We start from the raw sequence: 114399 nt of genomic DNA, 5'->3' as shown, positions 1-114399 counted from the left end.
ACTTGGCCATGGCCTCCGGCATCGCGAACGGGCCGACCAGGGACGGGCTGTCGTTGTGCACCTGCTGTCCGCCGCTCGTGTAGCCGTGCCCGGCGCAGTCGGTCATGTCCGGCCACGGCATGGAGTACGGGGACGGGTACTTGAGGTCCGGCCGGGCGCCGTCCTCCAGCGCCGCCGCCGCGACGACGGGCTTGAACGTGGAGCCGGTGGGGAAACCGAGCCCGCCGCCCATGGCCGTACCGACGTTGAGGTTCAGACCGGTCTCGTGCGCCCCCGTGCCGTAGTCGCGGCTCTGCGCCATCGCCACGATCCGGCCGGTGCCGGGCTGCACGAGGGTCGTCGCCGCGGCCGCCTGGTCGGTGGTGTAGACGTGGGAGGTCACGGACTGCTGAACTGCCTGCTGCGCACGGGGATCCAGGGTCGTACGGATCTGCAGGCCGCCGCGGTGCCACAGGGCCCGGCGGGCGGCGGCCGTGCTGCCGAACGCCGGATCGTCGAGGACGATCCGGCGGACGTAGTCGCAGAAGAACCCCTCGCCCTGCTGCGCGGTGATGCAGCCCTCGCGCGGCGGGTTCGGGTCGAGCTTCACCGGCGCGGCCATGGCCTGTTGGGCCTGTGCGGAGGTGATGGTGCCGTACTGGGCCATCTTGCGCAGGACGGTGTCACGGCGCTGCCGGGCCAGGTGCGGGTTGACGATCGGGTCGTAGGAGGACGGGGACCGGACCAGTCCGGCGAGCAGTGCCGCCTGCGGCAGGGAGAGGTCCGCGGCGTGGACGCCGAAGTACCGCTCCGCGGCGGCCTCGACGCCGTACGCCTGCTCGCCGAAGTAGGTGATGTTGAGGTAGTCGGTGAGGATCTCGTCCTTGGTGAGGGTCTTCTCCAGCTCGATCGCGTAGCGCAGTTCACGGATCTTGCGGTCGATGGTCTGACGCTGGGCCTGCCGCACCGCCTTCGGGTCGTTGCCGGCCTCCTCGACGAAGACGTTCTTCACGTACTGCTGGGTGAGGGTCGAAGCGCCTTGTACGACACTGCCGTTGGTGGTGTTGCGGTCGAGCGCACGCAGGACGCTCTTGAGGTCTATCGCACCGTGCCGGTAGAAGCGGCTGTCCTCGATGTCGACGAGGGCCTTGCGCATCAGCGGGGCTATCCGGTCGCCGGGCACGACGGTCCGGTTGCGGTCGTAGACGGTGGCGATGAGGCCGCCGCTCGCGTCGTAGATGCGGGAGGACTGGGTGAGGGGCGAGGAAGTGAGGAGGTCGGGAAGGCCGTTGAAGTCGTCGGTCGCGGTTTTGGCGCTCAGACCGAGTACGCCGAGGGCGGGCATGGCCATGCCCGCGAGGAGGAGGCCGGCCAGGGCGCCGGCGGCGAGCAGTCGGTAGACGTTGGCGAGCGTCGAACTGGTCCGGCGGGGGCGCAGCAGCGGCATGTCGGAACCATACGGGGCGAACCTGTGGTTTCGCCCCGAAGTCGGCGGTTCCGGTTCGGCGTTCGGGGCGGCGGTCTGTCGGCTGCGGGCCGGTTGTGGTTGCTCGCGCAGTTCCCCGCGCCCCTTCTAGGGCGAGAAGACCGTATCTCGCAGATGCAATGCCCGGCGATGGGGCTGTTGCAGTGTCCTCGCAGGCCGTGCAGCATCACGTGCTCCGCGGTGATCTCGGTCATGGTCCGTTCGTCGTCGAGCCGGGACAGCAGACCGGCAACGGCTCCGTCGTCCTGGCGGCATTCCAGGCCGAGTGCGCCGGCGCCGACGGGAGGCAGCATCTCGTCGAGGGTGAACACCTGGCGGCCTCGGCGTCCCGTCGGGCTTCTCGACGCGGGAGCCCACGGCGCCTCGGACCCGTACGACGCTGAGGTCGTCGCCCATGGTTCCGAATTCCCACTCACACGTCGTTTGCCATGGCTCCGGCCCGGCGCAGCCGGCGGTGTGCTGCCGCCAGCAGGGCCAGCACGCCCAGCATCAACGCCGCGTTGGCGGCGTACTTCGCGGCGTACGCCACCTGCCCGTTGGGCTCGACGACGAACGACAGGCCCGCGTTGACCACCAGAGCGGAGCCGCTGACGGCCAGGACGTGCGTCCGCCCCCACTGGGCCCGGCTCGACCACCGCAGCAGTAGTGCGGCACCCAGTGACAGGGACAGCACGTCCAGCGCGACCCCCGCCCAGGCCGGAGGGACCAGCTGATGGGTGGCCAGCAGCGCCACGGCGGTGCAGGCAGTCAGCCACGGAGGCGGCGGGACCCGCCCGGGCCTCGGCCCTCTGTGGCGCGGCAGTGTGAAGGCGAGTGCGACGAGGGCCAGCACGATTGCTGCGGTGACGCCGAGTTGGACGGGGCTCGCCATGAACTTCTTGGTGTGCTCCCTGAAGATGACCGCGGCACCGAGGCAGTACAGCAAGGCCATCACGGCCATGCCGCCCCGGCGCAGCCACGGGCGGTCGGCGAGTCGTGGGGTGAGGGATTCGACCACGGCGATCGGTGCGGCGAAGCTCCAGATCACGTGGCCTGCAAGGAAGTTCAGCGTGTGCTGGAGGCTGATGCCCAGAACGGGGACGAGGGTGGACGACCGCTCCCGGTCCCAGGACGGCTCGTCGACGAAGTGCGGATTGAACAGGCTCTGGTCGACCAGTCCGGCCTGGACAAGCCCGAATGCCGCGCTCAGCAGCAGGATCGTCGGCCAGCCCCGCCCGGTCCGGCGGGCGGCCTCCCGGATCATCACGGCCACGGCGCCGTAGAGCGGGGAGAGGATGAGCAGCCCCGCGAGCAGCTCCCGCGGACGGCCGATGATCTGGTCGTAGCCGATCAGGTACTCGGCGCAGACCGGGGAGAGCAGTAACAGCCCCAGTGCCGGTAACCATCGGTGGTGTCGTGCGGTGTCCACGGTGCGTCCCCTTCCCGAGCCGGTCCGGGCGGAGCGGCTGAAGCAACTCCATCATAAACCGAGTGCTCGGTCTATTAATGCCGGCCGGCCGCGGCCGGGGCGTAGTCTCTGATCGCAGACCCGGACAGAACAGAGAAGGACGGCATGAGGACGGTCGACCCGGCCAAGCACCAGGCGCGGAAGCGGCACATCGTGGACGCCGCGACGGTGCTCTTCGCCACCAAGGGCTTCGAGCGCACCACAACGGCCGAAATCTGCAAGGCGGCCGGCATGAGTGCCGGCAACCTCTTCCACTACTTCCCCAACAAGCGGGCCGTCTTCCTCGCCGTCTTCGAGGGCGACCGGGACGACAAGGCGGAACGCCTGGTGCAGGCCCGGTCCGCCGAGGACCCGTGGCGAGCCCTGCTGGAGGTCGTCGACCTCCTCGCCGCACCGGCAGCGGAGCCGCTGGCACCACCGCTGGTCATGGAGGCGATGGTTCAGGCGTACCGGGATCCCGAACTCGAAGCCGTACTCAGCCGCAGCAACGCCGAGGAACACGCCACGGTCGCCGCACTGATCAGGAAGGCCGCCGCCGCCGGGCAGGTGGACCCCGGGCTGGACCCGGACGGCGCCGCCTCGTGGGTCCTGGCCATGGTCGCCTCCCTCTACACCAGTGCCGCCGGCGACCCGGCCTTCGAGCCGGCCGAGCAACTGCCCACCCTCCGGCTCATCCTGCGCCGGTTCCTCTGTGCGGGGCCGAAGGAATCGAGCTGACCCCCTTGTCGAGGATGCCGCTGTCCAGGATGCCGCGGACCCACAGGAGTCGGCGGGACGGCTGACAGCCGCCCGGCCGGCACGTCTCATTCTGAAACGATCAGTCTCGTCGGCTGCGGGGCGTCACCGGCTGCTCGCGCAGTTCCCCGCGCCTCGGCAGCAACCCGGAGCCGTCCAACTCCGCCCAAAGTTCCGCCGGTACCGTCAAGCCGGCCAACCGCACGTCCTCCGCGACCTCCGTCGCACTCCGCATCCCCACCAACACCGAAGCAACCGCAGCATCCCGCGCCGCCCACGCCAGCGCCGCCGCCGCAAGCGGCACCCCGTACCCCCGGCACACCGTGGCGATCCGCCGCGCCCGTGCCACCACAGCGGGCGGCGCAGCCGCGTAGTCGTACGCCGCCCCCGGCCGAGGACCGGCCAGCACCCCGCTGTTGAACACCCCGGCGGCGACCGCCGCCACCCCCTCCCGCCGGCACAGCGGAAACAACTCCCGCTGCGCGCTGCCGTCCAGCAGACTGCAGCGCCCGGCGCACAGCACCACGTCCAGATCCGTCTCGGCCACGAACCGCGCCAGCATGGCGCTCTGGTTCATCGCGGCCCCGATCGCCCGCACCACGCCCTCCGCCCGCAACTGCGCCAGCGCAGGGAACGCTTCATCAGCGGCCTGCTCCCAGTGCTCGTCCGGGTCGTGGACGTACACCACGTCCACCCGGTCCAGACCGAGCCGTCCCAGGCTCGACTCCAGGCTGCGCAGCACCCCGTCGCGGCTGTAGTCGCGGATCCGTACCCGGTCCGGTGCGCCCGTGAACTCGGGCGCGCCCCCGTCCCCCTCCGCGCCGAGCAGGCGCCCCACTTTCGTGGACACCGTGAACGCGTCCCGCGGACGCCCCCGCAGTACAGCCCCCAGCCGCTGTTCGGACAGGCCCGCGCCGTAGTGCGGGGCCGTGTCGAAGTAGCGGATCCCGGCCTCCCAGGCCGCCGTCACCGCGCCCTCCGCCTCGGCCTCCGTCACCGGGCGGAACAGGCCGCCCAGCGGGGCGGCGCCGAAGCCGATCCGTGTGACGGGGACGCCGGACCGGCCGAGCACGGCAGTCTCCATCAGCCCCTCCGCCTCCAGTACGCCTCGATCTGTTCCAGCGAACGCCCCGCCGTCTCCGGCACGTTGCGCAGCACGTACCAGGCGGCCACCGCCGACAGCGCCGCGAACACCCCGAACACCCCGCTGCCCAGCGCCCGCAGCACGTCCGGGAACACCAGCGCGAAGGAGAAGTTGAGCAGGTACTGGGTGAACGTCACCACGCCCATGCCGAGCGCCCGTGCCCGCAGCGGCAGCACCTCCGGGCAGTACAGCCAGAACACCGGGCCGAGGCCGAAGCCGAAGGCGAAGGTGTAGACGAAGACGCACAGCACGGCGAGGACGGTGACCTGCGGGAAGAGCGCCAGCAGGACCATCGGCGGTGCTTGGGCGGCCAGGGAGATCGTCAACAGTCTTACCCGTCCCAGGCGTTCGATGAAGGGGAGGGAGAGTGCCGTCGAGAGGACGAGCGCCGCGCCCACGCCGTAGTTGGCCATCGTGCCCGCTCCCGCGCTGCCGCCCCCGGCCACGTGGGAGAAGATGACGGGGGCGTAGTAGACGACCGCGTTGATCCCCGTGAACACCTGGAAGAACGTCAGCGTCAGCGTGATGCGCAAGGCCGGCCGGTACTGCCCCAACAGCTCCTGCACGCCCGCGTGCTGCTCGGCCAGGCTCGCGCGGATCCCGGCCACTTCTTCGTCCGCGGTCCGGGCGTCGGCGCGCAGCCCGCGCAGCACCCGGGCCGCCTCGGCCTCGCGGCCCCGCAGCATCAGCCAGCGCGGGCCCGGCGGGCTCGCGACGATGCCGGCCAGGAAGAGCGCCGCCGGGAGCGCCCCGAGACCCAGCATCCACTGCCAGGCCCCCGCGTCCGACAGTGCGTCGTCGACGGCGTAGGCGAGCAGGATGCCGACGTTGACGGCGAGTTGGTACAGCGCCGTGATCCGGCCGCGCAGGTGCTTCGGCGCGAGCTCGCTGAGGTGGATCAGGCCGAACATGTTCGCCAGGCCCACCGCGAAGCCCAGGACGAAGCGGGAGGCCAGCAGCACCGCGGCGTTCGGCGCCAGGCCGCAGCCCAGCGAGCCGACGAGGAACACGGCACCCGCCAGGATCAGCAGGTGCCGCCGGTCCCAGCGCCGTGCGGCCAGCGAACCGGCGACGATCGCGGGCAGGGCGCCGAGCAGGATCAGGCTGGTGACCAGGCCCTGCCCGGTGGAGTCCAGCCCGAAGCGGTCCGACAGCGGCGCCAGCGCGCCGGAGATCGCCCCGGAGTCGTACCCGTACAGCACACCGGACATGCCGCCCAGCGCCGCCACGAGGTGCACGCGTCCCGGCACCCTCGCGGCGGACGGTCCGGCGGCGCCGGTTCTCGGCGGCGTCTGCGTCACGGAACCTCCTCGGCCGACAGGTGAACTCCCCAAGGGAATGCGGCTGTTCGCCGCCGGAGCAAGAGGGCCCTCACGGCCACGGCCTGCCGACAGACAATGGACGGCACCGGGACGGAAGGCAATCATGGGCTCATGCCGGCCGCGGTCGCGTCCGCCCGAGGGAGGGGGGAACGGGGATGAGCGAGGCCCCTGTGCACCCGGAACAGCCGAACCCGGAACAGCCGTACCTGGAACCGCTGTACCTGGAACCGCGGCTGGAGCCGCCGCTCGCCCCGCTGCTCGACTCCGGCGCGTTCCTGCACGCGCTCGCCGACGCCCTCGGCTCCCCGCTCGCCGTCCTGCTGCCCGACCGGATCGCGGAGAACGTGGAGCACTTCCGCGCGGTCTACCGGCGCCACCACCTCTCCGGCAGCGTCTTCTTCGCCCACAAGGCGAACCGGTCCAGTGCCCTGGTGCGACGGCTCGCCGTGACGGACGCCGCCCTCGACGCGGCCTCGCTCGGCGAGCTGCAGCACGCCCTCGGCGCGGGGTTCACCGCGGACCGCATCGTGGCCACCGGGCCCAAGGACCCGGAGTTCCTCTGGCTGGCCGCACTGACCGGGGCCACCGTCCATATCGACGGCCGGGGGGAGCTGGAGGAGCTGGCGGGCCTCGTCCGCAAGCACGGCCTGCCCCGGGTGCGGGTCCTGCTGCGGCTCTCGGACTTCCGCGCGCCCGGCGTCCGGATCCGGTCGCGGCCCAGCCGCTTCGGCACCTCCGCCGGGTCGCTGGACCAGCTGCTGGACGCCGTCGAACGCCACCGTGACACCGTAGAACCCACCGGCACTGCCTACCACTTGGACACCACCAGCCTCGACGAGAAGGCGGTGGCCCTGGAGGGCTGCCTGCACGCCATGGACGCCCTGCGCCGCCGCGGCTTCCGGCCGCGCGCCGTCGACGTCGGCGGCGGCTTCGGCGTGAACTACCTCGCGCACGGCGACCAGTGGGACCGCTACACCACCGCGCTGACCCACGCCGTCCTCGGCAGGCGGCCCCCGCTGACCTGGGCCGGGCACGGCTACGGCCTGCGCGCCGAGAACGGCACGTTACGCGGCACCCTGGGCCTGTACCCCTCCCACCGCCCGGTCGCGGGCGCCGCCTACCTCGACGCACTGCTCTCCCTGCCGGCCCCCTCCCTCGGCCGCCCGCTGGGCGCCCTGCTGCTGGAGAACCTCTACGACCTGCACACCGAGCCCGGCCGCGCCCTGCTGGACCAGTGCGGGTTCACCCTCGCCCGGGTGCTGGAGGTCCGGCGGACCGACTCCGGCGAGCAGCTGGTACGGCTCGCGGCCAAGGCCAGCGACATCGGCCTGGAGGAGCACGGCGTGCTCGTCGACCCCGTCCTCGTCGGACGCGACGGCGACGACGGCGAAGGCCCGGGCGGGCCGCCGACGGGCGTGCACCTCACCGGCAGCCTGTGCCTGGAGAGCGACCTCATCACCCGCAGGACGGTGTTCCTGCCCCGCCCGCCGCTCCCCGGCGACCTGCTGGCCTTCGCCAACACCGCGGGCTACTGCATGGACTTCGGCGCCACCCGTGCACAACGGCAGCCTCCCGCCCGCAAGGTCGCGGTCCACCGCGCGGCGGGCGGCTGGCGATGGTGCCTCGACGAGCAGTACTGGCCGATCACGCGGCAGGGGGACGGACAGGCATGAGGTACGACAGCATCACCGAGGTCATCGGGAACACCCCGCTGGTCCGCATCGACCCGGCCGTGCACGGCCTGCGCCGCGTCGACCTCTACGCGAAGCTGGAGATGCTCAACCCCTTCGGCTCCGTCAAGGACCGGGCCGCCTGGCACATGGCCCGGCCCGGCCTGCCCGGCGCCGTCCGGCGCGGCGAGACCGTCGTCGAGCTGTCCAGCGGCAACACCGCCAAGGCCCTGGCCCTGATCGCCGGCATGCACGGGCTGCCGTTCAAGAGCGTCACCAACCGGATGCGCATCCCGGAGATCAAGGACCTGTTGCTGCTGCTGGGCGCCGAGATCGAGGAACTGCCCGGCCAGACCGAGTGCCTGGACCCGACGCTCACCGAGGACCCGCTGACCCTCTTCCACCGCGAGCTCACCCGGCCCGGCAGCGCCCACCTGCACACCGACCAGTACTTCAACGACCGCAACACCGAGGCCCACGCGACGGGCACGGGCCCGGAGATCGTGGCCGACCTCGACGGCCGCGCCCCCGACTGGTTCATCGCCTGCATCGGCACCGCGGGCTCCTCGACGGGGGTGGCCCGCGTGCTGCGCGCCCACGACCCGGGCGTCCGGGTCGTCGGACTCGTCGGCAGGAAGGCCGACTTCATCCCCGGCATCCGTACCGTCGACGAGGTGCACGAGGTGGGCCTCTTCGTCCCGGACACCTACGACACGATCGAGGCCGTCGGCACCGACGAGGCCATCGACGGCATGCTCACCCTGGCCCGCCGCTGCGGCATCCTCGCCGGACCGACCGGGGGAGCGGCCTACTACGGGGCCGTCCGTCATCTTCGGGCCGCCGAGGAGGAGTTGACGGAGCGTGCCACCGCGGTCTTCATCGTCTGCGACCGCGGCGAGAGCTACCTCAGCTACGTGCGCAGGCACCGCCCCGAGCTGTTCAACCGACCGCCGGTGAAGAACTCCGTGGCCACCCTCACCCCCGCCGAGGTGCAGTCGGCGGCGGCCGTGGAGACCGCGGCCGCCCAGCGGTGGATCGCGGAACAGCAGCCCCTGGTCATCGACCTGCGCAGCCCCTTCGCCTACGCCGCCCTGCACATCGAGGGGTCGGTCAACATCGTCGACGAGATCTTCGACGAACTCCTGCGGGGCGGACTGCCGTTCAGCAAGCAGCAGCCCCTCCTCCTGGCCTGCCCGGTCGGCGAGCAGTCCGCCCGCTACGCCGCCCTGCTGACCCGCATGGGCCACCCCGACGCGCGCAGTCTGGCCGGCGGCATCATCGCCTGGCGCGACGCGGGCGCCCCGCTGGTGCGTGAGTGACATGACGGGACCGCTGGAGGACCTCGCCGCCTGGCAGCGCGCCCTGCGCGCCCAGTTCCCGATCGTCGTCGCGCACCCGGAGCTGGCCTACCTGGACAGCGCGGCCACCTCCCAGAAGCCGCAGGCCGTCCTGGACGCCGTGCAGCACTACCTCACCACGAGCAACGCCAACGCGGGCCGGGGCACGTATCCCTGGGCCAACGCCACGACGGCGCTGGTGGAACGGACCCGCGCCCGGGTCAAGGAGTTCCTCGGCGACCCGGCTCCCGACCGCTCCGCCGTGCACTTCACCGCCGGCACGACGGACGGCCTGCGCACCGTCGCCCGCGACTGGCTGCCCGCGCACCTCGCCGACGGGGACGAGATCGTCGTCCCGTTCGCCGACCACGAGGCCAATCTGACGCCCTGGCTGGAGGCCCGGGACCTGCTGGCGCGGCAGGGCGTACGGATCCGGGTGCGGGAACTGCCGTACCAGGAGGGCTCCGGCGACTACGACCCGGCGGCGCTGGCCGCCGCCGTGGGCCCGCGCACCCGCTTCGTCGCGGCCACGCACGTGCACCACGTCTACGGCGGCGACATGAACGTCCACCGCATCCGGCAGGCGGTGGGTCCGGACGTGCCCGTCTGTCTGGACGCGGCCCAGAGCGTCGGCCACCTGCCGGTCTCCGTGGCCGAGTTGGACGTGGACTTCGTGGTCTTCTCCGCGCACAAGGCGATGGCCCTGCCGGGCACGGGCGTGGTGTGGTCGCGCGGCCGCCGCGGCCCGCGCTTCTCGCCCGGCGGCTGGGACGGCACCCCGAACACGGTCGGCATCGCGGCGCTCTCGGCGGCCCTGGACTGGCTGGAGGAGGCGGGCCCGGACCGCATCGCGCAGTGGTGCGCGGCCCTGGCGGCCCGGCTGACCGACGGCCTGAGCCGGCTGCCCGCCTACCGGGTGCTGGGCTGCGGCCTCAGCCTGGCGGCGGACTCCCGCGTGCAGCGGCGCACCGCGATCGTCACCTTCCGGCACCGCGACATCGGCTCCGGCGACCTGGGCTTCATCCTCTTCAGCCACGGCTTCATGGTGCGCACGGACAACCACTGCCAGGCCGGGGCGGGGGAGCGGGAGCACTCCGTGCGGGTCAGCCTGCACGTCCACAACACCGTGGAGGAGATCGACGGCCTGCTCAGCGTCCTCGCCGGCCTGCCGTGAGGTGCCGGAGCTTCTCGATCGTCAGTCCGATGGTGTTGACGGAGTCCCGGATCCGGTCGTTCTGCTGGTGGCTGCAGACCTTCTCGCTGACGTGGTCGCGGGCCTCGGCGACCAGGTCCCCGATCATGACGAGGACCATGGCCGTCGTGGCCTGCCCGCTCGTCACCGAGTCGATGTCCCAGTGCGCGTGGACGCCCAGCTCCACGACGAGCACGGCGATCATCAGGGCGGACCAGATGCCGGTCTTCTTCAGGAACGCCACCAGGTTGACGTTCTCGTGCCGCAGGGCGATGGCCATGCTGGCCAGCAGGACCAGCCCGCCCATGACGGCGAGGGACTTCCAGGACTGGTGGAAGACGTCCATGCCGAGGGCCAGCAGGACGAGGACCCAGGCGGTGCCCTGGACGAGGGCGCGCTCGTCATAGGCGCGCGTTGCCGGTGTCTGCGTCATGCCTCTCAGGGTAGGGGTCGCTATCCGGACATTGTGCGCTATTCGGTGCGGTGGTTTTCCGGCCCCGGCAGGGAGGGCCCGGGTAAGGGGCCGGGATACCGGCCTCAAGTGCGGCGCGAGGAGCGGACGTTCAACTGCAGACAGGACGTCATCAAGATTCCCTCAACGCCGTTGATCGGCTCGAACGGCAGTGCCACGATGGCCAGGTCGCCGATCACGTGGGCTTGCCAGGGGGAAGCAGCACCATGAGTTCTCATCTTGTCGTGGGCGTCGTTCTCGCCGTCGTCTATCTCGTCGCTGCATCCGTCGTTCTCGCCGTCGCCCGCGCCGGCGGGAAGGGCACCCTCGGCCGGAACGCCTTCGTCGGCGTGCGGACCAAGGAGACCTTCGCCGGCGACGCCGCCTGGCAGGCCGGGCAGCACGCGGCCCGGAGGCGCTACCTGCGCCTGGTCCCGGTCCTGCTCGTCGCCGCGGCCGCCGCGCTCGTCAACGGCCTTGCCGACGGCCCCTCCTGGGCCTACATCGTGATCGTCGCGGCGAGCGGCGCCGTGGACGTCGCCATCGCGGCATCGTCCGCCTCCGCGGCCAACGCCGCCGCACGCCGCGAGCACGGGCCCGCCTGAACCGGCCCGCGCCGCACACCCTTTCCGGATTCCGGTGGCGGAGGCGACTCCCTCCGCCACCGGTCCTCAAGCGCCGGCCTCCTCCTCTGCATGCCCGCAAGCGGAGCGCCGGCCTGCCGCCGTCCGGGCGGTGAAACCCGTTTGCAACGACTCATCGAAGGTACCTCAATGAAGCTGAAGAAGAGTGCTGCGCTCGCCTGCGCAGCGGCCGTCCTCACCGTGGGTGTCGTCTCCGGCACGGCAGCCGTGGCCGCCCCTGCGAAGAACTCCGGGGTGACCGCGCCGCTGTCCGGCAAGGCCGCCAAGCACACCGTCAAGTACTCCGACGAGGACATCGTCGGCCTGCTCGTCTTCGCCAAGGGCAAGGCCGCGGACGAGCACCCGGACCTGGCCAAGCAGATCCGGTCGCACCGCACGCCCCAGTCCGACAAGGTGACGCTCGAGCAGATCGCGGAGTTCACCAAGGAGCTCAAGGCGATCGACGCCGACTTCCACGACAAGGTCACCGTCCCCGTCCAGATCAGCGACCCGTACGCGGCCAAGGCCGGCATGGAGCGGCTGAACGACGACGTCAAGACCTACATCGCGCAGCACAAGAAGTTCGGCAACAACCCCGACCGCGCCAACGGCTGGGTCTGGCACGACGCCAACGCCGTGATCGAGATCAACGTCCTCGGCGCCATCAACGCCATCGGCTACGCCAACGTGGCCGGTGCGACCGAGGCGGTCGTCGCCCTCGTCGTCGTCCCGTCCGCGGTGAGCTACGGCTTCGACATGAGCAAGCCGAACAGCCTGGACGCCAGCAACTTCGTCTCGGCAGTGGCCAAGGGCCTCTGACCCACCGACACCCTGCCGGGCCGCGTCGCGCACAACGCGGCCCGGCAGGGCCCCGTCCGCCCGCCCGAGACCCGACCAGAACCAGCGCCGCATAGGGGCCATGCCCGGATGACCAGTACGTCCACAGATCACCGCCCGAGACCGACGGGAACCGGGACGGGCTCGATACGCCAGCTCGGCCTGTTCGTCACCGCCTGCCTGCTCGTCTTCGGCTACCTCGCCCTGTCGCTCTTCTACACGCTGCCGACCAACGCGCTGAGCAGCCGCCACTCCAAGGGCGTGCGGCCGGTCCTGAACATCATCACCCCGGAGAACTGGGCGTTCTTCACCCGGAACCCGGAGGACGAACAGATCGGCGTCTACTCCTACGGAGCCGACGGCTCGGTGCACAACCTGCTGAACACGCCCCAGGGATCACCCGCGAACCTCTTCGGCCTGTCCCGCACCCAGCGGGCCCAGGGCCCCGAGATCGGCTTCTTCAACTCGGCCGCCACGCAGCACTGGTCCGACTGCGCCGGCTATCTCGACGACTGTCTCCGGGAGGCGGCGAGGAAGCCGGCGCTGAAGGTGAAGAACACCAGCCCCGTGCCGACGGTCTGCGGTGAGGCCTACCTCACCCGGGAGACGACGGTGCCGTGGAGCTTCCGCAACCAAGTCTCCTACGACCGGCGCGTCGAGCACGTCGCCCACCTGGACATCCGATGCCGATAATGCCCGCCGTACAGTCCCTCGCCGACCGCCTCGCCGAGCGCACCGCCCGGCACGACATGCGCTCCCGCTGGTTCGGCGCCGGGCGCACCGTCATCGCGGTGGCCCAGCTGAGCTTCATGCTGCTGACCCCGGTCAAGGCCCTGCTCGTGCCGGTCGTCGGCCTGGGCGACTACCCGCACTGCAACTCCGTCCGCGCCGCCTCCGCCATGTGCCTCGGCGACACCGGAGTGGGTCCCGAGGCCCAACGCTGGCTGCTGATCGTGATCCTGGCGGTGGCCGCGAGCGGATACCGCCCGCGCTGGACGGCGATTCCGCACGCCTGGGCCACCTACTCGATCGCCGTCAGCATCGCCGTTCCCGACGGCGGCGAGTCCGTCGCCATGATCATGTGCTTCTTCATGATCCCCATCGGGCTCGCCGACGACCGCACCTGGCACTGGCAGCAGCCCACCCGGGAACTCGCCCCCTCGTGGCGCACGCTCACCTTCGTGGCCTTCCTGGCCGTCCGGGTGCAGATCGCCTACCTCTATCTCGACAGCGCCATCAGCAAGTTCGGCGTGGCCGACTGGGCCAACGGAACGGCCGAGTACTACTTCCTGCGCGACAACATGTTCGGCGTGGGAAAGCCGTGGGACGGACTCTTCCTCACGCTGTCCAAGAGCGCGTTCGTCGTCGTCGCGCTCACCTGGGGCGCGCTGATCATCGAGATCGCCATCGGCGTCTGCGTCCTGGCCTCGGACCGCTGGCGCAAGGCGGGGCTGGCCATGGACATCGTGCTGCACGGCTCGATCATCCTCACCATGGGGCTGTGGAGCTTCGCCCTGGTGATGATCGGCTCGGCGGTGGTCTGCGCTACTCCGGAGGGCCGCGCCCCGTCAGGGGCGCGGGGAACTGCGCGACCAGCCACCGACGACCTGCAGGTGCAGGTCAGGCCTCCGTCACCGGTTCACTGATCCGGAACCGGCTCCCGTTCCGCCAGCCCAGCCGAGCCGCAAGGCCCACCCGCCGGGCGGCGCCGTCCACCGTGAACTCCCGGCTCGCCAGGGCGAGATGGGTCCCCTTCTGGCCCCGGTACCGGAAGAAGACCCTGATGCGGTGCTGCCCGGCGGCGACGGGTATCTCCTCGGTACCCCACTTCATGACGTGCTCCCGGCCGTCGATCTCGACGACCGGGTGCGTCAGCAGGTGATGGAACGCCGCGGCGATGGGGTGAGGCCTGACCTCGACGGTGACAACTGCCTTGTGAACGACCATGGTTGGATGCTATCGCCTGGTGATCACTCCCGTCACTCCCCTCCCTCCAGACCTTCCAGCCCCGCCGGGAGAGCCCCCGTGTGCACGACGCCAAGCCGCTGCGTCGCCCGGGTCAGCGCGACGTACAGATCGCTCGCACCGAACTCCGCCGGCTCCGCGACGATCACCGTGTCGAACTCCAGCCCCTTGGCCTGCCGCGGGTCCAGCAGCACCACCGGCCTGGTGAGATCCGGAGCGGCCCCGCACGAGGCCTCCGGGAGGGCGGCGGCCAGCAGCGGGAGGTGGTCGCGCGGGGCGATCACCGCGAGACGGCCCTCGGCGCGGCCCTCGCGCGCGACCGCGTCGCGCACCGCTCCCGCCAGGTCGCCGGCCCGCAGCGCCCAGGGCCGGACGCCCGTGGAGCGCACCGAGCGCGGCGGTGCGAAGGAGGTGTCGGCGGACCGGACGACGTCCGCCGCCACGTCCATGATCTCCGCGGGCGTGCGGTAGTTGACGCCGAGCCGGACGTGCTCCCAGCGGTCGCCGACGTGGGGCGGGAGGATGTTCTCCCACGCGCCGCAGCCACCCGGCTCGGCGGTCTGCGCCGGGTCGCCGACCAGCGTCATCGAACGGGTCGGACAGCGCCGCATCAGCAGCCGCCACGCCATCGCGGACAGCTCCTGCGCCTCGTCCACGATGACGTGGCCGAACGCCCAGGTGCGGTCGGCGGCGGCGCGCTCGGCCGCGCTGCGGTGGTCGGCCTCCTCGTGCCGCTCGGCCAGCCGCTCCGCGTCGACCAGGTCGTGGGCGGCCAGCACCTCCGAGTCCTCGTCCTCGCGGTCCTCGAACTCCTGGGTGCGGGAACCGTAGGAGAGGTCGAGCACGCCCTGCGCGTAGGCGATCCGCTCCTGCCGCGCGGCCTCGGCGGCGGCGCGGGCCGCGGAGTCGTCCTCGCCGAGGAGCTCGGCGGCCTCGTCCAGCAGCGGCACGTCCGCGGGCGTCCAGGCGCCGCCCGCGCGGCGGATCGCCGCGGCGTCCGCCCCCGGGAGGTGCACGGGCTCCTCGAGGAAGTCGGCGACCAGCTGCTGCGGGGTGAGGGCCGGCCACAGCTCGTCGACGGCGGCGTGCACCTCGGCGCTGGCCGCGACGGCCTTGCCGAGCTGGGCCACGTCGTCCGGACCGAGGAGGTTCGGCCCGCCGTACGGGTCCGCGCCGAGGCGGTCGGCGAGTTGGGCCGTGAGCGCGTCGATCACGGCGAAGGCGAAGGAGGGACGGGCGAGGTTGTGCGGCAGCCCGGTCTCGCGCGCCCGGCGCCGGGCCGCCTCCGCGATCTCCGCGTCCAGCCGCAGTTCGCCGTCCTCGTGGTCGATCACGATCGCGGGCTCGGGCAGCGTCTGCCGGTCGCGGACGAACCGCGCCAGCGCCCCGGCCATGGCCGCGCCGCCCTTGACCTCGGCCGCCCGCGGGGTGTCGGTGCCGGTGGCGGTCACGCCCGGGAAGAGCTCACCGGGTGTGGCCAGCAGCACGCCCGTCTCGCCGAGCGAGGGCAGCACCTCGCCGATGTAGCCGAGGAACGCCGGGTTGGGCCCGACGATCAGCACGGCCCGGCGGGCGAGCTGCTCCCGGTGGGCGTACAGCAGGTACGCCGCGCGGTGCAGGGCGACGACGGTCTTGCCGGTGCCCGGGCCGCCCTCGACGACGAGCACGCCGTGGTGCGGGGCGCGGATGATGCGGTCCTGCTCGGCCTGGATGGTCTGCACGATGTCGTGCATCCGCCCGGTGCGCGCCGAGTCCAGCGCGGCCAGCAGCACCGCGTCCGCGTCCGCGCCCTCGTGGCCGGTGCGCTCGGGGTCGGTCAGGTCAAGGATCTCGTCGTGCAGCGCGGTGACCCGCTGCTGCTCGGTGCTGATGTGCCGCCTGCGGCGCAGCCCCATCGGGGTGTGCCCGGTGGCCAGGTAGAAGGGCCGTGCGACGTCGGCCCGCCAGTCGACGACCAGCGGGGTGCGCTCCGCGTCGTCGCGGCGTATGCCGATGCGCCCGATGTGGTGGTCGCGGCCGTCGCGGAACTCCAGCCGTCCGAAGCACAGTCCGTGCTCCCCGGAGTCGAACGCGGCGAGCAGCCCGGACTGCTCGGCCACCGCGACGTCCCGCTCCAGGCGTGCCTGGAAGGTGCGCCCGTCCCGGCGCAGGGCCTCGCGCACCGACTCCTCGGCGCTTGCCCGCAGTTCGGCGAGCCGCGCGTACAGCAGGTCGAGGAATTCCTGCTCGTGCCGCATTTCCTCGTTTGACAATTCGGCTCCCGCCCCGATAGCATGTCCCCATAAGGCTTCTCCCTGGCCTGAATTGAACCGGACAGGGAAACACCCAATATACGCAGAGCAATACCCCGGGCGTCAATCCGCTCCGGGGTATTTTCCGTCCCGGGGATGAATACGGGTTTCCCTTTGCGGCCCCGCGGACAGGGATCCCGGGGTGCGCGTGCTCTGTACCGTCACCGGATCCTCCTCGCATGCCAGGGCCCTGCTGCCGCTGGTCTCGGCGCTGGCCGCGGCGGGTCATGCCGTGCTCGTCGCCGTGCCTCCGCCGTTCGTGCCCGGCTTCGCGGGCCGGCAGGTGCGGGTCGCGGGGGTCATGGCGGATCTCCACGCTTTCATGGCCCGGCGGTTCCGCGGGGGCGGGGCCGACGGGTCCGGGCCGCCGGGGGAGGGGGCCGTGGAGTTCTTCGCGGGCCCCCACCTCGCCGACAGCTGTGCCGCGCTGCTGCCCGCCGCCCGCGACTTCGGCCCCGACCTGCTGGTCCGTGACGGCGGCGAGCTCGCCGGGTGCCTGGTGGCCGAGGTGCTGGGCATCCCGCACGTGGCGGCGCCGTCCGGCGCGGCCAACCACCTCGACCCGGTGCGCCTGTTGCCCGTCCTGAACGGGCACCGCGTCCGGCTGGGACTGCCCGCCGAGGACGATCCGCACTGGATCCACCGGTACGGCCGCATGGACTGCATGCCGCCCGCCTTCTCGTTCATGACCCACCCGGCCGCCACGACCTTCGCCTACCGTCAGCCGGCGGACGTCGACCCCGTCGAGGTCCTGCCCCACTGGATGGCCGGACTGCCCACGGACAGACCGCTGGTGCTCGCCGCCGTCGGCACGGTACTGCCGATGCTGGCCGGGCTGCCCGGGGGAGCCTTCGGCGCCGTGCCGGTGCTGAACGCCGTCGTCGCGGGGCTGGCGCAGCTGGACTGCGTGGCCCTCGTCGCCACCGGTGGCCTCGCCGTGGAGCAGGCCCCCGCGCGCAGCGGCGTGCACCTGGTGGACCGTTTTCCGCAGCCCCTGCTGCTCCGGTGCGCCCAACTGCTCGTCACCCACGGCGGATACAACAGCATCAGGGAGGCCGTGGGCGCCGGTGTGCCCATGGCCGTGGCGCCCTGCTTCGGTGACCAGCCCGCCAACGCGGACCGGGTGCAGGAGCTCGCGCTGGGCGACCGCATCGCGGACCCGGCCGCGGTCCCGGACCCCGGCCGGGTCGCCGCCGTCTGCGGGCAGGTGCTGGCCAGCCCCCGGATCGCCGGTGAAGTGCGCTCCGCCCAGCGGCAGATACTGACGCTGCCGCCCGTCGAGTCGGCCGTCGCCGACCTGGAACGGCTCGCGCGCGGGGCGCTCTGACCGTGCCGTCGGCGTGCGGCGTATCGTGCGGGAAGCAACCTTCGAGCAGCAATCGTCGAGCAGGGGAGGGCACATGAGCGTCGCGGTGGAGCACCGCCACGTCGAGGTGAACGGCATCAGGCTGCACATCGCCGAACAGGGGGAGGGCCCGCTGGTCCTGCTGCTGCACGGCTTCCCCGAGTGCTGGTACTCCTGGCGCCACCAGTTCGCGCCCCTGGCCGCGGCCGGGTACCGGGTGGTGGCACCGGACCAGCGCGGGTACGCCCGCAGCGACCAGCCCGGTGACATCGCCGCCTACAGCCTGCTGCACCTCACCGGCGACGTGATCGGGCTGATCCACGCGCTGGGCGAGGAGCGTGCCGTCGTCGTCGGCCACGACTGGGGCGCCCCGGTCGCCTGGACGACGGCGCTGCTGCGCCCGGACGTGGTGCGCGCGGTCGCCGGGCTGAGCGTCCCGCACCTGCCGCGCGGTGCGGCGCCCCCGCTGCCCGCGCTGCGCGCGGTGCTCGGGGACGGGTTCTACCAGCAGTACTTCCAGGAACCGGGCGTCGCCGACGCCGAGTTGGCGCAGAACCCGACGGCCACCTTCCGGAGCATCCTGTCCGGCAGCTCCGGCGACAGCCCGGCCACCGACCCGCCGCGCCCCTGGGTCGTCCCCGACGGCGCGACGCTCCTCGACACCCTGCGGGAGCCGAAGGAGCTCCCCGCCTGGCTCACCGAGGAGGACGTCGAGGTCTTCGCCCGCGAGTACGCGCACCACGGCGACCGCGCCTTCACCGGCGGCCTGAACTGGTACCGCAACATCGACCGCAACTGGGAGCTGCTCGCCCCCTTCGCCGGCCGCGGCGTCGAGGTCCCGGCCCTCTACATGTCCGGCGACCGCGACCTCGTCCGCGGCTTCCCCGGCATGGACCAGGTCCTCTCCTCCCTGGACCGGATCCTGCCGCGGCTCCACCGCAGCATCACCCTTCCCGGCTGCGGGCATTGGACCCAGCAGGAACGCCCCGAGGAGGTCAACGCGGCCCTGCTGGAGTTTTTGGCCGCAGCCCCGTAAGGGGCGCGGGGAACTGCGCGACCAGCCACGACGCGCCCGCAGCCGACGCACCACCCGGGGTCCGGGGCGAAGCCCCGTTCCCCGCGCCCCTGACGGGGCGCCGTGGTCGCGCCCACGCGGCGGAGCCGCATATCAACCCAGCGACGCCAAGTCGTGGTTCAGCTTCACGACATTGACGTGCGGCTCGCCCAGGAACCCGACGCTGCGCCCGTCGACGTGCGCGTCGACAAGCCCGCGCACCCGCCCGGCAGGCAGCCGGCGGGCCCGGGCCACCCGGGCCGCCTGCTCGCGGGCGTAGGCGGGGGAGATGTCCGGGTCCAGCCCCGAACCACTGGCCGTGACGGCGTCCGCCGGGACGGTCCGCGGATCGACCCCGTCGAACGCGGCCACGGCGGCGCGGCGTTGGCCGACGGCCGTGACCAGGTCGGGGTTGGTGGGGCCGAGGTTGGAGGCGCTGGAATTCAGCGGGTCGTACGGGCCCGCCCCCTTGCCCGCGTCGGCAGCGGAGGGGCGGGGCTGGAACCACCGGGGATCGGGGCGCAGTTGCTCGTTCGGGTCCGCGGGGTTCCGCTTCGGCAGCGCGAAGTTCTGGCCGAGGAACGCGGAGGCGACGGGCCTGCCGTGGTCCTCGATCAGGGAGCCGCCGGCCTGGTGGGGGAAGACCGCTTGCGCGATGCCGGTGACGGCCAGGGGGTAGGCGATGCCGGTGACGACCGTGAACACCAGCAGGATGCGCAGGGCAGACAGGTACTGCCGGGCCGTGGACGGGAGGTGGAGGAGCATGAGGACTCGCCTTCTTCGCCTTCTGACTTCCGTCAGTGGAGGCCGGGGACGAACTGGACGGCCAGGTCGATGAGTTTGATGCCGACGAAGGGCAGTACGAGGCCGCCGAGCCCGTACAGCCAGATGTTGCGGCTGAGCAGGGCCGCCGCGGACGAGGGCCGGTAGCGCACGCCGCGCAGGGCGAGCGGGATCAGCGCCACGATGATCAGCGCGTTGAAGATGATCGCGGAGGAGATGGCCGACGTCGGGCTGTGCAGCTTCATGATGTTGAGCCTGTCGAGGCCGGGGTAGGCGACCGCGAACATCGCGGGGATGATCGCGAAGTACTTCGCGACGTCGTTGGCGATGGAGAAGGTGGTCAGCGCACCGCGGGTGATCAGCAGCTGTTTGCCGATCTCGACGATCTCGATGAGCTTGGTGGGGTTGGAGTCCAGGTCCACCATGTTCCCGGCCTCCTTGGCGGCCGAGGTGCCGGTGTTCATGGCCACGCCCACGTCGGCCTGGGCGAGCGCCGGGGCGTCGTTGGTGCCGTCGCCCGTCATCGCGACCAGCTTGCCGCCGGCCTGCTCGCGCTTGATGAGGGCCATCTTGTCCTCGGGCGTCGCCTCGGCCAGGAAGTCGTCGACCCCCGCCTCCTCCGCGATCGCCTGCGCGGTCAGGGGGTTGTCGCCGGTGATCATGACGGTGCGGATGCCCATGCGGCGCAGCTCGTCGAAGCGTTCCCGGATGCCCTCCTTGACGACGTCCTTGAGGTGGATGACCCCCAGCACGCGGGCGCCGTCGGCGTCGTCCACGGCCACCACCAGCGGGGTGCCGCCGCTCTGCGCGATGCGTTCGGTGATCTCGTGCACCTCCTCCCCCGGGCGGCCGCCGCGCTCGGTCACCCAGCCCGTCACCGCACCGGCCGCGCCCTTGCGGATGCGGCGACCGTCGACGTCCACCCCGCTCATCCGGGTCTGTGCGGTGAAGGGGACGAACTCGGCGCCCTCCAGCTCCCCTTCGCCGCGGGCCCGCAGCGCGTGCCGCCACTTGGCCAGGACGACGACGGAACGGCCCTCGGGCGTCTCGTCGGCGAGCGAGGACAGCTGGGCGGCGTCCGCCAGTTCCTCGGCTCCGACCCCCTGGACCGGGAGGAACTCGGCGGCCTGGCGGTTGCCGAGGGTGATGGTGCCGGTCTTGTCGAGCAGCAGGGTGTTGACGTCGCCGGCGGCCTCGACGGCGCGGCCGGACATGGCCAGGACGTTGCGCTGCACCAGGCGGTCCATGCCCGCGATGCCGATCGCGGAGAGCAGGGCGCCGATGGTCGTCGGGATCAGGGCGACCACGAGCGCCACCAGGATGACGATGCTCTGCTCGGCCTTCGCGTAGATCGCGAAGGGCTGGAGGGTGACCACGGCGATCATGAAGACGATGGTCAGCGAGGCCAGCAGGATGTTGAGGGCGATCTCGTTCGGCGTCTTCTGCCGGGCCGCGCCCTCGACGAGGGCGATCATCCGGTCGATGAAGGTCTCGCCCGGCTTGGAGGTGATCTTCACGACGATGCGGTCGGACAGCACCTTCGTCCCGCCGGTGACGGCCGAACGGTCGCCGCCGGACTCGCGGATGACCGGTGCGGACTCGCCGGTGATCGCCGACTCGTCCACGGAGGCGACGCCCTCGACGACGTCCCCGTCGCCCGGGATGATCTGTCCCGCCTCGACGACGACGTGGTCGCCCAACTGCAGCTCGGCGGCGGCCACCTCCTCCTCCGGCGGCGCCTCGGCACCGGGCCGCCAGTCCGCGAGGCGGCGGGCCGTGGTGTGCGTCCGGGCGCGGCGCAGCGTCTCGGCCTGGGCCTTGCCCCGGCCCTCCGCCACCGCTTCCGAGAGGTTGGCGAAGACGGTGGTGAGCCACAGCCATGCCGCGATCACCCAGGGGAAGACGCCGGGGTCCTTCAGTGCCGACAACGTGGTGAGCAGGGCGCCCACTTCGACGACGAACATCACCGGGTTGCGGACCATCAGCCGCGGATCGAGCTTGCGCACGGCGTCGGGGAACGAGGTGAGCAGCTGCCGGGGGTCGAGCAGGCCGCCCGAGACGCGGTGCGGCTGGTGCTGCGGGAGCGAGTCGGACATCAGTGCAGTCCTTCCGCGAGCGGCCCCAGCGCCAGCGCCGGGAAGTAGGTGAGGCCGACGACGATGAGGATCACGCCGGCCAGCAGCCCGACGAACTGCGGCCGGTGGGTGGGAAGGGTGCCGGCCGTGACGGGCACCGGGCGCTGCCGGGCCAGGGCGCCGGCCAGTGCCAGCACGAACACCATGGGCAGGAAGCGGCCGAAGACCATGACCAGGCCGAGCGCGGCGTTGTACCAGACGGTGTTGGCCTGCAGACCGGCGAAGGCCGAACCGTTGTTGTTGGCGGCGGAGGTGAACGCGTAGAGGACTTCGGAGAAGCCGTGCGGACCGGAATTGGTCATCGCCTTCTGTTCACCGGGCAGGGCCATGGCGATTCCCGCGCCGACGAGGACGATGGCGGGGGTGGTGAGAATGTAGAGGGAGGCGAACTTGATCTCCCGGCTGCCGAGTTTCTTGCCGAGGTATTCGGGCGTGCGGCCGACCATCAGCCCGGCGACGAAGACCGCGATGACGGCCACGACGAGAATGCCGTAGAGGCCGGATCCGGTGCCGCCGGGCGCGATCTCGCCCAGCATCATGTTGAAGATCAGCAGTCCGCCGCCGCCCGGCGTGAACGAGTCGTGGGCGGAGTTCACCGCGCCGCACGAGGTGAGCGTGGTGGAGACGGCGAACAGCGCGGAGGACCAGATGCCGAACCGCTGTTCCTTGCCCTCCATCATGCCGCCCGCCGCGTGCCCTGCCGGACTGCTCACGCTGTGCAGCTCGTTGACGGTGACGACCGCGACCGAGGCCGCCCAGATCAGCGCCATGACGGCGACGATCGCGTACCCCTGGCGGCGGTCGCGGACCATGGTGCCGAAGGTGCGCGGGAGGGCGAACGGGATGACCAGGAGCAGGAAGATCTCGACGAGGTCGGTGAAGCCGGTGGGGTTCTCGAAGGGGTGGGCGGAGTTGGCGTTGTAGAACCCGCCGCCGTTGGTGCCCAGTTCCTTGATGGCCTCCTGGGAGGCGACGGGACCGCCGGTGATGCTCTGGTGGTCCCCGGCGATGGTCGTGAGGACCTGGGCGCCGTGGAAGTTCTGGATCGTCCCCGCCGCCACGAGCACGAGGGCGAAGACGAACGCGACCGGCAGCAGGACGCGCAGCACGATGCGGGTCAGGTCGACCCAGAAGTTGCCGATGTGGTGGGTGCGCTTGCGGGTGAAACCGCGGATCAGGGCGGCGACCACCGCGATGCCGACGGCCGCCGAGACGAAGTTCTGCACTGCCAGGCCCGCCATCTGCACCAGGTGTCCCATGGCCGACTCGCCCGAGTACGCCTGCCAGTTGGTGTTGGTGACGAAGGATGCCGCCGTGTTGAACGCCAGATCGGGGGCGACGGGCTTCATGCCCAGCGACAGCAGGAGGTGGTTCTGCAGCCGCAGGAAGGCGTAGAGGAACAGCACGGACACGGCGGAGAACGCCAGCAGGCTGCGCATGTAGGCGGGCCAGGTCTGTTCGGCGTCGCCGTCGACGCCGCCGGTGCGGTACACGAGCCGTTCGGCGCGCAGGTGGCGGGTGGTGGTCAGGCAGTGCGCGACGTAGTCGCCCAACGGCCGGTGGCACAGGGCGAGTGCGGCCACGAGGGCGAGGATCTGCAGCCAGCCCGCGAGGGTGTCGTTCATTCAGAACCTCTCCGGGAAGATCAGGCAGTACAGCAGGTAGAGCAGCAGGCCCACCGCGACGACGAGTCCGACGACGTTCTCGACGCTCACAGCCGTTCCACCCCCTTGACCGCAAGGTGGAGCAGGACGAAGGCCACGATCGTGAGGCCGACGAAGGCGAGATCAGCCATGGGCGATACACCTCGTGAAGGGTGAGGAAGTGGGGAGGAAGCGGGAAAAGCGGAAAAAGGCGCCGTCGGGTCCTGTGGGAGAGCTGTGGGGGACGGACCGACGGCGTGTGCGCCGACTCGTTCGAGCCACCGGTAGCGAAGCGCCGGAAACCCGCCCTGGCGAGCCCTCTTAGCGTGCTCCTGACGCCGTGGGGCGCCATATTGACGGGGGCTTTATTGCGTTCGATGGCTTGTTCTGAACCCCGGACACGGGTGCGTCGCCGGAGGAACAAGATGGGTACACAGGCGCACACGGTAGTGCTAGGCCGGGTGTGCAGCCCGGGAACACGCTGACGCGCGGGGTCACGGGGCGGCGGGCCGCGGCGCCGCTGCCGAGGCCGGCAGGACGAGCGTCACCGAGAACGCCGCGGCGCGCGCACCCGTGGACCGCAGCGAGCCGCCCATGGCCTCGACGAGGTCCCGGGACAGCCGCAGGGCCAGGCTCCGGCCCCGCTCGGCCGCGGCCGGGGAGCCGTCCCCGTCCGTGATGCGCAGAGCCACACGGCCGCCGGCCAGCAACTCGGCGGTGACGGAGGGCGGTTGGCCGGACGGGCTGTGGCGCAGCGCGTCGGCGGCGAGGGCGGTGAGGGCGCGGGTGAGCAGGGCGGCGTCGGCGATGACGTCGGGCAGCTCCTCCGGCAGCGAGAGGACGAGCGTGTGGCCGCCGGGTCCGAGGTCGTCCAGGGCCGTGGTCAGCACCTCGCTGAGCTCCACCGGGCGGAGGTAGAGGTCGAGCGCCCCGGCGTGCAGTCGGCCCACGTCGTCCAGATCGGTGACGATCCGACGCGCACGGCGCACCGACGACCGCGCGGCGGCCGCCCGCGCCTGCTCCGGCTCGTCCGTCCGTGCGAGGGCCCCGGCAGCGGCGTCCAGACAGGCCCTCAACTCGCGTACCGCCGTGACCAGGAGCGAGGCGCGGGTGCGCTCGGCGGCGGCGAAGGTGTCCGTCTCGGCGGCGTGCCGGGCGAGCCGGCCGTGGGTGTACGCCACCGCGAGCTGTGCGGCGCACGCGGCGAGGAGCTGCCGGTCCTCCCGGCTCAGCCCCTGGCCGCGCGCGGCCAGGGTGAGACTGTCGTCGACGGGGCTCTCCAGGTCCCCGTCGTAAGGCCGTTCGGGCGGCTGCTCGCCCGCACTGGCGACGACGTACCAGCGCGGCCGGGCGCCCGCACCGGGGTCCCGTTCGAGCAGGCTCACCGCGGAGAGGCCGAAGTTCTCCCGGATCTGCTCCATGAGGGCGGGCAGGTCCTGCCCGTGCATCATCGCCGTGGCCAGCCGACTCAGGGCCTGCGCCTCGGACATGGCGCGCACCGCCTGGTACGTGCGCCGGGCGGCCGTCCCCGCGGCCGAGCCGACGAGCGCGGCGACGGTGACGAAGACGACGAGCGCGAGGACGTCGTGCCCGCGCTCGACGGCGAAGGAATGCGCGGGAGCGGTGAAGAAGTAGTCCGCCAGCAGCGCCGCGGCCACCGCGGCGACCAGGGCCGGCCACAGCCCGCCGACGAGGGCGATCACCACGACGGCCAGCAGGTAGAGGACCAGGTCGGCGGAGAGGTCGAGACGGCCGCGCAGCGCCGTCAGGGCCCAGGTCAGCGCGGGCAGCAGGAGCACCGTGCCCGCGGTCGCCAGCCGGTACCGCCGCCGGCCGGTGCCCCGGTACGGGAGCGGCAGCCGGGCCAGGGCGGCGGAGCCGGCCGCCGCCTCGTGCGTGACGATGTGCACGTCGACGGGCCCGGAGCCGTGGATCGTCCGCTGCCCCACCCCGGCGTGCAGCAGCAGCGAGAGCCGGCCCCGGCGGCTCGCGCCCAGCACGATCTGGGTGACGTTCTCCGCCCGGGCGAACTCCAGCAGCGTCTCGACGACGTCGTCCCCGGTGACCTGGTGGTAGCTGCCGCCCAGGGACTCCACGAGGGCACGCTGGCCGTCGAGCGCGGCCGGGCTGCCGCCCGCGAGCGCGTCGCCCGGGACGACATGGAGCGCCAGCAGCTCGCTCCCGGGGGTGCGGGCGGTGATCCGGGCGGCGCGCCGGATGAGCGTCTCGCCCTCCGCGCCGCCGGTCAGGCCGACCAGGATCCGCTCGCGGGTCTCCCAGGGGGTGGCGATGCCGTGGTCGGTGCGGTAGCGCTGGAGTCCCTCCTCCACCCGGTCGGCGAGCCACAACAGCGCCAGTTCGCGCAGCGCGGTGAGATTGCCGACCCGGAAGTAGTGCGTCAGCGCGGACTCGATGCGGTCCGCCGGGTAGATGTCGCCGTGCACCATGCGGCGGCGCAGCACCTCGGGCGGGAGGTCGACCAGTTCGATCTGGGCGGCCCGCCGGGCCACCTCGTCCGGCAGCGTCTCGTGCTGGACGACGCCCGTGATCTGCTCGACCACGTCGTTGAGGGACTCCAGGTGCTGGACGTTGAGCGTGGTGACGACGTCGATGCCCGCGTCCAGCAGCTCCTCCACGTCCTGCCAGCGCTTGGCGTTGCGGCAGCCGGGCACGTCGGTGTGGGCCAGCTCGTCCACCAGGGCGACCTGGGGGCGGCGGGTGAGCACGGCGTCCAGGTCCATCTCGGTGAACGGCACCCCGCGGTGCACCAGGGTGCGGCGCGGGACCGTCTCCAGCCCCTCGGCCAGCGCGGCCGTGAGCCGCCGCCCGTGCGGCTCGGCGAACCCGATGACGACGTCCGTGCCCTGGGCGCGCAGCCGCTGCCCCTCCTTGAGCATGGCGTAGGTCTTCCCCACCCCGGGGGCGGCCCCGAGGTAGATCCGCAACGCTCCGCGCGCCATCGGCGGGCTCCTGCCGGGTCGGGACCATGGCCGTCTGCCCTTCCATGGTGCTCCCGGCACCGTGCCCTGTCCTGGCCCGGCGTCCTGGCTCGATTCTTGCGCTCATCACGGAGCTTGGCCCGATCGTTGCCCGCCGTGACGGTGCGCGATGGGAACATCATTTTGTTGTGCCGGTGGGCCGTGAGTGAGAACCAGGAGCCGATGTGGCAGGGGACCAGGCGTCCTTGATCTCTGAATGGGTACTGCCCGCCGTTGTCTGCGCGCCCGTGACCTGGGTGTGCCTGATCTTCCGGTTCCGTGAGGACGGGCGGCTGCTGGGCACGGTGCGCTCGGCGGGGCTGACGGTCGCCGTGGTGCTGTGGACCTCCGGCATGGCGGCCGTGGCCAGCGGTCTGCTGCTGCCGCACGCGTCGAGCGTGCCGCCCGTGGCGGTGGGTGCCGCGGCCGGCTGGGGCGTCGCGCCGCGCGGCCGGGCGGAGCAGAGCGGGGACAAGAGCGCCGTGATGGCCGTACTCACCCTCGGCAATTCGCTGTTGCTGCATCAGCTGGCCCTGCGTCTGCGGACCGACCGGGCCGAGTGGTGCGAGCGTATGGCCGGGGGATTCCGCGACTGCTGGGATCTCGACGCCTTCGCAGACGGCGTCCGCCACCATCTGCTGCAGCGGGTGGACGCCCCGGGGCGTCCGGTGCGGCTGCGCACCCAGCTGAAGAAGGAGATCAACGAGCGCCACAACGAGGTGCAGATGGCCGCGCAGCGGTGGATCACCGTGGAGACGAAGGTCGAGAAGGCCTGTCAGCACCACGCCCGGCCGGCCACGCGCGAGGAGGTCCGCCGGGTGCGCCGGGCGTTCGGCGAGGCGGAGCAGTATCTGGTCTGCCTGCTGGAACTGGCGCACGCCCACGGCAAGCGCAGCGATGCGGACCGGCTCCTGGAGCTCAAGCGGCGGCACCTGTCCTGCGTGGCCATGGAGCAGATGGCGGGCGGCAGTTCAGTGAAAGCGTGAGTGGGCGTACGAGCCGGCCGGTGCCGTCACGTGCTGCGTGGCCGGTGCGGTGCCGGCGGGTTCGTGGGTGCCGGGGGAGTCGGAGAAGACGATCTCGACCCTGGCGTCGAGACATTCCGCGACGGCTGCGAGGGAGCGGAGGGTGAGGTTCTCGCCGCCGGAGAGGATCTGGCTCACCCGGCCCGGCGAGACGCCCATGCGGTCGGCCAAGTCCTTGCGGGTCATGCCGCGTTCGGCGAGGAGGCCTGCGAGCGAGGCGGTCGCCTGCCGGGCCAGCCTGCCTCCCGCGGCCTGGGGGTCGCCGTGGTCGGTGCCCGCCTTGTTCGTCCGTCCCCACGCCATGGTGCCCCCCAGTGCTCCCGCGACAGCCGTCGCGTCGTCAGATGTGCTGCTCCTCCACGAGGATGTCCTTCACGAGGATGCCATCTTTAGCTCTGCCTAAACACCAGTCTGCGCCCCGGGGCGCCGGGACGCAAGGGTTCCGGGGCGTCCCGCGCCGTCTTGACCAGGCGATACGAGGGTGGCGGCGGTTTTCGGCCAGATCTGCGGAATCCCCCTTCCGGAGGCCCTCCCTCCCCCTGCCGGTAAGTCTGGCCAACTCCCCTTGCCCTCCCTATCATTCCGAACGCTCCCCGTCCCACGGGCCGTGGGAAACCGTGCGCTGACGTGGGCCCGGCCACTGTCCGGCCGTGCCGCGACCGTCGGCCTCGGACGGTCCACACGGTCCGGCACTCCTCGAATCCCGACGCCTGCCCTACCGCTCAGGGGTACCCGTGAGGATTCCCAGGTCTTCCTTGTCTTCCCCTCGGGCCTTCGCGGCCCGAAGACACTCGATGATTGGAGCGCCATGCCCGGCGGTCTGTTCACAGCCGGAGCGATAGCGGCGTTGTTCGCCTCGTCGCTCGCCACGCACAATCCCACCGTCATCAAGGACCCGCCGCCCGACAAGATCGTGATCGAGATCGCCACGGTCAACGGATCGGGCTGTCCCGCGGGTACCGCCGCCGTCGCGGTATCCCCGGACAACACGGCCTTCACCGTCACCTACAGCGACTACCTCGCCCAGGTCGGCGTCGGCTCCAAGCCCACCGACTTCCGCAAGAACTGCCAGCTCAACCTGATCGTCCACGTGCCCCAGGGCTTCACCTACGCGATCGCCAGCGCCGACTACCGCGGCTTCGCCAGCCTGGCGGACGGCGCGAACGGCCTGGAGAAGGCGTCGTACTACTTCCAGGGCTCGCCCGTCACCACGCCCAGCAGCCATGGCTTCAGCGGCCCCGTCAGCGACAACTGGCAGGTCACCGACTCCGTCGACGTGGCCTCGCTGGTCTGGGCGCCCTGCGGTGAGCAGCGGAACTTCAACATCAACACCGAGCTGAGAGTCAACGCCGGTTCCTCGGACCCGAGAAGGACGACCAGCTTCATGACGATGGACTCGACGGACGGCGACATCAACACCGTCTACCACCTCGCCTGGAAGCAGTGCCCGAGCGCCTAGGCGCTCCGCCGGACAGCCGGCCGTGCGGTTCCCCGCGCCTCTCACCGGGCCGGGGGACCGCGCGCGACACAGTTCGTAAGGCATCTGTGACACCTGGGGTATAGACCTGTGACGGGAAGCGGGCGAATGTGGAGGGGCGCCGTTCGCGCTCACTCGATCGCACCAGAGCCAGAGCCAGATGCCTGCATTCAGCCGTGACACCCTCAGCCCCCCGTCCGTGGCCCGCGCCGCCCGTACCCCCGCGCCGGGGCACGCCGTCTCGTTCCCGGCCTCGCCCCGGTCCGTGGCGGCCGCCCGGCGCTTCGCCGGGCGGCTGCTCGCCGAGTGGGGGCTGCACGACCTCGCCGACGACACCGCCCTGCTGCTCTCCGAGCTGGTCACCAACGCCGTCGTGCACGGCTGCGGGGGCACCGGGGACATCGAGCTCTCCCTCGGCCGCACGCCCGCGCACCTGCTCGCCCGGGTCACCGACCCCGGGGGCCGGGCGCCACTGTGCCGGCAGGCCGCGGAGGACAGCGAGAACGGCCGCGGCATGTGGCTGGTCGAGCAGCTCGCCGACGGGTGGGGCCACCACCCGTCCGGCACGGGCACGACCGTCTGGTTCACCCTTCCGCTCCCGGGTCCGCGCTAAGCCGTGCCCCGAAGGGGCGCGGGGCCGTGACGTATGCGGCTCCGCCGCGTGGGCGCGACCAGCCCCCACCGGCCCGCAGCCGACGCACCACCCCAGGGGTCCGGGGCGGAGCCCCGAGCACTTCGACTGCGGGAGCGTCGTGGTTGCTCGCGCAGTTCCCCGCGCCCCTTACGGGGCGCGCAGGCTGCGGACCCGCCCCGTTCGGGGGGACCATGGAAAGCACTGCGGCGTCGAGGGCGGCGGGCGGAAGGAGGACCCCGGATGGGCACCAGCGACCCGCTCCCGGCAGGCCAGGAGTCCGAGGGGCCCGTCTCCTACGCGCCCGGAAGCCTCCTGGACAAGCTGGGCGTGGCCGCCGTGGTGCTCGACGAGGACGGGCGGATCGTGCTGTGGAGCAGGCAGGCCGAGGCCCTTTTCGGCTGGACGGACGCCGAGGCGCTCGGCCGGCACGCGGCCCCGCTGCTGGTCGCCGAGCAGCACCGCAAGGAGGTCCTGGGGCTCTTCGCCCACGTGATGGGGGAGGGCAGGAGCTGGGCCGGCGTCTTTCCCGCCCTGCACAAGGACGGCCGGACGCTGCTGCTGGAGTTCCGCAACATGCGTCTGGACGACCAGCACGGCCACCGCTACGCCCTGGGCATCGCCACCGACCAGCAGGTGCTGCGCGACGTCGAACGCCACCTGGCGCTCTCGCTGCAGCTCATCGACCGCTCCCCGATCGGCCTGGCCGTCCTCGGCACCGACCTGCGCTACATGATGGTCAACCCCGCCCTGGAGCGCATGCACGGCCTCCCGGCCGAGGAACACCTCGGCAAGACCGTGGCCGAGGCCCTCCCGCACGCCGACGTCTCGCAGATCGAGGCCGACCTGCGCCGCGTCCTCGCGACCGGCACCCCGCTGCTCGACCAGCTCGCCGTGGGCCTGGCGGGCGGCGGCGCCGTCGCCGGGCAGGCACAGCTGGTCTCGTACTACCGGCTGGAGGACCCCGGCGGCCGGGTGCTGGGCCTCGCCGTCTCCGTCGTGGACGTCACCGACCGGCACCGCGCCATCGAGGAGTTCCGCCGCCGCATGCAGCTGATCGCCGACGCCTCCGTGCACATCGGCACCACGCTCGACCTCGACCAGACCGCCCGGGAGCTCGCCGAGGTCGTCGTGCCCCGGCTCGCCGACGTGGCCGCCGTCGACCTCCTGGACGCCATCCTGCAGGGCAGCCCCCCGTCCCCCGGCAACGGGGACGCCGTCTTCCGCGCCCTGGCCGTCGCCGCCGCCCGCACCCCCGGCGCCACCGAGGCGGCGGCCGCCGCCGACCCGACGGGGCAGATCGCCCAGTACGACGCCGACCGCCTGGTCACCCAATGCGTGCGCACCGGCCACCCCGTCCACCTGCCCCACGTGGGCGCGGGGGACCTGGGCCGCATCGCCCGCAACGAGAAGGCCGCCGCCCTGCTGGGGCGGGCCGGGGTGCACTCCTACATCGCCGTCCCGCTGATCGCCCGGGGCGAGGTGCTCGGCGCCCTGGACCTCAAGCGCGTCAGCAACCCCGAGCCGTTCGGCGAGGACGACGTCGTCCTCGCCGCCGAACTCGCCGCCCGGGCTGCGGTCTGCATCGACAACGCCCGCTGGTTCCAGCGCGAGCGCGCCACCGTGCTCACCCTCCAGCGCAATCTGCTGCCCCAGCGGCCCCAGCAGCCGGAGGGCATGGAGGTCGCCTACCGTTACCAGCCCGCCGGGGCGGCCAGCCAGGTGGGCGGCGACTGGTTCGACGTCGTCCCGCAGTCCGGGGGCGCCAGCGCCCTGGTGGTCGGCGACGTCATGGGCAGCGGCATCAACGCGGCCGCGGCCATGGGCCAGCTGCGCACCGCCTCCCGCACCCTCTCCGGGCTGGGCCTCGACCCCGCGCAGGTGCTGGAGCACCTGGACCAGACCGCCAGTGGTCTGGACCAGACGATCGCCACCTGCGTCTACGCCGTCTGCGACCCCGCCGCCGGGCTGTGCCGGGTCGCCACCGCGGGACACCTGCCCCCGGTGCTGATGCGCCCGGGCGAGCGGCCCCAGCTGCTCGACCTGCCGACCGGCGCCCCGCTCGGCGTCGGCGGCGTCCCCTTCGAGAGCATCGGCATGACCCTGGCGCCCGGCGACCAGCTGGTGCTCTACACCGACGGCCTCGTGGAGACCCGGGACGAGGCCATCGACGTCCGCCTGGAGGCGCTGCTCGCCCTCCTCGACGGGCCCCGGCGCGACCTGGAGGAGACCTGCGACCTGCTGCTGACGGCCCTGCGCGAGGACAACGACCAGGACGACGTCGCCCTGCTCATCGCCCGCGTCGGCCCGTACCGCGGACCGGAAGCGCCCTGAGCGCCCGCGAACGGAACGACGTGCGCCACTGCAACTCCCCGGCGGGCACGGCGAGTCCGAGGTCCGGGAAGCGGCCCAGCAGCGTCTCCAGCGCGATCCGGATCTCCATGCGGGCCAGCGGCGCGCCCAGGCAGTAGTGGACGCCCTGGCCGAGGGCCAGATGCGCCTTGTCCGCACGGCGGATGTCGAAGCGGTCGGGCTCGGGGTAGCGGTCCGGGTCGCGGTGGGCCGAGGCCAGGCACAGCATGACGGTGTCGCCCGCCGGGACGGCGACGCCGCCGATCTCCACCGGTTCGACGGGGAAGCGGCGGATGGCCATCTGGTTGGGGAGCGCGTACCGCAGGAGTTCCTCCACGGCGCCGGGCAGCAGCTCCGGTTCGGCACGCAGTGCGGCCAGCTGCTCCGGGTGCTGCAGCAGCGTCAGCAGGCCGCCGCTGATGAGGTGCTGGACGTTCTCGCTGCCCGCCATCAGGATCAGGAACGCCAGCGAGACCAGCTCGTCCTCGCTGAGCCGGTCGCCCTCGTCGCGGGCCGCGATCAGGGCGGAGAGCAGGTCGTCCCCGGGCGCCGCGCGACGGGCGGCGACCAGTTCCTCCAGGAAGCGGTGGATGCGGCCGATGGCCTCCACCACCTGGCCCGGGTGCTCGGGCGTCAGCATCGTGCCGACCCATTCGGAGAACGGCCGCCGGTCCGCCTCCGGGACGCCCAGCAGATCGCCGATCACGACCAGCGGCAGCGGATTGCTGAACCCGGTGACCAGATCGGCGCTGCCGTGCGCGTCCACGTCGGCCGCGAGACCGTCGGCGAGGCGGTCGGCCGCCGCCTGCACGAGCCCGCCCAGGTCCTCGACCCGGCGCGGCGTGAAGCCCTGGGAGACCAGGCGGCGCAGCCGCAGATGGTCCTCGGGGTCGATGTTCAGCAGATTGGCGTCCAGGGCCGGCGGCAGGGAGAAGCCCTTGTAACCGACGCCCGAACGCGCCTTGTTGACCGACAGGCGCGGATCGGCGATCCAGGCCCGGACGTCGGCCTCCCGCAGCACCAGCCACACCGGGGAGCCGTCCGGCAGCGCGATCCGGTGGACGGGCGCCGCCTCGCGCAGCCGCACATAGCCACGCCACGGGTCGGCGAGGAAGGCGGCGTCGAACGGCTGCGGGAGGTTCTGGGTCCGGTCCTGGCGGGTCATGCGGTCCTCTCCGGGGTGGCGGTGAGCGGGGTCTGTTCGAGGGCGGCCGTGACGACCGGCGAGGCGGCGAAGGCGCGGGCGAGCCCGCGCTGGAAGGCCAGTTCGGCCGCCAGGTCCTCGGGCCCGGCCGCCAGCGGGGTGCTCGCGTGCTCGACGGGCCGCACGCCCGCCTCCTTGGCCCGCAGCGCCCCGGCGAGCTGGGCCGCCTCGACCGCGGCGGCCAGGCCGTCGCCCGACAGGCCGGACTCCGTGCCGTGCGAGCGCGCCGCCGCGGCGACCGCCGGGTCCATCCAGACCCGCAGCGCCCACTGGGCGTCGCGGATCTCGATCACGATGCGGTAGAGCCGGGTGCGCCGGTCGGCGCCCGGCTCCAGCTCCAGGACCGGCTCGGGCACGTGGGCCGTCAACGCCGTGTGCAGCGGGGTGAGTTCGCGGTGGGCGCGCAGCAGCTCCGCACGCTCGCGCAGGGCGCTGAGCGAGCGGCCCCAGTCCGGCATGGTCCAGCCGATCGCCTGGCCGGTGGTGTTGAGCGTGAGCGCGACGGGCACCAGCGGCTCCCAGGCGTGCCCGCTCGTGCCGAACTGCCCCGCCACGATGTCGGCCAGCCGGCAGCCCGCGTAGAGCATCGAGGTGGGCAGCGTGAGGCTGACCAGCCGCAGCCCGCGGCGCAGCCAGGGCATCGGGGCGATCCCCGAGTAGCGCCAGCACAGGAGGCACACGTCGACCTGGTTCCAGGCGTAGGCGATCAGGTAGACGGTGAGGTACGCGGGGTAGAACTGCGCCTTCGACAGGGCGAAGTCCGTCGGCTTCTCCTGCAGTTCGGTGGCGGCCGAGAAGAGCGTCACCATGACGACGAGGACCGCGCCGATGCCGACGAGCCGGGGCGCGGCCTTGCGCCAGGCCACGTCGCGCTCGTACGTGAGGTGCAGCAGGACGAGTTGCTGGCAGGCGGTCAGCAGCATCACGCAGCTCTGGGTGAACAGCCCCGAGAAGTTGCGGATGCCGACGGCCTCGCTGGTGGCCACCCAGACCGCCGGGGTCGAGACCGTGAAGATCAGGAGCGGGAAGAGGAAGTTCCCGACGAGCGCCCACTGGGCGGGCGACCGGTCCGTGCGGAGGATCCGCAGTTTGTAGAGGAACGCCAGCAGGTTCACTGCGGCGCAGGCCGGATACATGATGCTGTTGAGCTGGTTCATTGCGCCTTTTCTTCTCCGCTCCGGTGCGCCGGGCTCTCGAGGGCCGACAGCCGGGCCGCCAGCTCCGCCGCCTCCGGCGGCACCTGCCACGTCCGCTGCGGTGTCCAGGTGCCGATCCGCCGTCCCAGGAGCGAACCGACGAACTCGGCCTCGCGCTCGGCGGGGGAGTGGGCGTGCTCGCGCCCCAGCACCCGCTGCACCAGGCCGGGGTCGAGGGAGGGCATCAGCAGCCGGGTCGCCTCGGGGGACATCACCGGGGCGGCCTCGTGGTCGCAGACCAGGTGCCCGAGCTCGTGCAGGATCACCTGGCGCTGGTGGACCGGGGCCAGCCGCGCCTCAAAGGCGATGAAGTCGCTGCCCTCCGCCGAGATCCACATCCCGTCCGGACTGCCCGCGGGCAGCGGCAGCGGCACCAGGTGGACCGTGCGGCCGAGGCAGGCGCCGATGTGGGCGCAGAGCGCCTGCACGGTCAACTCGCCCTCGGGCAGCCCGAGGGCGCGGACGCGCTCCTCGCACTGCTGCCGGAAGGACGGGACCGGTGCCGTGTCGTTCGCGGATCTCCTCCGCCGCCAGCGCATCACCATCATCGACGTTCGTCGTCGTGGCCCGGCCGGCCCCGAAGGGGTGCCGGGAGGTCCCGTAAGGCGTTCTGCGCCTGGGCGGCGGAGGCGAGGATCTCGTCGATGAGCCCCGACAGCCGGTCCACCGGCGCGGCGGGCCCGCCCGGTGCGCCCGGTTCACCCTGTGCGCCCAGTTGCGCGTTCACCTGCTCGAAGACCTGCTCGTCGAGGAAGTAGGCGTCGCGCGAAATCCCCAGGCTGTGCGAGACCTTGAGCAGCGTCTCCAGCGTGAGGTTGCATCCGTCCGCGGACTCGGCGTGGGAGAGGGTCCGCTTGGAGACGCCGGCCCGCTCCGCGAGTCCGGCCAGGGTGAAGGGCCCTTCGGGGTGGTGCCGTCGCACGTACCGCAGGCGGCGGGCGACTTCGGCCTTCGCCCGGTGGATGCGCTCGTCTCCCCCCTGCTGCACCACTGTTCTTCTCCCCAGCGCGTCTCGCGTCCAGCCCCCTGACCGCAGGACTTTAACGTCCTGCTCAAGAGGCGATCCAGTCGCACGGGCGACAGTTCGGACTCCGGTAGCAAATGTCCGTATTGCTGCCGGGTGGCAGTGCAGTACGTTGCACTCGGGTGCAGCGAGTTGCCATATTCGGCACGAGATCGCTAACGTCCCAGTCGCCGCGAGCGGCGCTCACTCAAAGCGACGGGGGTGCAGTGAGTGACGCCGCCCGCCTCGGCCCGGACGGCGCATAACCGCGTGGCCGTGCCAACGGCCCTCGCCTAGCATGGCCGCATCGCCAAGCCTGCTGGCGTTTCCCGACGAGAGGGAGCCGGGCATGCGGTCGAAGGTGCCCCCGGCCTGGGCGCGTGCCGCCCTCGCGATGTTCGGCGTGGGATGGGGCGCCAACCAGTTCTCGCCCATGCTGCGGGTGTACCGCGAGCAGAACGGGCTCTCCGAGGCGGCCCTCACGGCGATGTTCGGGATGTACGCGCTGGGGCTCATCCCCGCCCTCCTCGTCGCCGGTCCGTACTCGGACCGCCGCGGCCGGCGCACCGTCATCCGGCCCGTCGTGCTGCTGTCCTCCACCGCCACGCTCGTGCTGATGGCGGGAGGAACGCGGCCCGAACTCCTCTACGGGGGACGTTTCCTGGCGGGAGTGGCGTCGGGAGCCGCATTCAGCGCGGGAAGTGCCTGGGTGAAGGAGCTGTCGGCGCAGGCCCCGGCCGGTGCGGGTGCGCGCCGGGCGGCCGTCTTCCTGTCCGCCGGCTTCGGCGGCGGGCCGCTCGTCTCCGGGATGGCCGGGCAGTGGCTCCCGCTGCCCAGGATCACGCCGTACCTCCCGCACCTGCTGATCATGGCCGTGGTGACGCCCCTGGCGTGGTGGCTGCCGGATCCGGCAGCGGAGCGGGACCCCGCGCCCTGGCGGGCTCCCCGAGCGGCGCGGCGGAAGCGGTTCCTGCTGGGCGTGGCGGTGTGGGCGCCGTGGGTGTTCGGCACGGCGACCGCCGCCTTCGCCACCCTGACGGCGCTGGCCGCCCCGCACACCCACGGGCTCGGCATCGCCTTCACCGGAGCCGTCACCGCCCTCACCCTCGGCACCGGGATCGCCGTCCAGCCGATGACGCGGCGGCTCGCCGCACGCGGCGGCACGGCACGGGCCGCCGTCGTGGGCCTGCTGCTGGCCACGCTCGGATTCGTCGTCGCCGCCGGGGCCGCGGCCACCGGCTGGGTCGCGGCCGTGCCCGCGGCCGCCGTTCTCCTCGGCGCAAGCTACGGCATGCTGCTCGTGACCGGGCTGAGAGAGGTGGAACTCCTGGCGGATGAAGGGGAGTTGGCCGCCTTCGTCGCGATCTTCTACATGCTCATCTACATCGGGTTCGGTGCGCCCTACCTGTTCACCGTGTCGGCCGGGTCGTCCGGCTACCCGCGGTGCCTGCTCGCGGCAGGGCTGGTGACGCTGCTGACCGTGTTCGTCATGCGTCCCGCGCTCCGCGACGCACCGGCCAGGGCGGCGGCCCCCGCCGAGGAGACTCCGCCCGTGCGCCGGTAGCGGGACGGCCGATTCCCTATTCGAGAACCGCCGTTGCGCGGCGCAGCTTCTCCTCGACGCCCTGCGTGAAACGGTCCAGGTCGACCACGGCGCGCTCGTGCGTCCCCGAGCCGATCTCGTCGAGACCGTCATGCGCCGTCACCTGCCAGGTGAGCCGCCGCCCGCGCGCCTCCAGAAGCTCCACGGTGGCCGTGACGGTGAGCCCGGGCGGTGTCGCGGCCGAGTGCGTCACGGAGATCGCCGTCCCTAGACTGCCCTCGCCCGGAGCCAGGAACGGCTGCATCGCGCGGACGCACGTCCACTCCATCAGGCCGACCATGAATCCGGTGGCGAACACCTCGGGGAAGGTGGCGAACTCGGGTGATTCGGCGTAGAGATGCCGCACCGTCTTGTCCGGCGGAACCACATAGCGATGGGTGTACTTCGTGCCGACGACCAGGCCTTCGCGCATGCCCTGCTCCTCACAGCCGACCGGTAGATGTGGGCTGCGTCATAATCTACTCGGAGCGGCGTGACCGTTCCGCGGTGCGACCCGCCTTGCGCCGTCCGGGGTGGTGGACCGGGGGCGCGGCCTGCGGACCTCGGGGCGGTAAACTGCGGGGAACGCCCTTGACCTGCAAGAACGCAGGCAGGGAGCCTACCTTCCGGGAGTTCCTCGATGTACCGCACCATGATGAAGTCCAAAATCCACCGGGCCACCGTGACGCAGGCGGACCTGCACTACGTCGGCTCGCTGACCGTGGACGCCGACCTCATGGACGCCGCCGACCTGCTGCCCGGCGAGAAGGTCGACATCGTCGACATCAACAACGGCGCCCGGCTGTCCACGTATGTGATCGAGGGCCCGCGGGGCTCGGGCGTGATCGGCATCAACGGTGCGGCCGCGCGGCTGATCAGCCCGGGCGACCTGGTCATCGTCATCGCCTACGGCTCCATGGACGACGCCGAGGCCAAGGCCTTCGAGCCGCGCGTGGTCTTCGTCGACGAGCACAACAAGGTGGCCGACCTCGGCAGCGACCCGGCCGCCGTGCCGGAGGGCTCGGGGCTCCTGCGCGGGGACCGGGTGACCGGCTGACGCCCTCCGTCCGGCACCACGCGCCCCGAAGGGGCGCGGGGCCGTGACATATGCGGCTCCGCCGCGTGGGCGCGACCAGCCCCCACCGGCCCGCAGCCGACGCACCACCCCAGGGGTCCGGGGCGCAGCCCCGGGTACGTCGACTGCGGGTCCGTCGTGGCTGATCGCGCAGTTCCCCGCGCCCCTTACGGGGCGCGGCCCCCGGAAACGTCGCTCAGATCCCGAGCGCGGTCTCCGCGATCACCCGCGCCGTCATCGCCCCGGCCTCCCGCACCGCCGGGTCCCGGCTCTCGCGGCAGCGGTGCGCGGCGGGGTCGTACTCCGTCATGATCGACCCGGCGTGGTCGGCGGGGATCTCCGTCAGCTCCGCCGCCCAGCCGTGCTCCACGAGCGCGGCGCGGAACTTCCGCGAGTACGCCACGTCCTCCAGCGTGTCCTGCGTGCCGTGCACCAGCCGCACCGGCACCGGCACGTCCGCCGTCCGGCCGGCGGCCAGGTCGTCGAACAGCACCGTGCCCGTCGTGCGCGCCGGGCGGTCGTACTGGGCCGCGATGCCCACGACCGCCGCGGGCCGCCGGCCCCCGGCCGTCTCCGGGCGCAGCGCGACCCCCAGCGCCGCCGGGGCCCCCGCGGACCAGCCGGCGACGACGAGCCGGCCGTCGGCGGCGTGATCGCGGGCGAAGGCCAGCGAGTCCAGCAGCTCGGCCTGCCCGCCGTCCGCCGCGTCCGCACGCCAGTCGGGCACGAGCACGACGACGCCCTGCGCGGCCACCGCCCGCGCCAGCGGCTCCATCACGTCCCGCTCGTCGGGCCCGGAGCCGTGCCACAGCAGCACCGTCGGCGCGGCGGGGGCGGTGACGCCCTCGGGGTGGTAGATGTCAACGGACTTGCCGAGCGAGGTGGTTGCGAGCTCGTGCTCCGGCACAGTGGTCCTCCCGGTCGGATGGTGATCGTCGGCAGGACGCTATCAACGTCCCGTCCCGTCCATGTCAGCGGAACGCCTCCGCCACCCGCACCAGCCAGGCGGTCTCCGCCGCGAGGTCGGGGTGCGCCGGGCAGTGGTCCAGGGCCCCGGGCCCGTCGGCGGGCACGGGACGGCCCTGCGCCCGGGCCGTCAGCGCCGCCCTGATCCGCGCCGCCTCGGCGTGGGCGCTGAGCGCGTCGCCCGACAGGCCCGCCCGGGCGCCGTCGCGCAGGGCCGCGGCCACGGTCTCCGGGGCGGCATGGGCGCGCAGGGCGAGCTGCCCGTCGCGGATCTCGATGACCCTGCGGTAGAGGCGGAACTCCAGCTGCCGCACCGCCAGCCGGTCGGCGAGCGCGCTGCGCGCGGGCGCCAGCGCGATGGTCGGGACGGCCCGGTGCAGCTCCGACCACAGGGGGTACAGCCGGCGGTGGCGCCGGTAGGCCGTCACCCAGCGCCCGGCCGCGGCCACCTGCGGCCCCCAGCCCGGCAGCGTCCAGCCGACCAGGGTCAGCGCGGAGCCGACGTCCCCGCACACCCAGGCCGTGGTCTCCCACGCGCGCAGGTCGAAGCCGAAGGCGATGCCGAGGACGTTCCCGGCCCGGACGGCCCCGTAGCCGAGGGTCAGGAACGCGCCGGCCGCCGTGACCAGCAGGCCCCACCGCAGCCAGGTCCGCCCGGCCACCTGGGCGTAGCGGGAGCAGGCGCGGACGACGTTGATCTCCCCGGCCAGGTAGATGCCGATGTAGACGGACAAGTAGGCGATGTAGTACGGGTCGTGGACGTAGTAGAGCGTGAAGTCCTTCGGCCGCTGGCGGGCCGGGGTGAGCAGGCAGAAGAGCACGACCAGCGCCGCAACGGCCGTGGCGCAGAAGCCCAGTTGCCAGCGGACCAGCCGCCGCGCCGTCTCCGGCGGGCGCGCCCAGTAGGTGAGCACGGTCTGCTGGCCGACGATCAGGGCGACGACGCAGCTCTGCGCCAGCAGCGCGGCGATGTTGGGCACTCCGGCCAGCCGGTCGACCAGCACCCACACGTACGGCAGCGAGACGAAGAAGCTCAGCCCCGACAGCGCGAAGACCGCGCACAGCGCGAGCAGGGCGCGGTCACCGGGATTCCGGCGCAGGGCACGGCACTTGTAGAACAGGCCCGCCCAGGCGGCTACGGCGCCGAGCAGGTGGAACGCAGGTATCACAGGTCGTCCTGGGGGGAGGGTGCGGTGTTGCGCAGCGAACGGTCCAGACGCTGCACGCTCTCGGCCGCCTCGCGCGGCACGGTCCAGTTGCGTTCCAGGGGAGGCCGGTTGGCCTCCTGGAGGATCAGCGACGCGACCATCTCGGCCTCCTGTTCCTCGGCCGAGGTGTAGTACGTGCGGGCCAGGACGCCCTGGACCATCCGCGGGTCGAGATTCGGCAGCAGCAGCCGGGACGTCTCCTCGCCCAGGACCGCGTTCTCCTTGTGCCCGCAGATCACGTGCCCCAACTCGTGGGCGATGATGTGTTCCTGGTGGAGCTGGCTGGTGTCCTGCTCGTAGAAGATGTAGTCGACGTCCGTCGCCGAGATCCAGAGTCCGCAGGGCCCGTCCACGGGCAACCGGACGGGCTCCAGGCGGATCGGGCGGCCGTGCCGCTCGGCCACGCGCCCGCACAGCTCCCAGATGTCGAACGGTGACGGTATGTCCAGGCTGCGGACCAGCTCCAGGCTTCGCCGGTGCAGCCTCTTGAAGTTCACGGCGTGGTCCCCCGCATCTGTCCCATGGCTGCCGTGTCCGTCCCGGCCTGCTCCGCCGGGGCGATCACGGTGTTCGAGAGCGAGCCCTGGCGGGCCCGGTGGAGGCCGCTAGGAGTGCCTCTCGGGCGGAGCGGTCGGCAGACCCTCCAGCTCCCGTACCCGCTCGATCACTTCGTTGATCGAGTGCAGGCTCTCGGGGGAGAGCCCGGCCGCCCGCAGGGCGACGCGCTGCACCTGGGTGTCCCGCAGAGCCACCAGCAGTCGGAGGTCGGCGTTGACGGCGGCCGTGACCCGGTCGTCGAAGAAGTACGCCGGAGGCACGCCGAAGAACTTCGCGAGCGCCTCCACGTGACGCAGTGTCGGGTTGTTCCGCTGGCCCTTGCGCAGCAGCCAGATGTAACTGCCGGAGATCGGCACGCCACCCGCCGTGATCGAGCGGGCCACCTCCTCGGTGGTGTACGGCTCCCGGCCGGCCGGCACCACTGTCCGGAAAAGGTGATTCAGCTTGTCGGCGAGCGTGTGCTCGTCCGTGGTGTCCGGTTCGTTCATGATTCCACCTCCCTCCCCGCGGTCAATCTAGCGTAAGGGTCGCCGACCAGGTCCATGTGCCCGCGCCCGTAATGCGGTTGACAGCGGTGGCGATCGCTCCATAGCGTCCTGGTGGCGACTGGATCGACTGGTGTTGGACGCCCTGCTCCGGCGATCAATCACCAGTTGGCGGGGGCGGTTACCAGGCTTTCCCCGTCGCGCGGTCCCGTCGCCCGGCAGGAGGGTTCTTCTGGATGGGGGATGTCGTGACGACGTGTGGACAGACGACGACAGCAGAGACGGCCGGCAGCATGGAGGACGGGACGGAGGACGGCTACCCGGGCGGCCTGGAGGCGCAGCGGACGGTCGTGCTCCCGATCGGCTCCCTGCGGCCATCCCACTCGCCCCGGGTGGCGGGTGAGGATCCCCGGCACGTCCAGACGCTCGCCGGGGTCGAAGGTCCGCTCCCGCCGATCGTCGTGCACCGCGCCAGCATGCGCGTCGTCGACGGCATGCACCGGCTGCGGGCGGCCCGGTTGCGCGGCGACGAGCGCATCACGGCCCGCTTCTTCGACGGCAGCGAGGACGACGCCTTCGTCCACGCGGTCCGCCTGAACACCCTTCAGGGGCTGCCGCTCACCCAGGCCGACCGCGCGGCCGCCGCCACCCGCATCATCCACACCCACCCGTACTGGTCGGACCGGCTCATCGCGTCGACCGCCGGGCTCTCCGCCAGCACCGTCGCCTCCCTCCGCAAGCGCGCCGCGGGCGAGGCCGCTCAGGTGAACGCCCGCACCGGCCGGGACGGCCGGGTCCGCCCGCTCAACGCCGCCGAGGGCCGCCGCCGCGCCCGCGCCCTGATCGAGGCCAAGCCGCAGGCCACCCTGCGCGAGATAGCCGACGTCGCGGGCATAGCCCTCGGCACCGCGCGGGACGTGCGCGAGCGGATGCGTATGGGCCAGGACCCGGTGCCCAAGAAGCTGCGCGACGCGGAGAGCCGGCTCGCCGCCGAGATAACGTTACACACTCCTCGCCGCCCCGCCCCGGTGGCGCCGAAGGCCACCGCCGACGGCGCGCAGGACGAGACCGGCGGCGCACCCCTGCCCAAGCTGCGCAAGGACCCCTCGCTCCGTTTCACCGAGGGCGGGCGGACCCTGCTGCACCTGCTGAGCGCCAACGCCATGGGCGGCGAGCGATGGCGCCGGCTGCTGGAGAGCGTGCCCGCACACCGCCGCACGATGGTGGCCCAGGCCGCCCGGCACACCGCCGAGACCTGGCTGCGGTTCGCCATCGAGCTGGAGCGCAGAGCCATGTGACGGCCTGTCGGCCAGGGGGTCGATGGGGCGTCGCCCCGTCAGGGGCGCGGGGAACTGCGCGACCGGCAACGACGCGCCCGCAGTCGAGGTTCTCGGGGTTTCGCCCCGGACCTCTGGGCTGCCGCGTCGGCTGCAGGCCGTCGGTGGCTGATCGCGCAGTTCCCCGCGCCCCTGACGGGGCGCGATGGGGCGCCGGACACTCCCCGGCACGGGGGAACCACCCCGCGAGTGCGCCGCCTCGCGGGGAACGACGGTGCGCGGCCGCCCGGCCGCGGACGACGGGGGCAGACATGAGCGAACTCGGCGACATCACGGCGGTACGGCGACCGGGCGGGCCGCAGGAGGTGTGCGTCACCCTCCTCGGACCGCTGTCCGTGCGCGTCGGCGGCACACCGGTCGGCATCGGCAGCCGCGCGCAGCGCACCGTCCTCGCCCTGCTCGTCCTGGCGCGCGGCCGGGAGGTCTCCGCCGCCGAACTCGCGGGCGCACTGTGGGGCGGCCGGCCGCCGGCCTCGGCGCGGATCCGCACCGCCCTGCACGTCCTGGCCCTGCGCGCGGCCTTTCGCGCCGCGGGCCACCGCGGCCCGCTCGTCCTGGGCGGCTCCGCCGGTTACCGGATCCCCGCCGAGGCGGTCCGCGCGGATGTCGGCACCTTCGACGCCCTGGTCGCCGCCGCGCGCGAAGCGGCGGGCCAGGGCGCGTTCGACGCGGCCGGCCGGCTCTACCGGCGCGCCCTCGACCTGTGGCACGGGCCCGTGGCGGCCGGGGCCGAGGGGGACCGGCTGCGTGCACGGCACCTGGAGGTCTGCACGGCCTGGAGCGGCGCCGAGCTCGAAGCCGGCCGGCACCGGCAGCTCGTCCCGGCCTTGACGGCCGCCGTCCGCGACCACCCGCTGGACGAACAGCTGCGGCACAACCTCATGCTGGCGCAGTACCGTTCCGGCAGGCCCGCCGAGGCGGCCGAGGAATTCCGGGCCTGGCGGCGCCGCTGCACCGCGGAACTCGGCCGGGAACCCGGACCGGCCGTACGGGCCCTCTACTACACCGTCTTGCGTGATGTGCCGTCGCCGGCGGCCAAGGCGGAGCCGGGGCTTGCCGTACGGGCCCGTGCGGCTGCGGCCCAACTTCCGCCCGACGTACTGGCGTTTACCGGCAGGGGAGTGGAACTGCGCAGCCTGGACGCGCTCGTGGCCGAGCGCACAGGTCCCCGCGCTCCTTACGGGGCACTGGTGACCGGCCCCGCAGGCGTGGGCAAGAGCGGGCTCGCCGTGCACTGGGCGCACCGCTCCGCCCCGGCCTTCCCCGACGGCGTGCTCTACGCGGACCTCGCCGCGCACGACGACGGCCCGGCCGCCGTCCACGCCCTGATGGGCCGCCTCCTGCGCGCCCTCGGTACTCCGGTCCCGGAGGACCCGGCAGGGCGTGCGACGTTCTACCGCGCGACGCTGGCGCGTCGCCGCGTCCTCGTCCTGCTCGACAACGCCCCTGACCCGTCCTGGGTGTTGCCGTTCCTGCCGGGCGGCGGACGCAGCCGAGTCCTGGTCACCAGCAGGCGGCAGGCGGACCACACGGCCGTCGCCCAGGGCGCCGTCCTGGTCGACCTCGGCCCGCTGCCCGGACCGGAGGCGGCCGCGCTCGTCGGCCGGATCGCGGGGGAGGAGCGCTGCGCCGCCGAGCAGGACGCGGTACGGCGGCTGTGCGCGCTGTGCGACGGTCTGCCGCTCGCGCTGCGCATCGCCGCGGGTCGCCTGGCCGCCCGGCCGGAATGGTCCGTCGGCCTGCTGACCGGCCGGCTCGCCGACGAGCGGCGCCGACTGGACGAACTCTCCCTCGGCGGCCTCGACCTGCGCACCAGCCTCGGGCGCAGCTACCACCGCCTGCCCGCGGACGCGGCCCGGGCCTACCGCAGGCTCGCCCTGCTGGACACACCGGACGTCACCGCATGGGCGGCGGGTGTCCTGCTGGGCATGCCGGTGGCCGCGGCGGAGGACCTGCTGGAACGGCTGGCCGCGGTGAATCTGCTCACCTATGCGGGTACCGGCACCGACGGCAGCGAGCGCTACCGCCTCCCCGGGCTGCTGCGGCTCTACGCGCGGGAACGTGCGGAGACGGAGGACCCGGCCCACGACCGGCAGGAGGCGCGCGACCGCGCCGGCGCCCTGCTGTTCGGGACGCGCGGGGGCGAGCGGCGCGAGGCGGTCCGGGCCCTGTGCCGGCTGGCCGGTGCCCACGCCCGGCAGGAGCGTTTCACCCAGGCGGCGGCCGCGTACCGCCAGGTGCTGCGGCTGGCACGGGAGCAGGGCGACCCGGCGGGGGAGGCGGCGGCCCTGCTGGGCCTGGGCGAACTCGCGGCGGCCGACGGCCACTTCGACGAGGCGGACCGCCGCCTGCGGGCGGCACTGACGGCAGCGGCCACGGCGGACGACCTCGCCCTGACGGCCCGGGCCCACCTGGCACTGGGCCGCCAGTGCCGCACCCTGCACCGCACCGGGCCGGCGGCCCGCCACCTGGACGCGGCCGTACGTGCGTACCGGCTCCTGGGCTCGTTTCCGGGCGAGTTGGCGGCATCGGAAGAACTGGCCCTGCTGGACGCGGAACCGTCCCTGGACCTGGTCCCGCGCCAGGCAACGCGCTAGGCAGTGTCTGATGGCTCTTGCCCGGGTGGTGGATCTGTTGCCGCTCCGGGCAGGAGCCAGGCATGGTGCGGCGGCATGAACTGACCAACGCTCAGTGGGAACGCATCGCTTCGCTGCTGCCCGAAGTGGGCGGGCCAGGTGGGCGGTGGGCCGGTCACCGCACCGTGGTCAACGGTGTCCTGTACCGGACCCGGACCGGAATTCCCTGGCGTGACCTGCCCGAACGCTACGGCCCCTGGCAAACTGTGTACGAACGCCACCGCCGCTGGTCGGCCGACGGCACCTGGGCGAGAATCCTGCACGCCCTCCAGGCCGGAGCCGATACCACCGCCCGGGACGCGGACGGTTCGTGGACGGTCAATGCCGATTCCACCTCCTGCCGGGCCCACCAGCACGCCGCCGGGGCACGGCACCGGCCGCCGTTGGACCACCCGCAAAAAGGGGCGGCTCCCGTGAGGAGGCAGATGGCCGTGAGGCCCTGGGACGCTCCCGAGGCGGACTGACCTGCAAAGTCCATCTGCCGGCCGACGACCGGTGCCGGCCCCTGGTCTGGCTGACCCCGCCCGGCCAGCACGGGGACAGCCCCCTGTTCATCCCGCTGATGCAGACACTGAAGGTGGCCCGGACCGGGACAGGACGCCCGCGCACCCGGCCGGACCGGGTCCGCGGGGACAAGGCCTGCTCCAGTCGGGCCAACCGCGCCTGCCTGCGGCAACGCCACATCAAGGCAACGATCGCCGAACCGGACGACCAGAAGACCAACCGCCTCCGGCGCGGCCGGGCCGAAGGACGTCCCCCGGCCTTCGACCGCGACCCGTACCGCAAACGCAACACAGTGGAACGCTGCGTCAGCAAACCGAAGCAGCACCGGGCAGTTGCGACCCGCTTCGACAAACGCGACCACATCTTCCACGGCACCCTGGCCACCGCCGCCATCATGATCTGGCTCCGCGACCTCACCAAAGAGCCACCAGACACTGCTTAGTTGCCGGTTGCGTTCGATGGCGGCCTCCGGTCGCAGCAGAGAGGCGCCAGGAGTCAGAACACTTCGACGATATCGGGCAAAAAGGTCTTGTTGTGCGCTAAACCGCATCTTCCTTGTTAAGGTCTCTTTGCCAACGCATGACCGAGTGTTGAGGGGTGCAGGGGCGTAGTGCAGGTGTCGGTCGGTAGGGCCGGCACCTTCGTGTGGGCGTCTCATGAGCCATGGGCGATGCCCTGGCCCTGGCGGCGGTTCTTCCGTCCTTCCTCGGTCTTGTATCGCAGTGAACATGCCTGTCGCGGCAGCCGGCGCCGCCTTCCTCCGATCTGGGTGGTGGGCGGCGTCGGCTGGTTTTTTGTGACGGGTCGAGAGAAGTGGATAGACCGGTTTTTAAGAGATCGACGCGAGTGCCGCTGGTCGGCGCACTCGTTACAGCCATCCTTGTGGGAGGCATCGCCCCGGCGGCGTCGGCCGCAACGCCTGCGGCACCTTCACCTGACTTCGTAGCATTCGGCAAGGCTCTTGCGGCAGCCGTCGCTGATGCCGACAAGCCGAAGGCTGGCTCAAGCCGTTCAGAGGTGACGGTGACGTTGCCGAACGGGAAGCAGGCCAAGGCATACCGCATCGCGATTCCGGACTCGCCGTCGGGAATAGCTGTCTTGTGGGACAGGTACACCGGTGCCGCCGGCGGGCACACGTTGCCTGTGGGCAGTGAGGGGGCGGAAGCGGAGAAGGCCGAGGCGTTCGTACGGCGAGTCGAAGCTGCCGTTGGGGAACTTGCCTCCAGCACGGAGGGGAGGCAGCTGTTGGAGGGGATCGGCCGTATGCGGCCGATCGATGTGGTGACGGGCTCGGCGAAGCCGGCTTTCGGTCACGACGCTGTCACCACGTTGTTCTACCGGGGCATGCCGGCCGACGAAACGCAGTGGCCCGACGCACTGAAAAAGAGGCTGAAGGAGGCGGAGGAGGCGGACAAGGCTCTCGCCGACGATCTGCGGCAGAACGCGGTCGTCTCCGAACCAGTGGCGAATGCCATCGACCGTGGCCGCGCCAACAACTCCAACGGGTCCGAAGGCATGGTCGCCATGCCCGACGAGGAGAAGGTGTTCTTCGGCTATCTGCCTGACCGGACGCCTATCGCTATCCATGAGACCCAGCTGATCGGACATGAGCTGGTCCATGTCTCCCATTACCTGCAGGGGACATTGCTCGACGGTCCTCGATGGAACGTCGAGGTGGAGGTGAGATTCAAAGCCGCCGACGGTTCGGAAAGGTCCGCCACAGTCGTTATCCCCGGGGAGGAGGTGAGGACGAACGGTGGGGACGACGCCCTGAAGTACGTCACCGTCGCCTCGAAATCCGGCGCCAGCACCCAGCTCAAGATGGCTCCCGTCGAGGCATCGGATCAAGCAATCGTCAAGGCGATAGCACAGGCCCCCAATGAGGCCGTGAAGAAGGCACTGCAGGACGTACAGACAGGCCGCTATCAGACTTACCCCAGTAGCGAGACCCGCCTGGCTGACGAGAACGGCTGGCGTGCGCGGCCGCACTATGCCCTGCCCGAGGAAGAAATGGCGAAGGCGTGGGGGAAGCCTCGAGCGGAGGTGGCCGGTGAATTCGTTGCGGTGCCCCCTGGCGAGACCATAGCCGCCCGTGACCTGAAGGACCCTCAAGCCCTTAGGAGGAGGCTGGAGAAGGCCGGGGAGAAAACCGGGAAGAAGGTCCTGTCCAGTGCGGTGCAGGCATGCTCGCGCTTCTTTGGCCGCCGTCAGCCGGTGGTGTGCAGCGCCGACGGCCGACCGGAGGAGGTGACGCAGGAGACACGAAGCCGCGTCGAGGAAGTCCGCCGTGTTCGGCAGGAACATCCGGAGACCCCGCTGCGCCTGCCTGTCGCGGACCGCGATCCCGCGGTGGGCGCCATCACCCGGAAGGTGGTGGAGAAGCTGGAAGGCTTCCACGGCGTCAAGGCCGGGGACGTGGACAGCGTCCTGGACGGGATCGAGCGTCATGGCAGCGCCGGGAACGACGACCCGAACTGGAAGGCGTTCTACCTCGGAGAATCCGAGAGCCACGCCGCCGGGTACAGCGTCAGCGAGGAGGGCATGCGGATGTCTGCCGGCGGGGTGGTGAAGGTGGACCTGCCGGGTCCCCTCACCGTGGCCACCGTGGACATGGCGAAGCAGCAGGGTGAAACCGACGAGCAGTTCGAGCGCAGACGGCTGCAGCGCATCAAGGACGAGTTCGACGTTGGTGCCGACGCCCCGCTGATGGATTCCCTCGCAGAGAAGAAAACCGTCCTGAAGATGAAGGACGGCACCACGGACAATCTCGGCGCCGAGCGGTACGAACTCATCGTTCCCTGGGAGATGGTGAAGGGGAACAAGCCGGAGCTGGTCAAGAAATTCAGCCCGGGTCGCAAGGGCTACGTCGAAGCAGAAGAGATGATGTACTCCTGTTCGCTTCCCAAGCTCCTGGCGAGTACCGCGCCTGCCAAGGGCCTGGGGGGCAAGTGCACGGAGCTGGCTTTCGTGAAGCAGTCCGCCGAGGCCCTCGACACGTTGGAACGTGAGAAGAATGTGGCCGCCTCCGCCAAGGCTGCAGCCGAGGCAGCAGGCGCTCTGGAGAACTCCGCGGATGTTTCCGCGGAGGTCCGCCAGAAGGCCAAGGCGGCCCGCGAAAAGCTGGAAGCCGCCGTTTCGGAAGGGAAGGTCGATGGCGGCAAGCTGGCGGAGGCCCGCACGGCACTGACCAGCCTGGCCGAGGCCCTCGGCGATTCCGGCAAGCCGGTGGCAGCCCTGGGCAAGACGCTGGACAGCACTGCGGGCCGGGAGCCGGCGCGTGCGGAGGCTATTGAGGCGGGGAAGAAGTGGCAGGGCCGGGCGCGGGAGCGTGCCAAGGAGCTGTGTGCCAAGTCCGGGACAGCGTCGTGTCTGGAGACCGTGGACTGGGACAAGCTGCGCACCGAAATCCGCAGCGATGCCGAGCAGCTGGTGAAAAAGAAACTGGCCGGCGCCGGCGGGGTTTCCGAGATCAAGCTCTCCAAAGATCTCGGGACGTCGCTGAAGGACCCTGCGGTCTTCTACGTGCCGTATGAGAAGACGCGCACGCAACTCGCCGGCAAAAACGGTGAACTCGCGTGGGAGCGCGTGAAGACCGCAGGCGGAGCTGTCCTCTACCTCCACGGCATCTACAGTGCGTTCGCCGAGGACTCCACGGACCTGGACAAGGCCGCCGCCATCGCGGCGATCATCCCGGGTGTAGGCGACATCCTGAACCTGGCGGTCGACGTCGAACACAAGGATTTCGCGGGACTCGGCGTCGATGCCGCTGCCACCCTTGCCGGGTTCCTGGAGATGGCCGGAGTCGAAGGGATCGGAGGACCGGCCTTCGCCGTGGCCATGGCGTACCACATCACCTCGCAGCTCATCACCGATGACTTCCACCGCTGGGAGGACGTGGCCAAGGCGCCGGAGGGGCGGGACGCCGACTGGCACAAAGCATTGATGGACTACCTCCAGGACCCGGACAAGGGCTGGCTGTCCAAGGAAGGGGGAACCCAGGTCGTTGCCATGGCCGTCAGCTTCCTCCAGGCCGTCGAATTCCAGCGAGCCTCGGTGAAGGCGACCGCGAACGCGGCTACGGTCTCCACCGACAGCGGCGCCTACCCTGTACCCAAGACCAGTGACGGGGCAGGCACCGAGGCATCCAAGGACGCCGACGCCGCGGTGGACGCCCTCACAGCAAAGACGCCGGACATCGTGCGCCACGCTGCGGCCAAGACGATCGCCGACAGCATGAACGCGGCCTGGAAGGAAGAGAAAGGCCAGCAGTTCAACAAGGCGTATATCGACCGCGTCAACGGAATCAATCTGGGAATCTGGTGCGGGCGCAGCATGCCAGATGGAAGCAACCCCTGCCACGACGACGCGGTTGCCATGAAGAAGGAGGCCCTTGAGAAGCTTTCGAAGGCTCCGCCCGGTGTCACCGTCCAGGAGGTCGAAGACGTTCTGGAGAACTTCGGTCTCACCGACCCGGGATTTCTGACGATTGGCAAACCGTTCCGTCTCTACAGCGAGTCGGACATCGGGAAGCAGTACCTGCACTTCGACGTGGAGGGCGGAACCGCTACACGCAAGCAGCGCATCAACGACTCCTCCCGGCAGGAATTCTTCTTCCGGAGTACCGGGCGCATCACCAACCTCGAAGGAGTGCTGTGTCTCGCCGGAGGCAAGAACAAGGGCGACCCCGTCTCTGTGACTCCGTGCACCCACAAGAACGCCCCTGAGCAGCGGTGGCTGCCCGACGACAAGGGCCGCATCAAGAACTTCGCCACAGGGCAGTACCTCGATGTAGGCGGACCGTCGGGTGACGTCACCACCTGGACAGCGGACGGAGACGCCCGACGCCAGACATGGAAGGCGGAAACCCCCGAGCGTCGGATGTACCCGCAGACCAGCAAGCGCGCCATCGAGGAGCTGCTTGGCGCGAACGGATCGTCCAAGCAGATCGACGGCGCCATACCCGACGCGGCCGAGGACGGCGCTTACTGGCTGTTCTCCGGCAGCAACATGCGCCGTGTCCTGGTCAGGCGCGTCGACTGGGAAACGGAGATCCTGGCTTCCGACTCGGACCCCGTGCGCAAGACCGTCGAACAGTGGAGCGGTCTGGGCTCGCTGTTCACTGCGTCACGGGACTCGCGGATCACCGCCGGCATGAGGGTCCCTGGACACCCCGGCGAACTGTATGTCTTCTCCGGCGAACACTGGGCCCGGACCAAGGTGGACAGAGACGACAAGGGCAACGAGAGCGTACGTCTTGTCAGCGGGCCCAAGAGCCTTGACGAGTGGCAGTCTCTGAAGGGTCTGTTCACCAAGTCAGGATCGAAGCGCATCGACGCCGTCCGTCCTATTCCTGGGGTCGCTGACTGCTTCCAGATGTTCTCCGGGAAATACAGCAACCAGATCTGCCTCAACAACGAACTCACGGACCGGGAAACGGCATCGGTGCAAAGAAACGCCGAACGCTGGCCGGAAATCGGCGCATACACCGGGAAGAATGAGGTTCAGGGATTCGTTCAGAACCCGGACAGGCCGATGGAGAACTTCGTCTTCACCGGCGGCCAGTACACCAAGGTGGACCGGTCGGTTCTTCACTCGCCACCGGACGCGAACCTTGAAATCCATGCCACGTGGGCGTACTTCACCTTCTCCTGGAAGAACGGCAAGGGACTCCCGGAAGGAACGAAGATCGAAATTTCACGCAGTGGGGTAACGACGGCCTCCGGGGCGTACGACGCCTCTCTAGGAGAGATCCTCCCTGACGATGGGACCAGGAAGAGCCTCCTCTTCAACTTCCCCAGGGACCTCGTCGGAGCTTGGGACTCGACCATGCGCGCCCGGTTCACCTATACCCATCCCGACGGTTCGCAAGAGGCCACCGGATACTGGGAAAAGAAATACTGGTGCAGCTTCTGGGAGTGTAACTTCCGCTAGCCTCACGCCTTCACTTGCATGAAGGCGGCCACCATGCCGTGAACGCGAAAGTGCCTTCCGAACAGGGACGACAAGACTCGTCGAGAGTCTCGTTGACTCTGCTGGAAGGCACTTTCTGCATGAAGGCTACCGGTTCGCATCCCAAGCTCGATGTCACGACCGATCATTCGTGGTAGTGAGGGACGCCGGAGCAAACTGCTCGCGCATCTCTCCGATACAACTGGGCCGACGCCCGCGCCTCCGGCGACGTACACCACGTGCCCCTCGTATCCCAGGAGCGGAGCCCCCCTGCCACAGCGCCGTCTCGCGGCGTTGCTCGGGCGACTTGAGCCGACCAGCTCGTCACATCTGTCTTCACCGTAGTTGCCGGACGGCTTCTGACACGCCGTGCGGCCCGCACGGCGGGACGGACGACGAAGTCACCGCGCCAGGCGCCGGGACGCGACCGGCCGCCCACCTCCGAAGCCACCCGGGAGCGGGGAGGGTGCCGGGGACCACTCCCTCAAGCACGGAGGCCCCCATGGTTTCCCCGACCCCGCCGCACCTTTCGCCGGAGCAGCGCGAGCGCCTGGAGCAGCTCGCCGGCACGGGCCTAGGCACAATGCCGTTGCCTTACGGGCTTGTTGGCTGGGGCGTACGCTGCTGGCGCGAGCTCGGGGGTGGTGCCGGTGGCCGAGAGTGTGCCGGAGTTATCGGGTCTTGGGTTGTTGACCTGGGTGTATCCGCCGGGTCTGGTGGACCGGGTGGTGGCCGCGTGCGGCCGGACCGAGCAACGCAGACGGCTGCTGCCCGCGCGGCTGGTGGTCTATTTCGTGCTCGGTCTGGCCCTGTTCTCGCCCGCGCCGTATCTGGAGGTGCTGCGGCACCTGGTCGAGGGCCTGCGCGGGGCCGGGATGCTGGGTTCGTGGCGGGTCCCTGCGAAGTCGTCGCTGTTCCGCGCCCGGGACCGGCTGGGGCCGGAGCCGTTGCGGGTGCTGTTCGCCACCACGGCCGCGCCGCTGGCCGACGAGCGGACACCAGGAGCTTTCTGGCGGGGCCTGCGACTGATGGCGGTGGACAGCACCTGCTGGGACACCGCGGACACACCGGCGAACCAGGAGGCATTCGGCAGGCCCGGCAACACCCGCAGACCGGACAGGGCAGCGTTCCCGCAGGTGAGGATGGCGGCCCTGGCCGAATGCGGCACCCATGCGGTGCTGGATGCGGAGCTGGGCGGCTGCCGGACCGGCGAGCTCACCCTGGCTGCTCGTCTGGTGCGTTCCGCCGGGCCGGGCATGCTCGTCCTGGCCGACCGTGAGTTCCTCGGCGTCCCGCTCTGGCGGGCCTTCACCGCGACCGGCGCCCGCCTGTTGTGGAGGGTGCCGGCGAACCGGGTTCTGCCCGTGCAGGCCCGCCTGCCGGACGGTTCCTGGCTCAGCCGCATCCACGCGGGCAGCGACAGCAAGAAACGCGACCCGGTACGAGTCCGGGTGATCGCCTACGGGGTGGAAGGCCACGACACCGAATACCGGCTGGTCACCGACCTGCTGGATGCGCAACGGTTCCCGGCTCTGGAACTGGCCGCGCTCTACTGCCAGCGGTGGGAGATCGAGTCCGTCTTCGCCGAGATCAAAACCCAGCAGCGCGGGAGGCACGTGGTGCTGTCGAGCAAAACGCCGGACGGCGTGCTCCAGCAGATCTGGGCCCACCTGCTCGTCCACCACGCCCTGAGGGTCCTGGCCTGCAGAACAGCGGCCGCTGGTGGGACCGATCCCGACCGGCTCTCCTTCACCGACACCCTGCGCTCAGCACGCCGCAGTGTCACCACCACGCCAGGCATTTTTTCCCCCTGAACAGCTGGTCACCGCGCTCGTCCAGCTCCGCGACGACCTGCTGTCCCACCTCCTGCCACCCCGCCGGCTCCGGGCCCAGCCCCGCGTGGTCAAACGCAAGATGTCCAACTACCACCTCAAACGGGCCCACCACCGATACTGGCCTCAGCCAGCAACAGCACCCGCCGATGCCGTCACCATTCACGACCCAGCACCACGCGGACCCTAAAGCAACGGCATTGGGCCTAGGCAGTGTCTGGTGGCTCTTTGGTGAGGTCGCGGAGCCAGATCATGATGGCGGCGGTGGCCAGGGTGCCGTGGAAGATGTAGTCGCGTTTGTCGAAGCGGGTCGCAACTGCCCGGTGCTGCTTCGGTTTGCTGAGGCAGCGTTCCACTGTGTTGCGTTTGCGGTACGGGTCGCGGTCGAAGGCCGGGGGACGTCCTTCGGCCCGGCCGCGCCGGAGGCGGTTGGTCTTCTGGTCGTCCGGTTCGGCGATCGTTGCCTTGATGTGGCGTTGCCGCAGGCAGGCGCGGTTGGCGCGACTGGAGCAGGCCTTGTCCCCGCGGACCCGGTCCGGCCGGGTGCGCGGGCGTCCTGTCCCGGTCCGGGCCACCTTCAGTGTCTGCATCAGCGGGATGAACAGGGGGCTGTCCCCGTGCTGGCCGGGCGGGGTCAGCCAGACCAGGGGCCGGCACCGGTCGTCGGCCGGCAGATGGACCTTGCAGGTCAGTCCGCCTCGGGAGCGTCCCAGGGCCTCACGGCCATCTGCCTCCTCACGGGAGCCGCCCCTTTTTGCGGGTGGTCCAACGGCGGCCGGTGCCGTGCCCCGGCGGCGTGCTGGTGGGCCCGGCAGGAGGTGGAATCGGCATTGACCGTCCACGAACCGTCCGCGTCCCGGGCGGTGGTATCGGCTCCGGCCTGGAGGGCGTGCAGGATTCTCGCCCAGGTGCCGTCGGCCGACCAGCGGCGGTGGCGTTCGTACACAGTTTGCCAGGGGCCGTAGCGTTCGGGCAGGTCACGCCAGGGAATTCCGGTCCGGGTCCGGTACAGGACACCGTTGACCACGGTGCGGTGACCGGCCCACCGCCCACCTGGCCCGCCCACTTCGGGCAGCAGCGAAGCGATGCGTTCCCACTGAGCGTTGGTCAGTTCATGCCGCCGCACCATGCCTGGCTCCTGCCCGGAGCGGCAACAGATCCACCACCCGGGCAAGAGCCATCAGACACTGCCTAGCGGCGGGCCGGTGGGGGCTGGTCGCGCAGTTCCCACCGGCCCGCAGGCAAAGGACGGCCAAGGGGGCCCCGGGGGCAGCGCCCCCCGGGAAGCGCTCAGGACCGTGAAACCTCCTCCGCCCCCGGATACGACGGCTGGGCCCCCGCCCGCGTCACCGACACCGCCCCCACCCGCACCGCAAACCGCGCCGCCTCCTCCAACGAGGCCCCCCGGGCCAGCCGCGCCGCCAGCGCCCCGGTGAAGGCGTCACCGGCCCCGGTGGTGTCCACCACCCGCACCCGCACCCCCGGAATGCGCACTACGCCCCCGTCCTCGTCGAGGACGAGAGCCCCCTCGCCGCCCAGCGTCACCACCACCGACCGCGCCCCGCGCCCCCGCAGCACCCGCGCCCACTCGGCGGGCTCCCCGCCGGACACCCCCGAAAGCAGCCGCGCCTCATGCTCGTTGACCACCAGCGGATCCGCCGCCGCCAAAAGCTCCGCACGCAGTGCGCCCGGCACGGGCGACGGGTTGAGCACCACCCGCGCCCCGGTCTCCCCGGCCACGGCAACCGCCGCCGCCACCGTCTCCTCCGGCACCTCCCACTGCAGCGACACCACCCGCGCCGCGGCGACGACGTCGCGCGCGGCCCGCACGTCCGCCGCCGACAGCCGGGCGTTGGCCCCCGGCGAGACGACGATCTGGTTGTCCCCGTCCGGACCGACGACGATCATCGCCGTGCCCGTCCGCGCGCCCGGCTCCACCAGCACGTGCCGCAGCTCCGTGCCCGCGGCCCGCTGCGCGTCCAGCAGCAGTTCCCCGAACGCGTCGTCACCGACCTTGGCCAGCAGGGCGGTCCGCGCCCCGAGCCGGGCCGCGGCCGCGGCCTGGTTGGCGCCCTTGCCGCCCGCGGACTCGACCAGGTCGGTGCCCGGCACGGTCTCGCCCGGCCCCGGCCGGCGGTCCACCCGGACCGTCAGGTCCGCGTTGGCGGAGCCGATCACCAGCACGTCGTAGTCGCGGTCCTGCATATCTGTTCCGTTCCCTCTGCTCACTTGTCGAACTGCGCGGCGTTCTTCGCCGTCACCAGCACGACCGGCACCTTCACCCGCTGCGGCAGCGTCTCACCCCGGGAGGCCCGGACGGCCCAGGCCACCGCCTGCCGGCCGAGCAGCTCCGGCTGCTGGGCGACGGTCGCGGTCAGCGTGCCCGCGCGGACCGCCTTGATGCCGTCCGGGGTGCCGTCGAATGCCACGATCTTCACCGACGTCCCCGCGGCCCGGCCGAGCGCCTTGGCCGCGCCCAGTGCCATCTCGTCGTTGGCGGCGAAGACGCCCGTGACGTCCCGGTGCGCCTGGAGCATGTTGGCCATCACGTCCATGCCCTTGGTGCGGTCGAAGTCCGCGGGCTGACGGGCGACGACCTGGATGCCGGGCCAGTCCTTCATGCCCTCCTCGAACCCCTTGCCGCGCTCACGGGCGGCCGAGGTACCGGGCTGCCCCTCCAGGAAGGCCACCTTCCCCTTGCCGCCGAGCGATTCGGCCAGCGTCTTCGCCGCCAGCCGCCCGCCCGCGACGTTGTCGGAGGCGATCGTCGAACCCACGCCGGGACCGTTGACGCCCCGGTCGAGGGAGATCACCGGCACCTTCGCCCGGCGGGCCACGCCCACCGCGGGGACGGCCGCGTCGGAGTCGACCGGGTTGATGACGGCCGCCTTCACGTTCTGGCTGGTGAACGTCTCCATCTGGTTGATCTGCTGCGTGGGGTCGTTCTGCGCGTCCGTGATGTTGATCTTCAGGCCGCGGGCCTTCGCCTCGGCCTGGGCGCCCTTCTTGATGCCCACGAAGAACGGGTTGTTCATCGTGGACAGCGCCAGCCCCAGGTCCGTGTGCCCACCCCGGTCGCAGCCCGCGAGGGCGACGGTGCCCAGCAGCACCGCGGCTAGGGCGTGTCCGATGGACCGGCACGGGCCCTGCGGCGCTCCCCCAGCTACCGCTGGGGGTACCCCCAGGTACGGCGCCTCGCCGCGCTGTCGCATCACCCTCCCCCATAGCCCTGAACGGGCATGGGGGTGCCCCCATCGCCCAGTACGCGGGCGATGCTCCGCCTTGCGATCCTCCCCCAGCTGCCTCCCCCAGCTACCGCTGGGGGTGCCCCCAGAGGTACCCCCAGCACCAGACCCCGCAGGGCCCGCACCGACCCATCGGACACGCCCTGGCACACCCGCCCGGCCCCTCACCGCGCGCTCCGGCGGCGCAGCGTGTCCAGGAGCACCGCGACCGCGATGACCAGGCCCGTGGCGACCTGCTGCCAGAAGGCCGACACGCTCAACAGGTTGAGTCCGTTGCGCAGCACCGCCAGGATCAGGGCGCCGATGAGCGTGCCCGACGCCTTGCCGGAACCGCCCGACAGGCTGGCCCCGCCGATCACCACGGCGGCGATGGCGTCCAGTTCGTACCCGACCGCGGCCTGCGGCTGCGCCGAGGTCAGCCGGGCGGCCAGGACGATGCCGGCCACGGCGGCGAACAGTCCGGAGAGTGCGTAGATCACGAGCTTGCGGCGCCGCACGTCGATGCCCGACAGCCGGGCCGCCTCCTCGTTGCCGCCGATCGCGAACATCGCGCGGCCCGTGTACGTACGCGCCAGGACGAGCGCCGCGATCAGTCCCATGGCGGCCATCACCAGCACCGGGACCGGCAGCCAGCCGCCGAGCGTGTCACCGAGCCGGCCCACCGACGAGGGGAGGGCGATGGGGGAGCCGCCCGAGATCACCAGGGCCAGGCCGCGGCCCACCGAGAGCATCGCCAGCGTGGCGATGAACGCCGGGAGCCTGCCGTACGCGACCAGGGCGCCCGATATCAGGCCCGCCCCCGCGCCCACCGCGAGTCCCAGCAGCACGGCGAGCCACGCGGGCAGCCCGCCGTCCGCGGCGGCCCACGCGACGACGGTCGCCGAGAGCGCCGCCACCGAGCCGACCGACAGGTCGATGCCCGCCGACACGATGACGAAGGTGACGCCGAAGGCCAGGATCGCCGTCACCGACGCCTGGACACCGACGTTGAGGAGGTTCTGCCCGTTCAGGAAGTCCCGGGAGAGGACGGCCATCACCACGACCAGTGCGGCCAGGCCGCCCAGCGGGCCGTTGCGCAGCACCGCTCCCGAGAACCACTGCCCGGGGGTGTTCCCGGGCTCCCGCACCACCGCGGCCTGTGCCTCAGCCGACATCCGAGCCCTCCATCGCGCTCTGCATCCGATCGTCTGCGTCCGTACCGTCCGGCGGTCGCACCGCCAGCTCCATCACCGCGTCCTGCGTGGCCCGTTCGCCCGACAGCTCGCCGGCGAGCCGCCCCTGGGACATCACCAGCACCCGGTCGCTCATACCGAGGACCTCCGGCAGGTCGCTGGAGATCATCAGCACCGCACAGCCCGCCGCCGTGAGGTCGTTGACGAGCCGGTAGATCTCGACCTTCGCCCCGACGTCGATGCCGCGCGTGGGCTCGTCGAGGATCAGCAGCCGGGTCCCGGCCAGCAGCCATTTGCCGATGACGATCTTCTGCTGGTTGCCGCCGGACAGGGTGCGCGCGCTCTGCCCGAGCCCGCTCATCCGCACCTTCAGCCGCTCGGCGACCTCGGCGGCCGCGCGGCGCTGCGCCCGCCGGTCGACCAGGCCGGCCCGGGTGTCGCGGCGCAGCCGGGCGAGGGTCAGGTTGTCCTGCAACGAGGCGTCCAGCACCAGCCCCTGGGCCTTGCGGTCCTCCGGCACGAGCCCGAGCCCGGCCCGCATGGCCGCCCGCACGTCGCCCGGCGGCAGCACCGTGCCGTCCACCTCGACCGTCCCCGCGTCGTACCGGTCCACCCCGAAGAGCGCCCGGGCCACCTCGGTGCGGCCCGCCCCCACCAGCCCGGCCAGGCCGACCACTTCACCGGCCCGCACCTCGAAGCCGACGTCCCGGAAGAGCGGCCCCTTCCCGTTCCCGCCGCCGCGGGTCAGCCCGCGCACGCGCAGCAGCGGCGCGCCCGGCGCCGCGGGGCGTTCGCGCGGGTACTGCTCCGCGATGTCGCGGCCGACCATGAGCCGGATCAGCTCGTTCTCACCGGTGGAAGCGGGCACTTCGGCCACCGAGCGGCCGTCCCGCAGGACGGTCACCCGGTCCCCGAGGGCCGCGATCTCCTCCAGGTGGTGGGTGATGAAGATGACGCCCGTGCCGCCCGCGCGCAGCTCGCGGACGATGCCGAAGAGCGTGCCGACCTCCTCGGAGGTGAGCACCGCGGTCGGCTCGTCCATGATCAGTACGCGGGCGTCCAGGCTCAGCGCCTTGGCGATCTCCACCATCTGCAGCTGGGCGATGCCCAGTTCGCGCACCGGCGCGGTGACCGGCACGTCCAGCCGGACGCGGCGCAGCAGTTCGGCGGCGCGGGTGTGCAGGGTGCGCTTGTCGATCAGGCCGAGGCGGGTGCGCGGCTGGCGGCCGAGGAAGAGGTTCTCGGCGACGTTGAGGCCGGGGACGAGGTTGAACTCCTGGTGGATCGTGGCGATGCCGAGCCGCTCCGCGTCCTGCGCCGAGTGGATCGCCGTCTCCTTCCCGTCCACCAGGATGCGGCCCTCGTCGGGGCGGTGGGCGCCGGAGAGCATCTTGATGAGCGTGCTCTTGCCGGCGCCGTTCTCCCCGAGCAGGACGTGCACCTCGCCCGCGCGCAGGCTCAGGTCCACGCCGTCCAGGGCGCGTACGCCCGGAAAGGACTTGGTCACCCCCGCCACGCGCAGGAGTTCACGGCCGCCGTCCGGTACGTCGTCGTTGACGCCCGTCATGCGCTGCCCCTCTCTTGTGGTGTCGACTGTGGTGTCGACTGTCAGTGGGCGGGAGGCTCCCCGCAGGAGCGGCGCACCACGAGCCGGGCGGGCAGCAGGACGGACGGGGCCTCGCGGCCCTCGATCCGCTCCAGCAGGGTGTGCACGGCGGCCCGGCCCAGCTCGCGCGTGGGCTGCGCGACGGCGGTCAGCGGGGGATCGAGGTGGGCGAACCACGCCACGTCGTCGAAGGCGACCAGGGCCAGGTCGGCGGGGATCCGCAGCCCGCGGGCCCGCACCTCGTCCAGGGCGCCCAGGGCCATCAGGTTGTCGGTGGCCAGCACGGCGTCCGGCGGCTCGGGGAGGTCCAGCAGCCGGCGCATCATCGCCCGGCCGCCGGCCGGGCTCAGGTCGGGCGAGGCCGCGATCCGCTCCGCGGGCAGGGCGATCCCGTGCCCGGCCAGCGCGGTGCGGAACTGCTCCAGGCGCTCGTCCCCGGTCGGGGTGCCGGCGGGCGCGACGATGACCGCGGGCCGGCGCCGGCCCAAAGCGGCGAGGTGCGCGGCCAGTTCGCCCAGGGCCGTACCGCCCTCGGCACGGACGCAGGGCGCGGCGATGCCGGGCAGCGCCCGGTCGAGCAGGACGAGCGGGGTGCCGGAGACGACGACCTCGTGCAGCATCGTCGAGCCCGTACCGGCGGAGCTGACCATCAGCCCGTCGATGCGGCGGTCGAGGAGGGTGCGGATGTAGTCGTCCTGCTGCCCGGGGCTCTCGCCGGCGTTGCCGATGATCAGGCTGTAGCCGAGCCGCCGAGCCTCCTGCTCCACGGCGTCGGCCAGCTCGGTGAAGAAGGGGTTGCGCAGGTCGCTGATGACGAGCCCGATCGTCCGGGTCCGCGCGGTGCGCAGGGCGCGGGCGACCACGTTGGGCCGGTAGCCCAGCTCCGCGACGGCGGCCAGCACCCGGTCCCGGGTCTCGGCCACGGGCGCACGGCCGTTGAGCACGCGGGAGACGGTGGCGACGGATACGCCGGCGCGCTCGGCCACGTCCTTGATGTTCGCCATGGGGCCTTAGGTAATCGATTACATGGGCCATGCGTCAAGACGGCACGGTTGTAACGCACGTCACGACATTGCTCTGCGTGATCGGGCAGGCTCTCTGAGTCGCGCCCCGGTCCGCCCGGGGGCATGCTGAAACGACTGCGGCCGTTTGCGAGCGGGGCGCAAGGGCAGCCGCAACTTCAGCGAGAGCGCGCCCCCGAAGGGGCGCGGGGAACTGCGCGACCAGCCCCCACCGGCCCGCAGTGGACAGCACCGCCCGCCGCGGAGCGCCCCGCACGAGCGAGGGGACAGTGACGATGACCGAATCGACACCCGAAGCCGCCCCGGAAGCTTTCCTGCAGCTCAAGTCCCTGCCCCCCGGAGCGGAGCGGGACCGGCTGCGCCAGGAGGTGATCGCCGCCTGGCTGCCCATGGCCGAACGCATCAGCCTGCGCTACCGCAAATGCGGGGAGAGCATGGCGGACCTGCGGCAGGTCGCCGCACTGGCCCTGGTGCACGCGGTCGACCGCTTCGATCCGCAGCTCGGCTTCGCCTTCGAGTCCTTCGCCGTCCCCACCATCAACGGGGAGCTCAAACGCCACATCCGCGATCACGTCTGGTCCCTGCACATCCCGCGCCGGGACCAGGAGTTGCGGGCCACGGTCCGCGCCGCCCGCGCCCGGCTCGAGCAGCGGGGCCGCCGGGCCCTGGTCACCCTGCGCGAACTCGCGGCGGAGACCGGGCTGTCCGAGGCGGAGGTGCGGCGCGGGCTCGACGCGGACGGGGTGCACCACACGCTCTCCCTCGACCAGTCGGTCGCTCCCGGCGAGGAACTCCCGCTCGCCGACACCCTGGGCCAGGGCGACACGGCCCTGGACCTGGTCGTCGACCGGCAGTCCCTCAAACCGCTCCTGGACGCCCTGCCCGAGCGGGAGAAGTACGTCCTGTACTGGCGCTTCTTCGGTGATCTCACGCAGCAGCAGATCGGCCTGCGCCTGGGGGTCTCCCAGATGCAGATCTCCCGGATCCTCAGCCGCACCTGCGCCGACCTGCGCCGCCAGCTGCTCGCCCCGGCCTGACCGCCGGGCGCTCCCGCCCGTGCCACCGGGCGGACGAGAACCGTCCCCACTCCAGACAGGCCAGGCGCACGTCATGGACGAACACCACTCGCGGCTGACCCGCGACCTGCCGCCGATCGTCGACATACCCGACCTGCCCGGCGCCAAGCGGCCGGAGCGGTCCCGCGCCGCCGCCGGGGACCGCGAGCCGTCGGCCGGGTCCGGACATGCCGGTGGCGCCCATCAGGAGGTCGATGGGCGCCACGAACGCGCGGGAGAGGGCTCCGGCGGCTGACTGTGACCCTCTCCCGCGCGGTGCGCGCGATCCGGCTGAGACGCGCGCGCGGCGGGTGGCTCAGCTGTTGACGCAGGTGTTGCCGAAGGTCGGGTTGAGCAGACCGACGATGTCGATGGCGTTGCCGCAGACGTTCAGCGGGATCTGGATCGGCACCTGGATCACGTTGCCGGAGACGACGCCGGGGGAGCCTACGGCCGCGCCCTCCGCGCCGGAGTCGGCGGTGGCGATGCCCGTGGCGCCGGTGACGGCGACGCCTGCGGCGGCGGTCAGCAGGGCTGCCTTGGCGATACGCGACATGGTTAAACCTTTCTAAGGGGTGTTGAGAGGCAATTGTGACCGGCGATTCCGGACGTGATGGGTCAATTTGTGCTCTACGGCGCCTAATTAACCCGGAGAGCCCAATAAGTCGGATGTGATGCACGGGGTTTGAGAACCGGGTGGTGGGGGGTGGGGCGGAGGGGCGTGCGGGGCCGGGGTGGTCGCAGAGAATGTCATGCGCCTGTCACCGACATCGACGGGTTTGGCGCTCCCGCGCCTGCCTACGTACCCTGCACAGAAGCTTTGATTCGAACAAACGGACTGGGATACGACAGCGGCGATGACGGTGACTGAAGAGAGCCGCGGCGGGGCGCACGGGGCGGCCGAGCAGGCGGGCATCGACCCGGAGCGGATGGCGATCTGCCTGAGCGTGCTCGAGGAGCTCGACGAACTGCCCGTCGACCACCCCGACGCGATCACGGTCCGCCGGGCCACCTCCGGCATCTACCGGACGGTGAAGCAGCGCCGCCGCCAGGAGCGCCGGGCCGCCAAGACCGCCCACGACAAGGCGGTCACCGAGGCCACGGCCACCGGCGCCGCCGACCGCATCGACGACGAGACCCGCGGCATCCCGCTCGCGGCCACCGCCGCCACGCAGATCGTCGGCATCCTGGAGCGTCCCCGCTCCTGCTACACCTGCAAGGACCGGTACACCGAGGTCGACGCCTTCTACCACCAGCTGTGCCAGCCCTGCGCCGCGGAGAACCGCGCCCGCCGGGACGCCCGCACGGACCTGACCGGCAAGCGCGCCCTGCTCACCGGCGGCCGCGCGAAGATCGGCATGTACATCGCGCTGCGGCTGCTGCGGGACGGCGCGCACACCACGGTCACCACGCGCTTCCCGAACGACGCCATCCGCCGCTTCAAGGCGATGGAGGACAGCGCGGACTGGCTGCACCGGCTGAAGATCGTCGGCATCGACCTGCGCGACCCCGCACAGGTCGTGGCGCTGGCCGACTCCGTCAGTGCCGAGGGCCCGCTCGACATCCTGATCAACAACGCGGCGCAGACCGTGCGCCGCACCAACGCCGCGTACAGCGAGCTCATAGCCGCCGAGTCCGCCCCGCTCCCGGCCGGCGAGCTGCCCGCCCGCGAGATCTTCGGCGCCTTCGGCAGCGGCGCGCAGCCCGAGCTGCCCGGTCCCGCGGGCGGCAACCACGACGGCCTCACCCCGCAGTCCCTCACCGAGCTCGCCCTGACCAGCGGCTCCGCCTCGCTGGCCCGGGTCGAGGCCGGCACCGCGATCGACGCGGGCGGGCTCGTCCCCGACCTGGACGCGACGAACACCTGGATCCAGGCGGTCGGCGACATCGACCCGGTCGAGCTGCTCGAAGTGCAGCTGTGCAACGTCACGGCACCGTTCGTCCTGGTCAACCGGCTGCGGTCGGCCATGGCGGCCTCCCCGGCACGCCGCAAGTACGTGGTCAACGTCTCCGCGATGGAGGGCGTCTTCAGCCGCGGCTACAAGGGCGCGGGCCACCCGCACACCAACATGGCCAAGGCCGCGCTCAACATGCTCACGCGCACCAGCGCGCAGGAGATGTTCCAGACCGACGGCATCCTGATGACCAGCGTCGACACGGGCTGGATCACGGACGAGCGGCCGCACCCGGACAAGGTCCGGATGGCCGAGGCGGGCTTCCACGCCCCGCTCGACCTGGTCGACGGCGCGGCGCGGGTCTACGACCCGATCGTCCGCGGCGAGCAGGGCGAGGACCTCTACGGGTGCTTCCTGAAGGACTACCGGCCCGCCAACTGGTAGGGGCCGGACGCCACCGGGTGCAGCGCCGCGTACTCCAGCGGCGCCGACGGGTCCACCGTCACGTCCAGCGGCGCCGGCTCCGCGCCGGCGCGCACCAGCAGGTCGCCCACCGCGGCGATCATCGCCCCGTTGTCGGTGCACAACCGCAGCGGCGGGACGCGCAGTTCGACCCCCGCGGCGGCGCACCGCTCCCGGGCCAGGGCCCGCACGCGGGAGTTGGCGGCCACGCCGCCGACTATCACCAGGGTGCCCACCCCGTGCTCCGCGCAGGCGGCCACCGCCTTGCGCGTGAGCACGTCGGCCACCGCCTCCTGCAGGGAGGCCGCCCCGTCCGCGACGGGCAACGGCCGCCCGGCGGCCCGGTGTTCCTCGGCCCAGCGGGCGGCGGCCGTCTTGAGGCCCGAGAAGGAGAACGTGTGGCGGTGCTCGGGCCGCGTGGTGAGCGGCCGCGGGAACGCCACCGCCCGCGGGTCGCCCTCGCGCGCGGCGCGGTCGACGGCCGGGCCGCCCGGATAGGGCAGGCCGAAGACGCGGGCCACCTTGTCGAAGCACTCGCCGGCCGCGTCGTCGAGGGTGTCGCCGAGGTGCACGATCGGGTCGCGCGCCAGGTCCCGTACGAGCAGCAGCGACGTGTGGCCCCCGGAGACGATCAGCACCATGCAGGGGTCGGGCAGCGGGCCGTGCTCCAGGGTGTCGGCGGCCACGTGCCCGGCGAGGTGGTGCACCCCGTACAGCGGCACGCCCAGCGCGTAGGCCAGGCCCTTCGCGGCCGCGACGCCGACCTGGAGGGCGCCGGACAGCCCCGGGCCCGTCGTCACCGCGACCGCGTCGATGTCGGCCATGGCCAGGCCCGCGTCGGCCAGGGCGGCGCGGACCACGGGCGCGGCGGCGTGCACATGGGCCCGGGCCGCGATCTCCGGGACGACCCCGCCGAAGCGCGCGTGCTCGTCCATGCTGGACGCGACCGCATGGCCCAGCAGCCTGCCCTCCCGGACCAGACCGGCGCCGGTCTCGTCGCACGACGACTCGATCCCCAGCACCACCGGTGCACGCTTCACGCCAGACCTCCTGCTCATTGCATGTAATTGCACATCCTATGCAACAAGGTGCCCGGCTGTGGTGCCGTCGCCGCAGGTCAGTAGAGTTCCCGTGCCCGTCCTGCCCCCAGCCGTACCCGAGGTGAGCCCCCGTGAGCCAAGCCCCCGTGACCGTCGTGGGCATCGGCGCCGACGGCTGGCCGGGCCTGGCCGACGCCTCCCGGGAAGCGCTGCGCCGGGCCGACGTCCTCATCGGCGGCCCCCGGCAGCTCGGTCTGCTGCCGCCCGAGTGCGCGGGCGAGCGGGTGGCGTGGCCCTCGCCGCTCCGCCCTGCCGTGCCGGGCCTGCTGGCCGCGCACGCCGGGCGGGAGGTGTGCGTGCTCGCCAGCGGCGACCCCATGTTCTTCGGCATCGGCCGCACCCTCGCCGACGTCATCGGCGCCGAGCGGCTGCGGGTGCTGCCCCACCCCTCCTCCGTCTCCCTCGCCTGCGCCCGGCTCGGCCGGCCGCTGGAGGAGACCGAGGTGCTCAGCCTCGTCGGCCGCCCGATCGCCGCCCTCTCCGCCGCCCTGCACGAGGGCCGCCTGCTGCTGGTGCTCAGCGCCGGGGCCGGCACCCCCGCCGAGGTCGCCGCGCTGCTGCGCGAACGCGGCTTCGGGCCGAGCCGGTTGAGCGTGCTGGAGCAGCTCGGCGCCGCATCCGAACGCCGCCTCGACGGAACGGCCGACGACTGGCCGCACCCGCCCGGCGACGCGCTCAACGTCATCGCGGTCGAGTGCCGCCGCGCCCCGGGCGCGCAGCGACTGCCGCTCACCCCCGGCCTTCCCGACGAATCCTTCGAGCACGATGGACAGTTGACGAAGCGTCACGTCCGGGCCGTGACGCTCGCCGCACTGGCCCCCGCCCCCGGCGAGCTGCTGTGGGACATCGGCGGCGGCTCGGGATCCATCGGCATCGAGTGGATGCGGGCCCACCGCACCTGCCGGGCCGTCACCGTGGAACGCGACCCCGTGCGTGCCGCCCGCATCGCCCGCAACGCCGAGACGCTCGGCGTCCCGGCACTGCGCGTCGTCACCGGGGCCGCCCCGGAAGCCCTCGCCGGACTGCCCGTGCCCGACGCGGTGTTCATCGGCGGCGGGCTCACCGCACCCGGGCTGCTGGAGGCCTGCTGGGACGCGCTCCCGCCCGGCGGGCGGCTCATAGCCAACACCGTCACCCTGGAGTCCGAGGCGCTGCTCACCGCGTGGTACCGGCGCCACGGCGGCGAGTTGACGCGCATCGCCGTGTCCCGCGCCGTCCCCGTCGGCGGGTTCACCGGCTGGCGGCAGGCCATGCCGGTCACCCAGTGGTCCGTGGTCAGGACCGGACAGTCCGAACAAGGAGAAACCGACGCATGACCGTGTACTTCATCGGCGCCGGCCCCGGCGCCGCCGACCTGATCACGGTGCGCGGCGCGCGGACGCTGGCCCGGTGCGGGGTCTGCCTGTACGCCGGCAGCCTCGTCCCGCGCGAACTGCTCGCCGAATGCCCCCCGGACGCCCGGCTCGTCGACACCGCCCGGCTCGACCTCGACCGGATCACCGAGGAGTTCGTCCGCGCCCACGAGGCCGGCCACGACGTGGCGCGGCTGCACTCCGGCGACCCGTCGGTCTTCAGCGCCGTGGCCGAGCAGATGCGGCGGCTCGACGCGGCGGGCATCCCGTACGAGATCGTCCCCGGCGTCCCGGCGTTCGCCGCCGCGGCGGCGGCCCTCGGCCGCGAACTGACCGTGCCCACCGTCGGGCAGACCGTCATCCTCACCCGCATCGCCCGCCAGGCCACCCCGATGCCCCCGGGCGAGGACCTCGCCACCCTCGGCCGTAGCGGCGCCCTGCTCGTCCTCCACCTCGCCGCCCGCTACACCGACGAGGTCGTCGCCGAGTTGCTCCCGCACTATGGGGCCGACTGCCCGGCGGCCGTCGTCGCGATGGCCAGCCGGCCGGACGAACTGGTGTTGCGGGGGACGCTGTCGGGGATCGCGGAGCAGGTGAAGGCCGCCGGCGTCCTGCGGACCGCAGTCATCATCGTCGGGCGCACGCTGGGTGCGGAGCAATTTCCGGACAGTTATCTGTACTCGACCGAGCGGGAGCGCTGCGCGCGGCCGTAGCGGTTCGGGTGCGGGTCGGCTGTGGTTGCTCGCGCCCACGCGGCGGAGCCGCATGATGCAACACAGCCCCGCGCCCCTGACGGGGCGCGCCCCTGACGGGGCGCGGGGCTCAGGGGCGCGGGCTCGCGCGGCCCACGATCGTGCCTGCTCGGTCTATACAGATGACGTCCACAGAGACGGGTGCTCCTCTCAGCACCGCCAAGGCCTCGTCGCGGGCCGTGGCGGCGACGAGGTCGCCCAGCGGGACGCCCCGGGCCGCGCACTGCTGCAGGGCGTCCAGGCCCGTGTTGGCCGCGGCGACGGATGCCGCCAGGGCCTCGTCCGCACCGCCCCGGCGGGCCAGTTCGGCGAGGAAGCCCTTGTCGACCTGGGAGCGGGACGAGTGCAGGTCCAGGTGCCCGGCCGCCAGTTTGGACAGCTTGGCGAAGCCGCCCGCGATCGTGAGCCGGTCCACCGGGTGGCGGCGGATGTACTTGAGCACCGCGCCCGCGAAGTCGCCCATGTCCAGCAGCGCGTCCTCCGGCAGGCCGTGCACGGCCACCGCGGCCTTCTCCGAGGTCGAGCCCGTACAGCCCGCCACGTGCCGGCGGCCCGCCGCGCGGGCGACGTCCACGCCGCGCCGGATGCTGTCGATCCAGGCCGAGCAGGAGTACGGCACGACGATGCCGGTCGTGCCGAGGACCGACAGCCCGCCCAGGATGCCCAGGCGCGGGTTCCAGGTGGAACGGGCGAGCTCCTCGCCGTTGTCGACCGAGATCTCGATCTCGACGTCGCCCGTGCCGCGGTGCCGCTCCGCCACGGCGGCCACGTGCTCGCGCATCATCTGCCGGGGCACCGGGTTGATCGCGGGCTCGCCCACGGCCAGCGGCAGCCCGGGCCGGGTGACCGTGCCCACGCCCGGACCGGCCCGGAACACCACGCCCGAACCAGGCGGCAGGGCCCGGACCGTGGCGCGGACCAGGGCGCCGTGCGTGACGTCCGGGTCGTCGCCGGCGTCCTTGACGACGGCCGCCATCGCCCGGCCCGCACTCTTCTCCTCCGCGGCGAGCGCGAACGCCGGCGTCTGCCCCTTGGGCAGGGTGATCGTCACGGGGTCGGGGAACTCCCCGGTGAGCAGCGCCGTGTATGCGGCCGTGGTGGCCGCGGTCGCACAGGCCCCGGTCGTCCACCCGTGCCGGAGCCCGGTGCGCTGCAGTTGAGCGGTGCGGCCGCCGGTTGCCTCGGCGTCAGCCACGGGGAACTCCTGGCCTAGGGTGGGGAAGCGTGAACGTGAACGTAAGGGGGAGCGGCGTGCGGCACGTCCTGATCCTCGGCGGTACGACAGAGGCGCGGCAACTCGCCGCCGAGCTGGCCGCGAACCCCGCACTGCGGGTCACCAGTTCGCTCGCCGGTCGCGTCGCCCAGCCCCGGCTGCCGGCGGGCGAGGTGCGGATCGGGGGGTTCGGGGGACCCGAGGGCCTGGCCCGCTGGCTGCGCGAGCAGCAGGTGGACGCGCTCATCGACGCCACCCATCCTTTCGCCGGCACGATCAGTTTCAACGCGGCGCAGGCCGCCGCGGAGGTCCATGTTCCCCTGCTGGCCCTCCGCCGCCCCGGGTGGGTCGCGGGGCCGGGTGACCACTGGCACGACGTCGCCTCCCTGGAGGAGGCGGCCGGTGCGCTGCCCGCGCTGGGGGAACGGGCGTTCCTGACCACGGGACGGATGGGACTGGCGGCTTTTGCGCACCTCGAGGATATGTGGTTCCTCATGCGCTCCGTGGACGCACCGGAGGGTACGGTGCCGCCGCGGATGGAGGTGCTCCTGGACCGGGGCCCGTTCACGGTGGAGGGGGAACGGGAGCTGCTGCGACGGCACCGGATCGATGTGCTGGTGACGAAGGACAGCGGGGCCGTTGCGACGGCCGCGAAGCTGGTCGCTGCGCGGGCGGCGGGGGTTCCCGTGGTGGTGGTGCGGAGGCCGGCGGTGCCGGCGGGTGTTCCGGTGGTTACCGATGTGGCCGGGGCGGTGGGGTGGCTGCGCCCCGCCCCGTAAGGGGCGCGGGGCTGTTCACATGTGCGGCTCCGCCGCGTGGGCGCGACCAGGTGCCCCGTCAGGGGCGCGGGGAACTGCGCGAGCAACCACGACGCGCCCGCAGTCGACGTCCCCGGGGCTGTGCCCCGGACCCCCAGGGTGGTGCGTCGGCTGCAGGCCGGTGGGGGCTGGTCGCGCAGTTCCCCGCGCCCCTGACGGGGCGCACCCACGGGGCGCACCCACGGGGCGGAGCCCCGATTATCGTTCCGGGTACCGCCTCGGGGTCCACACGATTTCCTCGCCGGAGGCGCCGGCGCCCCGCCGTACGGCCCGCGTCTGCGTCGACCCCACGATCAGAATCGTCCGCATGTCGACCTCCTCCGGCACCAGTTCGCCGAGGCGGACGATCCGTACGCTCTCCTCCGGGCCGCCCACGTCGCGCCCGAGGACCACCGGGGTCTCGGGCGCCCGGTGCTCCAGGAGGACGTCCCGCGCCTTGCCCACCTGCCACGTGCGGCTGCGCGAACCGGGGTTGTACAGCGCCAGCACCAGGTCCGCGGCGGCCGCCGCGCGCAGCCGTTCCGCGACGACCTCCCACGGCTTGAGGCGGTCGGACAGCGAGACGACCGCGTAGTCGTGGCCCAGCGGGGCGCCCGCGCGGGACGCCGCCGCGTGGGCGGCCGTCATGCCGGGGACCACCCGCACCGGCACCTCGCGGTACGGGCCCTCCGAGGCGACCTCCAGCACCGCGGTGGCCATGGCGAAGACGCCGGGGTCGCCGGACGAGACGACGGCGACCCGGCGGCCCTGCCGGGCCAGGTCCAGGGCGAACTCGGCGCGTTCGGACTCCACCTTGTTGTCCGAGGCGTGCCGCTGCTGCCCCGGGCGCACCGGCACCCGGTCCAGGTAGGTCGTGTAGCCGACCAGGTCCTCCGCCGCCGCCAGCGCGCCCCGCGCCTCCGGCGTCAGCCACAGCGGACCCGCCGGGCCGAGCCCGACGACCGTGACCTCGCCCGCACCCGCGCCCTCAACAGGCTCAGCGCCGACGCGACTCGGCAGCACCGCCACCGAGAAGTACGGCACCGACTCCGGGTCCACGTCCGCGACGCGGCCCGTGCGTTCCCCGCTCATCGTCGCGCGCTCCACGTAACGCGCCTCCGCCAGGCGGCCCGAGCGCTCCAGTGCGCCCTTCACCGCCGGGAAGGTGCGGCCGAGCTTCATCACCACCGCCGAGTCGGTGGCGGCCAGGCGGGCCGTCAGCTCCTCCTCGGGCAGGGTGCCCGGAAGGATGGTCAGCACCTCCTCGCCCTCCACCAGCGGTTCGCCGAGCCGGGCCGCGGCCGCGCTCACCGAGGTGACGCCGGGGACGACCTCGGTCGGGTAGCGGTGGGCCAGCCGCTTGTGCATGTGCATGTACGAGCTGTAGAAGAGCGGGTCGCCCTCGGCGAGCACGGCCACGGTGCGCCCGGCGTCCAGGTGCGCGGCCAGCCGCGCGGCGGCCTCCTCGTAGAACTCCTCCATCGCACCCCGGTAGCCGCCCGGGTGGTCGGTCGTCTCCGTGGTGACGGGGTAGACGAGCCGCTCCTCGATGTGGTCGGGGCGCAGGTGGCGTTCGGCGATGGAGCGCGCGATGGAGCGGCCGTGCCGGGCGCTGTGGTACGCGACGACGTCGGCGGCGGCGATGACCTCCACCGCCCGTACGGTCATCAGGGACGGGTCGCCGGGGCCGAGGCCCACTCCGTAGAGCCGTCCGGGCTTGTGCTCGCTCACTCTTCCTCGCTCGCTATCGCATTGATCGCGGCCGCGGCCATGGCACTTCCGCCGCGCCGCCCCCGCACCACCAGGTACTCCAGGCCCAGTTGGTTGTCCGCCAGTGCCTCCTTGGACTCGGCGGCACCGATGAAACCGACCGGTATGCCGAGCACGGCCGCCGGGCGCGGTGCGCCCTCCGCGACCATCTCCAGCAGGCGGAACAGCGCGGTCGGCGCGTTGCCGACCGCCACCACCGCGCCGTCCAGCTTCTCGCGCCACAGCTCCAGGGCCGCGGCGCTGCGCGTGGTGCCCATGCGCCGGGCCAGTTCGGGCACGGACGGGTCGGCGAGGGTGCACAGCACCTCGTTGTCCGCGGGCAGCCGCTTGCGGGTGACCCCGCTGGCGACCATGTTGGCGTCGCACAGGATCGGCGCACCCGCGCGCAGCGCCTCGCGGGCGCGGGCCACGGCCTGCGGGGACCAGGCCAGGTCGCGGACGAGATCGGTCATCCCGCACGCGTGGATCATGCGGACCGCCACCTTGCTGACGTCCGGCGGCAGTCCGCCGAGGTCGGCCTCGGCGCGGATGGTGGCGAAGGACTGGCGGTAGATGGACGCGCCGTCCTTGTCGTAGTCGAACACTGTGCCCTCGTCGCCCTTGTCGTTCATCGTGTGGTGGTACGAGCCGTCGCCACCGCGCCGGCCAGGTCTGCTGCCGGCACCGTCACCCGTGCCGTCTCCGTCGTGTTGTCCCGTATCGCGATCCGGTAGCCGTCGCCCGTGGCCAGGACGTCCACCCACCGGCCGCCGCCGGGGCGGCCGCAGCGCCGCTCGCACCCGGACCAGTACACGGGCAGGGGCTGCCCGGGCGCGGAGCGCGCGAGGCAGGCCGCCGCGTCCGCCCGTACGTCCGCAAGGGACTTGGCGCATCCGGGGCGGCCGGCGCACGCGCCCGCGCGGTGCCAGGCGGAGTCGGCCGAGGTGACCAGGCCCGCCTCCGCGAGGGCCGCCAGGCGGGCGGGGGCCGCGTCGGCCGGGAGGCCGGGGACGACGACGCCGCGCCAGGGGGTCACCCGGAGTTCGCCCGTGCCGGCGATGGCCGTCTCGTACAACTGCCGCCATTGACCGGTGCTCAGGCGGCCGAGCGGGGCCGTGACCGACAGCGCGGTCCGGCCGCCGGGGCCGGGGACGAGCCCGGGGGCCGTGGGGACGCCCGGCTGCGGAGCACTCTGGGCCGGTTCGGCGGCGATGCCTTCGGCGGTGAGCCGCTGCCCCAACACGTCGAGCCGCGGCCGCTGTCCGGCGGGGAGCTCGGCGATCCGCCAGGCGGTGCTGCCGGTGCGGCGCCGCTCGTCCAGGAACCACTCGGCCGCGAGCACGGCCGCGCGCGGGGCGTGCGCGGCGGGGATGCGCAGGCAGGAGCCGGTTGCCGCGTAGGAGAGCAGGGCGTGCCCGTCGTCCGTTGCGATCAATGTCACATCGGGGGCGAGGGCGGCGATATCGCCGCGGCCGTCGTCCAGACCGAAGAGGAAACGTCCGGAAAGTTTAGTGATGTCCGGGTTCGCACAGAGGAGTTGGTCCAGTGCGCGGGACCAGGCCTGGACGTCGGCGGGAGCCGGGCCGTCGAGGCCGCAGAGCGGGGACGCCGCCACGTTCCGTACGCGGTCGTGCCGTTCGGAGGGCAGCAGGCCCGCTTCGTGAAGGCGGCTGCCGAGTTCGCCGCCGCAGGCTTCGGGGAGGCCGCGGAGCTGGACGTTGCCGCGGGAGGTGAGGTCGAGGTGCCCGTCGCCCAGTTCGTCGGACAGCCGTGCCAGCGCTTCGGCCTGACGGTTCGTCAGAAGTCCGCCCGGCAGCCGGACGCGGGCCAGGGCGCCGTCGTCCGCGGGGTGCAACCGGACCGCACCGGGGCAGCGGTCGCCGCCGGTGCGGGCAGGGGGGTCGGAGGGGGCGGGCATGGCGGCGAGCATACCCACGGTGGGGGTGGCGGTGCCGGGCTTGTCCGTCGGCTGCGGGCCGGTGGGAGCTGGTCGCGCAGTTCCTCGCGCCCCTTGACGGGGCGCCCCCTTCGGGGCGCGCCCCCGCTAGTATGACCACGCCAGCGACGGCGACAGGGGAGGAAGCCGGTGTGATTCCGGTACGGTCCCGCCACTGTGAGCACGGCGGTGAGACGCCGGGCGAGTCAGGAACTCCCGCCGTCCTCACGACCACCCGGGGCGCGGACCCCGAGGAAGGCCAGCCGCAGCATGCGCATCCTTCTCCTGTCGACGTCCGACACCGACCTGCTCAGCGCCCGCGCGGCCGGCGGACCGGTGCCGTACCGGCTCGCCAACCCCGCCCGGCTGGACCGCGAAGAGCTGCCCGCTCTGCTGGAGGGCACCGACCTCGTCGTCGTACGGCTCCTCGGCGGCGTCCGCGCCTGGCAGGAAGGGCTCGACCTGCTGCTCGCCGGGGACAGGCCCGTCGTCGTCCTGACCGGTGAACAGGCGCCCGACGCCCAGCTGATGGAGCACTCGACCGTGCCCATCGGCATCGCCGCCGAGGCCCACGCCTACCTTGCCCACGGCGGGCCCGCCAACCTCGACCAGCTGGCGCGGTTCCTCTCCGACACCGTGCTGCTGACCGGCCACGGCTTCGAACCGCCCGCCTCCGCCCCCTCGTGGGGCGAGCTCGAGCGCACCCCGAAGGCGGCGAACCCGGACGGCCCGCTCGTCGCCGTGCTCTACTACCGTGCCCACCACATGAGCGGCAACACCGCTTTCGTCGACGCCCTCTGCGGTGCCGTCGAGGACGCGGGCGGCCGGGCGCTGCCGCTGTACGTCGCCTCGCTGCGCGCCCCCGAGCCCGAACTCGTCGACGCCCTGCGCGCGGCCGACGTCGTCGTCACCACCGTGCTCGCCGCGGGCGGCACCAAGCCCGCCGATGCCTCGGCCGGCGGCGACGACGAGTCCTGGGACGCCGGCGCCCTCGCCTCCCTGGACGTGCCCGTCCTGCAGGCCCTGTGCCTGACCGGGCCGCGCAGCGCGTGGGAGGAGAACGACGAGGGCCTCTCCCCACTCGACGCCGCGACCCAGGTCGCCGTCCCGGAGTTCGACGGGCGCATCATCACCGTCCCGTTCTCCTTCAAGGAGGTCGACGAGGACGGCCTGCCCGCCTACGTCGCCGACCCCGAGCGCGCCGCCCGCGTCGCCGGCATCGCCGTGCGCCACGCCCGCCTGCGCCACATCCCGGCCGCCGAGAAGCGGATCGCCCTCGTCCTCTCCGCCTACCCCACCAAGCACTCACGCATCGGCAACGCCGTCGGTCTCGACACCCCCGCCAGCGCCGTCGCGCTGCTGCGCCGGCTGCGCGCGGAGGGCTACGACTTCGGGAACGAGGCCGAAGAGCCCGTTCCCGGGCTGGAGTCGGGCGACGGCGACGAGCTCATCTACGCCCTCATCGAGGCCGGCGGCCACGACCAGGACTGGCTCACCGAGGAGCAGCTCGCCCGCAACCCCGTCCGCATCCCGGCCGCCGACTACAAGCGCTGGTACGACCGACTCCCGGCCGAACTGCGCGAGGCCGTCGAGGAACACTGGGGGCCCGCGCCCGGCGAGATGTTCCTCGACCGCAGCCGCAACCCCGAGGGCGACATCGTGCTGGCCGCCCTGCGCCGCGGCAACCTGCTGGTCCTCATCCAGCCGCCGCGCGGCTTCGGCGAGAACCCCATCGCCATCTACCACGACCCCGACCTGCCGCCCTCGCACCACTACCTGGCCGCCTACCGCTGGATCGCGGCCACCCGCGAGGACGGCGGCTTCGGCGCCGACGCGATGGTCCACCTCGGCAAGCACGGCAACCTGGAGTGGCTGCCCGGCAAGAACGCCGGCCTGTCCGCGGCCTGCGGCCCCGACGCCGCCCTCGGCGACCTCCCGCTCGTCTACCCGTTCCTCGTCAACGACCCGGGCGAGGGCACCCAGGCCAAGCGCCGCGCCCACGCCACGCTCGTCGACCACCTCGTGCCGCCGATGGCCCGTGCCGAGTCCTACGGCGACATCGCGCGCCTGGAGCAACTCCTCGACGAATACGCCCAGATCTCGTCCATGGACCCGGCCAAGCTCCCGGCCATCCGCGCCCAGATCTGGACCCTGATCCAGGCCGCCCGCCTCGACCACGACCTCGGCATGGAGGAGCGTCCCGAGGACGACGGCTTCGACGACTTCCTGCTGCACGTCGACGGCTGGCTGTGCGAGGTCAAGGACGCCCAGATCCGCGACGGCCTGCACGTCCTGGGCAACGCGCCCACCGGCCCCGAGCGCGTCAACCTGGTCCTGTCCATCCTGCGCGCCCGGCAGATCTGGGGCGGCACCGCCGCCCTGCCCGGCCTGCGCGAGGCCCTCGGCCTCGACGAGTCCGCCGCGACGCGGACCACGGCCGACGAGGCGGAGGAGAAGGCGCGCGCCCTGGTCCAGGCCATGGAGGACGCGGGCTGGGACCCGGCGGCCGTGCCCACCGAGCACGGCGAACAGGTCGCCGCGATCCTGGAGTTCGCCGCCCGCGAGGTCGTGCCGCGGCTGGCCGCGACCACCGACGAGATCGACCACGCCGTGCACGCCCTCGCCGGCGGCTTCGTTCCCGCCGGCCCGTCGGGCTCCCCCCTGCGCGGCCTCGTCAACGTCCTGCCGACCGGCCGCAACTTCTACTCCGTCGACCCCAAGGCCGTCCCCAGCCGCCTCGCCTGGGAGACCGGACAGGCCCTCGCCGACTCCCTGGTGGAGCGCTACCGCACCGACAACGGCGACTGGCCGACCTCGGTGGGCCTGTCCCTGTGGGGAACGAGCGCCATGCGCACGGCCGGTGACGACGTCGCCGAGGCCCTCGCCCTGCTGGGCATCCGCCCGGTGTGGGACGCCGCGTCGCGGCGCGTGACGGGTCTGGAGCCGATCGGGCTGGAGGAACTGGGCCGTCCCCGCATCGACGTCACCCTCCGCATCAGCGGCTTCTTCCGAGACGCCTTCCCGCACGTGATCGGCCTGCTGGACGACGCGGTGCGGCTCGCCGCCTCGCTGGACGAGCCCGCAGGGCAGAACCACGTCCGCGCCCACGCCCAGGCCGACCTCGCCGAGCACGGCGACGAACGCCGCGCCACCACAAGGATCTTCGGCTCCCGGCCGGGCACCTACGGCGCCGGGCTGCTCCAGCTCATCGACAGCCGCGACTGGCGCACCGACGCCGACCTCGCCGAGGTCTACACGACCTGGGGCGGCTACGCCTACGGCCGCGGCCTCGAAGGCCGCCCGGCCCGGGCGGAGATGGAGACGGCGTACAAGCGCATCGCGGTCGCCGCCAAGAACACCGACACGCGCGAGCACGACATCGCCGACTCCGACGACTACTTCCAGTACCACGGCGGCATGGTGGCCACCGTCAAGGCGCTCAGGGGCACCGCCCCCGAGGCCTACATCGGCGACTCCACCCGCCCGGAGACGGTCCGCACCCGCACCCTCGTCGAGGAGACCTCCCGCGTCTTCCGCGCCCGCGTGGTCAACCCCCGCTGGATCGAGGCCATGCGCCGCCACGGCTACAAGGGCGCCTTCGAACTCGCCGCCACCGTGGACTACCTGTTCGGCTACGACGCCACCACGGGCGTCGTGCCCGACTGGATGTACGACAAGCTCGCCCAGACGTACGTCCTCGACCCGGAGAACCGCGCCTTCCTCCAGGAGGCCAACCCCTGGGCCCTGCACGGCATCGCGGAGCGGCTGCTGGAGGCCGAGAGCCGGGGGATGTGGGCCAAGCCGGACCCGCAGACCCTGGAGGGTCTGCGGGAGGCGTTCCTGGAGACCGAGGGGGACCTCGAAGAGGGTGCGTGACGGGCTGCGGGCCGGGTGTGGCCGGTCGCGCAGTTCCCCGCGCCCCTGACGGGGCGCGACCGGCCATGACGAGCCCGCAGTCGACGCACTCTAGAGTGCTGCCCCATGGAGGTACTGGGGGTTGCACTCGCGCAGTTGACGGGGGAGGAGGTGTGGCGCGCCCTCGTCGGCGAGGGCGCGTTGCGCCGGCACCGGGCCGGGGACGTGCTGCTGCGGCAGGGCGACCCCGGTACCCACGTCCTGGCCGTCGTCGAGGGCGTGGTGAAGGTCGAACGCCGGGAGCGCGACGGGCGCAGGCGGGTGCTCGCCTTCCGCGGCGCGCTGGACGTGGTCGGCGAGGCGGCGGTACTGGAGGAGGGCGAGGCCCGATTGGCCTCCGTACTGGCCATCTCCGGCTGCACGGTGTCCGTCATCACCAAGAACCGCTTCACGCGCTTCGTGGACGAGCACGGGCTGTCCCCGACCCTGGCCCGGCACGCCCTGACCCGCCTGCGCGAGGCGGACCGGGCCCGTGCCTGCTACGGCGGCTCGCGCGAGCGCATGGCCGAGGCGCTGCTCTCGCTGGCCGCCGCCGCGGGCGACCGGGTGCCCGAACTGGCCGTCACCAGGGAGGACCTGGCCCTGTACCTGGGGGTCTCCCGCAACACGGTCAGTGCCCGGCTACGGGAGATCGGCTCCGGCATCGTCGGCGCGGAGCGCAAGAGCATCGTCATCCACGACCTGGCCGGACTGCGGGCGGTGGCGGGCGGCCACGATCACTGACCGCGTGACGACCGTCACGTGCCCCGTGCACGCGCAGTGCACTCCGCAGACCTTCGCTGCAGCAGCCTTGAGGGCGCCTGGACAAGGCCCTTGAGCAGCAGAGGAGTTGCCCGTGTCCGAGAATGTCACGCCGAATCCCGCCCCCGCGCCGTGGAGCGTCAGCCGGGACCTGCCGCCCTACCGCGGCATCCTCGCCGTGGACGCCAAGGACTTCACCGGACGGCCTGCCGTCGATCACGTCGCTCTCACCACGATCATCCCCGAACTCCTCGGGCAGGCCTTCGAGCGGGCCGGGCTCGGACAGGTCTGGCAGGACCGGAAGTTCGCGAACAACACCGGCGACGGCTACGTCCTCGGCTTCGATCCCGCGGTCCTGCCGCGGGTCGTCCATCCCTTCCTGGCCGAACTCCAGGAACTGCTCACCGACTACAACATCCATGCGACCGGCACCCGGCGCCTGCGGCTCCGCGCCAGTCTGCACGTGGGGCCGCTCCCGGACTCCGGCGCTCCCGGCGACGGCAACGGCACCCCGCGCAACGACACCCACCGGCTGCTGGACTCCCGCCCGGTCCGGGCCATGCTCGCCGCGTCCAGCGAGAGCATCACCCAGGTCGCGGCGATCCTCTCCCACCGGGTCTTCGAGGACGCCGTGCTGTCGGGCTACACCCGCCGCCATCCCGACCACTTCATCGAGGTGCCGGCCACGGTGGAGGGCAAGAACTTCCACCAGCTGGCGTGGCTCTACGTGCCCACGCCCTCCGGCAGCCTCTACGACCGGCGGATCCTGGGGGAGGCCGGGCCCGATGCGCCCGCGCCGGCTTCGGGCGAGCGGGTGGCCGAGCCCGAACCGGAGCGGGAGCCCCGTCGGCAGGGCACCACGATCAACAGTCACAACAACCGTGGCTTCTTCAACACTGGTGATGTACGGGGCGGCCAGCACGCCCACTTCGGGCCCGACACGGGTGCCGACAGGGCCGAGCGATGACAACGGCAGCAGAGACAGAAGCCGACCTCGTCAAGCGGTACGACGAGGTCAACATCTGGAACGTCGGCGGGTTCGTCAGCTTCGCGGACCTGGTGCAGGGCGGACAACACCTCGGCTCGGGAGTGTTCGCGCAGACGGAGTCGGTCGAACTGCGGGAAGGCCCCATCTCCGCGGAGCAGACGGCACTGGCCATGAAGGGCTTCGCCGAACCGCCCTGGTTCGCCGCGGCGATGGAGCGGCTGGACGGCCGCGTGGTCTTCCTGGCGGGCGAGGCCGGAACCGGACGGCGGACCGGAGCGCTCAACCTCCTGCAGAGGTACACCCGAAGCTTCGACCTGCGTGCGGTCGAAGCCGATGCGGACCTGACCGTCTGGGCCGCGGGGAGCACGCAGGCCCGTGGATACCTCGTCGACGGCCTTCTGGACGCGAGGGTCACCGGCCTGGACGCCATAGCCCTGGACAGGCTGAAGGCCGAACTCCGGCGTGCCGACGCCTGCATGGTCGTCGTCGTCCGGGCGACGCCGGGCATCCTCGCCCACCTCGGCGACACCCTGCACACCGAGCCCGTACGCGCCGTGCCGCCGCCTTCGCGCGCGGTCTTCGAAGCGTGGCTCGCCACCGCTCTCCCCGGCCCCGGCCAAAGGCAAGCGGCTCTTGCCGCCCTGCCCGACGGGCTGCTGGACGAGATCCTGAAGCCCCACCTGGCCCCCGCCCGGGTCGTCGAGATCGTCACCGAAGTCGTCCGGACCGCAAAGGGCGAGACGCACGCCGGCAGCTTGCGGGAACACCTGAGTTTCACCGCGGCCGACCGCGCACCGCAGTTGCTCGGTGCGGTCCGGGGAAGTGCGGAGGACCTCGCCCTGCTGCTGTCGACATGCGTCTTCGAGCACTTCGACCACGCGATCGTGGAGGAAGAGGCGGAACGTCTGCTGGCCCTCGCTGCCGGCCGGCTGCACGTCGGCGGCTGGGAGCACGAGCCCGACGCACCGTCCGCCGCAGGCGGATTCGCGTTCGCGAGGACACGGCGGGAACGCCTGACGGCCATCGAGGCCTACCGGGCAGACGAACAGGTGCGCAGTACGTCCACGTACAGCTATGTCACCGAGCCCGTGGCCTTCGTCCGCCACCTGCAGGGCCGGGCCCTCCTGGAGTACGTCTGGCGCGAATACCGGGAGGCGTACGGCCTGTTGGTCGAATGGCTCCGGCAGACACCGGCAGCGGACGGCCGTGCCGACCGTGCTGGATTCATCCTGGGGCAGCTCGCACAGTGGAGCTCCGGCCACCGGGCGCTCGGACCCGCCGAGGAGCTCGCACGATCCGACAGGCCGGGCGACTGGCGGATGGCAGCCCGCGCGCTGGGCGCCGCGTCGACCCACCCCGTGCTCGCCACCGCCATCAAGGCCCGGCTGCGCGGCTGGAGCCGCAGCCCCGTCGTGGCCCGGCGCTGCACCGTCGCCCTGGCCTGCGCCACCGAATTCGGCCTGGCACGGCCCGAGACCGCGCTGCAACTCCTGCACGCGGTCCTCACCGGTCCGGGCGAGGAGTCCGCCACCGTCGAAACCGCCGTCCGCAGTGCGGTGCTGGCCCTCTTCGCCGAAGAGGCGAACCGCACCCGGGTGACCGCCTCCCTCCTCCAGTGGTCGCGCTCGCAGAGCACCCCCGAACGCCGCGCGGCCTGCGCCACCGTGGCCCAACTGCTGCGCGCTGCGGGCCCGTCCGGGGAGGCGGGGGAGTGGTGGACCCGCCACCTGCTCTCCGACAGCGGACTGCCTCCCGGACTGGAGCTCATCCGTACCGCGCTCATGGAGCCCGCCGCCTTCGAGACCGCCCGCACAGCGCTCCTGGACTGGCAGCGGCGTGCCGTCACCGACCCGCTGCGTGCCCGGGTCATGGAGCACCTCGCCGACCGGCTCGCGCCGCACCTGCGCGGTGGGGTCCTCCGTCTCTTCACCGACCTCGAACGAGCACAGCCGGCACCCGGCAGCCGCAAGGCGGCCCAGGCGCTGGCCGACTGGCGCGCCTCCCTGTAGCGACCGGCAGAGAAAGGCCGATCATGGCAACCATCACCTACCTCCCCGCAACCGCAGATGCCGCGGGCCGGTTGTGGACCCGGACACCGCACGGTCCCCTCGGCGCGCTCCTGCGCTTCCGGCTCTCGCGCCGGCAGCACACCGCCCTGGTCCTGACCGACGGCGAGCACCGGGCCGTGTCCGAACCCGGCGGCCGCATTCCGCTGCTGAGGACCGCGTTCGGCGGCTACACCGAGGCGTACCTGGTCGACACCGCGCCCCGGACCGGCAGCTGGCGGATGCCCGTCGGCACCGAACCCGTCGCCCTGGAGATCACCTGGTGGGTGGCCGACCCCGCGCGGGCCGTCGTCACCGGCAACCGCCCGGCGGACCCCTGGGCGGCCGTCAGCCACCACCTGGACCGGCTGATCGAGGACACGGCCACGCGCGGTGACGCCACCGGGCAGGACCTCACTCCCCAGTACGTGCTCGAACTGCTCTCCCAGCCGCGGGTGCTGGAGAACTCGGGCCTGGCCTGCTGCGCCTCGGGCACCCGGAGCGCCGACGTCCTCGCCGGAGCCGGCGAGGACCGGGGTGCCCCGCCGCTGCTGTGGTCGCCGCAGCGTCGCGAGGAGTACGAGTTCTACCTCCAGGCCGTCCGTACCGGCCCCGACGCGCTCGTCGCCCTGTGGCTCCTGCGCCATCCCGACGAGGTGCGCCAGGTCCTGGAGTGGGTGACCGCGCACCCTCGCACCGCTCCGCACGACGGCGGGTACGACCCGACCCTCTCGGCCCTCCTCGAACGGCTCTCCGAGGAGGAGCACACGCAGCTGGCCAAGGCCACCGCCGAACGCATCCGGGTGATGACGGCACCGGAAGGGGACCTGTGATGAGCAAGGGCAAGGACAGGGTCTACTACCGCCGCGGCCACTGGGTCCGCGTCCGCACGGATCCGCCGCAGCGCCGGACGGGCGGCGCCTGGATCGCGTTGGCCGTCGCGGCCGTCGTCGGCTGGGGACTGCTCAACGGCGGTACGGGGGACGGATCCTCGTCCGTACCGGCCCCGCAGCCTTCCGCCCCTGCGACGGCGTCGCCGTGACCCGTCGGCGGTTGCGGATACGCCCGGGGCTGCCCCGTACCGGTACCGAGACCACTGCGGCGCTCGTCGCTCTCGTCTTCCTCGCGTTCATCGTGCGTCGGACGGCGAGGATCGTCGCGGACTCGGGCTGGTACGCCTGGCTGTCGGTATTCCTCTGCGTCGGCTGCTACGTCCTGGTCATGGCCGTCCGCAGGGCGCGCCGCCGCGCGACCGACCGGGAGCGGGCAGCCCGGCTCGGCCGGCTGCGGCTCCCGCTGCCCGTCATCGACGCCCTGACGCCGACGGAGTTCGAGCTGGCCGTCCGGGACCTGATGATCCGTGACGGGATCGCCGCCCGGCACGTCGGCCGCCAGGGCGACCAGGCCGCCGACGTGATCGGCAACGATCCCGCGGGACGGGTGATCGTCGCGCAGTGCAAGCACACCGCGCACGGCGGGCGGGTCGGTTCGCACGTGCTGTACGAAGTGAAGGGCACCGCAACACCCGTGCACGGCGCGGACGTCGCCGTCGTGGTGACCAACGGGGGCCTCACGCGCGACGCCAGGGAGTGGGGCGACCGGTACGGCGTGCACTGGATCGATCGCGAACGGCTGCGGACCTGGGCCGAACAGGGCAGTTCCCTGCAGGAGGTGCTGAAGGCCGCGCACCCGTTTTGAGGCCGACCGCCGCCCGCCCCTAGGATCCTCGGATGATCATCACAAGACGGCTCGCGGCGGGTGCGTGTGCCCTGCTCGCCGCCCTGGCCGGGGGCGTGGTGCCGGCGCACGCCGCCGACGGGCCCCCGAAGGACTCCCCGAAGGTCGAGCTGGTCCTCGACGTCAGCGGCTCGATGAGCACGCGCGACATCGACGGCGGTTCCCGCATGTCCGCCGCGCAGCAGGCGTTCGACGACGTCATCGACGCGCTGCCGGACGGCGTACGGCTCGGCATCCGTACGCTCGGCGCCACCTACCCCGGTGACGACAAGGAGATCGGCTGCAAGGACAGCCGACAGCTGTACCCCGTCGGCAAGGTGGACAAGACCGAGGCCAAGACGGCCGTCGCCACCCTGCGGCCGACCGGCTGGACACCGATCAGCCTCGCGCTGCGCGGTGCCGACCAGGACCTCGGCACCGACGGAGGTACCCGCCGCATCGTCCTCATCACCGACGGCGAGGACACCTGCGGCCAGCCCGACCCCTGCGAGGTGGCCCGCGAACTGGCCGCCAAGGGAACCCACTTGACCGTGGACACCCTCGGCCTGGCCCATGACGACAAGACCCGCGAGCAGCTGAGCTGCATCGCCGAGGCCACCGGCGGCACGTACACCACCGTGCGCCACCGCAAGGAGCTCACCGGCCGCGTCAAGCAGCTCGTCAAACGGTCCGAAACCCCTGTCGAGACCGTCAAGCCCGTCCAGGGCGCCAACGCCTGCGCCACCGCTCCCGAGCTCGGCGCCGGTGTCTTCACCGACCGCGAGCAGTTCTCCGAGCACCGCTGGTACCGCGTCAAGGTGAAGCCCGGTCAGGAGCTGCGGGCCTCGGCCAGCGTGGCCGCGGACCGGCAGGTCGACCGGGACTACGGCGTGCTGCTGAGAGCCGTGGGCGAGGACGGGCAGGAGCTCGTCCGGGGCAGCGACGCCGGCAGCGGACGCACCGACGTCATGGCCACGGGCCTGCGCTATGCGACGGGCAAGGTGAAGAAGAACGGTGACCAGGACGGCAAGGACGGCAAGGCGGTCTGCCTGGAGGTCTCCCACTCCTTCTCCGCGCCGGCCTCCGTCAAGCGCGACCCGGGCCTGCCCGTCGAACTCGCCGTGGATCTGGTGAAGTCCCCCGACAACCCCTCCGACCTGGCCGCCTTCGGCCTGGGCCGGGGCTGGATCCTGCTGGCCGTGCTCGGCGTCACCGGCCTGCTCGCCGGACTGCTGTGGGGCTGGCTGGCCCGCTGGCGCGTCGCGGTGTGGAGGGAGAACTGATGAACCGGCAGATTTTCAACCGGCAGGTCTTCAATCGAACGCGGCGGGCCATGGCCGCCGCGCTGCTCGCCGGAGCGGCGCTGTGCGCGGCGGCCCCGGCCGCCGTCGCCGACGACAGTGCGCCGTCCGAGGCCGGTACGTCCTTCCGCACGGCCACGCCCGTCAAACTGGGTGAGCAGGCCACGGCCCAGGGCTCCACGGGCGACTACCTCTACTGGCAGTTCCCCGCAGGCGCCGGCCAGCAGGTCACGGCCACCGCGACGGTGACCCTGCCGGAGGCGTCCGTGCGCAGCGGATCGGCCACCTGGCAGATCGACCTCTTCGACGGGCTGCGCCGCCGCCAGGCCTGCGCCTCCGGCGAGCCGGCGAAGCGCGTCTCGCGGACGGATGCCACGGTGACCCTCACCTGCACCCTGCGGACGGTACGGCCGTGGGCCGAGCGCTGGTCCAACGACCCGCTGCCCGGCGCCTACTACCTGCGGCTCACCACCACGGACGCACCCGCCACGGACTTCGGTACGCCCGTGCGCGCCGACGTCAAGGCGACCGCGAAGGACGCCGGGGGAGCCCAGGCCGGGGGCGGCGAGCTGGGTGCACCGCTGCACGCCGCGGCCGTGGCCGAGCCCGACGGCGGCTGGAACGGCAGCTGGTGGTCGGACCGCTGGGCGTGGACCGTGGGCGGCGCGGTCCTCGCCGCGCTCGCGGCCGTGGGCGGTTACACGCTGACGCGCCACCCACACCGGCGCTGACCGGGTACGTTCCCCGCGCCCGAAGGGGCGCGGGGACGTTACTCCCCCAGCTACCGCTGGGAGGTACCCCCAGCGGCTCCGCCGCGTGGGCGCGACCAGCCGCGGGCGGCCTGCACCCGAAGAACAGCCGCACCCAGCGGAGCGGTCAGGCGTGGGCCGGCGGCTCGCCGTCGACCGCGGACATGTAGAGGTCGAGCAGGTCGTCGTTGAAGTACGAGCTGTAGGAGATGTCCGGTGTGTCACCGCCGGTGTGGTACCCGCCGATGACCCCGATCAGCTCGTAGCCCCAGGGGCCGCGCACCAGGAACGGGCCGCCCGACGTGCCGCCGATGTAGCCCGCGCACGCGATCTCCAGGAAGTCGCCCGGCGCGGCCGGGTCCGTACTGGTGTAACGGTGCGTCGAGGACCGGCAGTCGAGGGGCTTGGGGTACTTCGCGTCGCTGTTGCCCGGATACCCGATCAGCCGGACGTCCTCGTGCCGGTAGCCGGGGTGGAAGGACAGGTCGAACCCGCCGACGGCCTCCTGCACGTCCTCGCCGTCCTCGCGCTGTCCGAGCCGTACGACGGCGAAGTCCCAGCGCGCGCCGCCGTTCGTGCCGAGGTCGTAGTAGCGCTGGTCGAGGTAGATGAGCTCGACCGGGAAGATGCCGTGCGGCTTGAGGCCGTCGTGGTACTGCGGCACGAACGAGAAGTGCTTCTTGGGATCGGGCGAGCGCAGGCAGTGCGCGGCGCTCACGACCAGGTCGCGGTGCGGGCTGCGCACCACGGTGCCGCCGCAGAAGCGGCCGGTGTTGTGCCCGTCCGTCCAGAAGAACGTGCCCACTTGCGGGAGCCCGTTGAAGGGGTGGCTGGGCGGTACGGGCTCCGCCGCGCCGGTGCGCTCCGCGCGGCGCCCGTCGAGGGCGGGGAGGGCGGACTCCATGCGCTCGGACGTCCAGTAGTCGCCGGCCGCACGTGCGGCCGCGCGCGTGTGCGGCGCCCCGTCGGCGGCGTGGGCGGCCGGGGCGAACGGGGCGAACGGGGTCGCGAGCAGCAGGGCCAGGAGCAGGGCGGTGAAGCCGCGTATGGCCTTGGGTCTTCCGGTACGTCTCATGAACGGTTTCCTCCCTGGTGCGAGGACGGTCGGATGAGGCGAGCGTGCCATCGTCCTACGCGGGGGAGGCGGGTGACGAGAGCCCGGCACGACAGGATTCACCGGGACGCCGCACAAGGCGTGTCCGGGGCCCGCGGTAGCCTGGGCCCGACATGAGCTGTTCGAGCTGCTCGGGTGGGGGAGTTGACTGATGGTCGATCCGGTGTCCTTGGGTGCGGTGACCACTGCCGTGACGGCTGCTGCGGGTTCCGTGGGGACGGAAGCCGGCCGCCAGGCGTGGGAGTCCCTGACGGGCCTCGTCCGCCGCGCGTTCGGCCGCGGCCGCGAGGAGGAGGGCGACAGCGGCACGCTGGTGCTGCCGCTCGACCCGCAGGACCGCGAACAGGTGCAGGAGCTGTCGGCCCTGATCTTCGGTCAGGCCCGGCAGGATGCGCGGTTCGCCGCGGAGTACCGGGAATGGGAGGAGCGGGCGGCGCGGCTGCAGGTGTCGGTGGACAACAGCCGGGTGACGAACACGGTGTCGCGGTCGCGGGTCGACGGGCCGCTGATCCAGGGGAGGGACCTGAACATCACCTGGAACAGCAAGTGACGGACGTCCGGTCCTGCAACCACGTCGAGGGCAGTTCCGCAGAACTCATCGTCCAGGCCGGCGGGGACGTGGTCCTCTGCTACCAGTGCGGCACCGTCGAGCCGCCGACTCCGCACGAAGTGCCGGGCTGCACCGGGCTGTTCGTCAATCGAGACGGTGAACTCCTCGACCTCGGCGAATGGCTGGTTCCCGGCACCGGACCGACCCGGATCATCGTCATCAGCGGTCTGAAGGGCATCGGCACCAGCAGCGTCGTACGGCGGTGGGTGGAACTGGAGTCCGGCCGCTACCCAGGCGGGGAGATCTACGTCGATTTCGCCGCACTGCGCGGGCCGTCCGGCGCCTGTGACGTCTCCGAAGGACTGGCCCGCTGCCTGCGCACCTCCTTCGGCGTGACGAAGGACTTCCTTCCTGCGACGCTGGCCGAGCGCACGAACCTCTACCGCACCCATGCCGCCCGGAGCGGGCCCCTCCTGGTCGTCCTGGACGACGTCACCCAGCCTGCGCAGATCAGGCCCTTCATCCCGGCTGCGCCCGGCAGCGCCGTACTCGTCACCAGCAGCCGACGCCTCGACGAGCTGATCGGGGACGGCGCCCGGCTGATGCCGTTGAAGCCCCTCGACGCGGCGAGCGGCGTGCTCCTGCTGGCAAAGGTGTGCGGCGAGAACCGGGTGGCGGCGGAGCGCGAGGCCGCCGAGCGGCTCGTGGAGCTCTGCGGCGGGCTGCCCATCGCCCTCACGATCGTGGCCACGAGGCTGGCGCGGCGCTCCCGGCTCGGTTTCGCCGCGCTCGCGGACGAACTCGCCCACGAGGACCGCCGGTTGGCAGCTCTCGCGGGCGGTGAACGCAGCGTCTCCGCAGCTGTCTCCCTGACCTGCAGCGACCTGACGGCCGATGCACTCCGGCTGTACCGCCGACTCGCGCTGCTCCCGGGCCGGGCCTTCGACGCGGAGACCGCGGCCGCCCTGACCGGGTGCTCCGTCGCCACCGCGCAGCCCTTGCTGGAAGAGCTCGACGACGCCAGCCTCTTGGAGGATGCCGTGGGCGAATTCCGCTACACCCTCCACGACCTCGTACGCCTGCACGCGCGCGGCCTCGCGGAGCAGGACGAGCCCGAAGCGGAACGGGAAGCCGCGGTGCGCCGGGTCATCGACCTCCACGTCGTCCGGGCGGCGTTCGCCGACCGTGCGATCATGGGCAAGCGGCTGCGGATCACCGATCATGACGTCGTCCTCGCCGGACACGAAGACCCCTTCACCGGGCCGGGCGCGCGCGATGCCGCGCTCGCCTGGCTGGAAGCCGAGCGTACGGACCTGCTCGCCGCGGTACGGGTCGCACACGCCCGCGGCCTCGACCAACAGGCCTGGCAGCTCGCCGAATCGCTCACCGCGCTCTACTTCCACCACCGGCACCTCGCCGACTGGATCGAGTCCGGCACCCTGGGCGCCGACTCCGCCACGCGCCTCGGCGCCCGGGACGCCGAGGCGAGGCTCCGCAGCCTGGTGTCCCGGCCGTTGATGGACGTCGGCGATGCCGGCCGGGCCGGGGAGCAGATCGAGAAGGCCGTCGAACTCGCCGAGGAGTCCGCACATCCGGTGCTGCGCGCATCCGTCCCCGAGTTCGCCGGCCGGTACTGGGACCACGTCGACAAGGCCCGGGCGCTCACGTGGTACGAGCTCTCCCTCCAGCGCAACATCGAGGCCGACGAACCCCGGGGCGCCGCTCTCGCCCGGCTGTTCATGGGCAGCACGCTGCTCGCCTCCGGCGAGCACGAACGAGCCCTGGCCACCCTGCAAGAGGCCTACGAGCAGCTCGCCGAGCGGAAGGACGTGCGCATGGCCGGCCGGGCCCTGGCGGCCCTGGGTCACGCACACGACAGCCTGGGGCGCGAGGACGAGGCCGTCCACACCCTGGAGCGCGCGGCAGGGATGCTGAACGCGACACAGGCCGTCTTCTACGAGGCCCAAGTCTGCGAGGAACTGGCCGACATCGCCCGGCGCCGCACCGACCGCGCGGCCGAGCGCCGTCACCTGGAGCGGGCGCTGGAGATCCACGAGGCGGGCGGCAGCCCCCGCGCGGAGGAACTGCGCAAGCGGTTGGGCGGTCTGGAGGGGTGACCCCGGGCCCTCAGCCCTCGGTCGCCCGGTGCTCCCGCAGCGTCAGATCCTCCTCGTGCCGCCCGACGCGCAGCGTCACCGTTCCCGTCAGGGGACGCCGTGCCCGGAAGCGGGCATAGACCACGGCCCCGGCCAAGGACGGGTCCGTCGCTGTCGACTCCACCGCGCGGCCGTTACGGAACAGGACCACCGAACCGCCCGCTACCGGTACGGCCGCCAGCAGGCTGCCCGGCAGTTCGTCCAGCAGCCGGCGGGCCCGCCCCACGGCGGCGTCCGCCGAACCGGCCCGTACCCGCGAGGTGATCACGGACGCGCTCGTGAGCTGCCGCAGGTCCTGTTCCTCCTCGTCACAGGAGAGGTGGCCGAACTCCGCGTCCCCGTCGCCCTCGTCCTGGTCGCCACCGGCCGCTGCAGGCCACCGTCGTACCGTGACGTCCCGATCCGCACCGGACGTGCGGACCCACATCGCCGTGACCTCACCCGGCCCGGCCTCCGGCACCGGCCACCGGTGCAGCGGCGGCGCACCTGCCGCAACCGGTTCCGGCAGCTTCATCAGCTCGTACAGCGCGGACCGCAACTGCTCCAGCGACCGGCCCGGTTCGGCGAAGGCCTCGCCCGCCACCTTCGTGATGCGCTCCGCATCGTGCTCCGCCACCGCCCGCTCCAGTTGTGCCGCGAACGGGGCGTGCGGGTCCAGGCGCGGGGTGATGCGGCCCAGTTCGGCCATGGGGGTGCCGGGCACGGATTCCTCGCCGAAGGCGGCGAGCAGCAACGGGGTGCCGACCGCCGCACCGTAGAAGGTCACCGAGCCGTGGTCGCCGATCACCGCGTCCGCCGCGAGGAGCGCGGCCTGCCAGCCGCGGTGGGGCGGTATCAGCAGCAGCCCGGAGTCCAGTGCGGCCGCCTCCACCGCGCGGACCTGCCACGTGCCGTGCGCGGACCAGATGTTGGGGTGCAGGACGGCGGCGACCCGGTACTCGTCCAGCGGCAGCTCGCCCAGCAGCCGTTGCGGGAGCAGCGGGTCCGTGCCCAGCAGGGACTGCTCTCCCCAAGTGGAGCTGACGAGCACCAGCTTCCGCCCCTCCCGCAGCCCGAGTGCCTCGCGGTACCGCGTGCGCAGCATCCGTGACGCCAGCAGACGGTCGTGGCAGGGGTCGCCGATGAGGAAGGTGCGTTCCGCGAGGGCCGGGTGATGCTCGGCGAGTTGGCGGATCTGGTCGGGGTGGGAGACGGCGTGCCAGGCGCGCGGGTCGTCCATTACGCCGGAGAGCCGTCGTCCGGTTCCGCGGGCGTCGGGGACGAGCTTGTGGAAGCCGACGCCGTGCGGGAGCACGAGGACGGGGCAGTCGACCCCGGTCAGGTCGATGTTCTCGCTCGCGGAGACGACGAGGTCGCACGCGGTGCGCGAGAGCTGGCCCCAGGGCATGACCCGGGCGCCTGCCGCGTGGAGGAGGTCGAGGACACCGTCACCGAATGCGGAGCCGGGGTCGAAGGCGAAGACGACGTCGACGCGCGGGTCGGAGCGGAAGAGCGCGGGGAGCGTTTCGAGGAGCCGGACGGCCGAGGTGACCGTGCGCGCTGCCGTCACCAGGGTCCGTTTGCCCGGAAAAGTCCGCCAACGGCGGGTCTCGGCGCCCACCGGCACCACCAGATCTCCCGGCTCCCGGCTCCCGGCTCCCGGCTCCCGGCTCCCGGCTCCCGGCTCCCGGCTCCCGGCTCCCGGCTCCCGGCTCCCGGCTCCCGGCTCCCGGCTCCCTCGGTATGGTTCCAGTACCGTCTCGCAAGTTGCTTTGCAACCCCTTTCCCCACCCTTTCCCGCTGCCGGTGCGCACTGCGCTGCAGCCCACCGTAGATCACACACAGCCGAGCGCCCGGGTAGGCCCAGGCGCTCGGCAACGGTCAGGATCGTCGAGGTTCGGTCAGCGGTGAGAACGAAGGTCGTCGATGGGCATGCCCACCACCGGGCTCAGCGTCTTCTGGGACCGGGCCCGGGCTTCACCGTCCATGCCGTAGAGGGTCACGGTGACCTTCCCGGGCTGGGCATTTGCGGTCATCCACTCTACGTACGTGGTGTGCTTGACGCCGTCGCACTTCAGATCCTGCCCGCTCTTCACTCCGTCGAGCGTACGGGTGGTCGCGGGGTGCTGAGGCGACGGAAGGGTGGCCGACACGCTCACGTGGTCCGTGCCTGCTGCGCACGCGTAGTCGAAGGAGACGGCGACGGAGGCTGCGACTCCCGTGCCGGTGTAGAGCGTTCGGGCGTTCACGTACGGAGCGGTGATGGATGCCTCTTCAGCGGCAGTTTCAGCGTCCTCGGCCGCCTTGCGGGCGTCCTCCTCGGCCCGGGCTGCGCGGGCCGCTGCCTCGGCGGCCTCGGCCGCCTTACGGGCCTCTGCCGAGGCCCGAGCCGCCCGGGGGTCGGACGCGGCCTGGGCGGCGGCCTCGGCTGCCTTGCGGGCGTTCTCCGCGGCCTGGGCAGCGGCCTCGGCTGCCTTGCGCGGGTCCTTCGCGGCCTGAGCCGCCCGGGCATCGGCCTCGGCCTTCGCCGCGGCGTCGGCAGCCTTCTGGGCTTCCTCCGCCGCCTTCGTGGCCGGGCCGGTGTCGCTCTTCGGCGCGGCCGTGACGGGGACGGCGGTCGCCGCGGGCGCGGCGATGCCGAGTGCGGCGGCGATCAGGACGGAAGCCCCGGCAGCGCGGAACGTGGCGCGGTTCATCGAGGTACTCCTTGCGAGATGCAGAGAAATGGGGGGAGGGATCAGCCGACGAGCTGGATCTCGGAGTGCGTGCCGTTGGCGTCCACGCCCGGGTAGTAGCTCAGGTTGCCGTTGTTCCAGCGGATGAGGATGTCGTTGGGACGGCCGCCCGCGTCGGTGAAGTTGCCGACCGTGATCTGCGCGGCGTTGCCCCAGGCCGAGTGCTCGGGGCGGAGCTGGACGCGGCCGTGGTAGCCGGCGGTGTCCACGCCGGGGAGGATCTGGGTCTGGGCGTCGTTCCAGCGGATCATCAGGTCGGCGGTCTTCTTCCCGGTGAACTCACCCGCGTTCATCTGAACGGCGCTGAACCAGCCGTCCTGCGGCAGCGTTGTCTCCTTCGCGACGCCGTTCTTGCCGGTGTCGGAGTACATCGATGTTGAGCCGTTGTCCCACAGGACGACCAGGTCGTCCCGCAGGTTGTTCGTGGTGAAGCGGCCGGCGGTGATCAGGCGGGCGCGCTGCCAATCTTCGGAGTAGGCGAGGGTCTTCTCGTCGTGGAAGCCCTTCTCGTCGACGTGCGTGTACGTCGAGAGCTTGCCGCTGGCCCACCGGACGGTGAGGCCGTCGGAGCCGTTGTCGGTGTACTTGCCACCGGTGACGGCCACCGCGTTCTTCCAGTAGCTGCCCGCGCCTTCCATCGGGTACTCGGCGGCGAAGGGGAGCTTGGGGTCGTTGTGGTCGGAGCCCTGGAAGAGGCTGGCCGAGCCGTCCTTCCACACCACGAACAGGTCCATGCGGCGCTTGCTGTCGGCCGTGGCGCCACCGCCGGTGAAGTGGCCCGAGGCGAGGTGGACGGCGTTCTTCCAGTCGTGCCGCGTGAGTAGGGTGCGCGCGTAGGTCTGCTGGATCCAGTCGGTGATGTCGTCGACGCGGGATCCGGCGGCTCCCCGGCGGGTCTCGTTCGCGTCCGTGCCCCAGCAACCGCCCTGCCAGGCAGCGGTGTTGACCGCCACGAGCTCGACGGCACCGTTCTTCTCACGGAAGAGCGGTGCGCCGCTGTCGCCCGAGCAGATGCTCGCGTCGGCGGGGGCCTTGCCGGTGACGCCGAGAGCGGTGTCGGAGACCGTGTCGACGCCGAAGACGCCGGTGTGCATGCGGTCGGGTGCCCACTCGTCCTTGGTGCGGCCGTAACCGGTGGCCCGGAGGTCCTCGCCCTGACGCGGTGCGGTGGTGCTGAGAGCAACAGGGGTGATGCCCTCAACGGCCTTGGCCAGCTTCACCATGACCATGTCGCGGTCGCCGCGGGGAACCAGTTCGACGGCGGCGACCGTGGTGCCGCTCTCCGTCGAGAGGTCGGTACGGCCGACCGTGACCGTGGTCTTCTGCTTGGGGGCGCCGGCCGGGACGCGGTAGTCCTGGGCGGGGTCGTCTGCGAAACAGCTGGCGGACGTGAGTACCCACTGGCTCTCCACCAGTGCGCCGGCACAGCTGCGCTCCCCGTTCCCGAGGGTGAGCTTCGCGGTGAAGGCGTACTGGCCGTCCTTGGCCTCGTCGCCGACGAGGGCGTGTGCCTGAATGCCCGTCAGTACGGCGGAGGCAAGGGATCCGGCGAGAAGTCCTGCCGTCCATGCGGCGCGTGAGGTCTTGCGAGACATGACTTTTCCTTGAATATGCAAAGAGTGAAGGTGCAACAACCGGGAAGCGCCGACTACTTCTTGGCGTTGATCTCGAGCAGGGAGAAGTCACGGCCCTGCGGGTCGGTGGTCTTGCCGACCGACGTCCACGTGTTCTTGTCCAGCGCGAACGACTTGTCCTCGGAGTCCGTCTGCATGTGGACGTTCACGTCGTAGTTGTTGCCCTTCGCCCCGTAGACGCGGGGGAGTTGGAGGCTCAGGTATCCGGACTTGCCGGTGACCCGGAAGCAGTACCTGCCGTTGCCGACCGGGTCGAGCTGGGACATGCCGGAGGCCGAGACCTCGATGAGGTCGGGGCGACTGTCGCAGGTGACGAGGGTGATGTGCCCGTCGCCGCTCTTCAGCAGGATGCCGCGTTCCTTGAAGATCTTGTCGGCTTGTGGGTACTGGAAGGTCTCGACGGTGTGGGGCGGGGTGTCCGCAGCGATGGCGTCGGCGGAACCGGCCACAGCCGCGACCGTCATGACGGAGCCGACGGTCAGCAGGCGAGAGAACGACCTCATTGATCCTTGCCTTGTCAACAGAGCAATGGGAAAGAGATGAGAAAATGCATGGCGAAAAGCTGGCATGCGTGCCTGTCCGGCAAGGAAACGGGACGAGTTGGTCGGACCCCCGGTATCAATGCCCGGCCTGACGGCGTACTTGCTGCCCCCGCGCCACCCGGACCGGCGGACTATTGATATCACCTGAGGCCGATGTCTGGAAACGTTACTGAGGGTCCGTCACACCCGACTGAGTCCGTTGGTGTCACGCCTAGTTGGTGATACTGGCGGTTCACTGCCCTTGGTGCCGTACATCACATGCACCCCTCTTGCCGGTTTCCCCTACGATCTTGCGCGCGCGGCCCAACTGCCGCGTATGGCAGGAAGCTTCGGTCCTGGCAGAATTTTTGAGGGGATATGACCGACAACACTTCCATATCGAGTCGGCCGCGCAACGGCCTGCGTGTCAGACTCACCGCCTTAACAGCCCTGACCATGGCTGTGGCGGTCTTCGGCGCCTCGGCGGCACAGGCCGCACCCGCCGACCCCGGCGCGCCGCCGCTCCCGGCCGACGCCCGGGCCCAGGTGGTCGAGGCGTGGAACCTCGGGGGGAACTCCACCAAGGACGCGGCCGCACAGGCGTTGACCGGCAGCGACGCGGACATCGACGCCTTCCTGAGACAGGGCCTCGACCGAGCCCGGGCAGAGGACGAGCGGTTCGCCGTCCTGAAGATGCTCAGTACCGCCGGAGACAGCGTTCGCGATGCCGCCTCCAAGGCGCTGAGCGGGTCGGACGCGGACATCCGCGCATTCGTGCAGGACGGATACAAGGGCCCGCTGAAGGACGACCAGCGGGTCGCCGTCCTCAGGGAGATGAGCAACGGCGGGGACGCCGTCCGCCGCGCCGGTGACGCCGCGCTCAAGGACGGTTCGCCCGAGGCTCTGACCGGGTTCCTCACCAAGGGGCTGTCCGCGGCCCAGGAGGAGGACGACCGGGTCGAGGTCCTGAAGGTCATGAACTCCGGCGGTCCCGAGGTGAAGAAGCTCGGGGACCGCGCGCTCAAGGGGTCGGCCCAGGACCTCCGGGACTTCCTGGACAAGGGCCAGTACCTGGCCCGTTCGCGCGACCAGGAATCGCTGACGGTGGCTCAGCTCGCGCAGGTGGCCGAGGACGCGGGCAAGCGGGCCAAGATCGAGACCGACGCGGCCAAGGAAGCCGGCGCCCGCGCCGCTGACGCCGCGGCAAAGGCCAAGGCCGCCGCGCAGAAGGCGGCGCAGGAGACCCAGGCCGCCAAGGGTGACCTGAAGCGGGCGGGCGTGTACGCCAACCGGGCCGCTGCTGCGGCCGAGGGCGCCGCCGATGCGGCCCGCACGGCGATCGATGCCTCCAACACCGCTGTCCAGGCCGCCCGTACGGCCGCCTCCGCTGCCTCCGCCGCGGCTGCCGCCGCCGCGGCTGCCGGAGAGGCCGCCGCACGTGCCTTCTCCGCCGCCTCTGCAGCCGAGGGCGACGCAAGCCAGGCCGCGGCTGCGCGCCATGCTGCCGACAACGCACGCGACGCTGCAGTCGGAGCGCGCAACGCGGCCGAATCCGTCGTACACGCCGTCGAGGCCACCGTCGACGCCGTCGCCGCCGGTGCCGCGGCGGCTCGTGCTGCGCAGGACGCCGCCGCCACCGCAGCCGCCTCGGCGGAAGCCAGCGCCGATGCGGGCGAGGCGACCGAGCAGTCACGCCGGGCTCAGCAGGCCGCGGCCGAGGCCAAGGACGCCGCGGACCGGGCGACTGAGGCGGCCGAGCGGGCCCAGGCGCTCGCCAACCAGGCCGGCGATGCCGCTCGTGCGGCCCGCCAGGCGGCCATCAGCGCCGCCGGTCACGCCGAGAAGGCCGCCAAGGCGGCCGATGAGGCCGCAGCCCAGGCGGGCAAGGCGCACGACTGGGCGAACAAGGCCACTGAGCACGCCAATGCCGCCATCGAGGCGGCGAAGACCGCCACCGACGCCGTCACGCAGGCGCAGAACGTCGAGAAGACCGCCCGCGAGGCGGAGAAGGCAACGCTCGATGCCGACACCAAGGTCGGCATCGAGGAAGCCGAGGCGCAGAAGAAGGACGACCGGAACGCACGTGCCTGGATGGCCGGCCTGCAGAAGCGGGACGGCGTCGTCGACGACGCCACCAAGCAGCTGCTGGACCAGGCCGCCGCGCCCGGAACCGACGGCAGGACCGTGGCCGGCCTCGGTCGCAAGGCCGCCGTCAACCTGATGGGCAGCACGGGCACCTGGACACGAACGGCTGCCGAGATCGCCCTCTCCGGCACGGACAGCGACGTCGTCTCGTGGGTCACGACGAACCGGGCACAGGCCCAGCAGCAGGACAACAGGGAGAAGATCCTCTACCTCGCCAGGATCGGCAGCACCACGCTGGCCCAGGCCGCGCAGAAGACGCTGGCGGCCGGTGACCCTGCGCAGGTGGAGAAGTTCCTGACCCAGGGCGCATACGACGTCCAGGCCGAGGACTACCGCATCCAGGTCCTCAAGGTCATGGACGGAGCTGGCAAGGCGGTCAAGGACGCCGGCAGCGTGGCCCTGCAGGACGGCAGCGTCAAGGCGATGAACGCCTTCCTCGTCAGCGGTTACCAGGACGCCCTGGCCGAGGACGACCGGGTCGAGACGCTCCGCATCATGAACGACGGCGGCGACAACGTGAAGGCCGCCGCCAAGGTGGCGATGGCCGGCCCCGTCGCGATGCAGCACGACTTCGTGGCCCGCGTCCAGTACAAGGCCGCACAGCTCGACCAGGACACCGCGACCCATGTGGCCTCCGTCCAGGCGATGATCTCCAACGCGGCGCGCAGCGCAGCCCTGGCGAACCAGAACGCCTTCGAGGCCTACAAGGTCGCCGCCTGGGCCCGTCACAAGGACGCCGAGGCCAGTGAATGGGCCGGCAAGGCCCGGGCGTCGGCCAACGAGGCCAAGGGCTATGCCGAACAGGCACAGCAGAAGGCCCGTGAGGCTGATGCCTCGGCCGCCGCAGCCGCGGCGTCCGCCCAGAAGGCCCAGGAGGCCGCCGCGACGGCCCGTCAGGCCAGCCGCCAGGCCAACTACTCGGCCAGCCAGGCCGAGGCGTCGGCCGAGCAGGCCGTCGCCTCGGCGGCCAGCGCGCAGGAGTCGGTGCTTATGGCGCGCCAGTCCGAACTCGACGCGGGCAGGAACGCGGATGCCGCATCCGCGGCGGCCACCGTTGCCTGGGGCAGTGCCATGGCCAAGGTGGCGCAGCAGGTCTTCGGCGACCTCACGCAGACGGTGCAGAACAAGGACACGACCGTCAAGCCGACCGACGACCCCGGCAACGACGAGATCAAACTGACCGCCAGCGACTCTCCCAAGAATCACGAGACTGCCAAGGAGTGGGCAAAGTACCTCAAATATGCGGGGATGGCCTCGGGGTTCGTCGCCACCTGGCTCGGAAAGGTCCCGCCGGTGGGGCCCTGGGGGGAAGCGGCGCAGGGCGCTTCGAAGGTGTTCAAGTACGGGGGGTGGGGCATGACCGGGTTCTCGTACGGGCTGCAGCTCTACTCCAAGGGATATTTCGACGACTGGCACGTCCAGAAGGTCATCCAGGAAGGGGCCGACTGGACCCTTGACTACGCCGGCGTTCCCTTCCGCAGCGGACAACACCGGTCCGTGCGGGTCGTCAGGCGCATCGTCTCCGGGATCTCGAGTCTTTTCGACTGACCAACTTCGCATGAGACAACTCTTCCGGGGCCCGTCCGAGCGGGCCCCGGAAGGGGTCCGAGGAGCATGACATGTACCACCCCTCCCTTCCCACAGCTGCCTGGTGGGCCATCAGCATCGCCACGACCGTGGCGTTCCTGGCGTACTTCGTCCCGCTCATGGAGACCCGGCGACAGAAGATCAAGACGGCACTTGCCCCGCTGGAGATGATGGCGATCGGTGCAGCGCTCACCCTCGTCGGGTACCTCGGGGTCAATGAGGTCTACCCGATCTACTGCGCTGCGTTGCTGGCGATCCTTCTCATGTGCGTCGGGCGCAGGAAGGCCGTGAAAACGGCCTTCCATGGCCGGGGACAAGGCGGAGCACAGCAATACGGCAGGCCCACTGCCGGCATGTATGTGCAAATGCTGCTCTCCACGGGCGTTATGGTCGCGCTGGCGATCTGGGTTTCCTGATGACCGTGAGAACGTGAAGCCCTCCGGCCCGATGAGCCGGAGGGCTTCACACATGCGGGAACCGGGCACCGCGCAAAGCGCGAACGAGCAATCGGCGGACTGCATCGTGTCATACCTGCGCCATGGAGCCTGACGCAGCAGACCAGCTGCCGTAACACTGCCCTGATGCTGCGTCGGGACCCAGAACAGCTGCCCCGCCCGCCGGTTCCCGACGCCTGTGAGCCCCCGCCGCTGCCCGGCGCCCTGCGGCTCACCGTGGACGAGCCCTGTCCGCCCCCCACCCCACACCCCCGCCCTCAACCCCCGGTTAAGTCCTTCACCTGCTCGTAACCAGGGGCGGACTAGTGCTCGCCGCGCATCCCGTGGCACGATGCCCAACGCGGCCGGTACGGGCTTAACTGGCCGTGAAAGACGGCAGGACAGCAGGACCGCAGGGCTCGCGCGAACGGGGACGGGGCAGATGGCAGTCGGGGGGGAAAGGCCGGACAGGACGGCACGTGAGACGGGCAGTCCGCTTGCGCAGCGGCTCAACTACCTGTTCGCGAACATGCACCCGCCGGGTGCGCCGTACACCAACGGGCACGTGGCCGAGGAGATCAGCCGCGGGGCCGAGGAGTACGGCGGCGTCTCGCTGACCGAGCAGTACCTGTCGATGCTGCGCAACGGCAGGCGGGCCAACCCGAGCCCGGACGTGCTGCGGGCGCTGGCGAAGTTCTTCGCCGTGCCCGTCGGCTATCTGATGGGCGACCTGTCGGCCTCCCAGGCCGCACGGGTCGAGGAGGAGGTCCGCTTCCTCGTCGCCATGAGGGATCAGCGCGTACGGGCGATCGCCCTGCGGTCGGTGGGGCTCCCGCCGGAGGTGCAGGACAGCCTGACCACCATCATCTGCCAGTTCCGGCAGCAGATGAACCTCCCCGCCGACCCACCGGGCACGGGGGGAGGGGAACACCCGTGACCGTCACGGCAGAAGCGCACGAGGAGCGGCTCTTCACGCATTGGCGGCGTACCGAGGACGAGGACGGTGCAGGCATGCGAGTGGGGCGGATACGACGGCGGTGCAAGCAGCTCATCCACGAGCTCGCGCTGCCCGCGTCGACCGATCTCCAGGGCATGTGCGACGCCGTCGCCCGCCACGTGGGCCGGCCCCTCCACCTGGTGCCGATGAGCCTGGACGGCGTGGTCTCCGGCATGACGGCCACCACGGACGACGCGTTCTGGATCGTCTACGAGCAGAAGACCTCCCCCTGGCACCAGGTGCACATCGTGCTGCACGAGATCGGCCACCTGCTGCTGGGCCACGACCAGGACCCGGCCGTCACCGAGGACGCGCTCAAGGTGTGGACCCCGTCCGTCGACGTGGCCACCGCCATGCGACGCCTGGGCCTGACCATGGGCCTGGCCCGCCACCACTGCTACGACAACCTCACCGAGCGCGAGACCGAGATCCTCGGCACGCTGCTGATGGCCCGCGTCGTGCCCCCGCCGCCGGGCCAGGAGGCCCGGTTGGAGGGACAGGCGGCCGAGCTCGCCGCCTCGCTCGGGCCCGCGCTGCAGCACGTGCGGAAGCAGATCCGCGAGTCGGGCGGCAGGCCGACGGAGGGCGGTGCCGGTGTTCTTTGACGCTCTCTACCTGACCTTCAGCGCCGTCACCTGGGCCATCGTCGGCTACAAGGCCCGCGCCTGGTTCCGCGACCGCGGCAACGTCGACCTGGGGCTGACCGCGCTGATGACCGCGGGCGTGCCCATCGTCTTCCTGTTCTCGGCGCCCAGCGTCTACCGCGCCTTCGACCGGCTGACCGGCGTGGCCAACCTGGCCATGGTGTTCCTCTACTCGGCCGTCGTGCTGTTCGCCTCCGGTGCCACCGTGCTGCTGCTGCGCTGGACCAGCCGCGGCGACGACGGATTCCACGCCCGCGCCGCCGCCCGGTCCCGGTTCGCCGTGGGCGTCGTCGCGGTGACCTGGGCAGCTGCCATTGTGTGCTTTGTGGTCGGACGCCCCGACGACGTGGAGCACCCGCGCGACTTCAGCACCGCCTACGCGAACGCCCCCGGCGTGGTCGCCTTCCTGGTGCTGTACCTGGCCATCTTCGGGACGAGCCTCGCCGGGCTCGGCTGGCTCTGCCCGCGCTACGCCCGCCGCATCGGCCGCTCCTGGCTCTCCAAGGGGCTGCGGACGCTGGCCGTCGGCTGCTGGCTGGGCCTGCTGTACTGCCTGTGCAAGCTCACCGGCTTCGTGCTCAGCTGGGCCGGGCACGAGGCGTACTGGCTCTCCAACGGCGTTGCCCCGATGAGCGCTTCGGTCGCCGCGCTGCTGGTCCTGCTGGGCTTCTCGCTGCCGGCCGTCGGCCCGCGGGCGGCCGCCTGGCGCCGGCTGCGCCGACTGCAGCCGCTGTGGGAGGAGGTCACCGCCCATGCCCCCGAGGTCACCATCGAGGAGTCCCGCTGGTCGGGCCGCTGGCCGTTCGCCGATCTGGAGTGGCGCGCCAACCGGCGCATGGCGGAGATCCGGGACATCCAGCGCGGCATCCGGCGCCATGTCGAGCCCGTGACGCTCGACGTGGCCCGGCGTCAGGCGCAGGCCGCCGGGCTGGACGAGCACCGGCTCGCCGCGGTGGTGGAGGCGGCGGCGCTCCGCCGCGGCCTGGCCAACCAGGTCACCGGGCACGTCGCGGCGCCCCACGCGGAGAGCGTGGTGGTGACCGTCAGCGCCGACCCGGCCGAGGAGCACGAGCACCTGGCCCGCGTCGCGGACGTCTACCACGACCCGCTGGTGGACTCCGTGCTCGCCGAACTGCGGGAGATCAGCGCGGCGCGCCGTCCCTGACGGCGCTGCCCTGGACGAGGCGGCCCTGGACGGGGGTCAAGGCCGCCTGCGCCGCAGACCCCGCGCCCCTGAGAAGGGGCGCGGGGAACTGCGCGGCCGGCCACCCAGGGGCGGACGGCCCCGGAACCGCTCCGGGAGCTGCGATCGAATCCGGACGGTCTCGGAGCGCCGGTTGAGGCGTTCGGCCGCCGGGAAGGGCCCGTGGCGCCGGTCATCCACCGCTTCCCGATGGAGGGTGTCGAGATCGGTGGAGTGACCGTTCCGGCCGGTGAGACGGCGTCGGCGGCCCTGCCGGAGCGCTTCGAGGATCCGGAACTCGACGTTCAGAGGGGGCAGTCGAGGCGTCGTCCGACCGTCCGGGCACGTGGCCTGATTTCGCTCCCCGCCCGCCGGTAACCGACAAAGCGAACAGGTTTTTGGTGCATAGCCCATCCTTGATGAGGTAGAACTGTTCTCGAGCCCGCCCGGTGTGCATCCCCCGTCGCACCGGGCGGGCCTTCGCGCACCGGTCGTCCGCCGGCCGGCCCGTCAGCCGCTTCCCGGGGGGAACTTGAGCAGGGCCACCGCCGCCACCATCTGGATCGCCACCGAGGCCACGGCCTTGTGCGTCGGCAGGTGGTGCTGACCGCGGATCAGCAGGGTGGCGATCACGCAGCCGAAGGCCGCGGTGACGGAAGCGGCCGCCTGCACCGGCACGGAGTCCGCCGGCAGCCAGGTGTTGAGGAACAGCCGCGGCAGGTCCGTCGCCCAGAAGACGACGGCGAACAGGCCGGTGGTCGGCGCGAACCGGCCGTTGCCGCCCAGCCGTCGGGCTATGGCGTGGGTGACGGCGCCGAGGAACAGGGTGGCCACCAGCGTCACCCCGGCGGCGATGGCCATGGCCTCCAGGGCGAGGACGGGGCTCACGCCCCACTGGACCCAGAAGGAGTCCTTGCCCAGCGTCCCCAGCGCTCCGCACAGCAGGCTGAGGAACATGGCCGCCCCCCAGACGCTCCGGTCCCGGGCTTCGTCGAGCACGTCGACGGGCCGATACCAGAGCCCGAATATCAGGTGGTGCCACAGCAGCCGGCGCGGCGTGGCAGGGGGTTTGGCGGAGGGAGCGGAGGTCACGGGCATGGGTGCCGTTTTATCACCGTTCGGCCACGAAGCCGGTGTCGGGCCGGACAAAGGTGATCAAGGCGGGCGGCCACGGGGGCCGGCCCGCCGTCAGGCGGGTGCGGGCTCCGTGCTGCCGGGGTCGTCCTCGGGGTCGCCGCCCGCTCCCGGAGCCGTGTCCGCGGGGGCGGGGTCCAGGTACTCCTCGCTGATCTCCCGCGGTCCGAACGGCCACACCTTCTCGTACGCCGCCCACAGCACGAAGGCCACACAGCCCGCCGCGACCCACACCAGCGACCACTCGATGGGGTGCCGCCCCGGGGAACTGCGGTCCGCGTAGCCGTAGATGACGATCCAGCCCACCGCCGCGACCACGCTGGGCAGCGGGTAGAGCCACATCCGGTACGGCCGCCGCAGGCCCGGCTGGCGGCGGCGCAGCACGGTGGCTGCCAGGACCTGGGACAGCGCCTGCACGATCACCATGACGGTGGTCAGCAGCTGGATCAGCGTGTTGAGGTCGGTGTGACGCCCGATCAGGAAGCCGATCGCGCCGATGACCCCCATCGTCACCAGCGGCAGCACCGGGAAGCGGTGCCGCGGGTGCAGGACGCCGAAGGGGCGGAAGAAGACCTTCTCCCGCGCGGCGTCGTAGGGCACCCGGGAGCCGCCGAGCAGCCCGGTGAAGACCGAGGCGAAGGCCGTGACGAGGATCAGCACGGTGACGACGTCCGCGGCGTGCTTGCCCCACGTCCGTTCCAGCACCGCCGAGGCCACCGAGGAGCCGGCCGTGGAGTTCGGGTCCAGCATCTCCTTCCAGTCGACGACCCCGAGGGTGCCGATCTGCAGCAGCAGATAGACCGTCATGATGCCGAAGATGGACCAGACGATGGCGCGCGGCAGGGTGCGTCCGGGATTCTTGATCTCGGCGCCCATGTACGCGGCCGTGTTGTAGCCGCCGTAGTCGTAGATGCCGATCGTCAGACCCGCGGCGAAGCCCAGCCAGAACTGATTGGACGTCACCTCGAAGGCGTGGGCGGGATAGGTGAAGGCGAGATGGGCGCTGAAGTGGGTGAAGGCCGCGATGATGACGAGGATGATGGAGGCGAGCATCACGCCCCACAGCACGGCGGTGATCCGCGCGATGTTCTCCACCCGCCGCCACAGCAGCGCGACGACCACCGCGATGAACACCAGCCCGGTGACGTCCCCTTGGGTCTGCGTCATCCCGGGCCACAGGTAGGCGAGGTACTGCACGAAGCCGATGACGCCCGTGGCCATCGCGAGCGGGATGAAGAGCATCGCCGTCCAGACGAACAGGAACGGCATCAGCTTGCCGGTGCGGTACTGGTAGGCCTGCCGCAGATACACGTAACTGCCGCCCGCGCCCGGCAGCGAGGCCCCCAGCTCGGCCCAGATCAGCCCGTCCGCGAGGGCCAGCACGGCGCCCGCGACGAAGCCGATGACGGCCTGCGGCCCGCCGAAGGCCGTGACCATGAGCGGAATGGTGACGAAGGGGCCTATCCCGCACATCTGGCTCATGTTGATGGCCGTCGCCTGGAACAGCCCGATGCGGCGCTCGAAGCCGACGTCCTGCCCGGTGGGCCTGTGGTCGGGACTGCGATCTCTGTCTGCTGCTGGGTCTGCTGCTGGGTTTTCTGCTGCCATGGCGATCAGCCCTCTCTCGTCGCGCACTGCTGCACTCGTAGCACCGGCCTGCATGACCGTCCATCACATGCGGACATCCGCACAGAAGTGTCGGTACCCGTTCCGCTGCATGGGCATGGCAATTGCCACATCTTTGCCACCGCCTGAGGTCAGGGCGCTAAGGTGGCCCGGCCGTGGTGTTCGGGAAGACCGGTGGCGGGCCCTAGGGCCCGTCCGATGGGTCAGCACGGGCCCCGCGGCGCCTGGCACGGCACCTCGCTGCGTTGTCGCATCACCCGAGTACGCCCAGTACGCGGGTGATGCTCCGCCTTGCGATGCTCCCCCAGCTACCGCTGGGAGGTGCCCCCAGCGCCAGACGCCGCGGGGCCCGCACTGACCCATCGGACAGGCCCTAGTGGCCCCATTCCGGAGCGGCCCTCGCCACTGTGATCGGGGAGCTTCCGCCTCCTTCCGCACGCCCCGCAGGGCGCGCGGTGCCACTGGCCGCATCCGGCGGCCGGGAAGGCAGGGGCGGGCGCGCGCGTACCCGTAAGCCAGGAGACCGGCCACGGCATCTCACGAACTGATCCACGAGGTGCTGGAGCGTGACCCGCAGATGACTCTGCCCACCGGAACCACAGAAGTCCCCACTAGTACGCAGCCGTCCTTCCAATGGCGCCGCCAGGACACCGTGCGCACCGCCGGTCTGCTGGCCGTCATAGCCGCCCTGCACGTCGCCGCCTTCGGCGTGCTCTTCCTGCTCGTCGTCCCCCGGCACTACACGGTGGACTCCAAGGTCTACGGCGTCGGGCTCGGCATCACCGCCTACACCCTCGGCATGCGGCACGCCTTCGACGCCGACCACATAGCCGCCATCGACAACACCACCCGCAAGCTGATGGCGGACGGCAAGCGTCCGGTCTCGGTCGGGTTCTGGTTCGCGCTCGGGCACTCCAGCGTGGTCGTCGCGCTGGCCGCCCTGGTCAGCGGCGGCACGCACCTGGCCGGGACGCTGATGAACGAGAACTCCGCCACCCACCAGACGCTCGGCGTCGTCGGCACCACCGTCTCCGGCGGCTTCCTCTACCTCATCGCCGCCCTCAACCTCGTCGCCCTCGCGGGCATCCTGCGCATCTTCCGCGCCATGCGCGAGGGCCGCTACGACGAGGCCGAGCTGGAGCAGCAGCTGGACTCGCGCGGCTTCATGAACCGCATCCTCGGCCGCTTCACGCGCTCCATCACCCGCCCCGGCCAGATGTACCCGCTGGGCTTCCTCTTCGGCCTCGGCTTCGACACCGCCACCGAGGTCACCCTGATGGTGATGGCGGGCAGCGGCGCGGCCGCCGGCCTGCCCTGGTACGCGATCCTGTGCCTGCCGCTGCTGTTCGCAGCCGGCATGAGCCTGTTCGACACGCTCGACGGCACGTTCATGAACTTCGCCTACCAGTGGGCGTTCTCCAACCCCGTTCGCAAGGTCTACTACAACCTCACCATCACCGGACTGTCGATCGCGGTCGCCTTCCTCATCGGCACCATCGAACTCGTCGGCGTCCTGCACGAGAAGCTCGACCTGAACGACGCGGTCACGGGCTGGATCTCGGGACTCGACCTCGACAACGTCGGGTTCGTCATCGTGGGCCTGTTCGTGGTCGTGTGGGCGATCGCGCTCGCGTACTGGCGTTTCGGCAAGGTCGAACAGCGCTGGGAGGCGCGGAGCACGGGCCTTACGGACCTGTGACGGAACGCCCCGGGGCGGTGCGCGGCCGGTGAACCGCCTCTAGCGTCGACGTCATGCGTGTACTCGTCACCGGAGGCGCGGGCTTCATCGGCTCGCACATCGTCAGTGCCCTCACCGCCCGTGGGCACGAGCCCGTCGTCATGGACACCGGCCTCGTGCCCGCGGACGACGTCCGCGATCCCGAGGCCGTGGCACGGGCGTTGAAGGGCGTCGACGCCGTGTGCCACCAGGCCGCGATGGTCGGTCTCGGCAAGGAATTCGCGGACGCGCCCGCGTACGTGGCGTGCAACGACCTCGGCACGGCGGTGCTGCTGGCCGGCATGCACGAGGCGGGCGTCCGCACGCTGGTGCTCGCCGGGTCGATGGTCGTCTACGGCGAGGGCCGCTACGACTGCCCCGCCCACGGCCCGGTCCGCCCCGGCCCGCGGGAACCCCGGGCCCTGGAGGCGGGCCGCTTCGAGCCGCCGTGCCCGTGCTGCGGACGGGAGTTGACGCCGGGGCTCGTCGACGAGGACGCGCCGCTGGACCCGCGCAACGTGTACGCGGCGACCAAGGTCGCCCAGGAACACCTGGCGGCGTCCTGGGCCCGCGCGACGGGCGGCAGCGCGGTGGCGCTGCGCTACCACAACGTGTACGGGCCCGGAATGCCGCGCAACACGCCGTACGCGGGCGTCGCGTCGTTCTTCCGCTCGGCCCTCGCGCGGGGCGAGGCGCCGCAGGTCTTCGAAGACGGCCGCCAGCGGCGGGACTTCGTGCACGTGCGGGACGTGGCGAAGGCGAACGTACTGGCCCTGGAAGCGGATTCGCCCGGCGGCGGGCTGCGGGCGTACAACTGCGGGAGCGACAGCCCGCGCACGATCGGCGAGTTGGCCTGTGCCCTGGCAGCGGCGTGCGGGGGACCCGAGCCGGTGGTGACGGGGGAGTACCGCTTGGGTGACGTCCGTCATGTGACGGCGACGTCGCGAAGGCTGCGGGAGGAGGTGGGGTGGCGCCCGGCTGTGGGCTTTGCGGAGGGGGTGGCGGAGATGGCGTGACCCGTACGGCAAAGGCCGCCGGGCGGGCCGCCATGGTGCAGATTTGCATCGGGCCGGGGGCGGTGTGCGACAGTGGGTTCTCCGGTTCGCCAGGCGCTCTGCCACGTGCGCGGCGGCCGCCCGAATTCCCCACATCTCCCATCCTCGAACGACGGTTCCGGCCCTGCCCTGCGCAGATCCGGACCGTTCGCCCGCCCTTCCGCCCCCTCCCAGAGGAATCCTTCCCCCAGAGAACGATGCAGGCGACGACCTTTCCTCCCCGGACCGCGAACCTGTTCACCCAGGGCCTGGAGCTGCAGACCGGCTCGGCCCTGCTGCGCTTCGGCGCCGCGCGCCCGCGTCCGGCCGGCCGGATCGGCTGGTCCGGCGACGGTGCGGTGGCCTGGCTCGACGAGCTGCGCGGCCACCTGTGGAGCGTCGGCGATCCGACTGCCGCAGCCGGACTCGCCCTCCGCGCAGCTCATCAACTCCCCGGAATTGTAAGGGAGTTCACCGGACCGCGGGGCGCCGACGTGCTGCTCGGCCGCCATCTCGCGGTGACCGACCCGGTCGCCTGGCTCTTCCGTTGGACGCTCGACGAGCCGCCGCTCCATCCGGCGGAGGAGCGGGTGACCGAGCTGGACGAGGCGCACCACGGCGAGTTGCTCGCCTTCCTCGGTGAGCACAGCCCGGCCCACTCGACCGGGCCCGGCTCCTCGGACGTCGGTCTCTGGGCGGGGATCCGTGACGCGGGCGGGCGGCTGGTGGCGTGCGGCGCCATGAGCAGTCTGCGGGACAGCGGCGCGCCGCTGATGGCGTCCGTCGCGACCGACGCGGCCCTGCGCGGCCAGGGGCTCGGCGCGGCACTCACCTCGTGGCTGACCCGGTACGCCGTCCGCCGGTACGGCTTCTGCACGCTGTGGCAGCTTGCCGACAACACCCCAGCGGACCGGCTCTACACCCGCCTCGGCTACCGCAACGAGGACCCCTGTGTGGCCGCGCGGATCGGCACCCACTGACCGGACCGCGCTATGCGGGACAACGCCATGTGGGACAACGCCTCACGCCCGCGCAGCCGGCAGCACGATCTCGAAGCAGCAGCCACCCGGAACGTTCCGCACCGCCGCCCGCCCCGCATGCGCCTCCACGATCCCCCGCACGATGGCGAGCCCCAGCCCCGCCCCCGCCGGAGGCGTCCTGGCCTCCGTCCCCCGCCACCCCGTGTCGAAGACGCGCGGAAGGTCCTCCTCCGGAATGCCCCCGCAGCCGTCCGTCACGGACACCACCACGGTGTCCGCCTCCCGCTGCGCCGCCACCGCCACCGTCCCGTCGGCCGGGGTCCGCCGGATCGCATTGACGAGGAGATTGCCGAGCACGCGCGTCATCTCCTTCCCGTCGACCTCGACGGGAAGCGCCTCGACCGCGTCGCCCACCAGTCGCACCCCGTACTCCCGCGCCAGCGGCCCGACCCCGGCGAGGGCGTCGCCCACCAGGTCGTACACCGACATGCGCCCGATGCTCAGCGGCAGCGCCCCGGCATGGATGCGGGACAGTTCGAAGAGGTCGCCGACCATGGAGTTGAGCCGGTCCACCTCGGTGCGGATCTGGCGGAAGTAGCGCTCGGGGTCCTCGGCCATGCCGTCCTCCAGCGCCTCGGACATGGCCCGCAGCCCGGCCAGCGGCGTCCGCAGGTCGTGCGAGATCCATGCGACGAGCTCGCGCCGGGACGCCTCCAGCGCCTGCTCGCGCTCCCGCGACCGCGCCAGTTTCTCGCTCGTGGCAGCCAGCTCACGCCCAAGGGCGGCCAGTTCCGCCGTTGCACTCCCGCCCGGTGCGGCGAAGCTGCCGCCCTCGCCGAAGGAACGGGCCGCCTGTGTCAGGGCGTTGCTGCGGGCGACCACCCAGCGGCCGAGCAGCAGGGCCGTCGCCAGCGAGACCACGGCGGCCATCGCGCACACCGTCGTCACCACCGTGAGGTCGTGCGAGGACAGGAACATGGCCCAGGCGACGGCCAGTGTCCCGGCGAGCATCGCCGTCACCGACACCGCGGCCACGACGGTCAGCGACACCGCCACCGACCGGTGGCGCAGCGCCCGCAGGGCGACGGCTCCGACCAGCCCGGCGGCCGCGGCGCCGAGAAAGGCGAACAGGGCGATGAGCAGGACGTCCTTCATGTGGGAGTCCCCTCGCCCTCGAAGCGGTACCCGACGCCCCACACGGTGCGGATCAGGCGCGGCTGTGCCGGGTCGTCCTCGACCTTGGCGCGCAGCCGTCGCACGTGCACGGTCACCGTGGACAGGTCGCCGAACTCCCAGCCCCACACCTCGCGCATCAGCTCCTCGCGGCTGCACGCCCGCCCGGGGTGCCGCAGCAGGAACGCCAGCAGGTCGAACTCCCGCAGGGTGAGGGCGAGTTCGGTGCCGTCGCGGGTGGCGCGGCGGGCCGCCGGGTCGAGCGTCAGACCGGCGGCGCGCAGCGGGGGAGCGGATGCGGGAACGGCGGCCTGCGCGCGGCGCAGCACGGCCTCCACGCGCAGGACGAGTTCGCGGGGCGAGAACGGCTTGGTCACGTAGTCGTCGGCGCCGACCTCCAGGCCGAGGATGCGGTCGTCCTCGTCGCCGCGTGCCGTCAGCATGACGACCGGCAGCGGGCCGTGGCCGGCGCGCAGCCGCCGGCACACCTCCAGCCCGTCCATGCCGGGGAGCATCAGGTCGAGCACGACGAGGGCGGGCGGGGCGGCCGCGGCCCGTTCCAGGGCGGCGGGGCCGTCGGCGACGCGGTCGACGGCGAAGCCGGCGCGGTCGAGGTATCCGGCGACGACCTCGGCGACGGTCGGATCGTCGTCGACGACGAGGACGCGGTGCGGGGGTGAGGGCGGGGGCGGGTGCTGCTGCATGCCGCAAGCCTCGCACTGTCGCGTCCGCGATGCCGTGCCGAGAGCTCTCACCAGGAGTGACGTCCTCGTTCTGTAAGGACCGTGGATCCGAATTGCCGGAATTGTCTTCGTAAGGTGAGAGGGGTGACCCACTCGACCACGTCCTCCACGGTGACGGCTCCCGTGGACGTCGTCCTCCCCTGCCTCGACGAGGCCGCCGCCCTGCCCTGGGTGCTGGCCCGCATCCCCGACGGCTGGCGCGCGGTCGTCGTCGACAACGGCTCGTCCGACGGCTCCGCGGACGTCGCCCGCTCCCTCGGCGCCACCGTCGTCCACGAGCCGCGCCGCGGCTTCGGCGCCGCCTGCCACGCCGGGCTGCGGGCCGCCTCCGCGGACCTCGTGTGCTTCTGCGACTGCGACGCCTCGCTCGACCCCGGCCTGCTCACCGGACTCGTCGCGGCCGTCCGCGACGGCTCCGCCGACCTCGTCCTCGGCCGCCGCCGCCCGCAGGGCCGCGGCGCCTGGCCCCTCCACGCCCGCGCCGGCAACCTCGCCCTCGTCCGCATGCTCCGCCGCCGCACGGGCCTGTCCCTGCACGACCTCGGCCCCATGCGGGCCGCCCGGCGCGAACCGCTGCTGGCCCTGGGCCTGACCGACCGGCGCAGCGGCTACCCGCTGGAGATGGTCGTCCGGGCCGCCGCCGAGGGATGGCGGGTGACGGAGACGGACGTGCCGTACCTGCCGCGCACGGGCCGGTCGAAGGTGACCGGCACCTGGCGCGGCACGTGGTGCGCGGTGCGCGACATGCGGGCGGTGCTGCGGTGACGACCCTTCTGGTGATCGCCAAGGAGCCGCGGGCCGGCCGCGTCAAGACCCGGCTCACGCCCCCGTACACCCCCGACGAGGCCGCGGCGCTGGCCGAAGCCGCCCTCGCCGACACCCTGCACGCCGTACGCACCATGCCTGCCGCCCGCCGCGTGCTCGCGCTCGACGGCAGCCCCGGCCCGTGGCTGCCGCCGGGCTTCGACGTGGTGCCGCAGTGCGCGGGCGAGTTGGACGAACGTCTGGCGGAGGCCTTCGCGGGGTGCACGGGCCCGGCGCTGCTGATCGGCATGGACACCCCACAGGTGACGGCCGAGTTGCTCGCCCCCGCGCTGGCGGACGACGCCTGGCACGACTGCGACGCGTGGTTCGGCCCCGCGGCCGACGGCGGCTTCTGGGCGCTGGGGCTCGCCGACCCCCGCCCCGAACTCCTGCGCGGCGTACCGATGTCGACGCCGCAGACGGGTGCGCACCAGCGTGCACGCCTGTCCGCCGCCGGCCTGACCGTCCGCGAACTCCCCGAACTCCGCGACGTCGACACCGCCCCGGACGTGCCCCGCGTGGCCGCCGCCGCCCCGCACGGCCGCTTCGCGGCCCTGGCCGCCCGGCTCGCCCGATGACGGCCTGGTGCGCGGACCCGTACGCGGACGCGGTACGGGCCGGCAGCGGCCCCCTGTTCCTGCGCCGCCCGGACGGCTGGCTGCTCCCCCTGGAGGTGGAGCGCTGGTGCGCCGCGGCGGACCCGGCAGACATGACCGTCCTCGCTCGCTGCCGCGGCACGGTCATCGACATCGGCTGCGGCCCGGGCCGCCTGGTGTCGGCCCTCGCGGCCCTGGGTCATGTGGCCCTGGGCGTGGACGTCAGCCCCGCAGCCGTCACCCGCACCCGTCGCACCGGGGGAGCGGCCCTGTGCCGGTCGGTCTTCGACCGGCTTCCGGGGGAGGGCCGTTGGGGAACGGCGCTGCTCGTCGACGGCAACGTCGGCATCGGCGGGGACCCGGTGGCGCTGCTGGCGCGCGTCGCCGAAGTCGTCTCGCCGGGAGGCCGGTTGCTCGTGGAGGCGGCGCCGGCGGACGTGGACGAGCGGGTGGAGGTACGGGTGGACGACGGGAGGGGGCGCCTGGGCTCCTTGTTCCCGTGGGCACGGGTCGGTGTGCCCGCGCTGTTGCGGCATGCGCGGGAGTCGGGGTGGGCGGTGACGGAGCAATGGGGAGCGGAGGGGAGGGAGTTCGTGGCGTTGGGGAGGTGGTGACCCTTCTGGGACATGGATTGACCTAGATCGGAGCTAGCGTCATCACCAGTTGAGGCACTCGCACCACCAGGAGGCAGCCGGATGTCCGTCAAGCCTGTTCCCCAGGGCTACAACACGGTGACGCCGTGGATCATCTCTCGCGACACGGTCCAGCTCATCGACTTCATGAAGAGGGCGTTCGACGCGGAGGAGCTCGCGTGCCTGGCCGGCAAGGACGGAAACATCGAGCATGCGGAGGTGCGGATCGGTGACTCGGTGGTGATGATGTTCGACGCACGGCCGGAGTGGCCGCCGACCCCCGGCTTCCTCCGCCTCTACGTCGAGGACGCCGACGCCGTGCACCGGAAGGCCGTTGCGGCCGGCGGCACCTCGGTCACCGAGGTCACCCACCTGTCCTTCGGCGACAGGGTCGGGCGAGTGCGCGACCCGTTGGGCAACCTGTACTGGATCCAGACCCGCGTGGAGGACCTGAGCCCGCAGGAGATGGAACAGCGCGTCGGCGACCCGGAGTTCGACAAGGCGATGGAGTACGTCCAAAGCGCCGACTTCTTCCCGGGCCGAGCCTCTGGCCCCGGCTGAGCCGCCACCCCTAAGATCGCTCAAGAGTTCCATCATCGAGGGCGCCGTCATGCGCACTTTGCCCTAGAAAGACTGCACTTCCGTGAACGAGACCCGCCCCCATGCCCTGTTCTCCTTCGGCACTCTCCTGGACGAGCGCGTCCAGAAGACCATCTTCGGACAGGCCGTTCCCCGGACGCCGGCCGCGCTCGCCGGACACACGACCCGGCCCATCCGGATCGCCGACCCCGAGGTGATCGCCACCAGTGGCCTCGACGTCCATCTCACGCTGGAGCGCCGGATCGGCGCCGAGGTCGAGGGTGCCGTGCTGCACCTCACGGACGCCGAGCTGGCTGCCGCAGACGACTACGAGGTCGACGACTACGTCCGCCGCCGAGTACGGCTCTCCTCGGGTGCGAGCGCATGGGCCTACCTGGACGCGCAGCCGCTGCGCCCGGCCTCTCGCATCGTGATCGTCGGCGACAGCATCGCGTACGGGCGCTGCGATCCGCAGGGCGGCTGGGCGGCCCGCCTGGCCAGCGGCCATATCGCTGCGGACGAGACCGACAACCGCGTCTTCAACCTTGCCGTCCCCGGCTTGACGCTCGCCGAGGTCGCCGAGCAGACCCCTGCTCTACTGCCGGCTCGCCTCCCCGACACCCTCGTGGTCGCGGCAGGCATCAACGACGTGTCCTCGGCCGGCAACGGCTCGATCCGCCTGGAAGAGAGTCTCGACGCGCTGGCGGCCACGGCCCTGGCCCACGGTGCGCGGCTGGTCGTCGTCGGCCCCATCTGGCTCGACGAGGGCCGGGCCCCCGCCTATGAAGGCATGTCCTTCACCCATGAACGCGCCTCGGCCCTCCGCGAGGACCTGCGTTCCTGGTGTGCCGTTCATCACGTGGACCATCTCGATCTGTGGGAACCGCTGCGTGACCGCCCCGACCTCTTCGCCGACGGGCTGCACCCCACGCCGGAGGGGCACGAGGTGCTCTACCGGCACCTCACGGGCGTCGCTCTCTGAGAGCCACGCGTACCCGACCCGGTCCTCGCGTCCTCACAGCGCAAACCACATGATCCGGCGGACAGGCCCTAGCCGGAGCTCGGCCAGAACTGCAGCAACCAGTGCTCGGCAGGGGCTTCGGCGGGGCCGTCGAATTCGACGGAGCGCCCGCTTTGGCGGCCGATCCGCATCGCTGATACCGATCGCCTTTACGAAGGCGAGGATCACCGATGCGCGAGGCAATTCACCATCACCTTCCCGCATTTGGTGACGGATGACGTCACCGGCACGGCCGGAATGCAGTGCGGAACCATTATCGGAGTGTTTCACTCACCCGGGTGAAGTTCGCGCCCGGCCCCTGGTCGAGGTTGACACCATGCGCTTCTCTGGCACTGGCTTCCCGATTTGGAGGCGCCCGTTCGGCGCGGAACGTGTCGACTCCGGGGGAACGCCGTTGCCGCATCAATCATCAACGGCAACGCGATCGCACGGCGAGCACCCACTTTCGTATTCACCTTCCTCCCCTTCTCCTTCCCATGCTTCATGGGCCCGCTCCCGAAGCCTCGGCCGTGCCGACGCCCGAACACCACGCCCCCTGCACCCCCTTCACGAAAAGGCAGGACAATGAGCAGAAACAAGCTCGCAACCACCGTGTCCGCTCTGGCGCTTGCCGTGTCGGGGTGGACGGTGACCGCCGTCGGCACGGCTCACGCCGGCGCCTACGACTCGATCAACATGCAGAAGCAGGAACAGAGCCAGTGGTGCTGGGACGCCTCGGGCAACACCATCGCCAGCTGGTGGGGCTACAACTACAGCCAGACCGACTTCTGCAATCTGGCCAACCGGGCCACGGGCGTCAGCTGCGCCAACCAGCCCGCGACCCCCAACGACATCGCCGGCGCCTGGCGCCTCATGGGCTTCGCCAACACCGGCACTCTCCAGTACAGCGCGGCCTCGTTCGACCAGACCCACACCGAGGTCGATGCCTCACGTCCCTTCCTGGCACGCATCGGCTGGAAGTCCGGCGGCGGCCACTTCAACGTCATCTACGGCTACGACGAGACCAACAACACCATCGCCGTCGCCGATCCCTGGCCGGCCACCCAGACGTACACCTGGTGGAACTACAACGACTACGTGAGCAACAGCTCGTTCAACTGGACCCATACCCAAATCGGCGTCTCGGCCACGTGAGGCAGACATCATGTCCATCAACAGAATGTCATCAGCGCCGAGTTCACATCGGCGTACCCGCCGCCCGCTCGGTCTCGCGCTCACTGCGACGGCACTGCTGTCCGCCGTGACCGCGCTCCCGGCCCACGCCGCCGCAGCTCCCCCCGACATCCCGGATCTCCAGAGCGCGGTGGACACGCTGAAATCGACCGACGTCCACAATGCCATCTGCCGCTTTCTCAGCGTCCCCATTCCTCAGGGCGGCCAGCGGAAGTCGCAGTCGATCCCCTCCACGACCAATCCGTGTGAAGGCCAACCGTCCTTCACCGTGGGGCAAACCCCGTTGGCCGTGTTCGAGATCACCTCGGACTTCGTGTCCGGCAAGGCCCTGCCCACAGCCGCCACGGCCCTTCAACTCTCCTACGTGGCAGCCCCGGTCAACGCCGGCAACGCACGCAGCGCCACGGTCCTGCTCGGCGCCACTCAGGGCGGCGGCTGGCACCTGGCCGCCGTACGCGAAAGCGACAGCGACGCCGGCTACGCGGGCAAGGGCACGGCGGCCAACCCGGTGTTCTCCGAGCCACAGCTCCACGCCTGGTACCAGCTGACGCTCAACCAGGTCACACCGCTCAACGACGCGGCCAAGAGCGGCCTCGGCGGCCAGTCGTCGGTGTCCTTCGCCGATTACCAGAACCTGGTGAAGGGCCGGTACGCCGACAAGATGCCGGGCTCCGACTACGCCACGAAGGGCTTCTCCAGCGGCTACCAGCCCGCCGCCCAACCGTCGTCGCACTCCTCGTCCCCGACCCCGGCGATCCTCGGCGGCTCCGGCGTCGCGGCCGCGCTCGCCGGTGGTCTCCTCGCCCTCCGCCGCCGCAGGCGAGGGGCATCATAGAGCCGGTCCGGGCCGCCGCCTTGGCGGCGGCCCTGGCCGTGGTGGACCGAGCTGGGCGCAGCCTCCTGTCGTCGTGCAGGAGGCGGTCAACGACCCTGCCGATACCTTCGCCACCCACCGTCGTCTGTCAGAGCGGTGACGACGTCAGCGCCACATCCACTCTGCGAACGTGCCGTAGCGGCCGGCGGAGGAGTCGGTGAAGTAGCCGCCGAACATCAGGTGCGAGGTGGCCGTGTTGCTCCCGCCCGCCCACAGCGTGTACGTCTGCACCTCGGAACTCCCGGCGAGCGGGCGCGAGAGGGTGAGCGTCCGGGAGGTGTCGGACCAGGTGCCGCTGACGCGCTCGTCGTAGCCGAGTGCGTAGAAGCGCATGTCGGCCTGCACTTGCCCTTGGCTCGCGCTCAGGATGTGCAGGGTGCCGGTGT

The 114399-nt window shown here is 72.0% G+C and carries 95 protein-coding genes, 1 pseudogene and 2 riboswitches (2 of these 98 cut by a window edge); of the genes and pseudogenes, 53 read left to right on the top strand and 43 right to left on the bottom strand.

What is annotated here, in order from left to right:
• Positions 1–1426, bottom strand: partial view of a transglycosylase domain-containing protein gene (locus ACMATS_RS07365; RefSeq protein ID WP_414167366.1) — the 5' portion only. 584 nt of this gene lie to the left of the window's left edge; only the first 1426 of its 2010 coding nucleotides appear in the window; it begins with the start codon at positions 1424–1426; its stop codon lies beyond the left edge, outside the window.
• Between the two features lie 451 nt (positions 1427–1877).
• A complete protein-coding gene (locus ACMATS_RS07360; RefSeq protein WP_414167365.1) occupies positions 1878–2873 on the bottom strand; it encodes a hypothetical protein in 996 nt (331 codons plus the stop codon).
• Positions 2874–3017: 144 nt separating this feature from the next.
• Here ACMATS_RS07360 and ACMATS_RS07355 point away from each other — a divergent pair, with 144 nt between their 5' ends.
• A complete protein-coding gene (locus tag ACMATS_RS07355; RefSeq protein WP_414167364.1) occupies positions 3018–3629 on the top strand; it encodes a TetR/AcrR family transcriptional regulator in 612 nt (203 codons plus the stop codon).
• Positions 3630–3729: 100 nt separating this feature from the next.
• On the opposite strand, the gene ACMATS_RS07350 is transcribed toward ACMATS_RS07355, so the two are convergent.
• Together ACMATS_RS07350 and ACMATS_RS07345 are read right to left on the bottom strand one after the other, a co-directional pair.
• Entirely contained in the window at positions 3730–4731 is a 1002-nt protein-coding gene (locus ACMATS_RS07350) for an aldo/keto reductase (protein WP_414167362.1), read from the bottom strand.
• Complete coding sequence (locus ACMATS_RS07345; RefSeq protein ID WP_414167361.1) at positions 4731–6092, bottom strand: sugar porter family MFS transporter; 1362 nt, start codon at positions 6090–6092, stop codon at positions 4731–4733. The genes ACMATS_RS07350 and ACMATS_RS07345 overlap by 1 nt, the downstream gene beginning before the upstream one ends.
• A gap of 176 nt (positions 6093–6268) precedes the next feature.
• Here ACMATS_RS07345 and ACMATS_RS07340 point away from each other — a divergent pair, with 176 nt between their 5' ends.
• The 3 genes from ACMATS_RS07340 to ACMATS_RS07330 are packed head-to-tail and all read left to right on the top strand — an operon-like array spanning position 6269 to position 10294.
• Positions 6269–7786, top strand: coding sequence for a Y4yA family PLP-dependent enzyme (locus ACMATS_RS07340; RefSeq protein ID WP_414167360.1), 1518 nt, complete (start codon positions 6269–6271; stop codon positions 7784–7786).
• On the top strand, positions 7783–9102 hold the full coding sequence (locus tag ACMATS_RS07335) for a pyridoxal-phosphate dependent enzyme (RefSeq protein WP_414167359.1): 1320 nt from the start codon (positions 7783–7785) through the stop codon (positions 9100–9102). The genes ACMATS_RS07340 and ACMATS_RS07335 overlap by 4 nt, the downstream gene beginning before the upstream one ends.
• 1 nt (position 9103) lies before the next feature.
• The gene (locus ACMATS_RS07330) at positions 9104–10294 is read left to right on the top strand and encodes an aminotransferase class V-fold PLP-dependent enzyme (protein WP_414167358.1); all 1191 of its coding nucleotides are present in this window, start codon (positions 9104–9106) and stop codon (positions 10292–10294) included.
• On the opposite strand, the gene ACMATS_RS07325 is transcribed toward ACMATS_RS07330, so the two are convergent.
• Positions 10269–10745, bottom strand: a complete 477-nt coding sequence (locus ACMATS_RS07325) for a hypothetical protein (RefSeq protein ID WP_390779712.1) — start codon at positions 10743–10745, stop codon at positions 10269–10271. The two genes, ACMATS_RS07330 and ACMATS_RS07325, sit on opposite strands and share 26 nt — an antisense overlap.
• A gap of 245 nt (positions 10746–10990) precedes the next feature.
• Between ACMATS_RS07325 and ACMATS_RS07320 the strand changes: the two genes are divergently transcribed.
• The 4 genes from ACMATS_RS07320 (at position 10991) to ACMATS_RS07305 (ending at position 13869) form a co-directional block, all read left to right on the top strand.
• On the top strand, positions 10991–11368 hold the full coding sequence (locus ACMATS_RS07320) for an SdpI family protein (RefSeq protein ID WP_390779711.1): 378 nt from the start codon (positions 10991–10993) through the stop codon (positions 11366–11368).
• A gap of 168 nt (positions 11369–11536) precedes the next feature.
• Positions 11537–12205: a sporulation delaying protein family toxin gene (locus ACMATS_RS07315; protein ID WP_390779710.1), complete on the top strand. Its 669-nt coding sequence runs from the start codon at positions 11537–11539 to the stop codon at positions 12203–12205.
• Positions 12206–12313: 108 nt separating this feature from the next.
• Complete coding sequence (locus ACMATS_RS07310; protein WP_414167357.1) at positions 12314–12916, top strand: SdpA family antimicrobial peptide system protein; 603 nt, start codon at positions 12314–12316, stop codon at positions 12914–12916.
• The gene (locus tag ACMATS_RS07305; RefSeq protein ID WP_414167356.1) at positions 12916–13869 is read left to right on the top strand and encodes a sporulation-delaying protein SdpB family protein; all 954 of its coding nucleotides are present in this window, start codon (positions 12916–12918) and stop codon (positions 13867–13869) included. The genes ACMATS_RS07310 and ACMATS_RS07305 overlap by 1 nt, the downstream gene beginning before the upstream one ends.
• Here ACMATS_RS07305 and ACMATS_RS07300 read toward each other — a convergent pair.
• Entirely contained in the window at positions 13844–14170 is a 327-nt protein-coding gene (locus ACMATS_RS07300; RefSeq protein ID WP_414167355.1) for a hypothetical protein, read from the bottom strand. The genes ACMATS_RS07305 and ACMATS_RS07300 overlap by 26 nt on opposite strands.
• A gap of 32 nt (positions 14171–14202) precedes the next feature.
• Positions 14203–16425: a HelD family protein gene (locus tag ACMATS_RS07295; RefSeq protein WP_414170669.1), complete on the bottom strand. Its 2223-nt coding sequence runs from the start codon at positions 16423–16425 to the stop codon at positions 14203–14205.
• A 196-nt stretch (positions 16426–16621) separates the two neighbouring features.
• Here ACMATS_RS07295 and ACMATS_RS07290 point away from each other — a divergent pair, with 196 nt between their 5' ends.
• Both ACMATS_RS07290 and ACMATS_RS07285 read left to right on the top strand, forming a co-directional pair.
• Positions 16622–17806 (top strand): glycosyltransferase, encoded by a 1185-nt coding sequence (locus tag ACMATS_RS07290; protein ID WP_414167354.1) that lies wholly within the window; start codon positions 16622–16624, stop codon positions 17804–17806.
• A gap of 73 nt (positions 17807–17879) precedes the next feature.
• A complete protein-coding gene (locus ACMATS_RS07285; protein WP_414167353.1) occupies positions 17880–18860 on the top strand; it encodes an alpha/beta fold hydrolase in 981 nt (326 codons plus the stop codon).
• A gap of 132 nt (positions 18861–18992) precedes the next feature.
• Here the strand turns inward: ACMATS_RS07285 and kdpC are convergent, their stop codons facing one another.
• The 5 genes from kdpC to ACMATS_RS07260 form a co-directional block, all read right to left on the bottom strand.
• Positions 18993–19643 (bottom strand): potassium-transporting ATPase subunit KdpC, encoded by a 651-nt coding sequence (gene kdpC, locus ACMATS_RS07280; RefSeq protein ID WP_414167352.1) that lies wholly within the window; start codon positions 19641–19643, stop codon positions 18993–18995.
• Positions 19644–19675: 32 nt separating this feature from the next.
• Positions 19676–21757: a potassium-transporting ATPase subunit KdpB gene (kdpB, locus tag ACMATS_RS07275; protein ID WP_414167351.1), complete on the bottom strand. Its 2082-nt coding sequence runs from the start codon at positions 21755–21757 to the stop codon at positions 19676–19678.
• Complete coding sequence (kdpA, locus tag ACMATS_RS07270; RefSeq protein WP_414167350.1) at positions 21757–23421, bottom strand: potassium-transporting ATPase subunit KdpA; 1665 nt, start codon at positions 23419–23421, stop codon at positions 21757–21759. Before kdpA ends, kdpB begins: the two co-directional genes overlap by 1 nt.
• Positions 23422–23511, bottom strand: coding sequence for a K(+)-transporting ATPase subunit F (kdpF, locus tag ACMATS_RS07265; RefSeq protein ID WP_390779701.1), 90 nt, complete (start codon positions 23509–23511; stop codon positions 23422–23424). It abuts the gene before it with no gap.
• Between the two features lie 422 nt (positions 23512–23933).
• Entirely contained in the window at positions 23934–26399 is a 2466-nt protein-coding gene (locus ACMATS_RS07260; protein ID WP_414167349.1) for a DUF4118 domain-containing protein, read from the bottom strand.
• Positions 26400–26623: 224 nt separating this feature from the next.
• Here ACMATS_RS07260 and ACMATS_RS07255 point away from each other — a divergent pair, with 224 nt between their 5' ends.
• The gene (locus ACMATS_RS07255) at positions 26624–27403 is read left to right on the top strand and encodes a hypothetical protein (RefSeq protein ID WP_414167348.1); all 780 of its coding nucleotides are present in this window, start codon (positions 26624–26626) and stop codon (positions 27401–27403) included.
• On the opposite strand, the gene ACMATS_RS07250 is transcribed toward ACMATS_RS07255, so the two are convergent.
• Positions 27389–27745: a helix-turn-helix domain-containing protein gene (locus tag ACMATS_RS07250; RefSeq protein WP_390779698.1), complete on the bottom strand. Its 357-nt coding sequence runs from the start codon at positions 27743–27745 to the stop codon at positions 27389–27391. The genes ACMATS_RS07255 and ACMATS_RS07250 overlap by 15 nt on opposite strands.
• 505 nt (positions 27746–28250) lie before the next feature.
• Here ACMATS_RS07250 and ACMATS_RS07245 point away from each other — a divergent pair.
• The 3 genes from ACMATS_RS07245 (at position 28251) to ACMATS_RS07235 (ending at position 31884) form a co-directional block, all read left to right on the top strand.
• Positions 28251–28901: a DUF4360 domain-containing protein gene (locus tag ACMATS_RS07245; RefSeq protein WP_391154892.1), complete on the top strand. Its 651-nt coding sequence runs from the start codon at positions 28251–28253 to the stop codon at positions 28899–28901.
• 178 nt (positions 28902–29079) lie between these two features.
• Complete coding sequence (locus ACMATS_RS07240; RefSeq protein ID WP_414167347.1) at positions 29080–29532, top strand: ATP-binding protein; 453 nt, start codon at positions 29080–29082, stop codon at positions 29530–29532.
• Between the two features lie 261 nt (positions 29533–29793).
• Positions 29794–31884 (top strand): SpoIIE family protein phosphatase, encoded by a 2091-nt coding sequence (locus ACMATS_RS07235; RefSeq protein WP_414167346.1) that lies wholly within the window; start codon positions 29794–29796, stop codon positions 31882–31884.
• Here ACMATS_RS07235 and ACMATS_RS07230 read toward each other — a convergent pair.
• The 4 genes from ACMATS_RS07230 to ACMATS_RS07215 are packed head-to-tail and all read right to left on the bottom strand — an operon-like array spanning position 31841 to position 35290.
• Complete coding sequence (locus ACMATS_RS07230) at positions 31841–33067, bottom strand: cytochrome P450 family protein (RefSeq protein ID WP_414167344.1); 1227 nt, start codon at positions 33065–33067, stop codon at positions 31841–31843. The two genes, ACMATS_RS07235 and ACMATS_RS07230, sit on opposite strands and share 44 nt — an antisense overlap.
• Positions 33064–34263, bottom strand: coding sequence for an MAB_1171c family putative transporter (locus ACMATS_RS07225; protein ID WP_414167343.1), 1200 nt, complete (start codon positions 34261–34263; stop codon positions 33064–33066). The genes ACMATS_RS07230 and ACMATS_RS07225 overlap by 4 nt, the downstream gene beginning before the upstream one ends.
• Positions 34260–34850: an ImmA/IrrE family metallo-endopeptidase gene (locus ACMATS_RS07220; RefSeq protein WP_390779692.1), complete on the bottom strand. Its 591-nt coding sequence runs from the start codon at positions 34848–34850 to the stop codon at positions 34260–34262. Before ACMATS_RS07220 ends, ACMATS_RS07225 begins: the two co-directional genes overlap by 4 nt.
• Positions 34847–35290: a helix-turn-helix domain-containing protein gene (locus ACMATS_RS07215; protein ID WP_391154899.1), complete on the bottom strand. Its 444-nt coding sequence runs from the start codon at positions 35288–35290 to the stop codon at positions 34847–34849. The genes ACMATS_RS07220 and ACMATS_RS07215 overlap by 4 nt, the downstream gene beginning before the upstream one ends.
• A gap of 364 nt (positions 35291–35654) precedes the next feature.
• Here ACMATS_RS07215 and ACMATS_RS07210 point away from each other — a divergent pair, with 364 nt between their 5' ends.
• Positions 35655–36869 (top strand): MFS transporter, encoded by a 1215-nt coding sequence (locus tag ACMATS_RS07210; RefSeq protein WP_414167342.1) that lies wholly within the window; start codon positions 35655–35657, stop codon positions 36867–36869.
• A 16-nt stretch (positions 36870–36885) separates the two neighbouring features.
• Here ACMATS_RS07210 and flK read toward each other — a convergent pair whose 3' ends face one another.
• A complete protein-coding gene (gene flK, locus ACMATS_RS07205) occupies positions 36886–37320 on the bottom strand; it encodes a fluoroacetyl-CoA thioesterase (protein WP_390779689.1) in 435 nt (144 codons plus the stop codon).
• A gap of 207 nt (positions 37321–37527) precedes the next feature.
• Here flK and panD point away from each other — a divergent pair, with 207 nt between their 5' ends.
• On the top strand, positions 37528–37944 hold the full coding sequence (gene panD / locus ACMATS_RS07200) for an aspartate 1-decarboxylase (RefSeq protein WP_390779688.1): 417 nt from the start codon (positions 37528–37530) through the stop codon (positions 37942–37944).
• A 214-nt stretch (positions 37945–38158) separates the two neighbouring features.
• On the opposite strand, the gene ACMATS_RS07195 is transcribed toward panD, so the two are convergent.
• From ACMATS_RS07195 to ACMATS_RS07180, 4 genes are all read right to left on the bottom strand, one after another.
• A complete protein-coding gene (locus ACMATS_RS07195) occupies positions 38159–38869 on the bottom strand; it encodes an alpha/beta hydrolase (protein ID WP_414167341.1) in 711 nt (236 codons plus the stop codon).
• A 64-nt stretch (positions 38870–38933) separates the two neighbouring features.
• The gene (locus tag ACMATS_RS07190) at positions 38934–40097 is read right to left on the bottom strand and encodes an MAB_1171c family putative transporter (RefSeq protein ID WP_414167340.1); all 1164 of its coding nucleotides are present in this window, start codon (positions 40095–40097) and stop codon (positions 38934–38936) included.
• On the bottom strand, positions 40094–40633 hold the full coding sequence (locus ACMATS_RS07185; protein ID WP_390779685.1) for a toxin: 540 nt from the start codon (positions 40631–40633) through the stop codon (positions 40094–40096). The genes ACMATS_RS07190 and ACMATS_RS07185 overlap by 4 nt, the downstream gene beginning before the upstream one ends.
• A 108-nt stretch (positions 40634–40741) precedes the next feature.
• Entirely contained in the window at positions 40742–41182 is a 441-nt protein-coding gene (locus tag ACMATS_RS07180; RefSeq protein WP_336415998.1) for a helix-turn-helix domain-containing protein, read from the bottom strand.
• A gap of 245 nt (positions 41183–41427) precedes the next feature.
• Here ACMATS_RS07180 and ACMATS_RS07175 point away from each other — a divergent pair, with 245 nt between their 5' ends.
• The 5 genes from ACMATS_RS07175 to ACMATS_RS07155 all read left to right on the top strand — a co-directional run bounded on the left by ACMATS_RS07175 (position 41428) and on the right by ACMATS_RS07155 (position 53419).
• Positions 41428–42477 (top strand): ParB/RepB/Spo0J family partition protein, encoded by a 1050-nt coding sequence (locus tag ACMATS_RS07175; RefSeq protein ID WP_414167339.1) that lies wholly within the window; start codon positions 41428–41430, stop codon positions 42475–42477.
• A gap of 290 nt (positions 42478–42767) precedes the next feature.
• Complete coding sequence (locus ACMATS_RS07170) at positions 42768–45113, top strand: BTAD domain-containing putative transcriptional regulator (RefSeq protein WP_414167338.1); 2346 nt, start codon at positions 42768–42770, stop codon at positions 45111–45113.
• A gap of 62 nt (positions 45114–45175) precedes the next feature.
• A protein-coding gene (locus ACMATS_RS07165; protein ID WP_414167337.1) for an IS5 family transposase occupies positions 45176–46098 on the top strand; the annotation gives its coding sequence in 2 pieces (ribosomal slippage) (positions 45176–45535 and positions 45538–46098; 921 coding nt in all).
• A gap of 404 nt (positions 46099–46502) precedes the next feature.
• Positions 46503–51587, top strand: coding sequence for a ricin-type beta-trefoil lectin domain protein (locus ACMATS_RS07160; RefSeq protein WP_414167336.1), 5085 nt, complete (start codon positions 46503–46505; stop codon positions 51585–51587).
• A 704-nt stretch (positions 51588–52291) separates the two neighbouring features.
• Positions 52292–53419: an IS4 family transposase gene (locus ACMATS_RS07155; RefSeq protein ID WP_414167335.1), complete on the top strand. Its 1128-nt coding sequence runs from the start codon at positions 52292–52294 to the stop codon at positions 53417–53419.
• A gap of 224 nt (positions 53420–53643) precedes the next feature.
• Here ACMATS_RS07155 and ACMATS_RS07150 read toward each other — a convergent pair.
• The 5 genes and pseudogenes from ACMATS_RS07150 to ACMATS_RS07130 form a co-directional block, all read right to left on the bottom strand.
• A protein-coding gene (locus ACMATS_RS07150) for an IS5 family transposase (protein WP_414167334.1) occupies positions 53644–54566 on the bottom strand; the annotation gives its coding sequence in 2 pieces (ribosomal slippage) (positions 53644–54204 and positions 54207–54566; 921 coding nt in all).
• 161 nt (positions 54567–54727) lie between these two features.
• Positions 54728–55642, bottom strand: coding sequence for a ribokinase (gene rbsK / locus ACMATS_RS07145; RefSeq protein ID WP_414167333.1), 915 nt, complete (start codon positions 55640–55642; stop codon positions 54728–54730).
• A gap of 20 nt (positions 55643–55662) precedes the next feature.
• Positions 55663–57836, bottom strand: a pseudogene (locus tag ACMATS_RS07140) (substrate-binding domain-containing protein).
• Positions 57826–59421 carry a sugar ABC transporter ATP-binding protein gene (locus ACMATS_RS07135; protein WP_414167332.1) on the bottom strand — a complete coding sequence of 532 codons (1596 nt, stop codon included), beginning with the start codon at positions 59419–59421 and terminating at the stop codon, positions 57826–57828. The pseudogene ACMATS_RS07140 and the gene ACMATS_RS07135 overlap by 11 nt, the downstream one beginning before the upstream one ends.
• A 41-nt stretch (positions 59422–59462) precedes the next feature.
• Positions 59463–60464, bottom strand: a complete 1002-nt coding sequence (locus ACMATS_RS07130; RefSeq protein ID WP_390779680.1) for a LacI family DNA-binding transcriptional regulator — start codon at positions 60462–60464, stop codon at positions 59463–59465.
• 293 nt (positions 60465–60757) lie between these two features.
• Here ACMATS_RS07130 and ACMATS_RS07125 point away from each other — a divergent pair, with 293 nt between their 5' ends.
• Entirely contained in the window at positions 60758–61519 is a 762-nt protein-coding gene (locus ACMATS_RS07125; RefSeq protein WP_390779679.1) for a SigB/SigF/SigG family RNA polymerase sigma factor, read from the top strand.
• 73 nt (positions 61520–61592) lie between these two features.
• On the top strand, positions 61593–61793 hold the full coding sequence (locus ACMATS_RS07120; protein ID WP_390779678.1) for a hypothetical protein: 201 nt from the start codon (positions 61593–61595) through the stop codon (positions 61791–61793).
• A gap of 60 nt (positions 61794–61853) precedes the next feature.
• Here the strand turns inward: ACMATS_RS07120 and ACMATS_RS07115 are convergent, their stop codons facing one another.
• Positions 61854–62093, bottom strand: coding sequence for a chaplin (locus ACMATS_RS07115; protein WP_414167331.1), 240 nt, complete (start codon positions 62091–62093; stop codon positions 61854–61856).
• 301 nt (positions 62094–62394) lie between these two features.
• Here ACMATS_RS07115 and ACMATS_RS07110 point away from each other — a divergent pair, with 301 nt between their 5' ends.
• Positions 62395–63876, top strand: coding sequence for an SDR family NAD(P)-dependent oxidoreductase (locus tag ACMATS_RS07110; RefSeq protein ID WP_390779677.1), 1482 nt, complete (start codon positions 62395–62397; stop codon positions 63874–63876).
• Here the strand turns inward: ACMATS_RS07110 and tsaD are convergent.
• A complete protein-coding gene (tsaD, locus tag ACMATS_RS07105) occupies positions 63855–64934 on the bottom strand; it encodes a tRNA (adenosine(37)-N6)-threonylcarbamoyltransferase complex transferase subunit TsaD (RefSeq protein WP_414167330.1) in 1080 nt (359 codons plus the stop codon). The two genes, ACMATS_RS07110 and tsaD, sit on opposite strands and share 22 nt — an antisense overlap.
• 131 nt (positions 64935–65065) lie before the next feature.
• Here tsaD and cbiE point away from each other — a divergent pair, with 131 nt between their 5' ends.
• Together cbiE and cobM are read left to right on the top strand one after the other, a co-directional pair.
• Positions 65066–66310, top strand: a complete 1245-nt coding sequence (cbiE, locus tag ACMATS_RS07100) for a precorrin-6y C5,15-methyltransferase (decarboxylating) subunit CbiE (RefSeq protein WP_414167329.1) — start codon at positions 65066–65068, stop codon at positions 66308–66310.
• Complete coding sequence (cobM, locus tag ACMATS_RS07095; protein WP_390779674.1) at positions 66307–67059, top strand: precorrin-4 C(11)-methyltransferase; 753 nt, start codon at positions 66307–66309, stop codon at positions 67057–67059. The genes cbiE and cobM overlap by 4 nt, the downstream gene beginning before the upstream one ends.
• Before the next feature lie 109 nt (positions 67060–67168).
• On the opposite strand, the gene ACMATS_RS07090 is transcribed toward cobM, so the two are convergent.
• Positions 67169–68293, bottom strand: a complete 1125-nt coding sequence (locus ACMATS_RS07090) for a cobalt-precorrin-5B (C(1))-methyltransferase (protein ID WP_414167328.1) — start codon at positions 68291–68293, stop codon at positions 67169–67171.
• A gap of 29 nt (positions 68294–68322) precedes the next feature.
• Here ACMATS_RS07090 and ACMATS_RS07085 point away from each other — a divergent pair, with 29 nt between their 5' ends.
• Positions 68323–69090, top strand: a complete 768-nt coding sequence (locus ACMATS_RS07085) for a cobalt-precorrin-6A reductase (protein ID WP_390779672.1) — start codon at positions 68323–68325, stop codon at positions 69088–69090.
• Between the two features lie 237 nt (positions 69091–69327).
• Here ACMATS_RS07085 and ACMATS_RS07080 read toward each other — a convergent pair whose 3' ends face one another.
• From ACMATS_RS07080 to cobG, 3 genes are read right to left on the bottom strand one after another with little or no spacing between them, the layout of a single operon-like run.
• The gene (locus ACMATS_RS07080) at positions 69328–70839 is read right to left on the bottom strand and encodes a precorrin-2 C(20)-methyltransferase (RefSeq protein WP_414167327.1); all 1512 of its coding nucleotides are present in this window, start codon (positions 70837–70839) and stop codon (positions 69328–69330) included.
• Positions 70836–71489: a precorrin-8X methylmutase gene (locus tag ACMATS_RS07075; RefSeq protein WP_391156691.1), complete on the bottom strand. Its 654-nt coding sequence runs from the start codon at positions 71487–71489 to the stop codon at positions 70836–70838. The genes ACMATS_RS07080 and ACMATS_RS07075 overlap by 4 nt, the downstream gene beginning before the upstream one ends.
• On the bottom strand, positions 71486–72775 hold the full coding sequence (gene cobG / locus ACMATS_RS07070; protein WP_414167326.1) for a precorrin-3B synthase: 1290 nt from the start codon (positions 72773–72775) through the stop codon (positions 71486–71488). The genes ACMATS_RS07075 and cobG overlap by 4 nt, the downstream gene beginning before the upstream one ends.
• Positions 72776–72905: 130 nt before the next feature.
• Positions 72906–73032: riboswitch (cobalamin riboswitch) on the top strand.
• A gap of 31 nt (positions 73033–73063) precedes the next feature.
• Here cobG and cobN point away from each other — a divergent pair.
• From cobN to ACMATS_RS07025, 9 genes are all read left to right on the top strand, one after another.
• Entirely contained in the window at positions 73064–76669 is a 3606-nt protein-coding gene (cobN, locus tag ACMATS_RS07065) for a cobaltochelatase subunit CobN (RefSeq protein WP_390779668.1), read from the top strand.
• A gap of 105 nt (positions 76670–76774) precedes the next feature.
• Positions 76775–77431 carry a Crp/Fnr family transcriptional regulator gene (locus tag ACMATS_RS07060; protein WP_414167325.1) on the top strand — a complete coding sequence of 219 codons (657 nt, stop codon included), beginning with the start codon at positions 76775–76777 and terminating at the stop codon, positions 77429–77431.
• A gap of 112 nt (positions 77432–77543) precedes the next feature.
• Complete coding sequence (locus ACMATS_RS07055) at positions 77544–78416, top strand: hypothetical protein (RefSeq protein ID WP_390779666.1); 873 nt, start codon at positions 77544–77546, stop codon at positions 78414–78416.
• Positions 78413–80446 (top strand): hypothetical protein, encoded by a 2034-nt coding sequence (locus ACMATS_RS07050; protein WP_414167324.1) that lies wholly within the window; start codon positions 78413–78415, stop codon positions 80444–80446. The genes ACMATS_RS07055 and ACMATS_RS07050 overlap by 4 nt, the downstream gene beginning before the upstream one ends.
• A gap of 23 nt (positions 80447–80469) precedes the next feature.
• On the top strand, positions 80470–81315 hold the full coding sequence (locus ACMATS_RS07045; protein WP_390779664.1) for a hypothetical protein: 846 nt from the start codon (positions 80470–80472) through the stop codon (positions 81313–81315).
• Positions 81315–81524: a hypothetical protein gene (locus ACMATS_RS07040; RefSeq protein WP_414167323.1), complete on the top strand. Its 210-nt coding sequence runs from the start codon at positions 81315–81317 to the stop codon at positions 81522–81524. Before ACMATS_RS07045 ends, ACMATS_RS07040 begins: the two co-directional genes overlap by 1 nt.
• Complete coding sequence (locus ACMATS_RS07035) at positions 81521–82180, top strand: restriction endonuclease (protein ID WP_414167322.1); 660 nt, start codon at positions 81521–81523, stop codon at positions 82178–82180. Before ACMATS_RS07040 ends, ACMATS_RS07035 begins: the two co-directional genes overlap by 4 nt.
• A gap of 32 nt (positions 82181–82212) precedes the next feature.
• A complete protein-coding gene (locus ACMATS_RS07030) occupies positions 82213–83481 on the top strand; it encodes a VWA domain-containing protein (RefSeq protein WP_414167321.1) in 1269 nt (422 codons plus the stop codon).
• Positions 83481–84230, top strand: coding sequence for a hypothetical protein (locus ACMATS_RS07025; RefSeq protein ID WP_414167320.1), 750 nt, complete (start codon positions 83481–83483; stop codon positions 84228–84230). Before ACMATS_RS07030 ends, ACMATS_RS07025 begins: the two co-directional genes overlap by 1 nt.
• Before the next feature lie 145 nt (positions 84231–84375).
• On the opposite strand, the gene ACMATS_RS07020 is transcribed toward ACMATS_RS07025, so the two are convergent.
• Complete coding sequence (locus tag ACMATS_RS07020; protein WP_414167319.1) at positions 84376–85323, bottom strand: trypsin-like serine peptidase; 948 nt, start codon at positions 85321–85323, stop codon at positions 84376–84378.
• Between the two features lie 190 nt (positions 85324–85513).
• Between ACMATS_RS07020 and ACMATS_RS07015 the strand changes: the two genes are divergently transcribed.
• On the top strand, positions 85514–85912 hold the full coding sequence (locus ACMATS_RS07015) for a hypothetical protein (protein ID WP_414167318.1): 399 nt from the start codon (positions 85514–85516) through the stop codon (positions 85910–85912).
• Positions 85909–88029, top strand: coding sequence for an NB-ARC domain-containing protein (locus ACMATS_RS07010; protein ID WP_414167317.1), 2121 nt, complete (start codon positions 85909–85911; stop codon positions 88027–88029). The genes ACMATS_RS07015 and ACMATS_RS07010 overlap by 4 nt, the downstream gene beginning before the upstream one ends.
• A 10-nt stretch (positions 88030–88039) precedes the next feature.
• On the opposite strand, the gene ACMATS_RS07005 is transcribed toward ACMATS_RS07010, so the two are convergent.
• The 4 genes from ACMATS_RS07005 to ACMATS_RS06990 form a co-directional block, all read right to left on the bottom strand.
• Positions 88040–89617 (bottom strand): hypothetical protein, encoded by a 1578-nt coding sequence (locus tag ACMATS_RS07005; RefSeq protein WP_414167316.1) that lies wholly within the window; start codon positions 89615–89617, stop codon positions 88040–88042.
• Between the two features lie 331 nt (positions 89618–89948).
• Positions 89949–90743, bottom strand: a complete 795-nt coding sequence (locus ACMATS_RS07000; protein ID WP_391156674.1) for a hypothetical protein — start codon at positions 90741–90743, stop codon at positions 89949–89951.
• Between the two features lie 41 nt (positions 90744–90784).
• A complete protein-coding gene (locus tag ACMATS_RS06995) occupies positions 90785–92377 on the bottom strand; it encodes a S1 family peptidase (protein ID WP_391156672.1) in 1593 nt (530 codons plus the stop codon).
• 53 nt (positions 92378–92430) lie between these two features.
• Entirely contained in the window at positions 92431–92919 is a 489-nt protein-coding gene (locus ACMATS_RS06990; RefSeq protein ID WP_414167315.1) for a hypothetical protein, read from the bottom strand.
• A 396-nt stretch (positions 92920–93315) separates the two neighbouring features.
• Between ACMATS_RS06990 and ACMATS_RS06985 the strand changes: the two genes are divergently transcribed.
• The 5 genes from ACMATS_RS06985 (at position 93316) to ACMATS_RS06965 (ending at position 99909) form a co-directional block, all read left to right on the top strand.
• Positions 93316–96630: an ALF repeat-containing protein gene (locus ACMATS_RS06985; RefSeq protein ID WP_414167314.1), complete on the top strand. Its 3315-nt coding sequence runs from the start codon at positions 93316–93318 to the stop codon at positions 96628–96630.
• Positions 96631–96701: 71 nt separating this feature from the next.
• Positions 96702–97085, top strand: coding sequence for a hypothetical protein (locus ACMATS_RS06980; protein WP_414167313.1), 384 nt, complete (start codon positions 96702–96704; stop codon positions 97083–97085).
• Between the two features lie 460 nt (positions 97086–97545).
• Positions 97546–98040, top strand: coding sequence for a helix-turn-helix domain-containing protein (locus tag ACMATS_RS06975; protein ID WP_390779651.1), 495 nt, complete (start codon positions 97546–97548; stop codon positions 98038–98040).
• Between the two features lie 74 nt (positions 98041–98114).
• Positions 98115–98705, top strand: coding sequence for a hypothetical protein (locus tag ACMATS_RS06970; RefSeq protein WP_391156714.1), 591 nt, complete (start codon positions 98115–98117; stop codon positions 98703–98705).
• Entirely contained in the window at positions 98695–99909 is a 1215-nt protein-coding gene (locus ACMATS_RS06965) for an MAB_1171c family putative transporter (RefSeq protein WP_391156666.1), read from the top strand. Before ACMATS_RS06970 ends, ACMATS_RS06965 begins: the two co-directional genes overlap by 11 nt.
• A 528-nt stretch (positions 99910–100437) precedes the next feature.
• Here ACMATS_RS06965 and ACMATS_RS06960 read toward each other — a convergent pair.
• The gene (locus ACMATS_RS06960; protein WP_390779649.1) at positions 100438–101025 is read right to left on the bottom strand and encodes a YIP1 family protein; all 588 of its coding nucleotides are present in this window, start codon (positions 101023–101025) and stop codon (positions 100438–100440) included.
• Between the two features lie 90 nt (positions 101026–101115).
• Positions 101116–102669, bottom strand: a complete 1554-nt coding sequence (locus tag ACMATS_RS06955) for an APC family permease (protein ID WP_391156664.1) — start codon at positions 102667–102669, stop codon at positions 101116–101118.
• A 392-nt stretch (positions 102670–103061) separates the two neighbouring features.
• Positions 103062–103210, top strand: a riboswitch (cobalamin riboswitch).
• Between the two features lie 54 nt (positions 103211–103264).
• On the opposite strand from ACMATS_RS06955, the gene ACMATS_RS06950 reads away from it, so the two are divergent.
• The 3 genes from ACMATS_RS06950 to ACMATS_RS06940 all read left to right on the top strand — a co-directional run bounded on the left by ACMATS_RS06950 (position 103265) and on the right by ACMATS_RS06940 (position 106418).
• Positions 103265–104386 (top strand): HoxN/HupN/NixA family nickel/cobalt transporter, encoded by a 1122-nt coding sequence (locus ACMATS_RS06950; RefSeq protein ID WP_414167312.1) that lies wholly within the window; start codon positions 103265–103267, stop codon positions 104384–104386.
• 53 nt (positions 104387–104439) lie between these two features.
• On the top strand, positions 104440–105420 hold the full coding sequence (locus ACMATS_RS06945) for an NAD-dependent epimerase/dehydratase family protein (RefSeq protein ID WP_414167311.1): 981 nt from the start codon (positions 104440–104442) through the stop codon (positions 105418–105420).
• A gap of 236 nt (positions 105421–105656) precedes the next feature.
• Positions 105657–106418, top strand: a complete 762-nt coding sequence (locus tag ACMATS_RS06940; protein WP_414167310.1) for a GNAT family N-acetyltransferase — start codon at positions 105657–105659, stop codon at positions 106416–106418.
• 42 nt (positions 106419–106460) lie between these two features.
• On the opposite strand, the gene ACMATS_RS06935 is transcribed toward ACMATS_RS06940, so the two are convergent.
• Positions 106461–107573, bottom strand: a complete 1113-nt coding sequence (locus ACMATS_RS06935; protein ID WP_390779644.1) for a sensor histidine kinase — start codon at positions 107571–107573, stop codon at positions 106461–106463.
• Positions 107570–108295, bottom strand: coding sequence for a response regulator (locus ACMATS_RS06930; RefSeq protein WP_390779643.1), 726 nt, complete (start codon positions 108293–108295; stop codon positions 107570–107572). The genes ACMATS_RS06935 and ACMATS_RS06930 overlap by 4 nt, the downstream gene beginning before the upstream one ends.
• Before the next feature lie 123 nt (positions 108296–108418).
• Between ACMATS_RS06930 and ACMATS_RS06925 the strand changes: the two genes are divergently transcribed.
• From ACMATS_RS06925 to ACMATS_RS06895, 7 genes are all read left to right on the top strand, one after another.
• Entirely contained in the window at positions 108419–109099 is a 681-nt protein-coding gene (locus ACMATS_RS06925; RefSeq protein ID WP_390779642.1) for a glycosyltransferase family 2 protein, read from the top strand.
• Positions 109096–109716 carry a DUF2064 domain-containing protein gene (locus tag ACMATS_RS06920; RefSeq protein WP_391156657.1) on the top strand — a complete coding sequence of 207 codons (621 nt, stop codon included), beginning with the start codon at positions 109096–109098 and terminating at the stop codon, positions 109714–109716. Before ACMATS_RS06925 ends, ACMATS_RS06920 begins: the two co-directional genes overlap by 4 nt.
• Positions 109713–110348: a class I SAM-dependent methyltransferase gene (locus tag ACMATS_RS06915; RefSeq protein ID WP_414167309.1), complete on the top strand. Its 636-nt coding sequence runs from the start codon at positions 109713–109715 to the stop codon at positions 110346–110348. The genes ACMATS_RS06920 and ACMATS_RS06915 overlap by 4 nt, the downstream gene beginning before the upstream one ends.
• Positions 110349–110429: 81 nt before the next feature.
• Entirely contained in the window at positions 110430–110927 is a 498-nt protein-coding gene (locus ACMATS_RS06910) for a VOC family protein (RefSeq protein ID WP_390779639.1), read from the top strand.
• Positions 110928–111009: 82 nt separating this feature from the next.
• Positions 111010–111927, top strand: a complete 918-nt coding sequence (locus tag ACMATS_RS06905) for a GDSL-type esterase/lipase family protein (protein ID WP_391156650.1) — start codon at positions 111010–111012, stop codon at positions 111925–111927.
• Positions 111928–112530: 603 nt separating this feature from the next.
• Positions 112531–113100 (top strand): papain-like cysteine protease family protein, encoded by a 570-nt coding sequence (locus tag ACMATS_RS06900; protein ID WP_391156647.1) that lies wholly within the window; start codon positions 112531–112533, stop codon positions 113098–113100.
• 328 nt (positions 113101–113428) lie between these two features.
• Positions 113429–113974 carry a hypothetical protein gene (locus ACMATS_RS06895; protein ID WP_390779635.1) on the top strand — a complete coding sequence of 182 codons (546 nt, stop codon included), beginning with the start codon at positions 113429–113431 and terminating at the stop codon, positions 113972–113974.
• Between the two features lie 144 nt (positions 113975–114118).
• Here the strand turns inward: ACMATS_RS06895 and ACMATS_RS06890 are convergent, their stop codons facing one another.
• Positions 114119–114399, bottom strand: the 3' portion of a protein-coding gene (locus ACMATS_RS06890) for a hypothetical protein (RefSeq protein WP_414167308.1). Its footprint extends 175 nt past the window's final position; the window shows 281 of its 456 coding nt (coding positions 176–456); its start codon lies beyond the right edge, outside the window; its stop codon occupies positions 114119–114121.

It is taken from the genome of Streptoverticillium reticulum (assembly GCF_047456005.1).
GTDB classification, from domain to species: Bacteria; Actinomycetota; Actinomycetes; order Streptomycetales; family Streptomycetaceae; genus Streptomyces; species Streptomyces reticulum.
This window is presented reverse-complemented; position numbering and strand designations above follow the sequence as displayed.

Excerpts from the sequence above, each read along its gene's own strand:
- ACMATS_RS07355 (WP_414167364.1), top strand. The coding sequence starts at position 3,018 with ATGAGGACGGTCGACCCGGCCAAGCACCAGGCGCGGAAGCGGCACATC.
- ACMATS_RS07350 (WP_414167362.1), bottom strand. The coding sequence starts at position 4,731 with ATGGAGACTGCCGTGCTCGGCCGGTCCGGCGTCCCCGTCACACGGATC.
- ACMATS_RS07340 (WP_414167360.1), top strand. The coding sequence starts at position 6,269 with ATGAGCGAGGCCCCTGTGCACCCGGAACAGCCGAACCCGGAACAGCCG.
- ACMATS_RS07335 (WP_414167359.1), top strand. The coding sequence starts at position 7,783 with ATGAGGTACGACAGCATCACCGAGGTCATCGGGAACACCCCGCTGGTC.
- ACMATS_RS07330 (WP_414167358.1), top strand. The coding sequence starts at position 9,104 with ATGACGGGACCGCTGGAGGACCTCGCCGCCTGGCAGCGCGCCCTGCGC.
- ACMATS_RS07325 (WP_390779712.1), bottom strand. The coding sequence starts at position 10,745 with ATGACGCAGACACCGGCAACGCGCGCCTATGACGAGCGCGCCCTCGTC.
- ACMATS_RS07320 (WP_390779711.1), top strand. The coding sequence starts at position 10,991 with ATGAGTTCTCATCTTGTCGTGGGCGTCGTTCTCGCCGTCGTCTATCTC.
- ACMATS_RS07315 (WP_390779710.1), top strand. The coding sequence starts at position 11,537 with ATGAAGCTGAAGAAGAGTGCTGCGCTCGCCTGCGCAGCGGCCGTCCTC.
- ACMATS_RS07310 (WP_414167357.1), top strand. The coding sequence starts at position 12,314 with ATGACCAGTACGTCCACAGATCACCGCCCGAGACCGACGGGAACCGGG.
- ACMATS_RS07305 (WP_414167356.1), top strand. The coding sequence starts at position 12,916 with ATGCCCGCCGTACAGTCCCTCGCCGACCGCCTCGCCGAGCGCACCGCC.
- ACMATS_RS07300 (WP_414167355.1), bottom strand. The coding sequence starts at position 14,170 with ATGGTCGTTCACAAGGCAGTTGTCACCGTCGAGGTCAGGCCTCACCCC.
- ACMATS_RS07295 (WP_414170669.1), bottom strand. The coding sequence starts at position 16,425 with ATGCGGCACGAGCAGGAATTCCTCGACCTGCTGTACGCGCGGCTCGCC.
- ACMATS_RS07285 (WP_414167353.1), top strand. The coding sequence starts at position 17,880 with ATGAGCGTCGCGGTGGAGCACCGCCACGTCGAGGTGAACGGCATCAGG.
- kdpC (WP_414167352.1), bottom strand. The coding sequence starts at position 19,643 with ATGCTCCTCCACCTCCCGTCCACGGCCCGGCAGTACCTGTCTGCCCTG.
- kdpB (WP_414167351.1), bottom strand. The coding sequence starts at position 21,757 with ATGTCCGACTCGCTCCCGCAGCACCAGCCGCACCGCGTCTCGGGCGGC.
- kdpA (WP_414167350.1), bottom strand. The coding sequence starts at position 23,421 with ATGAACGACACCCTCGCGGGCTGGCTGCAGATCCTCGCCCTCGTGGCC.
- ACMATS_RS07260 (WP_414167349.1), bottom strand. The coding sequence starts at position 26,399 with ATGGCGCGCGGAGCGTTGCGGATCTACCTCGGGGCCGCCCCCGGGGTG.
- ACMATS_RS07250 (WP_390779698.1), bottom strand. The coding sequence starts at position 27,745 with ATGGCGTGGGGACGGACGAACAAGGCGGGCACCGACCACGGCGACCCC.
- ACMATS_RS07245 (WP_391154892.1), top strand. The coding sequence starts at position 28,251 with ATGCCCGGCGGTCTGTTCACAGCCGGAGCGATAGCGGCGTTGTTCGCC.
- ACMATS_RS07240 (WP_414167347.1), top strand. The coding sequence starts at position 29,080 with ATGCCTGCATTCAGCCGTGACACCCTCAGCCCCCCGTCCGTGGCCCGC.
- ACMATS_RS07235 (WP_414167346.1), top strand. The coding sequence starts at position 29,794 with ATGGGCACCAGCGACCCGCTCCCGGCAGGCCAGGAGTCCGAGGGGCCC.
- ACMATS_RS07230 (WP_414167344.1), bottom strand. The coding sequence starts at position 33,067 with ATGACCCGCCAGGACCGGACCCAGAACCTCCCGCAGCCGTTCGACGCC.
- ACMATS_RS07225 (WP_414167343.1), bottom strand. The coding sequence starts at position 34,263 with ATGAACCAGCTCAACAGCATCATGTATCCGGCCTGCGCCGCAGTGAAC.
- ACMATS_RS07220 (WP_390779692.1), bottom strand. The coding sequence starts at position 34,850 with ATGATGGTGATGCGCTGGCGGCGGAGGAGATCCGCGAACGACACGGCA.
- ACMATS_RS07210 (WP_414167342.1), top strand. The coding sequence starts at position 35,655 with ATGCGGTCGAAGGTGCCCCCGGCCTGGGCGCGTGCCGCCCTCGCGATG.
- flK (WP_390779689.1), bottom strand. The coding sequence starts at position 37,320 with ATGCGCGAAGGCCTGGTCGTCGGCACGAAGTACACCCATCGCTATGTG.
- panD (WP_390779688.1), top strand. The coding sequence starts at position 37,528 with ATGTACCGCACCATGATGAAGTCCAAAATCCACCGGGCCACCGTGACG.
- ACMATS_RS07180 (WP_336415998.1), bottom strand. The coding sequence starts at position 41,182 with ATGAACGAACCGGACACCACGGACGAGCACACGCTCGCCGACAAGCTG.
- ACMATS_RS07170 (WP_414167338.1), top strand. The coding sequence starts at position 42,768 with ATGAGCGAACTCGGCGACATCACGGCGGTACGGCGACCGGGCGGGCCG.
- rbsK (WP_414167333.1), bottom strand. The coding sequence starts at position 55,642 with ATGCAGGACCGCGACTACGACGTGCTGGTGATCGGCTCCGCCAACGCG.
- ACMATS_RS07135 (WP_414167332.1), bottom strand. The coding sequence starts at position 59,421 with ATGACGGGCGTCAACGACGACGTACCGGACGGCGGCCGTGAACTCCTG.
- ACMATS_RS07130 (WP_390779680.1), bottom strand. The coding sequence starts at position 60,464 with ATGGCGAACATCAAGGACGTGGCCGAGCGCGCCGGCGTATCCGTCGCC.
- ACMATS_RS07125 (WP_390779679.1), top strand. The coding sequence starts at position 60,758 with ATGACCGAATCGACACCCGAAGCCGCCCCGGAAGCTTTCCTGCAGCTC.
- ACMATS_RS07120 (WP_390779678.1), top strand. The coding sequence starts at position 61,593 with ATGGACGAACACCACTCGCGGCTGACCCGCGACCTGCCGCCGATCGTC.
- ACMATS_RS07115 (WP_414167331.1), bottom strand. The coding sequence starts at position 62,093 with ATGTCGCGTATCGCCAAGGCAGCCCTGCTGACCGCCGCCGCAGGCGTC.
- ACMATS_RS07110 (WP_390779677.1), top strand. The coding sequence starts at position 62,395 with ATGACGGTGACTGAAGAGAGCCGCGGCGGGGCGCACGGGGCGGCCGAG.
- cobM (WP_390779674.1), top strand. The coding sequence starts at position 66,307 with ATGACCGTGTACTTCATCGGCGCCGGCCCCGGCGCCGCCGACCTGATC.
- ACMATS_RS07075 (WP_391156691.1), bottom strand. The coding sequence starts at position 71,489 with ATGAACGACAAGGGCGACGAGGGCACAGTGTTCGACTACGACAAGGAC.
- cobG (WP_414167326.1), bottom strand. The coding sequence starts at position 72,775 with ATGCCCGCCCCCTCCGACCCCCCTGCCCGCACCGGCGGCGACCGCTGC.
- cobN (WP_390779668.1), top strand. The coding sequence starts at position 73,064 with ATGCGCATCCTTCTCCTGTCGACGTCCGACACCGACCTGCTCAGCGCC.
- ACMATS_RS07060 (WP_414167325.1), top strand. The coding sequence starts at position 76,775 with ATGGAGGTACTGGGGGTTGCACTCGCGCAGTTGACGGGGGAGGAGGTG.
- ACMATS_RS07050 (WP_414167324.1), top strand. The coding sequence starts at position 78,413 with ATGACAACGGCAGCAGAGACAGAAGCCGACCTCGTCAAGCGGTACGAC.
- ACMATS_RS07045 (WP_390779664.1), top strand. The coding sequence starts at position 80,470 with ATGGCAACCATCACCTACCTCCCCGCAACCGCAGATGCCGCGGGCCGG.
- ACMATS_RS07040 (WP_414167323.1), top strand. The coding sequence starts at position 81,315 with ATGAGCAAGGGCAAGGACAGGGTCTACTACCGCCGCGGCCACTGGGTC.
- ACMATS_RS07030 (WP_414167321.1), top strand. The coding sequence starts at position 82,213 with ATGATCATCACAAGACGGCTCGCGGCGGGTGCGTGTGCCCTGCTCGCC.
- ACMATS_RS07025 (WP_414167320.1), top strand. The coding sequence starts at position 83,481 with ATGAACCGGCAGATTTTCAACCGGCAGGTCTTCAATCGAACGCGGCGG.
- ACMATS_RS07020 (WP_414167319.1), bottom strand. The coding sequence starts at position 85,323 with ATGAGACGTACCGGAAGACCCAAGGCCATACGCGGCTTCACCGCCCTG.
- ACMATS_RS07015 (WP_414167318.1), top strand. The coding sequence starts at position 85,514 with ATGGTCGATCCGGTGTCCTTGGGTGCGGTGACCACTGCCGTGACGGCT.
- ACMATS_RS07000 (WP_391156674.1), bottom strand. The coding sequence starts at position 90,743 with ATGAACCGCGCCACGTTCCGCGCTGCCGGGGCTTCCGTCCTGATCGCC.
- ACMATS_RS06995 (WP_391156672.1), bottom strand. The coding sequence starts at position 92,377 with ATGTCTCGCAAGACCTCACGCGCCGCATGGACGGCAGGACTTCTCGCC.
- ACMATS_RS06990 (WP_414167315.1), bottom strand. The coding sequence starts at position 92,919 with ATGAGGTCGTTCTCTCGCCTGCTGACCGTCGGCTCCGTCATGACGGTC.
- ACMATS_RS06985 (WP_414167314.1), top strand. The coding sequence starts at position 93,316 with ATGACCGACAACACTTCCATATCGAGTCGGCCGCGCAACGGCCTGCGT.
- ACMATS_RS06980 (WP_414167313.1), top strand. The coding sequence starts at position 96,702 with ATGTACCACCCCTCCCTTCCCACAGCTGCCTGGTGGGCCATCAGCATC.
- ACMATS_RS06975 (WP_390779651.1), top strand. The coding sequence starts at position 97,546 with ATGGCAGTCGGGGGGGAAAGGCCGGACAGGACGGCACGTGAGACGGGC.
- ACMATS_RS06970 (WP_391156714.1), top strand. The coding sequence starts at position 98,115 with ATGCGAGTGGGGCGGATACGACGGCGGTGCAAGCAGCTCATCCACGAG.
- ACMATS_RS06960 (WP_390779649.1), bottom strand. The coding sequence starts at position 101,025 with ATGCCCGTGACCTCCGCTCCCTCCGCCAAACCCCCTGCCACGCCGCGC.
- ACMATS_RS06955 (WP_391156664.1), bottom strand. The coding sequence starts at position 102,669 with ATGGCAGCAGAAAACCCAGCAGCAGACCCAGCAGCAGACAGAGATCGC.
- ACMATS_RS06950 (WP_414167312.1), top strand. The coding sequence starts at position 103,265 with ATGACTCTGCCCACCGGAACCACAGAAGTCCCCACTAGTACGCAGCCG.
- ACMATS_RS06945 (WP_414167311.1), top strand. The coding sequence starts at position 104,440 with ATGCGTGTACTCGTCACCGGAGGCGCGGGCTTCATCGGCTCGCACATC.
- ACMATS_RS06940 (WP_414167310.1), top strand. The coding sequence starts at position 105,657 with ATGCAGGCGACGACCTTTCCTCCCCGGACCGCGAACCTGTTCACCCAG.
- ACMATS_RS06935 (WP_390779644.1), bottom strand. The coding sequence starts at position 107,573 with ATGAAGGACGTCCTGCTCATCGCCCTGTTCGCCTTTCTCGGCGCCGCG.
- ACMATS_RS06930 (WP_390779643.1), bottom strand. The coding sequence starts at position 108,295 with ATGCAGCAGCACCCGCCCCCGCCCTCACCCCCGCACCGCGTCCTCGTC.
- ACMATS_RS06915 (WP_414167309.1), top strand. The coding sequence starts at position 109,713 with ATGACGGCCTGGTGCGCGGACCCGTACGCGGACGCGGTACGGGCCGGC.
- ACMATS_RS06910 (WP_390779639.1), top strand. The coding sequence starts at position 110,430 with ATGTCCGTCAAGCCTGTTCCCCAGGGCTACAACACGGTGACGCCGTGG.
- ACMATS_RS06900 (WP_391156647.1), top strand. The coding sequence starts at position 112,531 with ATGAGCAGAAACAAGCTCGCAACCACCGTGTCCGCTCTGGCGCTTGCC.